The organism is Kribbella jiaozuonensis (assembly GCF_005233875.1).
GTDB lineage: Bacteria > Actinomycetota > Actinomycetes > Propionibacteriales > Kribbellaceae > Kribbella > Kribbella jiaozuonensis.
This window is the reverse complement of the sequence record NZ_SZPZ01000005.1, coordinates 501,523-611,188: the sequence shown is the minus strand read 5'-3', so window position 1 is coordinate 611,188 and position 109,666 is coordinate 501,523. Positions and strand designations below refer to the sequence as shown.

122 protein-coding genes and 1 pseudogene (2 of these 123 running past the window's edge) are annotated in these 109,666 nt (G+C 68.2%); 65 read left to right on the top strand and 58 right to left on the bottom strand.

The window, feature by feature from the left end; genetic code table 11:
• Nucleotides 1–36, bottom strand: the 5' portion of a protein-coding gene (locus FDA38_RS35095) for an alpha/beta fold hydrolase (protein WP_137258467.1). It extends 789 nt beyond the left edge of the window; 36 of the gene's 825 nt are visible here — the first part of the coding sequence; the start codon lies at nt 34–36; its stop codon lies off the left edge, out of view.
• A gap of 119 nt (nt 37–155) precedes the next feature.
• Here FDA38_RS35095 and FDA38_RS35090 point away from each other — a divergent pair, with 119 nt between their 5' ends.
• The 3 genes from FDA38_RS35090 to FDA38_RS35080 all read left to right on the top strand — a co-directional run bounded on the left by FDA38_RS35090 (nt 156) and on the right by FDA38_RS35080 (nt 4,077).
• Entirely contained in the window at nt 156–2,888 is a 2,733-nt protein-coding gene (locus FDA38_RS35090) for an AfsR/SARP family transcriptional regulator (protein WP_137258466.1), read from the top strand.
• 84 nt (nt 2,889–2,972) lie between these two features.
• Nucleotides 2,973–3,491, top strand: coding sequence for an RICIN domain-containing protein (locus FDA38_RS35085; RefSeq protein WP_137258465.1), 519 nt, complete (start codon nt 2,973–2,975; stop codon nt 3,489–3,491).
• Nucleotides 3,492–3,564: 73 nt separating this feature from the next.
• Nucleotides 3,565–4,077, top strand: coding sequence for a DinB family protein (locus FDA38_RS35080; protein ID WP_137258464.1), 513 nt, complete (start codon nt 3,565–3,567; stop codon nt 4,075–4,077).
• Nucleotides 4,078–4,085: 8 nt separating this feature from the next.
• On the opposite strand, the gene FDA38_RS35075 is transcribed toward FDA38_RS35080, so the two are convergent.
• Nucleotides 4,086–4,457: a YciI family protein gene (locus FDA38_RS35075; RefSeq protein WP_137258463.1), complete on the bottom strand. Its 372-nt coding sequence runs from the start codon at nt 4,455–4,457 to the stop codon at nt 4,086–4,088.
• A 136-nt stretch (nt 4,458–4,593) separates the two neighbouring features.
• Between FDA38_RS35075 and FDA38_RS35070 the strand changes: the two genes are divergently transcribed.
• The 4 genes from FDA38_RS35070 to bfr all read left to right on the top strand — a co-directional run bounded on the left by FDA38_RS35070 (nt 4,594) and on the right by bfr (nt 7,979).
• On the top strand, nt 4,594–6,534 hold the full coding sequence (locus tag FDA38_RS35070) for a heparinase II/III domain-containing protein (protein WP_233715110.1): 1,941 nt from the start codon (nt 4,594–4,596) through the stop codon (nt 6,532–6,534).
• 51 nt (nt 6,535–6,585) lie between these two features.
• Nucleotides 6,586–7,215, top strand: a complete 630-nt coding sequence (locus FDA38_RS35065; protein WP_137258462.1) for a hypothetical protein — start codon at nt 6,586–6,588, stop codon at nt 7,213–7,215.
• A gap of 88 nt (nt 7,216–7,303) precedes the next feature.
• Nucleotides 7,304–7,513: a (2Fe-2S)-binding protein gene (locus FDA38_RS35060; protein ID WP_137258461.1), complete on the top strand. Its 210-nt coding sequence runs from the start codon at nt 7,304–7,306 to the stop codon at nt 7,511–7,513.
• Entirely contained in the window at nt 7,500–7,979 is a 480-nt protein-coding gene (gene bfr / locus FDA38_RS35055) for a bacterioferritin (protein WP_137258460.1), read from the top strand. The genes FDA38_RS35060 and bfr overlap by 14 nt, the downstream gene beginning before the upstream one ends.
• Before the next feature lie 4 nt (nt 7,980–7,983).
• Here bfr and FDA38_RS35050 read toward each other — a convergent pair whose 3' ends face one another.
• Nucleotides 7,984–10,284: a CDP-alcohol phosphatidyltransferase family protein gene (locus FDA38_RS35050; RefSeq protein WP_137258459.1), complete on the bottom strand. Its 2,301-nt coding sequence runs from the start codon at nt 10,282–10,284 to the stop codon at nt 7,984–7,986.
• An 81-nt stretch (nt 10,285–10,365) separates the two neighbouring features.
• On the opposite strand from FDA38_RS35050, the gene FDA38_RS35045 reads away from it, so the two are divergent.
• Both FDA38_RS35045 and FDA38_RS35040 read left to right on the top strand, forming a co-directional pair.
• Entirely contained in the window at nt 10,366–11,391 is a 1,026-nt protein-coding gene (locus FDA38_RS35045; protein ID WP_137258458.1) for a glycosyltransferase family 4 protein, read from the top strand.
• Nucleotides 11,388–12,371: a lysylphosphatidylglycerol synthase transmembrane domain-containing protein gene (locus tag FDA38_RS35040; protein WP_137258457.1), complete on the top strand. Its 984-nt coding sequence runs from the start codon at nt 11,388–11,390 to the stop codon at nt 12,369–12,371. Before FDA38_RS35045 ends, FDA38_RS35040 begins: the two co-directional genes overlap by 4 nt.
• Before the next feature lies 1 nt (nt 12,372).
• Here the strand turns inward: FDA38_RS35040 and msrA are convergent, their stop codons facing one another.
• Both msrA and yczR read right to left on the bottom strand, forming a co-directional pair.
• A complete protein-coding gene (gene msrA / locus FDA38_RS35035; protein ID WP_137258456.1) occupies nt 12,373–13,017 on the bottom strand; it encodes a peptide-methionine (S)-S-oxide reductase MsrA in 645 nt (214 codons plus the stop codon).
• Between the two features lie 88 nt (nt 13,018–13,105).
• Nucleotides 13,106–14,548 carry a MocR-like transcription factor YczR gene (gene yczR / locus FDA38_RS35030; RefSeq protein WP_137258455.1) on the bottom strand — a complete coding sequence of 481 codons (1,443 nt, stop codon included), beginning with the start codon at nt 14,546–14,548 and terminating at the stop codon, nt 13,106–13,108.
• Nucleotides 14,549–14,611: 63 nt separating this feature from the next.
• On the opposite strand from yczR, the gene yczE reads away from it, so the two are divergent.
• Complete coding sequence (gene yczE, locus FDA38_RS35025; protein ID WP_137258454.1) at nt 14,612–15,268, top strand: membrane protein YczE; 657 nt, start codon at nt 14,612–14,614, stop codon at nt 15,266–15,268.
• Between the two features lie 184 nt (nt 15,269–15,452).
• Here yczE and FDA38_RS35020 read toward each other — a convergent pair whose 3' ends face one another.
• Together FDA38_RS35020 and FDA38_RS35015 are read right to left on the bottom strand one after the other, a co-directional pair.
• Complete coding sequence (locus FDA38_RS35020; RefSeq protein WP_137258453.1) at nt 15,453–16,850, bottom strand: collagen-like domain-containing protein; 1,398 nt, start codon at nt 16,848–16,850, stop codon at nt 15,453–15,455.
• A 10-nt stretch (nt 16,851–16,860) separates the two neighbouring features.
• Entirely contained in the window at nt 16,861–17,442 is a 582-nt protein-coding gene (locus FDA38_RS35015) for a hypothetical protein (protein WP_137258452.1), read from the bottom strand.
• A 178-nt stretch (nt 17,443–17,620) separates the two neighbouring features.
• On the opposite strand from FDA38_RS35015, the gene FDA38_RS35010 reads away from it, so the two are divergent.
• The 3 genes from FDA38_RS35010 to FDA38_RS35000 are packed head-to-tail and all read left to right on the top strand — an operon-like array spanning nt 17,621 to nt 21,410.
• Nucleotides 17,621–18,775 carry a cystathionine gamma-synthase gene (locus FDA38_RS35010; RefSeq protein ID WP_137258451.1) on the top strand — a complete coding sequence of 385 codons (1,155 nt, stop codon included), beginning with the start codon at nt 17,621–17,623 and terminating at the stop codon, nt 18,773–18,775.
• Entirely contained in the window at nt 18,772–20,142 is a 1,371-nt protein-coding gene (locus tag FDA38_RS35005; protein ID WP_137258450.1) for a glutamate mutase L, read from the top strand. Before FDA38_RS35010 ends, FDA38_RS35005 begins: the two co-directional genes overlap by 4 nt.
• Nucleotides 20,143–20,186: 44 nt before the next feature.
• Complete coding sequence (locus tag FDA38_RS35000; RefSeq protein ID WP_137258449.1) at nt 20,187–21,410, top strand: AI-2E family transporter; 1,224 nt, start codon at nt 20,187–20,189, stop codon at nt 21,408–21,410.
• On the opposite strand, the gene FDA38_RS34995 is transcribed toward FDA38_RS35000, so the two are convergent.
• The 9 genes from FDA38_RS34995 to FDA38_RS34955 form a co-directional block, all read right to left on the bottom strand.
• Entirely contained in the window at nt 21,407–22,189 is a 783-nt protein-coding gene (locus tag FDA38_RS34995) for a nucleotidyl transferase AbiEii/AbiGii toxin family protein (RefSeq protein WP_170989973.1), read from the bottom strand. The two genes, FDA38_RS35000 and FDA38_RS34995, sit on opposite strands and share 4 nt — an antisense overlap.
• On the bottom strand, nt 22,186–22,545 hold the full coding sequence (locus tag FDA38_RS34990; RefSeq protein WP_137258447.1) for a hypothetical protein: 360 nt from the start codon (nt 22,543–22,545) through the stop codon (nt 22,186–22,188). Before FDA38_RS34990 ends, FDA38_RS34995 begins: the two co-directional genes overlap by 4 nt.
• Nucleotides 22,546–22,557: 12 nt before the next feature.
• Complete coding sequence (locus tag FDA38_RS34985) at nt 22,558–23,208, bottom strand: nucleotidyl transferase AbiEii/AbiGii toxin family protein (RefSeq protein ID WP_170989972.1); 651 nt, start codon at nt 23,206–23,208, stop codon at nt 22,558–22,560.
• 76 nt (nt 23,209–23,284) lie between these two features.
• Entirely contained in the window at nt 23,285–24,442 is a 1,158-nt protein-coding gene (locus FDA38_RS34980) for a hypothetical protein (protein ID WP_137258445.1), read from the bottom strand.
• Between the two features lie 8 nt (nt 24,443–24,450).
• A complete protein-coding gene (locus FDA38_RS34975; protein ID WP_137258444.1) occupies nt 24,451–25,032 on the bottom strand; it encodes a hypothetical protein in 582 nt (193 codons plus the stop codon).
• Between the two features lie 60 nt (nt 25,033–25,092).
• Nucleotides 25,093–25,386 (bottom strand): hypothetical protein, encoded by a 294-nt coding sequence (locus tag FDA38_RS34970; protein WP_137258443.1) that lies wholly within the window; start codon nt 25,384–25,386, stop codon nt 25,093–25,095.
• Nucleotides 25,383–25,976: a hypothetical protein gene (locus tag FDA38_RS34965; RefSeq protein WP_137258442.1), complete on the bottom strand. Its 594-nt coding sequence runs from the start codon at nt 25,974–25,976 to the stop codon at nt 25,383–25,385. Before FDA38_RS34965 ends, FDA38_RS34970 begins: the two co-directional genes overlap by 4 nt.
• A gap of 186 nt (nt 25,977–26,162) precedes the next feature.
• Nucleotides 26,163–27,782, bottom strand: coding sequence for an MDR family MFS transporter (locus FDA38_RS34960; RefSeq protein ID WP_137258441.1), 1,620 nt, complete (start codon nt 27,780–27,782; stop codon nt 26,163–26,165).
• Nucleotides 27,779–28,378, bottom strand: coding sequence for a MarR family winged helix-turn-helix transcriptional regulator (locus FDA38_RS34955; protein WP_137258440.1), 600 nt, complete (start codon nt 28,376–28,378; stop codon nt 27,779–27,781). Before FDA38_RS34955 ends, FDA38_RS34960 begins: the two co-directional genes overlap by 4 nt.
• 237 nt (nt 28,379–28,615) lie before the next feature.
• Between FDA38_RS34955 and FDA38_RS34950 the strand changes: the two genes are divergently transcribed.
• The 9 genes from FDA38_RS34950 to FDA38_RS34910 all read left to right on the top strand — a co-directional run bounded on the left by FDA38_RS34950 (nt 28,616) and on the right by FDA38_RS34910 (nt 35,795).
• Nucleotides 28,616–29,389 carry a CPBP family intramembrane glutamic endopeptidase gene (locus FDA38_RS34950; protein ID WP_137258439.1) on the top strand — a complete coding sequence of 258 codons (774 nt, stop codon included), beginning with the start codon at nt 28,616–28,618 and terminating at the stop codon, nt 29,387–29,389.
• Complete coding sequence (locus FDA38_RS34945; protein WP_137258438.1) at nt 29,386–30,114, top strand: SDR family oxidoreductase; 729 nt, start codon at nt 29,386–29,388, stop codon at nt 30,112–30,114. Before FDA38_RS34950 ends, FDA38_RS34945 begins: the two co-directional genes overlap by 4 nt.
• 57 nt (nt 30,115–30,171) lie before the next feature.
• Nucleotides 30,172–31,119 (top strand): ABC transporter ATP-binding protein, encoded by a 948-nt coding sequence (locus FDA38_RS34940; RefSeq protein WP_137258437.1) that lies wholly within the window; start codon nt 30,172–30,174, stop codon nt 31,117–31,119.
• The gene (locus FDA38_RS34935) at nt 31,119–31,901 is read left to right on the top strand and encodes an ABC transporter permease (protein ID WP_137258436.1); all 783 of its coding nucleotides are present in this window, start codon (nt 31,119–31,121) and stop codon (nt 31,899–31,901) included. The genes FDA38_RS34940 and FDA38_RS34935 overlap by 1 nt, the downstream gene beginning before the upstream one ends.
• Nucleotides 31,901–32,704, top strand: coding sequence for an ABC transporter permease (locus FDA38_RS34930; RefSeq protein WP_137258435.1), 804 nt, complete (start codon nt 31,901–31,903; stop codon nt 32,702–32,704). The genes FDA38_RS34935 and FDA38_RS34930 overlap by 1 nt, the downstream gene beginning before the upstream one ends.
• Nucleotides 32,705–32,715: 11 nt before the next feature.
• Nucleotides 32,716–33,873, top strand: a complete 1,158-nt coding sequence (locus tag FDA38_RS34925; RefSeq protein ID WP_137258434.1) for a hypothetical protein — start codon at nt 32,716–32,718, stop codon at nt 33,871–33,873.
• A 55-nt stretch (nt 33,874–33,928) separates the two neighbouring features.
• On the top strand, nt 33,929–34,972 hold the full coding sequence (locus FDA38_RS34920) for a hypothetical protein (RefSeq protein WP_137258433.1): 1,044 nt from the start codon (nt 33,929–33,931) through the stop codon (nt 34,970–34,972).
• Nucleotides 34,973–35,040: 68 nt separating this feature from the next.
• Complete coding sequence (locus FDA38_RS34915) at nt 35,041–35,370, top strand: hypothetical protein (RefSeq protein ID WP_137258432.1); 330 nt, start codon at nt 35,041–35,043, stop codon at nt 35,368–35,370.
• Nucleotides 35,304–35,795 carry a hypothetical protein gene (locus FDA38_RS34910; protein ID WP_170989971.1) on the top strand — a complete coding sequence of 164 codons (492 nt, stop codon included), beginning with the start codon at nt 35,304–35,306 and terminating at the stop codon, nt 35,793–35,795. Before FDA38_RS34915 ends, FDA38_RS34910 begins: the two co-directional genes overlap by 67 nt.
• Here FDA38_RS34910 and FDA38_RS34905 read toward each other — a convergent pair.
• A complete protein-coding gene (locus FDA38_RS34905) occupies nt 35,792–36,949 on the bottom strand; it encodes an aminoglycoside phosphotransferase family protein (RefSeq protein ID WP_137258430.1) in 1,158 nt (385 codons plus the stop codon). The genes FDA38_RS34910 and FDA38_RS34905 overlap by 4 nt on opposite strands.
• Before the next feature lie 43 nt (nt 36,950–36,992).
• Between FDA38_RS34905 and ilvA the strand changes: the two genes are divergently transcribed.
• On the top strand, nt 36,993–38,195 hold the full coding sequence (gene ilvA / locus FDA38_RS34900; protein WP_137258429.1) for a threonine ammonia-lyase: 1,203 nt from the start codon (nt 36,993–36,995) through the stop codon (nt 38,193–38,195).
• Here ilvA and FDA38_RS34895 read toward each other — a convergent pair.
• Together FDA38_RS34895 and FDA38_RS34890 are read right to left on the bottom strand one after the other, a co-directional pair.
• Nucleotides 38,180–39,199, bottom strand: coding sequence for an alpha/beta fold hydrolase (locus FDA38_RS34895; protein WP_137258428.1), 1,020 nt, complete (start codon nt 39,197–39,199; stop codon nt 38,180–38,182). The genes ilvA and FDA38_RS34895 overlap by 16 nt on opposite strands.
• On the bottom strand, nt 39,192–39,647 hold the full coding sequence (locus tag FDA38_RS34890; RefSeq protein WP_137258427.1) for a MarR family winged helix-turn-helix transcriptional regulator: 456 nt from the start codon (nt 39,645–39,647) through the stop codon (nt 39,192–39,194). The genes FDA38_RS34895 and FDA38_RS34890 overlap by 8 nt, the downstream gene beginning before the upstream one ends.
• 88 nt (nt 39,648–39,735) lie before the next feature.
• Here FDA38_RS34890 and FDA38_RS34885 point away from each other — a divergent pair, with 88 nt between their 5' ends.
• Nucleotides 39,736–41,229, top strand: a complete 1,494-nt coding sequence (locus FDA38_RS34885; RefSeq protein ID WP_233715109.1) for an MFS transporter — start codon at nt 39,736–39,738, stop codon at nt 41,227–41,229.
• A 132-nt stretch (nt 41,230–41,361) separates the two neighbouring features.
• On the top strand, nt 41,362–42,381 hold the full coding sequence (locus tag FDA38_RS34880; RefSeq protein WP_137258426.1) for a hypothetical protein: 1,020 nt from the start codon (nt 41,362–41,364) through the stop codon (nt 42,379–42,381).
• Here the strand turns inward: FDA38_RS34880 and FDA38_RS34875 are convergent.
• Complete coding sequence (locus FDA38_RS34875) at nt 42,363–43,598, bottom strand: MFS transporter (RefSeq protein WP_137258425.1); 1,236 nt, start codon at nt 43,596–43,598, stop codon at nt 42,363–42,365. The genes FDA38_RS34880 and FDA38_RS34875 overlap by 19 nt on opposite strands.
• 148 nt (nt 43,599–43,746) lie before the next feature.
• Between FDA38_RS34875 and FDA38_RS34870 the strand changes: the two genes are divergently transcribed.
• Entirely contained in the window at nt 43,747–44,724 is a 978-nt protein-coding gene (locus tag FDA38_RS34870; protein WP_137258424.1) for an ATP-binding cassette domain-containing protein, read from the top strand.
• Nucleotides 44,721–45,557, top strand: a complete 837-nt coding sequence (locus FDA38_RS34865) for an ABC transporter permease (RefSeq protein WP_137258423.1) — start codon at nt 44,721–44,723, stop codon at nt 45,555–45,557. Before FDA38_RS34870 ends, FDA38_RS34865 begins: the two co-directional genes overlap by 4 nt.
• Here the strand turns inward: FDA38_RS34865 and FDA38_RS34860 are convergent.
• From FDA38_RS34860 to FDA38_RS34850, 3 genes are all read right to left on the bottom strand, one after another.
• A complete protein-coding gene (locus tag FDA38_RS34860) occupies nt 45,554–46,360 on the bottom strand; it encodes a class I SAM-dependent methyltransferase (RefSeq protein WP_137258422.1) in 807 nt (268 codons plus the stop codon). The genes FDA38_RS34865 and FDA38_RS34860 overlap by 4 nt on opposite strands.
• A gap of 107 nt (nt 46,361–46,467) precedes the next feature.
• A complete protein-coding gene (gene greA, locus FDA38_RS34855) occupies nt 46,468–46,980 on the bottom strand; it encodes a transcription elongation factor GreA (protein ID WP_134108254.1) in 513 nt (170 codons plus the stop codon).
• Between the two features lie 219 nt (nt 46,981–47,199).
• Nucleotides 47,200–47,637 carry a DUF4307 domain-containing protein gene (locus FDA38_RS34850; RefSeq protein ID WP_137258421.1) on the bottom strand — a complete coding sequence of 146 codons (438 nt, stop codon included), beginning with the start codon at nt 47,635–47,637 and terminating at the stop codon, nt 47,200–47,202.
• Nucleotides 47,638–47,695: 58 nt separating this feature from the next.
• Between FDA38_RS34850 and mca the strand changes: the two genes are divergently transcribed.
• The gene (gene mca / locus FDA38_RS34845) at nt 47,696–48,559 is read left to right on the top strand and encodes a mycothiol conjugate amidase Mca (protein WP_137258420.1); all 864 of its coding nucleotides are present in this window, start codon (nt 47,696–47,698) and stop codon (nt 48,557–48,559) included.
• A gap of 496 nt (nt 48,560–49,055) precedes the next feature.
• Nucleotides 49,056–50,090 (top strand): copper resistance D family protein, encoded by a 1,035-nt coding sequence (locus FDA38_RS34840; protein WP_233715108.1) that lies wholly within the window; start codon nt 49,056–49,058, stop codon nt 50,088–50,090.
• Here the strand turns inward: FDA38_RS34840 and FDA38_RS34835 are convergent.
• Nucleotides 50,087–50,614, bottom strand: a complete 528-nt coding sequence (locus FDA38_RS34835) for a nitroreductase family protein (protein WP_137258419.1) — start codon at nt 50,612–50,614, stop codon at nt 50,087–50,089. The genes FDA38_RS34840 and FDA38_RS34835 overlap by 4 nt on opposite strands.
• A gap of 49 nt (nt 50,615–50,663) precedes the next feature.
• Here FDA38_RS34835 and FDA38_RS34830 point away from each other — a divergent pair, with 49 nt between their 5' ends.
• The 3 genes from FDA38_RS34830 to FDA38_RS34820 all read left to right on the top strand — a co-directional run bounded on the left by FDA38_RS34830 (nt 50,664) and on the right by FDA38_RS34820 (nt 56,411).
• Nucleotides 50,664–52,616, top strand: a complete 1,953-nt coding sequence (locus FDA38_RS34830; protein ID WP_137258418.1) for a thioredoxin domain-containing protein — start codon at nt 50,664–50,666, stop codon at nt 52,614–52,616.
• Nucleotides 52,617–52,869: 253 nt separating this feature from the next.
• On the top strand, nt 52,870–54,924 hold the full coding sequence (locus FDA38_RS34825) for a M4 family metallopeptidase (protein WP_137258417.1): 2,055 nt from the start codon (nt 52,870–52,872) through the stop codon (nt 54,922–54,924).
• 71 nt (nt 54,925–54,995) lie between these two features.
• Complete coding sequence (locus FDA38_RS34820; protein WP_137258416.1) at nt 54,996–56,411, top strand: M28 family metallopeptidase; 1,416 nt, start codon at nt 54,996–54,998, stop codon at nt 56,409–56,411.
• Here the strand turns inward: FDA38_RS34820 and FDA38_RS34815 are convergent.
• Nucleotides 56,408–56,752 carry a hypothetical protein gene (locus FDA38_RS34815; RefSeq protein WP_233715107.1) on the bottom strand — a complete coding sequence of 115 codons (345 nt, stop codon included), beginning with the start codon at nt 56,750–56,752 and terminating at the stop codon, nt 56,408–56,410. The two genes, FDA38_RS34820 and FDA38_RS34815, sit on opposite strands and share 4 nt — an antisense overlap.
• Nucleotides 56,753–56,774: 22 nt before the next feature.
• Between FDA38_RS34815 and FDA38_RS42475 the strand changes: the two genes are divergently transcribed.
• On the top strand, nt 56,775–56,963 hold the full coding sequence (locus FDA38_RS42475) for a hypothetical protein (protein WP_170989948.1): 189 nt from the start codon (nt 56,775–56,777) through the stop codon (nt 56,961–56,963).
• 14 nt (nt 56,964–56,977) lie between these two features.
• Here FDA38_RS42475 and FDA38_RS34810 read toward each other — a convergent pair whose 3' ends face one another.
• The gene (locus FDA38_RS34810) at nt 56,978–58,129 is read right to left on the bottom strand and encodes a phosphotransferase (RefSeq protein ID WP_233715106.1); all 1,152 of its coding nucleotides are present in this window, start codon (nt 58,127–58,129) and stop codon (nt 56,978–56,980) included.
• 54 nt (nt 58,130–58,183) lie between these two features.
• Here FDA38_RS34810 and FDA38_RS34805 point away from each other — a divergent pair, with 54 nt between their 5' ends.
• Together FDA38_RS34805 and FDA38_RS42470 are read left to right on the top strand one after the other, a co-directional pair.
• Nucleotides 58,184–58,633 (top strand): MarR family winged helix-turn-helix transcriptional regulator, encoded by a 450-nt coding sequence (locus FDA38_RS34805; RefSeq protein ID WP_137258415.1) that lies wholly within the window; start codon nt 58,184–58,186, stop codon nt 58,631–58,633.
• Nucleotides 58,634–59,180: 547 nt separating this feature from the next.
• Complete coding sequence (locus FDA38_RS42470; RefSeq protein WP_170989970.1) at nt 59,181–59,327, top strand: hypothetical protein; 147 nt, start codon at nt 59,181–59,183, stop codon at nt 59,325–59,327.
• Nucleotides 59,328–59,445: 118 nt separating this feature from the next.
• Here the strand turns inward: FDA38_RS42470 and FDA38_RS34800 are convergent, their stop codons facing one another.
• Together FDA38_RS34800 and FDA38_RS42465 are read right to left on the bottom strand one after the other, a co-directional pair.
• Nucleotides 59,446–60,108 carry an HXXEE domain-containing protein gene (locus FDA38_RS34800; RefSeq protein WP_137258414.1) on the bottom strand — a complete coding sequence of 221 codons (663 nt, stop codon included), beginning with the start codon at nt 60,106–60,108 and terminating at the stop codon, nt 59,446–59,448.
• The gene (locus tag FDA38_RS42465) at nt 60,105–60,953 is read right to left on the bottom strand and encodes a CPBP family intramembrane glutamic endopeptidase (RefSeq protein WP_170989969.1); all 849 of its coding nucleotides are present in this window, start codon (nt 60,951–60,953) and stop codon (nt 60,105–60,107) included. Before FDA38_RS42465 ends, FDA38_RS34800 begins: the two co-directional genes overlap by 4 nt.
• A gap of 98 nt (nt 60,954–61,051) precedes the next feature.
• On the opposite strand from FDA38_RS42465, the gene FDA38_RS34790 reads away from it, so the two are divergent.
• Nucleotides 61,052–63,283: a LuxR family transcriptional regulator gene (locus FDA38_RS34790; protein WP_137258413.1), complete on the top strand. Its 2,232-nt coding sequence runs from the start codon at nt 61,052–61,054 to the stop codon at nt 63,281–63,283.
• 12 nt (nt 63,284–63,295) lie between these two features.
• Here the strand turns inward: FDA38_RS34790 and FDA38_RS34785 are convergent, their stop codons facing one another.
• Complete coding sequence (locus FDA38_RS34785) at nt 63,296–63,529, bottom strand: hypothetical protein (protein WP_137258412.1); 234 nt, start codon at nt 63,527–63,529, stop codon at nt 63,296–63,298.
• A 118-nt stretch (nt 63,530–63,647) separates the two neighbouring features.
• Between FDA38_RS34785 and FDA38_RS34780 the strand changes: the two genes are divergently transcribed.
• From FDA38_RS34780 to FDA38_RS34765, 4 genes are read left to right on the top strand one after another with little or no spacing between them, the layout of a single operon-like run.
• The gene (locus FDA38_RS34780) at nt 63,648–64,871 is read left to right on the top strand and encodes an Acg family FMN-binding oxidoreductase (RefSeq protein WP_137258411.1); all 1,224 of its coding nucleotides are present in this window, start codon (nt 63,648–63,650) and stop codon (nt 64,869–64,871) included.
• Nucleotides 64,868–65,518: a hypothetical protein gene (locus FDA38_RS34775; protein WP_137258410.1), complete on the top strand. Its 651-nt coding sequence runs from the start codon at nt 64,868–64,870 to the stop codon at nt 65,516–65,518. Before FDA38_RS34780 ends, FDA38_RS34775 begins: the two co-directional genes overlap by 4 nt.
• Nucleotides 65,519–65,528: 10 nt before the next feature.
• Nucleotides 65,529–66,452, top strand: coding sequence for a phosphotransferase family protein (locus FDA38_RS34770; protein WP_137258409.1), 924 nt, complete (start codon nt 65,529–65,531; stop codon nt 66,450–66,452).
• A 25-nt stretch (nt 66,453–66,477) separates the two neighbouring features.
• Nucleotides 66,478–66,810: a hypothetical protein gene (locus FDA38_RS34765; protein WP_202877976.1), complete on the top strand. Its 333-nt coding sequence runs from the start codon at nt 66,478–66,480 to the stop codon at nt 66,808–66,810.
• 3 nt (nt 66,811–66,813) lie between these two features.
• Here FDA38_RS34765 and trhA read toward each other — a convergent pair whose 3' ends face one another.
• On the bottom strand, nt 66,814–67,509 hold the full coding sequence (trhA, locus tag FDA38_RS34760) for a PAQR family membrane homeostasis protein TrhA (RefSeq protein WP_137258407.1): 696 nt from the start codon (nt 67,507–67,509) through the stop codon (nt 66,814–66,816).
• A gap of 261 nt (nt 67,510–67,770) precedes the next feature.
• On the opposite strand from trhA, the gene FDA38_RS34755 reads away from it, so the two are divergent.
• From FDA38_RS34755 to FDA38_RS34740, 3 genes are all read left to right on the top strand, one after another.
• Nucleotides 67,771–68,550 (top strand): isoprenyl transferase, encoded by a 780-nt coding sequence (locus FDA38_RS34755; RefSeq protein ID WP_137258406.1) that lies wholly within the window; start codon nt 67,771–67,773, stop codon nt 68,548–68,550.
• A gap of 1,430 nt (nt 68,551–69,980) precedes the next feature.
• On the top strand, nt 69,981–71,312 hold the full coding sequence (locus FDA38_RS34745) for a PhoH family protein (protein ID WP_137258405.1): 1,332 nt from the start codon (nt 69,981–69,983) through the stop codon (nt 71,310–71,312).
• 182 nt (nt 71,313–71,494) lie between these two features.
• Nucleotides 71,495–72,196, top strand: coding sequence for an aggregation-promoting factor C-terminal-like domain-containing protein (locus tag FDA38_RS34740; protein ID WP_137258404.1), 702 nt, complete (start codon nt 71,495–71,497; stop codon nt 72,194–72,196).
• Nucleotide 72,197: 1 nt separating this feature from the next.
• Here FDA38_RS34740 and FDA38_RS34735 read toward each other — a convergent pair.
• Nucleotides 72,198–72,446, bottom strand: a pseudogene (locus tag FDA38_RS34735) (SDR family NAD(P)-dependent oxidoreductase); the annotation flags it as partial.
• A gap of 126 nt (nt 72,447–72,572) precedes the next feature.
• Here FDA38_RS34735 and FDA38_RS34730 point away from each other — a divergent pair.
• The 4 genes from FDA38_RS34730 to FDA38_RS42460 all read left to right on the top strand — a co-directional run bounded on the left by FDA38_RS34730 (nt 72,573) and on the right by FDA38_RS42460 (nt 75,623).
• Nucleotides 72,573–73,217, top strand: a complete 645-nt coding sequence (locus FDA38_RS34730; RefSeq protein WP_137258402.1) for a spermine/spermidine synthase domain-containing protein — start codon at nt 72,573–72,575, stop codon at nt 73,215–73,217.
• A 59-nt stretch (nt 73,218–73,276) separates the two neighbouring features.
• Entirely contained in the window at nt 73,277–74,680 is a 1,404-nt protein-coding gene (locus tag FDA38_RS34725) for a class II fumarate hydratase (protein WP_137258401.1), read from the top strand.
• Between the two features lie 83 nt (nt 74,681–74,763).
• The gene (locus FDA38_RS34720) at nt 74,764–75,342 is read left to right on the top strand and encodes a DUF402 domain-containing protein (RefSeq protein WP_137258400.1); all 579 of its coding nucleotides are present in this window, start codon (nt 74,764–74,766) and stop codon (nt 75,340–75,342) included.
• Between the two features lie 122 nt (nt 75,343–75,464).
• Nucleotides 75,465–75,623, top strand: a complete 159-nt coding sequence (locus FDA38_RS42460; protein WP_170989968.1) for a hypothetical protein — start codon at nt 75,465–75,467, stop codon at nt 75,621–75,623.
• A 72-nt stretch (nt 75,624–75,695) separates the two neighbouring features.
• Here the strand turns inward: FDA38_RS42460 and FDA38_RS34715 are convergent, their stop codons facing one another.
• Together FDA38_RS34715 and FDA38_RS34710 are read right to left on the bottom strand one after the other, a co-directional pair.
• Nucleotides 75,696–77,363: a fumarate hydratase gene (locus tag FDA38_RS34715; RefSeq protein ID WP_137258399.1), complete on the bottom strand. Its 1,668-nt coding sequence runs from the start codon at nt 77,361–77,363 to the stop codon at nt 75,696–75,698.
• 102 nt (nt 77,364–77,465) lie between these two features.
• The gene (locus FDA38_RS34710) at nt 77,466–77,771 is read right to left on the bottom strand and encodes a hypothetical protein (protein WP_137258398.1); all 306 of its coding nucleotides are present in this window, start codon (nt 77,769–77,771) and stop codon (nt 77,466–77,468) included.
• Between the two features lie 96 nt (nt 77,772–77,867).
• Here FDA38_RS34710 and FDA38_RS34705 point away from each other — a divergent pair, with 96 nt between their 5' ends.
• The gene (locus tag FDA38_RS34705) at nt 77,868–78,572 is read left to right on the top strand and encodes a DUF1707 SHOCT-like domain-containing protein (RefSeq protein ID WP_137258397.1); all 705 of its coding nucleotides are present in this window, start codon (nt 77,868–77,870) and stop codon (nt 78,570–78,572) included.
• A 34-nt stretch (nt 78,573–78,606) separates the two neighbouring features.
• Here FDA38_RS34705 and FDA38_RS34700 read toward each other — a convergent pair whose 3' ends face one another.
• Nucleotides 78,607–78,987: a hypothetical protein gene (locus tag FDA38_RS34700; RefSeq protein WP_137258396.1), complete on the bottom strand. Its 381-nt coding sequence runs from the start codon at nt 78,985–78,987 to the stop codon at nt 78,607–78,609.
• Nucleotides 78,987–79,451: a hypothetical protein gene (locus FDA38_RS34695; RefSeq protein WP_137258395.1), complete on the bottom strand. Its 465-nt coding sequence runs from the start codon at nt 79,449–79,451 to the stop codon at nt 78,987–78,989. The genes FDA38_RS34700 and FDA38_RS34695 overlap by 1 nt, the downstream gene beginning before the upstream one ends.
• Before the next feature lie 111 nt (nt 79,452–79,562).
• On the opposite strand from FDA38_RS34695, the gene FDA38_RS34690 reads away from it, so the two are divergent.
• Nucleotides 79,563–80,372 carry a hypothetical protein gene (locus tag FDA38_RS34690; RefSeq protein WP_137258394.1) on the top strand — a complete coding sequence of 270 codons (810 nt, stop codon included), beginning with the start codon at nt 79,563–79,565 and terminating at the stop codon, nt 80,370–80,372.
• Here the strand turns inward: FDA38_RS34690 and FDA38_RS34685 are convergent.
• Both FDA38_RS34685 and FDA38_RS34680 read right to left on the bottom strand, forming a co-directional pair.
• A complete protein-coding gene (locus FDA38_RS34685; RefSeq protein WP_137258393.1) occupies nt 80,314–81,102 on the bottom strand; it encodes an ABC transporter ATP-binding protein in 789 nt (262 codons plus the stop codon). The genes FDA38_RS34690 and FDA38_RS34685 overlap by 59 nt on opposite strands.
• Complete coding sequence (locus FDA38_RS34680) at nt 81,090–82,418, bottom strand: 2-isopropylmalate synthase (RefSeq protein ID WP_233715105.1); 1,329 nt, start codon at nt 82,416–82,418, stop codon at nt 81,090–81,092. Before FDA38_RS34680 ends, FDA38_RS34685 begins: the two co-directional genes overlap by 13 nt.
• A gap of 184 nt (nt 82,419–82,602) precedes the next feature.
• Between FDA38_RS34680 and FDA38_RS34675 the strand changes: the two genes are divergently transcribed.
• Entirely contained in the window at nt 82,603–83,271 is a 669-nt protein-coding gene (locus FDA38_RS34675) for a FadR/GntR family transcriptional regulator (RefSeq protein WP_137258392.1), read from the top strand.
• Here the strand turns inward: FDA38_RS34675 and FDA38_RS34670 are convergent.
• Genes FDA38_RS34670 through glpX form a run of 3 tightly spaced genes read right to left on the bottom strand, consistent with a single transcriptional unit; the run spans nt 83,268 to nt 85,721 of the window.
• The gene (locus tag FDA38_RS34670) at nt 83,268–83,738 is read right to left on the bottom strand and encodes a hypothetical protein (RefSeq protein WP_137258391.1); all 471 of its coding nucleotides are present in this window, start codon (nt 83,736–83,738) and stop codon (nt 83,268–83,270) included. The genes FDA38_RS34675 and FDA38_RS34670 overlap by 4 nt on opposite strands.
• A gap of 1 nt (nt 83,739) precedes the next feature.
• Nucleotides 83,740–84,690 (bottom strand): carbohydrate kinase family protein, encoded by a 951-nt coding sequence (locus FDA38_RS34665; RefSeq protein ID WP_137258390.1) that lies wholly within the window; start codon nt 84,688–84,690, stop codon nt 83,740–83,742.
• Complete coding sequence (glpX, locus tag FDA38_RS34660) at nt 84,687–85,721, bottom strand: class II fructose-bisphosphatase (protein WP_137258389.1); 1,035 nt, start codon at nt 85,719–85,721, stop codon at nt 84,687–84,689. The genes FDA38_RS34665 and glpX overlap by 4 nt, the downstream gene beginning before the upstream one ends.
• A gap of 69 nt (nt 85,722–85,790) precedes the next feature.
• On the opposite strand from glpX, the gene FDA38_RS34655 reads away from it, so the two are divergent.
• Entirely contained in the window at nt 85,791–86,405 is a 615-nt protein-coding gene (locus FDA38_RS34655) for a DUF4245 domain-containing protein (protein WP_137258388.1), read from the top strand.
• Between the two features lie 165 nt (nt 86,406–86,570).
• Nucleotides 86,571–87,227, top strand: coding sequence for a nucleotidyltransferase family protein (locus FDA38_RS34650; protein WP_137258387.1), 657 nt, complete (start codon nt 86,571–86,573; stop codon nt 87,225–87,227).
• 5 nt (nt 87,228–87,232) lie between these two features.
• Here the strand turns inward: FDA38_RS34650 and FDA38_RS34645 are convergent, their stop codons facing one another.
• Nucleotides 87,233–87,553 (bottom strand): DMT family transporter, encoded by a 321-nt coding sequence (locus FDA38_RS34645; RefSeq protein ID WP_137258386.1) that lies wholly within the window; start codon nt 87,551–87,553, stop codon nt 87,233–87,235.
• Nucleotides 87,553–88,158 (bottom strand): flavodoxin family protein, encoded by a 606-nt coding sequence (locus tag FDA38_RS34640; RefSeq protein ID WP_137258385.1) that lies wholly within the window; start codon nt 88,156–88,158, stop codon nt 87,553–87,555. The genes FDA38_RS34645 and FDA38_RS34640 overlap by 1 nt, the downstream gene beginning before the upstream one ends.
• 40 nt (nt 88,159–88,198) lie before the next feature.
• Between FDA38_RS34640 and FDA38_RS34635 the strand changes: the two genes are divergently transcribed.
• On the top strand, nt 88,199–88,852 hold the full coding sequence (locus FDA38_RS34635) for a TetR/AcrR family transcriptional regulator (RefSeq protein WP_137258384.1): 654 nt from the start codon (nt 88,199–88,201) through the stop codon (nt 88,850–88,852).
• Between the two features lie 6 nt (nt 88,853–88,858).
• On the opposite strand, the gene FDA38_RS34630 is transcribed toward FDA38_RS34635, so the two are convergent.
• Together FDA38_RS34630 and xseA are read right to left on the bottom strand one after the other, a co-directional pair.
• Nucleotides 88,859–89,074: an exodeoxyribonuclease VII small subunit gene (locus tag FDA38_RS34630; protein WP_137258383.1), complete on the bottom strand. Its 216-nt coding sequence runs from the start codon at nt 89,072–89,074 to the stop codon at nt 88,859–88,861.
• Nucleotides 89,071–90,285, bottom strand: a complete 1,215-nt coding sequence (gene xseA, locus FDA38_RS34625; protein ID WP_137258382.1) for an exodeoxyribonuclease VII large subunit — start codon at nt 90,283–90,285, stop codon at nt 89,071–89,073. The genes FDA38_RS34630 and xseA overlap by 4 nt, the downstream gene beginning before the upstream one ends.
• A 46-nt stretch (nt 90,286–90,331) precedes the next feature.
• On the opposite strand from xseA, the gene FDA38_RS34620 reads away from it, so the two are divergent.
• On the top strand, nt 90,332–90,829 hold the full coding sequence (locus FDA38_RS34620) for an HAD domain-containing protein (RefSeq protein WP_137258381.1): 498 nt from the start codon (nt 90,332–90,334) through the stop codon (nt 90,827–90,829).
• Between the two features lie 117 nt (nt 90,830–90,946).
• Nucleotides 90,947–91,987, top strand: a complete 1,041-nt coding sequence (locus tag FDA38_RS34615) for a 4-hydroxy-3-methylbut-2-enyl diphosphate reductase (protein WP_137258380.1) — start codon at nt 90,947–90,949, stop codon at nt 91,985–91,987.
• Here the strand turns inward: FDA38_RS34615 and FDA38_RS34610 are convergent.
• The 3 genes from FDA38_RS34610 to FDA38_RS34600 form a co-directional block, all read right to left on the bottom strand.
• Nucleotides 91,980–92,618: a hypothetical protein gene (locus FDA38_RS34610; protein ID WP_137258379.1), complete on the bottom strand. Its 639-nt coding sequence runs from the start codon at nt 92,616–92,618 to the stop codon at nt 91,980–91,982. The genes FDA38_RS34615 and FDA38_RS34610 overlap by 8 nt on opposite strands.
• 3 nt (nt 92,619–92,621) lie before the next feature.
• Nucleotides 92,622–93,140, bottom strand: a complete 519-nt coding sequence (locus tag FDA38_RS34605; RefSeq protein ID WP_137258378.1) for a SigE family RNA polymerase sigma factor — start codon at nt 93,138–93,140, stop codon at nt 92,622–92,624.
• Between the two features lie 93 nt (nt 93,141–93,233).
• Nucleotides 93,234–93,632, bottom strand: a complete 399-nt coding sequence (locus FDA38_RS34600) for a winged helix-turn-helix transcriptional regulator (RefSeq protein ID WP_137258377.1) — start codon at nt 93,630–93,632, stop codon at nt 93,234–93,236.
• A 75-nt stretch (nt 93,633–93,707) separates the two neighbouring features.
• Between FDA38_RS34600 and FDA38_RS34595 the strand changes: the two genes are divergently transcribed.
• A complete protein-coding gene (locus FDA38_RS34595) occupies nt 93,708–94,316 on the top strand; it encodes an NAD(P)-dependent oxidoreductase (protein WP_137258376.1) in 609 nt (202 codons plus the stop codon).
• Here FDA38_RS34595 and FDA38_RS34590 read toward each other — a convergent pair.
• The 9 genes from FDA38_RS34590 to FDA38_RS34550 form a co-directional block, all read right to left on the bottom strand.
• Nucleotides 94,300–95,415, bottom strand: coding sequence for an aromatic ring-hydroxylating oxygenase subunit alpha (locus FDA38_RS34590; protein ID WP_137258375.1), 1,116 nt, complete (start codon nt 95,413–95,415; stop codon nt 94,300–94,302). The genes FDA38_RS34595 and FDA38_RS34590 overlap by 17 nt on opposite strands.
• Nucleotides 95,416–95,422: 7 nt before the next feature.
• Nucleotides 95,423–95,872 (bottom strand): SRPBCC domain-containing protein, encoded by a 450-nt coding sequence (locus tag FDA38_RS34585; RefSeq protein WP_137258374.1) that lies wholly within the window; start codon nt 95,870–95,872, stop codon nt 95,423–95,425.
• On the bottom strand, nt 95,869–96,207 hold the full coding sequence (locus FDA38_RS34580) for an ArsR/SmtB family transcription factor (RefSeq protein ID WP_137258373.1): 339 nt from the start codon (nt 96,205–96,207) through the stop codon (nt 95,869–95,871). Before FDA38_RS34580 ends, FDA38_RS34585 begins: the two co-directional genes overlap by 4 nt.
• A gap of 40 nt (nt 96,208–96,247) precedes the next feature.
• Nucleotides 96,248–97,420 carry a glycoside hydrolase family 64 protein gene (locus FDA38_RS34575; RefSeq protein ID WP_137258372.1) on the bottom strand — a complete coding sequence of 391 codons (1,173 nt, stop codon included), beginning with the start codon at nt 97,418–97,420 and terminating at the stop codon, nt 96,248–96,250.
• A 122-nt stretch (nt 97,421–97,542) separates the two neighbouring features.
• Nucleotides 97,543–98,082: a DinB family protein gene (locus tag FDA38_RS34570; protein WP_137258371.1), complete on the bottom strand. Its 540-nt coding sequence runs from the start codon at nt 98,080–98,082 to the stop codon at nt 97,543–97,545.
• A gap of 46 nt (nt 98,083–98,128) precedes the next feature.
• On the bottom strand, nt 98,129–99,298 hold the full coding sequence (locus tag FDA38_RS34565; RefSeq protein WP_137258370.1) for a DNA recombination protein RmuC: 1,170 nt from the start codon (nt 99,296–99,298) through the stop codon (nt 98,129–98,131).
• A 40-nt stretch (nt 99,299–99,338) separates the two neighbouring features.
• Complete coding sequence (locus FDA38_RS34560) at nt 99,339–100,337, bottom strand: methyltransferase (RefSeq protein WP_137258369.1); 999 nt, start codon at nt 100,335–100,337, stop codon at nt 99,339–99,341.
• Nucleotides 100,338–100,360: 23 nt separating this feature from the next.
• Nucleotides 100,361–101,134, bottom strand: coding sequence for a polysaccharide deacetylase family protein (locus FDA38_RS34555; RefSeq protein WP_137258368.1), 774 nt, complete (start codon nt 101,132–101,134; stop codon nt 100,361–100,363).
• Nucleotides 101,135–101,214: 80 nt separating this feature from the next.
• Nucleotides 101,215–102,081, bottom strand: a complete 867-nt coding sequence (locus FDA38_RS34550) for a DUF817 domain-containing protein (RefSeq protein ID WP_233715104.1) — start codon at nt 102,079–102,081, stop codon at nt 101,215–101,217.
• A 66-nt stretch (nt 102,082–102,147) separates the two neighbouring features.
• Between FDA38_RS34550 and FDA38_RS34545 the strand changes: the two genes are divergently transcribed.
• From FDA38_RS34545 to FDA38_RS34525, 5 genes are read left to right on the top strand one after another with little or no spacing between them, the layout of a single operon-like run.
• Nucleotides 102,148–102,678 (top strand): GNAT family N-acetyltransferase, encoded by a 531-nt coding sequence (locus FDA38_RS34545; RefSeq protein ID WP_137258367.1) that lies wholly within the window; start codon nt 102,148–102,150, stop codon nt 102,676–102,678.
• A gap of 43 nt (nt 102,679–102,721) precedes the next feature.
• Nucleotides 102,722–103,798, top strand: coding sequence for a redox-regulated ATPase YchF (gene ychF, locus FDA38_RS34540; protein WP_137258366.1), 1,077 nt, complete (start codon nt 102,722–102,724; stop codon nt 103,796–103,798).
• Between the two features lie 11 nt (nt 103,799–103,809).
• Complete coding sequence (locus tag FDA38_RS34535) at nt 103,810–104,079, top strand: hypothetical protein (protein WP_137258365.1); 270 nt, start codon at nt 103,810–103,812, stop codon at nt 104,077–104,079.
• 26 nt (nt 104,080–104,105) lie between these two features.
• On the top strand, nt 104,106–104,402 hold the full coding sequence (locus FDA38_RS34530; protein ID WP_202877975.1) for a putative quinol monooxygenase: 297 nt from the start codon (nt 104,106–104,108) through the stop codon (nt 104,400–104,402).
• Nucleotides 104,403–104,406: 4 nt separating this feature from the next.
• Complete coding sequence (locus FDA38_RS34525; protein ID WP_137258364.1) at nt 104,407–105,072, top strand: DNA-3-methyladenine glycosylase family protein; 666 nt, start codon at nt 104,407–104,409, stop codon at nt 105,070–105,072.
• Between the two features lie 26 nt (nt 105,073–105,098).
• On the opposite strand, the gene FDA38_RS34520 is transcribed toward FDA38_RS34525, so the two are convergent.
• Nucleotides 105,099–106,025 carry a helix-turn-helix transcriptional regulator gene (locus FDA38_RS34520; protein ID WP_137258363.1) on the bottom strand — a complete coding sequence of 309 codons (927 nt, stop codon included), beginning with the start codon at nt 106,023–106,025 and terminating at the stop codon, nt 105,099–105,101.
• A gap of 62 nt (nt 106,026–106,087) precedes the next feature.
• Here FDA38_RS34520 and FDA38_RS34515 point away from each other — a divergent pair, with 62 nt between their 5' ends.
• From FDA38_RS34515 to FDA38_RS34500, 4 genes are read left to right on the top strand one after another with little or no spacing between them, the layout of a single operon-like run.
• Nucleotides 106,088–107,056: an ABC transporter ATP-binding protein gene (locus FDA38_RS34515; RefSeq protein ID WP_137258362.1), complete on the top strand. Its 969-nt coding sequence runs from the start codon at nt 106,088–106,090 to the stop codon at nt 107,054–107,056.
• On the top strand, nt 107,053–107,802 hold the full coding sequence (locus FDA38_RS34510) for an ABC-2 family transporter protein (RefSeq protein WP_137258361.1): 750 nt from the start codon (nt 107,053–107,055) through the stop codon (nt 107,800–107,802). The genes FDA38_RS34515 and FDA38_RS34510 overlap by 4 nt, the downstream gene beginning before the upstream one ends.
• Nucleotides 107,799–108,578, top strand: a complete 780-nt coding sequence (locus FDA38_RS34505) for an ABC-2 family transporter protein (protein WP_233715103.1) — start codon at nt 107,799–107,801, stop codon at nt 108,576–108,578. The genes FDA38_RS34510 and FDA38_RS34505 overlap by 4 nt, the downstream gene beginning before the upstream one ends.
• Nucleotides 108,579–108,621: 43 nt before the next feature.
• The gene (locus FDA38_RS34500) at nt 108,622–109,347 is read left to right on the top strand and encodes a class I SAM-dependent methyltransferase (RefSeq protein WP_137258360.1); all 726 of its coding nucleotides are present in this window, start codon (nt 108,622–108,624) and stop codon (nt 109,345–109,347) included.
• Here the strand turns inward: FDA38_RS34500 and FDA38_RS34495 are convergent.
• Nucleotides 109,334–109,666 carry the final stretch of an aminoglycoside phosphotransferase family protein gene (locus FDA38_RS34495; RefSeq protein ID WP_170989979.1) on the bottom strand. The gene runs 555 nt beyond the window's last position, so only the last 333 of its 888 coding nucleotides appear in the window; its start codon lies beyond the right edge, outside the window; it ends in the stop codon at nt 109,334–109,336. The genes FDA38_RS34500 and FDA38_RS34495 overlap by 14 nt on opposite strands.

Here is a 109,666-nt window from a genome sequence, read left to right as displayed (position 1 = left end):
GATCTCAGTGCCGTCGCTGGTAGTGATCGTTCCCATCGTTCGGACCCCCTCAGCTCGAAAACCCCTTGTGTACAAAGGTTGTCCCCCAGCCAGCCTCGGGTCACGATACCCGCGACGCCCCGCCGGTGCCACCGTCGGGAGTTACTCTGACCGGCATGCAGCTGAGGGTGCTCGGCGCACTCGAGGTGTGGGTCGACGGCGAGCGAAGAGGTCTCGACGCGGCACGCCAACGCGGCGTACTGGCACTACTCGCCGTGCGTCCCGGTGCGCTGGCGCCGCGGGACTGGCTGGTCGACCAGCTCTGGGGCGGTACGCCGCCGCCGAGCGCACGCACGACACTGCAGTCGTGCGTGTACCGGCTCCGGCGCCGGTTCGAGGGCTCGGCGTTGCGGATCGAGAGCCGGCCGGACGGGTATGTGCTGGAGGTACCGGCCGGGGAGTCCGACCTGTCCGAGTACGAACGGCTGGTCGCGGCCGGCCGGACCGCGCTGGACTCGGAGCGGTTGGAGGAGGCAGTCGGGCGGTTCCGGGAGGCGTTGGCTCTGTGGTCCGGGGACTTCCTCGCGGACGTCGATCTGCCTGCGGTCCGGGAGCGGGCGGGTGAGCTCGAGGAGGGTCGGCTCGAAGTACTCGAGACGTGTCTGCAAGCTGACCTCGAGCTGGGGCGGCACAGCGTTGTCGTACCCGAGCTCCAGGCTCTCGTCGCACGGCATCCACTCCGTGAGCTGCCGTGGCAACTGCTGATGACGGCTTTGTCTCGCGCCGGTCGCCGGGCCGAGGCACTCGACACCTATCAGCGGCTATGGCGGGTGCTGGACGAGCAACTCGGCGTACAGCCCTCGGCCGCTGCCGAGGAGCTGCAGGCCCGCATCCTCGCTGCGGGCGAGCCTGAGCCGGCGCCGACCCGGCAGGCGCCGGTACCGCACCAGCTTCCGGCGGGTCTGCCGGGATTCGTCGGGCGTGGCGGTGCCCTCAAACGGCTGGACGAGTACCTGGACCGGTTCCGGACCCGACCGGCCGCCGGCCTGTGCGTGGTCACCGGACCGGCGGGAATCGGCAAGACGACGCTGGGCGTCCACTGGGCCCGACAGGTCGCCGACCAATTCCCCGACGGCCAGCTGTACGCCGACCTGCAGGGCTTCGATCCGTCCGGCCGAACGGCAAACCCCGGTACGACGCTGGCCCGGTTCCTGACCGCCCTCGGGACTCCGCCGGACCGGGTGCCCGCGGACCTCGAAGCCGGCACGGCCGCGCTCCGCAGCTTGCTCGAGGACCGCCGCGTACTCCTGGTTCTCGACAACGTCCGGTCCGCCGAGCACGTCCGGCCGTTGCTGGCCGGCGGCCCGGGCTGCCTGACCGTGGTCACCAGCCGGGACCGCCTGGCCGGTCTGATGGTCACCGAGCAGGCGGCCGCGGTGACGCTGGAGCCGTTCGGCGCGGACGCGGCCCGACTGTTGCTTGAGGCAAGGATCGGGCCGGAACGATTCGCCCGGGAGCGGACCGCTTCCGACGAGCTGGTGGCCGGCTGCGCGGGCCTGCCTCTGGCGCTCGCCGTTGTCGCGGCGCTCGCCGACCTGCACCCGAGCTGGCCCTTGGCGAGCCTCGCGACCGAGCTCCGCCGCAACGTCCTGGACGCGTTGTCGGCGGGCGATCCGGCGACCGATGCCAGAGCGGTGTTCTCCTGGTCGTACCGGTCGTTGAGTCCGCCCGGAGTGCGGTTGTTCCGGTTGCTCGGCGTACATCCCGGTCCGGACCTGGATGTCGCCGAAGCCGCGGCGCTGGCCGGCGTAACTGCTGCCGAGGTGCAGCCGCTGCTGGACGAGCTGTGCCGCTCGCACCAGCTCACCGAGACCGCTCCAGGGTGGTACGCGATGCACGATCTGCTGCGTAGCTACGCGATCGAGCTCGCCGAGCCCGGTGAGGCTCAGGCTGCGCTCGGACGGTTGCTCGACCTGCTCGTACGCACCGGCTACGCCGCCGCGCGGATAGTGAGCCCGACCCGCGACGCGGTGAGCCTGCAGGATCCTGACCCGACTGTCGTCGTGGACCCACCGGCGACACGTGCCGCAGCTATGGACTGGTTCGCCGCCAGACAACGCACGCTGGTCGGGCTGACCTACCTCGCCGGTTTCGACGAGCAGGTCTGGCGGCTGGCGTGGCTCATGTACGACTTCCTGGACTATCGCGGCGACTGGAACGAGTTGATCGCCCTGCACGAGCGTGCACTGGCCGCGGTGACCCGACTCGGCATCGTGACCGAGGAGGCCCGGGCGCACCGGAACCTGGCCCGCATCAACCTCAAGCTGCGTCGGCTGGACGCGGCACTCGCCGAAGAACAGCAGGCGCTCGACCTGTCGCGGTCACTCGGCGACCTGACCGGCGAGGCGCACGCGTACATCGGTATCGGCCGGGTGCTGTCAGCCCAGGGTCACAAGGCCGACGCGGTCGTCGCGTCGAGGGAAGCGCAGGGGCGGTATCTCCAGGTCGGTCACCGGTCCGGGCATGCGATGGCGCTGAACAACGAGGGCTGGGACCATGCCGCGCTGGGGGACTACGAGCGCGCCATCGTCTGTTGCGAGCAGGCGCTCGCCGAGTTGCGCGAGATCGGTGAGCTCGACGGCGAGTCCGACACCCTGGACAGCCTCGGCTTCGCCTATGCGCGGCTCGGCAGGCACGACGACGCACTCCGCTGCTACCGGCGCGTGATCGAACTGGAGGAACTTCTCGGCCGCCGCCACCAGCTCGCCGAGAGCTACGCGTCGACCGGCGACATCCACGAAACGATCGGCGAACACGCGACCGCCCGCGACTACTGGATTCGCGCCGCCGGACTGTTCGAGGAGCTCGATCACCCCAACGCGGCGGTGATCCGGGCCAAGCTCGGCTGAGTCGCGCCATCGGCGCGCCATCGTGACGCCAGAGCTGGTTGCGACGGTGGATCCCGAAATCGACACACGAACTCGGGAGGAAGTATGAACACCCTTCGCAGCGCAGTTCTCGGACTGGCCGTCGGTGCCGCTCTGATCGGGGCCTCGGCCGGTTCGGCCGCTGCCAAGCCGGTCGACCGGGAGCTGCTCACCGGCAACCGGATGGCCGTCGCGGCCGACCCGGTGCAGACGCTGAAGAACAAGGCGACCAACCGCTGTCTCGACGACAGCGGCAACGGCCTGCGGACCCTCGGGTGCAACGGCAAGATCACGCAGAAGTGGCAGATCCACGTCTGGGCCGACACGACGCGTCAGCTCCGCAGCATCGGGACCGGTGAGTGCCTCGACGACAGCTCGAAGGGTCTGCGGACCATCTCGTGCTGGGCCGGCTCGAACCCGAACTCGAAGTTCCAGAGCTGGTACAAGGTGACGTACTCCGACGGCACGATCCGGCTGCAGAACCAGGCCACCAAGCGCTGCCTCGACGACAGCGGCAAGGGCCTGCGGACGCTCGCGTGCTACCCGAACTCCAGCCCGAACCGGAAGTTCCAGAGCTGGTCCTGATCCCTGTGCAGGTACTGACCTCTTCGTCGGATAGAGGTCAGTACCTGTCCGCTTCTGCTTCTAGGCTCGGAGTATGACGACGAACCAGAGCGGTGAGCGGCACGACATCCTCGACTTCCTGGCCAAGCACCGGTACTTCCTGCGCCACACCGCGCAGGGACTCACCGACGAGCAGGCGAGCACCCGCAGTACGGTCAGCGAGCTGACGATCGGCGGGCTGATCAAGCACGTGGCGTCGGTCGAGCAGCACTGGGCCGAGTTCGCCCAGGGCAAGGGGGAGGCGACGCCGACGGAGTTCACGCCCGAGGTGATCGCGGCGTGGGAGAACCAGTTCCGGCTGGTCGAGGGCGAGACGCTGGCCGACGTACTCGCGGAGTACGAGAAGATCGCCGCCGCCACCGACGACCTGGTCCGCACGCTCGACCTCGACACGTCGTACGAGCTGCCGGCCGCGCCGTGGCAGCCGCCGGGCGTCTTCTGGTCCGTCCGCCGCGTCTTCCTCCACATCACCGCCGAGACCGCCCAGCACGCCGGCCACGCCGACATCATCCGCGAAACGATCGACGGCCAGAAGTCGATGGGCTGAATCCCGGCTCAGCTCGCGCGGTCGCCTGAGTACCTGCCCGGGACCTGGAAGCGCCGCACCTCCTGCGGCCAGTCACAGGCGACCGCGATCTTGCCCGCCCACAGCCGCGCCGCCTGCTCGTCGGCGACGTCCACGACCGCGAATCCGCCGAGGTGTTCCTTCGACTCGACGTACGGGCCGTCGGTGAACAGCGGCGTACCGCTGGATGCGTCGACGCTGAACACGGGTGCGTCGTCGTCCAGGCCGCCGGTGAAGATCAGCACCCCGGCGGCCTTCATCTCGTCCACCAGCGCGCGGACGTTCCTCGACTTCACCTGCATCTGCTCGAACGTGGCGTCCGGCGTCCATTCCGCGTTGAACGCGATGAGGTACTCGGCCATTTCTCCTCCTTTGTGAGCGACCCCCACGGCCACTCTCCACCTTCCCAACGAACGGCGACCCGCCGATCCGACTGCGGATTCGAAACATTCCGGACCGCGGTCGCATCAAGGCAGGTAAGGGGAGAGGTGCAACATCATGCGATTCAAGGGGCTGGCCGCAATGGCCGTGGGGATCGCCGTTCTGGCGCTGGGTGCCGGAACGGCAACAGGGGAGACACGTACGCCGGGGATCCAGATCGTCCCCGGACCGGACGATCCGCTCGAGGCGCAATTCGTGCCTGGGGCAAGTAACGTCGTACCGGCGACTGCCGCGCCGGCCACGGATATCGGGCAGAACAAGATCCAGTCGCTCGCCGCGCCGTACTACGCGTGCCCGGGGTTCAGCGGGATCGAGCGGACGAACCCGGTGGCGAACCTGTACGCCGACAAGTTCCAGTGGGGACCGTACGCGGCGTACAAGGTCGGTAACGGCGGCGGCAACATCAACTGGGCGTCGAACCCGTACAAGAACGCCAGTTGGTACATGTGGTTCCACTCGCTGCGCTGGCTCGGGCAGGGCATCGTCGCGGCCGGCCAGGGTGACCTCACTGCGCTGACGCGGGTCAACACGATCGCGTACGACTGGTACCGCGACAACCCGTACTCGTGGAAGGGCAATGTCGGTGCGTGGGAGTCCACCATGCACCGGACGAACGTGCTCCTCTGTCTGCGGCAGGCGATCCTGTCCGGGCTGCAGGTGACCACGCTGCCGACCCGGTACGCCTGGCTGGACACGGCGTTGCTGAGTCACGCGCGGTTCCTGACGAACTACTGGAGCGGCGCGTGGAACCACGGGACCGACGAGAGTATCGCGCTGTTCGGCGTGGGCTGCACGCTCGGCCGCGCCGACTACAGAAACCTTGCCCAGCAACGGTTTGCGGCCGGGATCACGACCTCGATCGATTCCCAGGGTGCGACCAACGAACAGTCGACCGGGTACGCGTCGTTCAACTACTCGCTCTGGGGCCGCGCGATCGCCGTGATGCAGAACTGCGGCGTCGATCCCGGTACGACGATCTCGACGCGGCGTGGGTTGCTGGCGAAGTTCTTGACCTTGGCAACGAATTCGCTCGGCAAGCTGCATCAACTCGGCGACACCGAGGTGCAGTCGACGTACCCGTGGGTGGGTACGCCGTTGGAGTACGCCGGCTCGTTCGGCGCCGACGGGGTGGCGCCGCCGTGGCGGGTCGGGATCTACTCGGCCGGGTACGTGTTCGGGCGGACCGGGTGGGGGACCGACGCAGCACGTGGGTTCACGGGCGAGTCGTCGTACAGCATCAGGTTCGGACCGCCGCGGGCGTTCCACGGGCACTTCGACCACACGAGCATCACGTACACGGCGCGCGGGCGGGACATCATCGTCGACGGCGGGTATGCGGCGTACAACGCCGGCGCTTATCGCACGTGGGTCGTGAGTCCTGGTGCGCACAGTGACATGACGACGCCGCTTTCGACGTACCTCAATCCGACGACCCGGCTGACCGCGTCATCGGTGAAGACGAACGCCGAGTCCTATGTGTTGAGCGATGCGCCGGGGAGTGGGATCAGTCGCGTCCGCTCGGTCCTGGTGCTGAAGGACCCCGATATGCTTGTCACGTGGGACCGTGCGTCGGCGAGGACCGCGCAGGCGTTCCAGACGTTGTGGCATCTGCCGTCGGATCAGAGGGCGAGCGTGTACTCACGCACCACCGCGATCGCTGCCGCGCCCGGCGACACGACGAAGACGATCCTGTTCCAGATCCCGTACAAGCAGGCCCTTCCGGCCGGCGCGATCCTGCTCAAGCAGGCGCAGACCAACCCGATCCAGGGCTGGGTGTACCCGACCAGCTACGCCCGCAAGTCCGCCCCGACCCTGATGCTGGCCCGCTCCGGCACGACCGCGTCGATCCTGTCCTTCGTCGTCCCGGTCCGCTCCACCGGCACGGTCACCTACAGCGTCCGCCAGTCCGGCACGACCTTCATCGTCAACCTCAACGTCGGCGGCAAGGCCACCAGCATCGCCATCTCCGGCGGTGGTTCCCTCTACCGCGTCCGTTAGCGCCTTGCGAGAAAGGTGGATCGGGCGCGTCCGGGCAGCCAAGATGGTGCGGTGATCGGTGGTTTCGTTGCCGAGGGCGCCTTGATCGGTGCCGCCGGCTGCGCGGTGTGGGAGGTCGCGGTCCTGGTACGCCGCTGGGTCCGCGACCGGCGACGGCTGCGCAAGCTCGCGGCGTACCTGGACAAGACCCGCGACAAACTGCGCGACGTCGCACTGAACGTTTGGAAGGCCAACGATCCTTCGCTCCGCAGTCTCGCCCACACGATGCTCGACGTCGCCGCCGAACTGGAAACAGCCGCCACCCGCTGCCAGTCCCACCGTTGGCGCCCCCGCCGAGAACACACGCAACAACTGAGCAACCTCCTGGCCGCGTCCCAGGTACTACGCCGTGCCTCCCACGACCCTCATCTGACCGGCACCGCGGATGCAGCCACCCTCGGCATCCTCGCCGACAGCTTCCGCCGAACCGTAGCCCTGGAAACCGTCGTAGAACCCCGCTTCACCGCCCCCATCGTCCCCAGCCCGTCACTCCCCACCACCACGCCGGCCGCTCCCGTAGATCTCGACATAGCCCGCGCGATCACCACCGGCCTCGCGACCCCCAACCGATCCATCCACAAATCCCCACCCGCAAAGCCCTACGTAGGCAAACACCGCGAGAAGAACACCCGACAGCTGTAGAGGGCACCACCCGCCGAGCCCCCTGCTTCTGACCGTGTGACGGACACGACCATGACTAGGACTGGTAAGTGAGGGTAGCCTCACCTGTGTGATCGTCTGCCACTGTGAGGTCGTTACCGACCGCGACGTCCGTCGGAGTATCGACAACGGCGCGCGGACGGTCGCGCAGGTGTGCGGTGCGACCGGAGCGGGACGAAACTGTGGCGGTTGTGTCTTCTCGGTGAAGCGGTTGTTGTGCCAGCATGGGAGGTCGGTCTCGGCAGCCTCAATCACGGAGGTGGCAGGTGCAGCCGGTTAGCCCACGCGTCGTCGTACTGCTCAACGAAGCGCTCACGCTCGAGTTGACGGTCATCAACGGGTACTTCCTGGAAGCCAGGATGCTCGACAACTGGGGATTCGGCCGGCTGGGCAAGGCGTTCTACGACCTGTCCATCGACGAGATGAAGGACGCCGACGCGCTGATCAGCCGGATCCTGCTGTTCGACGGCCACCCGAACCTGCAGAAGCTGGGCGCCATCTCCGTCGGCGAGGACGCCCAGGAGATGCTCCGCCTCGGCCTCGACGGCGAGCTCGCCGCGGTCGCTCAGTTCAACGCCGCCGCCAAGGAATGCCACGACGTCGGCGACCACGGCTCCGCGGCCGTCTTCGAGGAAATGGTCCGCGACGAGGAAAAACACGTCGACTGGTTCGAAAGCCAACTCGACGCCATCGAACGCATCGGCCTCCAGCAATACCTGGCGCAACAACTCGACCCGGGCAAGTAACGGGCTACCCACCGTAGGTGGTGAGGAAGCGGTCTCGGAAGGTGTCCATCGGCCAGACCGGGGCGGTGGCGGTCGGCCGGAGACCGGTTTGCCAGCCCCAGGTTGCTGCTCGGTTTGTGACGGTTGGGTCGGCGGCGATGATGCTGATGGGTACGTCGTGGCTTGCGCCGTTGCCTGAGACGATGCTGGCCGGTTGGTGGTCGCCGAGGACGACAAGGACCAGGTTGGGGTCGTGGACCTGCTGGACGAACGAGCTCAGCGCGTCTAGCGAGTAGGCGATCGACTGGTCGTATGCGGCCTTGACCTGGTTCGGCTGCCGCCATACGTCTTCTGGCGAGTCGCCCTCGGCCGGCATCGGGTTGAAGACCGAGCCGTCGCCCACCTGGCTCCAGTCGACCATCCGGGGGAGCGGTGCCCAGGGCGTGTGGCTGGAGACCAGGTCGAGCTCGGCCATGACGGGCGCGCGGTTCGGCTTGTCCAGCTCCAGCCGCTGGAACGCGGCCAGCGTGTACTGGTCAGGCATCGACGCGTAGCTGAACGGCGGCCCGGCGTACCCGACGTTCCGGCGGTCGTAGACCGTGTCGTAGTGGTAGTACGTCTTCGCCACCGACCAGTCCTTGTCGTTGGACGGTACGTCGGCGACCGTCCGCCAGCCGGCGCGACCGAACGCGTCGGCAAGGGTGACCCGGTCCAGCGTGACGAGGTGGTCGTACCGCTGCTGGTTGTTCACCCACAGCCCGGACTGCAGCGTGGAGTGCGCCAGCCAGCTGATGCCGCCGAACGTCGGCGAGGTGAGGAAGCCGCTGCGCGAGGAGAAACCGGCCCGCTGCAGCCGCCGGTCCCCGGCCTCGAGCGCGGACCCGACGACAGGCGAGTCGAGCGCCGTACGTCCGTAGCTCTCGACGAAGACCAGGAGCACGTCCTTCCCTTTCAGGCCGGTCAGCAACTCGTTGCCCGGGGTGGCGCGGAACGGATCCTCCTTGAGCGCCCGTTCGAACTCCCGCTGGTCCCGGACGTCCTCACCGACCTGCGTGGCGAGCCGAGCCGCGGAGGCCGAGGGGATCCGTCGTACGGGCTGCGGCCCGACGCCGGTCAGCGCGGGCACGAGCGAGATCACCGCGAGTACGGCGACGATCCGCAGCGTCGGCCGCCGGTGTCTCGCCACGAGCCGGGTCACCCGCACGGCCGACAGCGGCAGCAGGGCGAGCAGGGCCAGGCAGAGGAGTCCGACCCCGATGAAGACTGCTACGGCGCCGACGCGGCCGATCGAGTCGCCGAGCAGGCCGAACGCGGATCCGACGTACGCCGCGTCGTACACGGGATGGAACCCGCGGTCGAAGGCGAAGTAGAAGCCCCTGTCGAGCAGCCGCAGCACCAGCAGCACCCCGACGAGAACACCGCCGATCACCGCGAGGATCCGCCCGAGCCTCGACGGCAGTAGGCAGACGAGTACGACGAACACCAGGCCCTCGAGCGGGATCCGGAGGAACGCGGCCGGCGACAGGCTGGCGGTGTGGTCAGGTAGGAGAAGCGCAGCCCACAGCAGCAGCACCGCCAGCGTCGACGCCACGGCCGCGCGAGTACCGGGCGGACTTCCGGCCTTGCGCCACAGCTTCCAGATCTGGCGGCCGAACGACTCGCACAGCAGCGCCAGCGCGATCAGCAACACCACGGTGGCCACGGCCTTGGGCAGTACGCCGGTCGCCACGAGTGTCAGGGTGATGCCCTGGATCGCGGCGACCACCTTGGCCCAGTAGCGCGGCGGGAGCGACGCTTGCAGCCACGGCAACGCCCAACTGGCCGCCACGAACAGATAGCGGGCCGCACCGATGACAAGCACCCACCAGCCCGCCGTACGGCCGACGTACACGCTCAGGACCATGATCAGGAAGGCGTCGACCTCCATGTCGAAGCGCGCGCCGAACGCCGACACGGTGCCGGTACGCCGAGCGACCTTCCCGTCCACGCCGTCGAGGAACAGCCCGACCGTCGCGAGCGTCACGAGGACCGCCACCGGCGACTCGCCGCCGAACGAGTCCGCCGTGAGTGCCGCGACCCCGCAGGCGAGGACCGCGCGAGTCAGTGTCACCCTGTCCGCGGGGCCGAGCCTGTCACGACGCTGATGCGCCATGGCGCGGGTGAGCAGCGTGGCAAGGCCGGCTCCGCAGACGACACCGGTCACCCAGCCGGCGACGTCGAGGCCGGTGACGGCTGCGAGTACGCCGAGGAGCACGAGCACACCGGCGAAGCCGACGAGCGGGCCGGTCCGGATGTGGCGGCGCACTCGACCCTGAACCAGACGCACAGTGCCTCCGTAGCTACGGGTACGACAGTCATACGAGAACAGCCTCGCACCGGTTCAGCCGACCAGGAGAAGGAGACCGACGTGCACTTTCTGGTCCCGGAGGGTATCGACGACCCGCGGCGGCCGAGCGGTGGCAACGTCTACGACCGGCGCGTCTCTGACGGGCTCAGGGCACTCGGCTGGTCGGTCCACGAGCATGCCGTGGCCGGCCAATGGACCCAGCCTGACGCAGCGGCCCGCTCGGCCGTGGGCGCGGCGCTGGCCCGGGTCCCTGAGGGCGGACTGGTGTTGGTCGATGGCCTGATCGCGTCCGTGGTCCCCGAGGTACTGGAGCCGGCGGCCGACCGGCTGCGGCTCGTCGTACTCCTGCACATGCCGCGGGACGAGGCGCGCGAGTTCGCCGCGCTGTCGGCGGCATCCGCGATCGTGGCCACGAGCGACTGGACCCGGCAGTGGGTGCTCGACCACTACGCGCTGCCGAAGGATCGCGTGTACGTCGTTCGGCCGGGCGCTGACGTGGCCGACCTGGCAGCCGGTTCGCCGTCCGGCGGGCGGTTGCTCTGCGTCGGGGCGATCACCCGGACCAAGAGGCCCGACGTCCTGCTCGATGCGCTGGCCATGGTGGTTGGTCCGGCCTGGCGGTGTGACTTCGTCGGCGCACTGGACCTCGAGGCGGAGTTCGCCGACGGGCTGCGGCGGCAGGCCAAGGAACTAGGGCTGGCCGACCGGGTGTGCTTCACCGGCCCGCTCACGGGCGTTGAACTCGAGCGGGCCTACGCAGCCGCGGATGTATTGGTGCTCGCGTCCCAGGCCGAGACCTACGGCATGGTCGTCACCGAGGCGCTCGCGCGCGGGCTGCCGGTTGTGGCGACGGAGGTCGGCGGCGTGCCGGAGGCCCTTGGCTATACGGGTGACGGCTGTCGACCGGGCCTGCTGGTCGCGCCTGACGACCCACAGGCTCTCGCGCAGGCGCTGCGTCGGTGGCTGGGGGATCCGCTTGAGCGCGACCGGCTGCGGGTGGCGGCCAGGGCGCGGCGCCTGACGCTGTCCGACTGGTCACAGACCTCACGCGAGCTGTCGGACGTGCTGTCGGAAGTCGGCGGATGAACCAGCAGCAGGTGCGAGCCGTGCTACAGGTACGAGGCCGTACTGCGAGATCGGAGCCTGCCATCAGCCGAAGCATCTGGACCTGGGCTCGCCTGGCGGGCGGCGCGGCGATCCTCGCCGTTCTCGTCTGGCGGGTAGGCACGGGCCCGTTGCTGGACGGGCTCCGGCTGACGACCGGTTGGCCGCTCGCCGCCGCGCTCGCGATCACCGCGGTGACCACGTTGTGCTGTGCCTGGCGGTGGCGGCTCATCGCCCGCGGGCTCGGCGTCGAGCTGCCGCTGCGGACCGCGGTGGCGGCGTACTACCGATCCCAGTTCCTCAACGCCACGCTGCCCGGCGGGGTTGTCGGCGACGTACACCGCGGCGTACGCCATGGTCGCGAGGTCGGCGACGTAGGCCGCAGCCTGCGAGCCGTCGCGTGGGAGCGTACGTCGGGATTTGCCGTGCAGCTCATGCTGACAGCTGCCGTGCTGTCTCTACTGTCGCCCGCCTTTGTTCCTGCGGTCGCCGTTGGGGTCGTGGTCGTCGCCGTACTCCTTTATTTGAAGGGACGTCGGCTCTCCTCGCGGATCGGACGCGCCTTCACCAGCGACCTCCGCAACGCGGTCCTCGCGCCACGTGCCTGGCCACGCATCCTGCTCGCCTCCACCATCGCCGTACTCGGCCACGCCACTGTCTTCCTGATCGCAGTACAAGCAACCGGCGCTCACGTGTCGCCGACGCGGCTGCTACCCCTGGCCCTGGTCGTCCTGACCGCCTCGGCACTCCCGACAAACATCGCCGGCTGGGGCCCCCGCGAAGGCGCCGCCGCCTGGGCCTTCAGCTCCATCGGCCTGACCGCGGCAGCCGGCGTCACCGTCGCCGTCGTCTACGGCATGCTCGCCCTGGTCGCCACCCTCCCCGGAGCCGTCGTCCTGGTGGTTGCGCGCCAGAACGCCAAAATGCCCCTGAACTCAGAGAGTCCAGGGACATCGCGCTAGCTCAGGCGCCAGCCGGGAACTTCGCACCGGTGTTGCTGTGGCACCGGTAGCCGTTGGGGTTCTTGTGCAGGTACTGCTGGTGGTAGGCCTCGGCGTAGTAGAACGTGGTGGCGGGGGCGATTTCGGTGGTGATGTCGCCGTAGCCGAGGGGCTTGATGACCGGGGCGTAGAGGTCGCGGGTGCGCTCGGCCTCGGCGCGCTGGGCGTCGGTGGTGTAGTAGATCGCCGAGCGGTACTGCGAACCGAGGTCGTTGCCCTGGCGCATGCCCTGTGTCGGGTCGTGGGTCTCCCAGAAGACCTTCAACAGGTCGGCGAAGGTGGTCTTGGTCGGGTCGTAGACGACCCGGACGGCCTCGGTCTGGCCGGTGCGGCCGGTGCAGACCTCTTCGTACGTCGGGTTCGGGGTGTAACCGCCCGCGTAGCCGACGGCCGTGGTGTACACGCCGGGCTGCTGCCAGAAGATCTCCTCGGTACCCCAGAAGCATCCGGTGCCGAACCAGACCTCCTCGAACCCCTCGGGCGCGGCGGCGGTCTGCGGCGTGTGCAGGACGATGTTCTCGTCCGGTACGGCGAAGCCAGGGGTGGGACGGCCCGGCAGAGCGGCCTGGGGCTCGACCATGGCGGTTTTGCGGGTGAAGAACGACATTCTCACGCCTCTCGCAGAGTGACTCTCATAGTCTCTCAACGCCGAATGTAAGGCGGACCTTCCCCGCACCCCTTACGGCGCGATGACGTCACGCGATCATCGCGGCGGACCGTCGGGCCCGGGGCATACCGCTGGTGAGCGACGCGTACGACGCCGCAAGCCGACGTACTCCGTCACGGAGCGCATCCGCGGGCAGCGTGTACGGCAACCGGATGAACGACTCCAGCCCGCCGTCCGGCGAGAACCGCGCGCCGGCGACCAGCAGTACGCCGTTCCGCTCGGCCAGCCCGACCAGGCTCGAGCCGACCGCCTCCGGCAGCTCACACCACAACGACAGCCCGCCGCCCGGCAGCCGGAACCGCCACGACGGCAGCTCCTCGGACACGGCCTCGGCCAGGGCGTCCCGCTGCCGGGCGATCGTCAGCCGGCGATCCGGTAGTAGCGAGGCACGCTGCCGCAGCAACTGCGCGACCACCAGCTGCTCCACCACCGGCGCCCCGAGATCAAGCGACGCGCGGGCGTCGAGCACCTGGGCGACCAGCGCCTCCGGCACCCGCATCCAGCCGATCCGCAGACCGCCCCAGAACAGCTTGCTCGCCGACCCGACCGTGATCACACCTTCCGGGTGGTACGACGCGAACGGCGGCGGCATCTCCTGCCCGTCGAGGGACAACCCGTACAGCGTCTCGTCGACGATCACCGTCGTACGGCTCCGTGCGAACGCGGTCGCCAGCTGCTTGCGATCCGCCGCCGGCATCAGCCACCCGGTCGGGTTCTGGAAATCCACCACCAGCCACGCGGCCCGCGGCGCGGTCTGCCTGATGGTTGCCTCCAGCAACGGTAGGTCCCAGCCGTCCGGGCTCATCGGGGTGGCGACGATCCGGCAGCCGCTGTGCCGGATCGCGTCCACCGAGTTCGGGTGGGTCGGGCTTTCGGTCAGCACCCGGTCGCCGATCTGCGTCATCGCCCGGATCGCGATCGACGTTGCGGCCAGCGCGCCGGCGGTGATGATGATCTGGTCCGGCGAGGTCGGCAGGCCGCGTTCGGCGTACACGGCTGCGACCTCTGCGCGTAGCTCCGGCAGGCCCTGCGGGTGATAGCCGGGGGTGGCGAGCTGCGCCGGGAGTTCGTCCATGGCCGACGCGACCGCGGCGCTGATCCCGGGAATGGCGGCGGGGGCCGCCGCGGTGAAGTCGTAGTGCCCGTCGGTCTCGAACGTCGGCGCGTGGTGCCGGCTGAGCGAGGGCTGGACCCGGCCCGGCAGCGCGGTGACGCTGCCCGATCCGCGGCGGCTGATCACGTACCCACGGTCGCGCAACTCCCGGTACGCCGATGCGACCGTCGTACGGCTGACGCCGAGGCTGTCGGTCAGCTCGCGCTCGCTCGGCAGCCGCGAACCGGGCGTGATCCGGCCGTCCGCGATCAGCAGCCGGAGCCGCTCGGCCAGCAGCCAGTACGCCGGGCCGGTGCCGTCGGCCCAGGCGCCGAGCAGGCCGACGAGGGTGCTGGCCGGGAGATATTGCCCCTTCATGCAGTCCACTATGGCGTAATTGGCTATCGAATACCAGGCCACTTACAGCTGACACTGGAGAACGTGACCGCCACCTCGGACGCGCCGCCGCGCCAGCTCGCGCCTATCAATCCGATCCAGCAGCTGAAAGCAGGCCACCTGCCGCGACGCCTCGTCCAGCTGTACGTCGGGTTGGCCCTGTACGGCGCCTCGATGGGCCTGATGATCCAGGGCAACCTCGGCCTGGACCCGTGGGACGTGTTCCACTCGGGCATCACGAAGCACTTCCCGTTCAGCTTCGGCACCGTGGTGATCGCGGTCAGCTTCGTCGTACTGCTGGCGTGGATCCCGCTGCGGCAGTGGCCCGGCCTCGGCACGATCAGCAACGCCATCGTGATCGGCCTGGTCACCGACCTGACCCTCGCGACGGTCGACCGCCCGGACGCGCTCTGGCTCCGGATCGTCTTCATGCTGGCCGGCGTCGTCGTCAACGCGCTCGCCGGCGCGCTCTACATCGGCGCGCAGTTCGGCCCCGGCCCGCGCGACGGGCTGATGACGGGCCTGGTACGTCGTACCGGCCTGAGTGTCCGCCTCGTCCGTACGTCGATCGAACTCACCGTCCTCGCCACCGGCATCCTCCTCGGCGGCTCAATCGGCGTCGGCACCGTCGTCTACGCCCTCGCGATCGGCCCCCTCGTCCACTTCCTCCTACCAATCTTCACCGTCCGCCTGAAACCCTGAGGAGATCAGCGATGACATCGCGGATCTGACGGAAGGACGGCGGAAGAAGAAGCCGGTGCGGGTTGCCGAGAGGCTGGCCGAAGGTGCGCCGGTCGAGGCGCGGCTGGAGTTAGTCGACTTCTAGGGCGGAGTACGGCGAACGCCGCCGGGGTGAGCGGCGGCGTTCGTGGTGTCGTGCTGGTGGTCAGTTGCCTCGGCCGGTGTCCTTTGAGGACTTGGTTGCGAGCTGACCGGTGCGTTGTGTCTGGTCCTGCCTTCCGGACTGGGCGGTCTCGGCGGCTTGCTGGGGAGACGACGGCCGCGGAGGAGCGACGTCGCCCGCGGCCTGCGCGGCTCTGGAGGCTTCTGCCTTCGCAGCCAGATTTCCGCCGCTCGCCTCCGTCTGCCCCTGAGCTGCACCCTCGACGGGCTGCTCGGCGTGGTTCTCCGGTTCCTCGGCGACTCTGGTCCAGCCTTCGGCCCTGGGCACCTGCTCACCGGTGGCCTCGACCTGCTGACCGTCCTGGCCGCTCTGGACCACGACCTGCTGACTACCGCCTTCCACCGCGTTCTCAACGACAACCGGCTGGCCCTCGGCGGTCTGCTCGCCGTCGCCACCTTGCGGGCCCTCGGCAACTTCTTCGCCCTCGGTCTGCTGGGGGCCTTCGGGCTGCTGCTGGGCGGTTTCCTCGGTCCGGACGACGGGGTGCTGGCCGACGTTGTGAAGGTTCGGGTCGAGCTGCGGCTGCTGGCCCACCTGCTGGCCCGGCTGGCTCACCTGGTTCAGCAGTGCGCTCAGGTTGGCGTTCTCCTGCTGGATCTGGGCCATCCGGGTCTCGATCAGCTGCTTGATCTCGCCCTGCAGCCGCTGGAACTCGGCCAAGGCCTGGACCAGCGCCTGCTCGGTCTCTCCGGCCGCCTGCCCGCCGGCCGCAGCCGTCAGCTGCTGCATCACCCGCTGACCCCCCGGCACCTGCTGCGGCACCTGCTGCCCCTGGACCGGTTGCTGCCCCTCAACTTGTTGCCCCTGGCCCTGAACCTGCTGCTGACCGGCACCCTGCTGCGGTTCCTGCCGTGGCGCATACAACTCGGGTTTGAAAGCCGACTCCATCTGGCCCTGGACCATGTTGGAGATCTGCGACTTGGTGATGGTCGGGTCGTTCCCCATCGCCAGCCTGACGTTGGGGTCGGCGTTCTTCGCCTCCTTGGCCGCCAGCACCATCCCGGCCTTGACCATCTTGGTGCCGTGCCGCACGTCCTGCCAGCGGGAGATCCGTCGCGCCGCCTGACGGAACGGATTCCTGGTCGGGCTCTGCTGGCGCTGGCTCCACTGCATCCGGTTGGTCGCGCGCTGGCTCATCGACTGCGACGTCGCAGCGTGCTGCTCCGGGCGGATCTGCGCGTTGACGCCCACCTGCGCGAGCCGGGCCAGGTGTGCCGGCGTCATCCGGGAGCTGCCGATGCGCGCCAGCACGTCCTTGTCCCAGTTCTTCACGTCGCGCGCGGCCAGTGCGTACCCGGCCTTCATCGTCTTCGTGCCGCGTGACCGGGCACGCCAGCGGGAGATCCGCCCCTGGCGGGGTTCCGAGGAGGGCTCGCTCATTCCGGGTCTCCTAGTCGATGTAAACGGCGTAGTTGACCCCGACAGACGTCGTCAGCGGGTCCTTGCTGGGCTTGTTGCTGTACAGGTGGATCTGGGCGCCCGGGCGCAGCCAGACGGCGAGGTGCCGACGGCCGGTGCCGGCGCCTGGCTCCCACTCGTCGACGAACGTGACGCTGGTCTCATCACCGATGTAGTCGGGCTGTCCCCAGTGCTTGGTCGCGAGTGTGAGGTGGTCCGGCCAGTGCGCGTCCAGACCGGCCTCGGCCGCGGCGATGTCATCAGGACCGATGTCGTACGCCGACCAGCCGCTGTCCGGGCAGTCCGGGAACGCGAGCCCGTCGAACACGATCATCGTCGTCCCGCGCCGGGTGGTGAATCCCCAGGAGACCATCTCGTCGCCGATGACCTCGCCGGCCTCCAGCGGCCACGGCTGCCAGGTCGTCCGGCCCATCACCCGGTTCACCAGGGCGCGCACCACCTCCGGACCGGCATCGTCGCCGTCCGGACCGGCGATCACGCCCCAGTCCAGGATCTCGGCGAGGTCCGCCATCGCCAGGTCGTCCTGGTCGAGCGGCCTGTCCTGCGTCTTCATCCGGCCCCGTCGTCCTTCCTCTCGGTCCCCGGCGGCAACCACTGACCGCAACCGTAGGCGGCGCAGTGGGTCATTCGCCACCTGGTACGACGCGCCTGTGGACAACCTGGATCCGTCCGATCGCCCTGGCTGTGGACGGCGTGCACGGGTCGATCAGACCAGGCCGTACGCTGGTCCGGTGAACACGGAACACCACTACGGCTTCGAGACGCTCGCCATCCACGCCGGGAACGAGCCTGATCCGACCACCGGCTCGGTGGTCCCGCCGATCTATGCCACCAGCACCTACAAGCAGGACGGCGTCGGCGGGCTGCGCAACGGCTACGAGTACTCCCGCTCAGCGAACCCGACCCGGACGGCGCTCGAGGAGTGCCTGGCCGCGATCGAGGCGGGCAGCCGCGGGTTCGCGTTCGCCAGCGGGCTGGCGGCCGAGGACACCCTGATCCGCTCCTTGTGCGTGCCGGGTGACCACGTGGTGTTCCCCGACGACGCGTACGGCGGCACGTTCCGGCTGTTCTCCAAGGTGCTCGGCAACTGGGGCGTCGAGATGACGCCGGCCGCGGTCACCCACCCGGAGGCGATCCGGGCCGCGATCCAGCCCGGGAAGACCAAGGTCGTCTGGCTCGAGACCCCCACGAACCCGTTGCTGAACGTCGCGGACATCGCGATCGTCGCGCAGATCGCGCACGACGCCGGTGCCCTGCTGGTGGTCGACAACACGTTCGCCTCGCCGTACCTGCAGCAGCCGCTGGAGCTCGGCGCCGACGTGGTCGTCCACTCGACCACGAAGTACATGGGCGGGCACTCGGATGTCGTCGGCGGGGCGCTCGTCGTCCGCGATGCGGAGCTGGCCGAGAAGATCGCCTTCCACCAGAACGCGATCGGCGCGGTCGCCGGTCCGTTCGACTCGTGGCTGGTGCTGCGCGGCATCAAGACACTCGGCGTCCGGATGGACCGGCACAGCGACAACGCCGAGAAGGTCGTCGAGTTCCTGCAGCGGCACAAGTCCGTCAGCCAGGTGCTGTACCCGGGTATCGACGGCCACCCGGGCCACGAGACCGCCGCCAAGCAGATGAAGCGGTACGGCGGGATCGTGAGCTTCCGCGTCACCGGCGGCGAGAAGCACGCGCTGGACATCTGCAACAAGGCCGAGGTCTTCACGCTCGGCGAGTCCCTCGGCGGTGTCGAGTCGCTGATCGAGCACCCGGGCAAGATGACCCACGCCTCGGTCGCCGGTACGCCGCTCGAGGTCCCGGCCGACCTGATCCGGCTGAGCGTCGGCATCGAGACGATCGACGACCTGCTCCTCGACCTCGACCGCTCGATGGCATGAGCCTGGTAGTGGCCGTCGACTTCGGGTCGACGTTCACGAAAGCGGTTGCCGTGGACATCGGCTCGGGCGAGTTGGTGGCCCGGGCCGAGCACCGTACGACGATCGACAGCGACGTGATGGACGGCTGGAATGCCTGCCGGGTCGCGCTCGAGGAGGTCGATCGTGGGGTGAAGAAGGCCGAGGTGCTGGCCTGTTCGAGTGCGGGCGGCGGGCTGCGGATCGGTGTCGTGGGCAACGAAGAGCTCGTCACCGCGGAGGCGGGGAAGCGGGTCGCGCTGTCCAGCGGCGGCCGGGTGGTTGCCGTCGTCAACGGTGGGCTGACGGCAACCGGTCAGAAGGAGCTGCGCAAGGATCGGCCGGACGTCGTGCTCCTGCTCGGCGGGACGGACGGCGGCAACTCGGCAGTCCTGCTGAAGGCGGCCGAGACGCTGGCGAAGTACAAATGGCGGAAACCGGTCGTTGTCGCGGGCAACATCGAGGCGCAGGCCGAGATCGCCGCCATGCTGACGGCGGCCGCCGTACCGCACGTGCTCGCGGACAACGTCGTGCCGGAGATCGGCGTGTTCGTGCCGGACAGTGCGCGGGCCGCGATTCGGGAGATGTTCCTCGCCCATGTGATCGGCGGGAAGAACCTGTCCCGCGATCCGTCGTTCGCGAGCATGATCCGGGCCGCGACGCCGGACGTCGTACTGCGGGGCGTCGAGGTGCTCGCCGGCCTGCACGGCGACGTGGCGGTCGTGGATATCGGCGGCGCCACCACCGACGTGCATTCGGTGATCGAGCTCGACCCCGAGGACGCCAACCTCGGCCGCGAGGTGGTCGCCACCCATCCGGTCACCCGTACGGTCGAGGGTGATCTCGGCATGCGCTGGAGCGCCGTGCCGGTGGTCGCGGCAGGCATCGAGGCCGGCTTGATCGCGGATGCGGACGCAGTACGAGCTGCTGCCGAACGCCGGCATGACGATCCTTCGTTTCTGCCACAAGACCAGCAGGAAGCGTCGTACGACGAGACGCTGGCGAGCGTCGCCGCGACGGTCGCGCTCAGGCGGCATGCGGGGCGGCAGCGGATCGTGTTCGGGCCTGGCGGACGGGTGATCGAGCGCTCCGGAAAGGACCTGCGCGAGGTGGATCTGCTGGTCGGCTCCGGGGGAGTGCTGCGACACAATCCGCCGGAGGTCGCGGCGCGGATCCTGGGCTCGATCGGGACGAACGCGCAGGAGGAGGGCTGGCTCGTCCCGCAGCGGGCGGAGGTGTGCGTGGACGCGGATTACGTGCTCGCGGCCGTCGGTCTGCTCGCGGACGACGAGCCGAAGGCGGCGGAAGGGCTGGCCGCCCACATTCATGGAACCGGTGCGCGCGGGCACTAGGGCATGTGTCCTAGTCTCAGCAACAACCGAGCTGCGGAGGTGTGATGAGCGAGGCGGGGCGGGACGACGCGGAGGTCTCCGACGATCAGAGTCCGGTGGCGGACAACGAGGTCGTTGAGGAGTCCAGCGAGTCGGAAGGGCAGAAGCTAGCCGACGACGTGGCGCCGGTCGACGACGCCGGGGTGACGCGCGGGATGTACATCGCCAGCACCTGGGCCTGGCGGTTCCTCGCGGTCGTGGCGGCGGTCCTCGTGATCGGGTACGGCATCCGGTACCTGTCCGAGGTCTTCGTACCGATCACTGTCGGCGTACTGCTGACCGCGCTGCTCGTGCCCATCACGAACGGCCTGCAGAAGCTCCGCCTCCCGCGCGGCGCCGCGGCCGGGATCACCGTGATCGCCACGGTCGTGCTGGTAGCCGGCCTCCTGACGCTGGTCGGCACGCAGATCGCCGGTCAGTTCGACAGCCTGTCGACCCAGGTCGGCGAAGGTGTGCAGAAGCTGCGCGAGCTGGGCCGGATCAACTTCGGCCTCACCGACCAGGACGTCACCAACGCGATCAAGACCCTGCGCGAACAGATCACCTCCGGCGGCGCGATCGGCCAGCAGGCAGCAGCAGTCGGTACGACGGCCACGCATGTCGTCGCGGGACTGTTCATCTCGCTGTTCTGCTTGTTCTTCTTCCTCTACCAGGGCGAACAGATCTGGGCCTGGCTCGTCCGGCTGTTCCCGCGCCGGGCCCGCGACAAGGCGGACTCCTCGGGGCGGCGGGCCTGGGTCTCGCTGACCGCGTTCGTCCGCGCGACGATCGTCGTGGCGGCCGTGGACGCGATCGGCATCTCACTGGGCGCCGCCATCCTCGGGCTGCCGCTGGTGAGCGCGATCGGCATCCTGGTGTTCGTCGGCGCGTTCGTCCCGGTCGTCGGCGCACTGGTCAGCGGCGTGGTCGCCGTACTCGTCGCGTTGGTTGCCAAGGGCCCCATCGTCGCGATCGTCATGCTCGCGGTCGTGATCGGCGTACAGCAGCTGGAGGCCCACGTCCTGCAACCGTTCCTCCTCGGCCGGGCGGTCAGCGTCCACCCGCTGGCCGTCATTCTCTCGATCGCCACCGGGGTCGTGGTCGCCGGCATCGTCGGCGCCCTGATAGCGGTCCCGACCGCCGCCGTCCTCAACGCCATCGTCAACCACCTGGCCGGCAACGACCCACCCCCGGACCCCCCACGCCGCCCGCTCCCCAGACGCCGCCATCCACTTCCGACCGAGGACTAGCTACCCCGCTCGCCCTTGCTGCGTTCCTGGCTCAGGGACGGCCGGTGCCCGGCCGAGCTGCTCGAGCCGGCGGCCTGGCTCTGCCCGGGCATCGCCTGGCCGCTGTTCAGCAGACCGACCGACTTGTCGATGTCCGGGTTGGCCTCGCGGGTCCGGATCTGGTTTGCCCAGGCGCCCATCCGCTCCTTCAGCCCGGCCGTCTGCTCAGGATCCAGACCGTACTTGGCGTACTCCGCGTCCGGGATCCGCTGGGCGTCGTCGAGAAGCTGCGCGAACATCGGCCGGTCCATCGGGGACGCCTCGCGGGCGTCGGCCAGCTGGAGCAGGTGATCGGTGGAGTAGCCGGCCTCCATGGCGGCGTTGACGTCCACGAAGTCCTTGGCCTCGCCGCGGGTGTAGATCGAGGCCGCCTTCGAGCCGACCGCGTCCTCGACCGAGATCACCGGGCCGACGTCGGTCTCGACCGCGGGCTTGCTGCGGTAGTCCTGACCGAGGTCGATGTGGGTCTTCTCGTCGCCTCTCGCGACCTCGATGCGCGCGTGCGCCGGGTACTGGCGGGTGACCTCCGCGGTGTACCCCTGTTCCTCGAACGCCGTCTTCAGGCCCTCGACCGACTCGCCGACGTTCTGGTTCAGGTCGTTCGTGAACAGGTCGATGTCGTCGGACTCGCGGCTGCCGATGCCGTGCTTGGACAGGGCGTTGCCCCCGGCTAACGCGAATCCCTTGTCCCGGAGTGAGGACAACGCGATCCGCGTCGCGCGTTCGTGTTCCGGCTTCATCCCCGGGTTCCGTTGGCCGGGCCGGCCGAGGTGAGCTGCGGGAAGGCCTGGTTCCACAACTCGGCGCATCGGCGGGGGAGCCGGAGTCGCTGCCAGACGGCGAACAGCACGTCGCGGTTGAGGAACTCGGTCAGGTCGTCCTGGGTCGAGGCTTCGCTGATCACCTTGCTGTACAGCGCGATCGCGTCGTCGACACTGGCCAGGTCGTACGTCCGGTGCGGGCCCCAGTCGAGGCGGCTCGGCAGGTCCACGACACCGCTCGTCGGCCCCTGGAGACGGTCCAGCGACTCGGGAACGATGTACGGGATCATCGAGGCGTACGTATCGCCGGGCTGGGCCTCGTTCTTGTCGCTCATCTGACCATCGTCTCAGAGAGCAGGCCCACCGGACGTCGGGTCGAGTTCCAGGGCCCACCCGGTCGCCGTACGCCGGATGCGCGCGATCTGCTCGGGAGTAGCGCCGTACCGGGTGAATCCGCTGTCCGGGAGCCGGGCGCCGGCCCGGAGTTGGGCGGCGAACATCTGACGGTCGAGCGGGAGCGCTTCCCGCTGATCGGCGAGCGCTAGCAAAGTGGCCAGGTCGTGGCGTCCGCTGTCGAGCACGGACTGGACGTCGATGAAGTCGCGCGGTTCGAGCCGGGAGTACACCGCGCCGACCTTGCTGCCGATCGAGTCCTCCTCCGACAGGACCGCACCAACCTCGGTCAGCACCGGTGGGCGCTGCCGGTGATCCACCCCGAGGTCGACCTTCGCGGCCGAATCGACGACAAGCCGGGCGAACACGGGTGCGCGCCTGGCGACTTCGGCAGAGAGGCCGTTCGCCTCATAAGCGCTGACGAGCTGGTCGACGGCGCGGGTGAAGTTGTCCGGATCGAGGATGTTGGTGAAGAGATCGATGTCGTCGGATTCGCGGGTGCCGTAGCCGTGGGCCTGGAGGGCGTAGCCGCCGGCGAGGACGAAGCCGTAGGGGGCCAGGGCTTCCAGACCGATGGTGGCCAGCTTGGTTTGCAGCGGGTTCACGACGGCCAGTCTGCCTGGTCCGGAGTACGAAAGACGCCGCCGAGCCAGGCTCGGCGGCGTCTTCGGATGACCGGGGTCAGCGGTTGAGGCCGCCCTTGTCGTTGTTCTTGGTGAGGTTGGCCGGTTGGCCGGTCTGCTCGCCCTGCTGGGCGGTCTGCTGCTGGGGTTGGCCGACGGCCTGGCTGGCCGGCGCTACGCCGCCTGCGAGGCGGGCCGCGTTCTGGGCGTCGATCTGGGCCTGCGACGCCTGGGCGAGGTTCTGGATCGCGTCATTGGTCTCGACCGAGATCTGACCGGGAAGGCTCTCGCTCCACTGCTGGATCATCGCCAGCTGCGTCTTGTTGTCCATCGCCTGGGTCATGTCCGCGCCCATCGGCGGGTTGTGCCGGCCGGCGTTGTACGTCGCCAGCGAGCTCTCGGCCTTGAGCATGGTGTTGTTGAACTTGGCCTCGAACCAACGGCCCACCTTGCCGGGGGTCGCGGCAACCGCGTCCCGGGCAGTCCGGGCGCCGCCGACGACCGCGTCCCGGGTGTCCCGAGCGGTGCCGACCGCAGCTGTCCGGAGGTCACGGGCGCCCTGGGCGATCTGCTGGCCGGTCTCGTTCAGCCGGTCGGCGCCGGCCTGCCACGCCTGGTCGAGGCGGACCTGACCGCGCTGAGCAGCGTCGACGATGCCGTCCCGGGCACCCCGGTAGGTGTCCGCGACCTGCCGGCCCGCGGCGTTCACCTGGTCCACCCCGCGGTTGTACGCACCGGCGACCTGCTGGCTGAGTTCCTCGGCACCGGCCCGTACGTCGCGGCCGGCCTGCACGACCGTGTCACGGGCGTCGCGGCCGGCCTGCGCCACGGTGTCCCGGGTGCTCTCGTACGCACGCGTCGCGCCGCCGACCGCGGCGTCGCGGTACTCCCGGGCCTGGGTGGCCAGGGTCTGGGCGGCGTCACTCAGCCGGTGCTGGGTGTTGTCGTACGCCAGGTGAACCCGGGCGACGGCGCCGCGCACAGCAGCGTTGACCCGGTCCCGCAGCGGGTCGGTGTTCGCCGCGCGCATCAGGTTCGCCTGCTGACGCGCGTCCAGGCCGGCGAACTCGACCGAGGCGGTGCGCTGCTCCGGCGTCATACCGACGAAGGCGCGGAGGTTCGCCTGCTCGTTCTCGTTCAGGTTCGCGAGCCACTCGCCTGATTGCATCCAGCTGCCCTGCTGCCACGCGGGGCTTTCCTGAGTAGGGGTCGTCATTACGTCTCCTAGTTGATGTAGACCGCGTAGCTGACGCCGACCGCGGGGGTCAGCGGGGAACTGGTCGGCTTGGTGCTGAACAGCCGCAGGTGCGCGCCCGGCAGCAGCCAGGTGGCCAGGTGGCGCTTGTCGGATCCGGCGCCCGGACCCCAGTCGTCGAGGAAGCCCGGCTGGCTGTCGTCACCGACGTACGTCGGCTCGCCGAAGTACTTGCGGGCCAGCTCGAGGTGCTCCGGCCAGTGCGCGTCGAGACCGGCCTCGGCCTCGGCGATGTCGGCCGGCTCGATGTCGTACGCGCACCAGCCGCTGTTCTTGGCATCCGCGAACGCCATCCCCGGGAACACGATGATCGTGCTGTTCCGCTTGGTGGTGAAACCCCATGACGCGACCGCGCGGTCGATCTGCTCACCCTGGGCGAGCGGCCAGGGCTGCCAGTCGGTGGCCGAGGTGACCCGCTGAACGATCGCCCGGACGACCTTCGGCCCGCTGTCGTTGTTGTTCGGTCCGGCGATCGCCGACCAGTCGGTGATCTCGGCGAAGTCGGCGAAGGCCCGGTCGTCCTCGTCGAGTGGCCTGTCCTGCGTTTTCATTCCGGGCTTGTTCCTTCCGGGGTGTCGGGGAATTGCGTTGAAAACAAGGCGGATCCGGTGTTAGCGGGCCGGACCGTTCCGGTCGTTGCCGCGGGTTGTCGGGCCGCCGGTCTGGGGGCGGGCGCCGGTGCTGCCTGCTGCGCGGGTAGGTCCGGGTGGTAGCAGGCCGGCGCGGAGGTTCGCGTCGAGTGAGCCGGCGGCCGGGCCTGCGGTGGCGGCGTTGCGAGCGTGGGCGAGGGCAGTGAGCGAGGTCTCGGACACGCTGCTGAGGTCTCCGGTGGTCGCCGGGGTGCCGACGTTGGAGAACTCGCGGTCGCGTTGAGCTTCTCGGGCGATGGCTGTTGGTGTCCTCATGTCCCCTCCTCGTTGAGGTAGACCGTGTAGTTGATTCCGACCGATACCGACAACGGGCGCGGTGTCGGCTTGTTGCTGTACAGGTGGATCTCGGCGCCGGGCGGCGTCCAGACCGCGAGGTGGCGGCGATCGGCGCCGGCCCCGGGGGACCAGTCGTCGACGAATCCGGTCTTGCTGTCTATTCCGACGTACGCCGGCTGTCCCCAGTGCCGGCAGGCGAGGTCGAATTTCGCCGGCCAGTGTTCGTCGAGTCCGGCGACCGCCGCGTCGATGTCGTTGCGCTCGATCGCGAACGCGACCCAGCCGCTGAACGGGCTGTGCGGCAGCACCTGGTCGTCGTACACCGCGAGCTCGGTCTTGCGCCGGGTCAGGAATCCCCAGCCGTCCAGCTGGTCGTCGATCACGGTCCTGCGGTTGATCGGCCACGGCTTCCAGTTGGTCGCCGACTTGACCCGGCGGATCAGGCGGCGCACCGGATCGGGGCCGGTGGCACCTGACTGCGGTCCGCCGAGGCGTCGCCAGTCGCGGACCTCGGCGAGGTCCGCCATCGCGCGGTCGTCGTCGTCCAACGGCCGGTCAAGTGTCTTCATCCGTGCGGCTGTTCCTATCGTCGCGGTACATCACACTCTGCTGTCGAAGCTACGACCCCGGCGGGGTCAGACGGCCCGTTCGTCTCACGGAGCGCAAAAGAACAGCCGCCCTGGGAAGCTTCCCAGGGCGGCTGTCGGGTAGGTCAACCGGAGTTTGGTCTCAGTGCGGTAAACCTCGGTGCCGGGTCAGTGCATCGCGGCGGCGGCAGAAGCCTCCAGCGACTCCTCGCCCTCGCCCTCACCTTCGGCCTTGGGGCCGTCGTTGCGGCCGGCCAGCCGCTGCTCCGGGGTGATGATCGCCAGGATCAGCGCGATCGCCAGGAACGGCAGCGAGACCAGGAAGACGTCGTCCATCGCGTCGACCAGACCGTGCAGTGCGAAGCCCTTGAACGGCTCCTTCAGCGAGTGCAGCGCCTGGACGCTGTTGGCCGCCTTGGCCAGTCCGTCGACCATCGACTGCGTGGCGTTCGGGATGATGTCGCCCAGGTGGTCCTTCAGCCGGCTGGTCAGTACGGCGCCGTAGACCGCCGTACCGATCGCGCCGCCCATCGAGCGGAAGAACGTCATCGTCGAGGTCGCGCTACCCATGTGCTGCCGGGGAACGCTGTTCTGCGCGGCGGTGACGGTGATCTGCATCGACAGACCCAGGCCGGCGCCCATGATGAACATGTAGATCGCCAGCTGCCAGTACGGCGTGGTCAGGGCCAGCGTGGACAGCAGCACCATCGCGCCGCCGACCAGCACCGCGGAGATGATCGGGAAGTGCTTGTACCGCCCGCTCTTGCTCATCATCTGACCGCTCGGGATCGACGCGGAGAAGATACCGACGATCATCGGCAGCAACGCCAGGCCGGAGCGGGTCGGCGACAGGTCCTTGACGGCCTGCAGGTACAGCGGCAGGAAGATCAGCGCACCGAACATCGCGAAGCCCAGCAGGAACGCGTACCCGGCGTACCCGGAGAAGATCCGGCCCTTGAACAGGTCCATCGGGATGATCGGCTCGGCCACCCGCAGCTCGATCAGGACGAAGGCGACAGCCAGTACGACGGCGCCGATCAGCAGCGCGAGCGTGGTCGCGTTGCCCCAGCCGTTGCTCGGACCGCTCCAGGAGACGGCCAGCAGCAGCGAGGTGACGGCGGCGGCGACCGTGGAGGCACCGAGGTAGTCGATCTTGTGCGAGCGCTTCACGTGCGGCAGCCGGAGTACGGCGGCAACGATGCCCAGGGCAACGAGACCGATCGGGACGTTGATCCAGAAGATCCAGCGCCAGCCGGGACCGTCGGTGAGCAGACCGCCGAGCAGCGGGCCGGCCACCGAGGACAGGCCGAAGACGGCACCGAAGTACCCCATGTACTTACCGCGCTCGCGCGGCGGGATCACGTCGCCGATGGTGGCGAACGCGAGGGACATCAGACCGCCGGCGCCCAGACCCTGGACGGCGCGGAAGCCGATCAGCTGCTCGATGTTCTGCGACAGCGCGGAAAGCACCGAGCCGCCGAGGAAGGTGACGATCGCCGCGATGAACAGCGGGCGGCGGCCGTAGAGGTCGGAGATCTTTCCCCACAGCGGGGTCGAGGCGGTCGAGGTCAGCAGGTATGCCGTGACCACCCAGGACAACTTGTCGAGGCTGTTGAACTCGCTGACGATACGCGGCAGCGCCGTACCCACGATGCTCTGGTCGAGCGCGGCCAGGAACATCCCGGCCATCAGGCCGCCGAGAATCACCAGGATCTGCTTGTGGGACAGGTAGCTAGGACCGCTATCAGGCGCAGCGCCGCCGGCGGTGGCAGGCTCTGTGGTGCTCATTTGGTGCTCTCCAGGTTCTTGTCGGTGTTCTCACGGGTTGCGGGGTCGCCGCTGGCCGCGGAGTTCTGGTCTGTACTGCGCTCTGCCCGGGCGGAGGGTCTCGGGGCCACGGCGGCCCACCCCTTCTCGGCCCAGGCGGCGCTGGAAGGTGCTTCGGTCCGGGCGGCGACGCCGTCGGCGAAGCGGGTCATCAGCCGCTCGAAGGTCTGTACGTCCTCTTCGGACCAGCCCTCCATCGCGGCACTCAGCAGCTCCATCCGGTGCCGGGCGCTGGCTTCCCACTGCTCGATGCCGGCCTCGGTCAGCTCGACCCGGAAGGCGCGGCCGTCGTCGGGGTCGGGGGAGCGGCGGACCAGGCCCAGCTGCTCCAGGGACCGGACGTGCCGGCTGGTGGTCGAGGCGTCGAGCTCGAGTCGCCCGGCGAGGTCGGACAGGCGCAGTGCGCCGTTGCACCGCAGCGCGAACATCACCACGTGCGCGCTGTGGTCGATCGTGTCGCCGGGCTGCTTGGCCTTCAGCCGGCGTCCGATCCGGGTGAACGCGTGCATGACGCCCTCGATGGGGGTCTGCGGAGAGTACGCGTCGTTTACTTGCATGCTGCAAGCATATACATGCTTGCGTGATACACGCAAATGAGTTTCCAAGATCTTCAACTGAGCCGCCACTCATTTGCTCTCGGTTGTCGGATGGTCACTGTCCGCAGCCGAATCGCGCTGCGTACACCTTTTCGACGGTGTAAGGGGGTGTTTTGTGACGCGAGGTAGTGCTGGATCCCCTTCAGAGGTCGGTCCAGCACCCTGGTCGGGTACTGCGGCCGTCGGGAGGCTGGGGCGGTGATCAAGCGATCGTTGGTGGAATTCGGGGTTGTCTGTCTGGTTCTGACCTGGGTGCCGTGGGCGATCCTCGGGCTGACCGGCACGGATGTGAACGAGGGCGTGGGGTCGCTCGTGTTCGCGTTGGCGGCGTCCGGGCCGTCGCTGGCCGCGCTGGTGATGTGGCTGTGGCGGCGCGAGCGGCGGAGGGTGGTCCGCTGGTCCTGGAGGTGGCCGGTGGCGGCGGTCGGGTTCGGTGCGGTGGCTCCGTTCGCTGCGTGCGTGCTGTCCGGACGGTTGCCCGAGCTGCCTGGCCATGCGTCGTCGGTCGTCGCGGGAGCCGGAGGGGTGCTCGGCGCGGCGGCGTACACGTTCCTGGCGGGGCCGGTGTCGGAGGAGTTCGGGTGGCGGGGGTACGTGCAGCCGCGGTTGCGGGAGTACTTCGGTCCGGTCGGGACGACTGCGGTGCTCGGGGCGGTGTGGGGGTTGTGGCATGTGCCGCTGTACTTCCTGCCTGGCACGGGGCAGAACGATGACGGGCTGTTCACGTCGGCGGGGGTGACGTTCTTCCTGGAGCTGTTCCCGCTGACGTTCTTGATGTTGTTCGTGAGCGAGAAGCTGCGGGGTGGGGTGCCGGGGGCGATCCTCGTGCACGCGGCGTGGAACCTGACCGAGGAACTGGTGCCGCCGCTCGGGCACGCGGTCTGGCTGGAGTTGCTGGTCATGATCGTGATGGCTGCTGCGTTGCTGCCATCCTGGACGGCAGTCAGACCAGGGAGAAGGGTGGCGCGATGACGCAGGTTGCGGTGGTGACCGGTGGTGGGTCCGGGCTGGGGCGGGAGATGGCGCTGGCGTTGGCGGGGGCCGGGTACCGCGTGTGGGTGACCGGGCGGACCGAGGAGAAGCTGCAGGAAGCCGCCGCTGCGGGCAACGGGGCGGTGGAGTACGCGGTCCTGGATGTGGCTGACGGGAGCGCCGTACGTGAGTTTTTTGGAGGGCTTGAGCGGGTTGATTTGTTGGTGAACAACGCGGGGACGGGGTCGCCGGCGGCTGGGGTGGAGGATGTGCGGGAGGAGGACTGGCGGCGGGTGGTGGATACCAACCTGACCGGGTCGTTCCTGTGTGCGCAGGCGGCGTTCGACCTGATGCTCCGGCAGGATCCCAAGGGTGGGCGGATCATCAACAACGGGTCGATCTCGGCGCATGTGCCACGGCCGCAGGGGATTGCGTACACCGCGAGCAAGCACGCCATCACCGGACTCACCAAGGGGCTCGAGCTCGAGGGCCGCGCACACAACATCACCGCCTGCCAGATCGACATCGGCAACGCCGCGACCGCGATGACCGCGCGGATGGAGCAGGGCGTGCCCCAGCCCGACGGTTCGATCGCGGTCGAGCCGACGTTCGACCCGAAGATCGTCGCGGACTTCGTCGTACGGATCGCGCAGCTGCCGACCACTGTCGCCGTACCGACCCTGACCGTGATGGCCGCGGGCATGCCGTACGTCGGCCGCGGCTGATCCGGATCAGCCCAAAACAAGAAGAAACTGTCCGGAGGGGCGTCTAGTGTCTGGAAGGTGAGTGAGCAGCGGGAGTCCTTGGTCCATGTCCGCGACCTGCGGAAGTCGTACGGCGACTTCGAAGCGGTCCGCGGGATCGACCTGGACGTGTGGCGCGGCGAGGCCTTCGGGTTCCTCGGGCCGAACGGCGCGGGCAAGTCGTCGACGATGCGGATGATCGGCGCGGTCTCCCCGACCAGCGGCGGCACGCTGCGCATCCTCGGCCTCGATCCGGCCACCGACGGTCCGGCGATCCGCGCCCGGCTGGGGGTCTGCCCGCAGGACGACACCCTCGACACCGAGCTCACCGTCAAGGAGAACCTCACGATCTACGGGCGGTACTTCGGTCTGAGCCGGGCCGAGTGCCGTGAGCGGGCCGACGAGCTGCTCGAGTTCGTGGCGCTGACCGAGAAGGCGAAGGTCAAGGTCGACGAGCTGTCCGGCGGGATGAAGCGGCGACTGACGATCGCCCGCTCACTGGTCAGCAAGCCCGACCTGCTGCTGCTCGACGAGCCGACGACCGGCCTCGACCCACAGGCCCGGCACCTGCTGTGGGACAAACTCTTCCGGCTCAAACAGGCCGGCGTGACACTGATCATCACCACCCACTACATGGACGAGGCCGAGCAGTTGTGTGACCGGCTCGTGGTGATGGACGGCGGCCTGATCGCGGCCGAGGGCTCGCCGTCCGACCTGATCCGGGACTACTCGACCCGCGAGGTGACCGAGCTGCGGTTCGGGCCGGACGTGATGCTGGCCGACCACGACGCCCTGGCCGGCAAGGTCGAGGATCTTGCCCAGCGCATCGAAGTGCTGCCGGACCGTCTGCTGCTCTACACCGACGACGGCGAGCGCGCGGTCGCCGCCGTCCATGAGCGCGGGCTGCAACCCGCTGCCGTGCTCGTACGGCGGTCAACGCTGGAGGACGTGTTCCTGCGGCTCACCGGCCGGACGTTGGTGGACTGATGGCGCTTGCGATCGAGAACGGTCGCCGGATGCTCGACTACTGGCTGACCGTCTACAAGCGGACCTGGAAGGGCACGATGATCAGCAGCTTCCTGCTGCCGATGCTCTACCTGGCCGCGATGGGGATCGGGCTCGGCTCGTTCGTGGACAGCAACGGGACGGGTGCGCTCGGCGGCGTGAGCTACCTGCAGTTCATCGCGCCGGGGCTGCTCGCCTCGACGGCGCTGCAGATCGCGGTCGGCGAATCGACGTACCCGGTGATGTCCGGGCTGAAGTGGCAGAAGTTCTTCCACTCGATGATCGCGACACCGCTGCGGCCGGCGGACGTGGTGTACGGGCAGTTGGCGTTCATCGCGTTCCGGGTGTTGAGCTCGTGCGCGGTGTTCCTGGTGATCATCGCGTTGTTCGGCGGATTGAAGTCGCCGCTCGGGATCCTCGGTCTGCCGGTCGCGCTGCTCGTCGGGATGGCGGTCGCCGGACCGATCGCGGCGTACGCGACGACGCTGGAGAACGACTCGGGCTTCGCGATGATCTTCCGCTTCGGCGTGGTGCCGGCGTTCCTGTTCTCCGGTGCGTTCTTCCCGGTCTCACAACTGCCCGACTGGATCGAGTGGCTCGCGTATGTGAGTCCGCTGTGGCACGCGGTCGATCTGTGCCGCAACCTGAGCCTCGGCACGGTGAACCCGTGGCTCGCGCTCGTCAACGTCGTTTACCTGCTGGCCTGGTTCATCGCCGGCACCTGGCTCGCCGTCCGCGGCTTCACCCGAAAGTTGATCCGCTGATGGCGACCATTGCTGCCCGGGTTGTCCCGGTTCCGGTCCGGCTCGGTGGCGGCCGGCACATCGTCGAGCGGAACTTCTTGCTCTACCGGCGGTCGTGGGTCGTGTTCCTGTCCGGGTTCTTCGAGCCGGTGTTCTACCTGCTGTCGATCGGCATCGGCGTGGCTCACCTCGTCGGTGACTTCACGTTGTCCGACGGGACCAAGATCGCGTACGCCGCGTTCGTCGCGCCCGCGATGCTGGCCAGCTCGGCGATGAACGGTGCGATCTTCGACTCGACGTACAACATCTTCTTCCGGATGAAGTACGCCAAGCTCTACGACTCGATGCTGGCGACGCCGCTGCGGCCCTGGGACGTGGCGACCGGCGAGATCACCTGGGCGCTGTTGCGCGGCGCGATCTACTCGGCGATGTTCATCCTGGTGATGCTGGTCATGGGCCTGATCTCGTCGTGGTGGGCGCTGCTCGCGCTACCGGCCGCGGTGCTGATCGGGTTCGCGTTCGCCGGTGCGGGGATGGCGTTGACGACGTTCATGCGCAGCTGGCAGGACTTCGAGTTCGTGCAACTCGCGATCATGCCGATGTTCCTGTTCTCGGCCACCTTCTACCCGGTCGAGACCTACCCCGCCGCGATCCGCTGGCTGGTCGAGATCACCCCGCTCTACCAGGGCGTCGTCCTCGAGCGAGCCTTCGCGACCGGCGCGGTCAGCTGGTTCCTCCTCGTCCACGCCTTCTACCTGGTCGCCATGGGAACCCTCGGCATGTACGTCGCCTCCCGCCGCCTCGGCAAACTGCTGCTGAAGTAGCTGGAACCGCGATGGTGTTGGCCGGCGTCGCAGTGGGCATGGACATGTCCTTCAGCGATCTCGTGCGGGCGCCGAAGGTCGAGTTGCCGGATGGGGCCCGGCAGTGGGTCGAGGAGTCGCTGCGGTTGTTGATCGAGCACTTTGGGACCGACCCGCTACGTCGGCCTGTCGTCGTACCGGGGGAGTTCGTTCCGGCTGGGTACGACGGGTCGGAGGGGGCTGCTCGGGAGTTGTGCCTGTTGGTGGCTGAGCGGATGGGGATCCCGGCCGGGCGGATACGGTTCAGTTTCCAGCTGGAGAAGGTGGTCGAGGCCGGACAGTTGCTGGGGGCAACGCTTGCCGATGCCTTCGTCGCCCAGAGCCTGCCCGCGTTTCGTGGGGCTGCGCCGGAGGACGTCGCCGCCGTTCGGACCCACCGACGGGTCCCGGGCACTCGCGGAGGGGCCGACTCCGATCCGGCCGCCCGGCTTGCCGAGCTGCTGACGGAGTGCGGCGCCGGGACCGATGCGCCCGAAGACGTCGCCGATGTCGGGCTGTTGCCGGAGATCCAGCGGTTCGCGTTCCTCGACTTCCTCACCGAGTTGGTGCGTTGCCGGGAGATCGCGGCCGAGCCGGATCCGGTGCGTCGGGCCGAGCTGGTGGAGCGGCGCGACCGGCCTGAGCCCGGGGCTGCCGGGCGGGAATCGTCGCGGGCCGGGCGATGGACGGACCTCACGTACTGCCTGCCAGGCGTCGAGCTGCTGCCTGGCTATACGGCGGTCATGCTCGGCTCCGAGGTACTCGCGGATCCGACCGTACTCGTGGCCGCTGTGTCGCATGAGCTCGGGCATCAGGTGCTGATGCCGTCGGAGGTGCCCGGTGCGACCGGCGTACTGCGGGAGCCGTTGACGGACCTGTTCGCAGTACTGCATGGCTTCGGGATTGCGCATGCGAACGCAGCCCTTGACGAGACCACGATCGGGACGCCGACTGTGGAGACGTTCGGGTACCTCGGCGAGACAGCCGTCGCGGAGGCGCTTGCGGCCTACCGCTTCAAGCAGCATCGGCTGTTGCAGGACGGTCCGCTGCTCCCGGCGTGGCACGTGGCCCTCGATCCCGAGCCGCGCGCCCGGTTCGTCGCGCGGCTCGACGAACTGATCGGGGGTCCGCCGAGCGTCCTCGGCTGGTGATCCAACCGCAAACTTCGCGATGGAACGGCGCGCCAGTCGGTCGCGTCAGTTCGGTATGAATCTGATCGGTGCGTGGCGGCGCCGGCAACGGGACCGGGAGCTGCTGTACGGGCCGAAGGTCATGCTGCCTGGGGGACCCGAGCAATGGATCGAAGACACGTTGGACTGGCTGACCGGACGGTTCGGGGTCGAGCCGCTGCGTCGGCCACCGGTGTTGCCGAGCGAGTTCGTGCCCCGCGGGTACGACGGTTCGGAGCGTGCGGCCCGTGAGCTCTGCCTCAAGGTCTGCGCCTGGATGGAGGTGCCCGACGACCGGATCCGGTTCAGCTTCCGGATGGACGAAGTGCGCGCCGCCGCCCGCAGCGCAGCCGTTCACCGGCTTCGGGCCGAGCAGCGCGCGAACATCGTCGCGGTATCGGGGCTGCGGGCAACGATGACGCCAGCTGAAGTCGATGCGCTCGCTGCGGCCGGCTTCGCGCGCGAGATCGGTGTGCTTGCCGAGCGGGAGCTGCAGGCCGAGCTGCATCGCAGTACGGCGATCGTCCGGGAGATGAACCTCGACCGACGGGCGGAACTGTGCGATCGCGCTGAGGCGGTCTGGTCGAAACCAGCGGGCAGCGGATCGCGTGCGTGCTGGCTGGATCTGCGCAGCGGCGGCGTCGACGGTACTGCGGTGATGCTGTCCGCCGACGTCCTTCCCGATCCGTCGGCGGTGGTGGCTGCGACGGCGCACGAGCTCGGGCATGAGGTGCTGTGGGGGTACCACCTGATCGATCGGCAGCGGCAGGATGCCGAGGCGGTGACTGATCTGTTCGCCGTGTTTCACGGGTTCGGGATCTTCCTGGCGAATCAGGCGGTCGAGCGGGTGCCCGGTCGTCGTTCTGCGCTGCAGACGCTCGGGTATCTGGGGGAGCGTGGGGCGTCGGAGGCGTTGGCGGCGTACTGCTTCCGGCGGCATGAGTTGTGGCCGGTGTCGATGTTGCCGGTGATGCCGGCGGAGCTGGACCGGTCGGTGCGGATGCGTACGTTCGCGCGGCTCGCGGCGATGGTGAAGGACGCCGAGATCGCGTCGATCCAGGAGGGTGCGCCGTTGGCCTGATGTCAACCGACGGTGACGGAACGACCCCGGAAGGTTTGGCGTGACGCCGGACAGGCATGATCCGGCGGGTGAGGAATCCGATCGGGATGATGCGACGAAGCCAGCAGGTACGGTCCCAGCTGAAGGCGCCGCGCGAACGGTTGCCCGGTGGCAGCCGGCGGTGGATCCGGTCGTCGATGGACTGGCTGGTCGCGGAGTTCGGTCGGGACATCGTGCTTCGGCCGATCGCGCTGCCGGGTGATGTCATTCCCGATGGGTACGACGGGAGCCGGGCGGCTGCGGTTGAGCTGTGTGGGCGGGTTGATGGCCGGATGGATCTGCGGCCCGGTCAGTGTGGGCTGAGCTCGAGCTCGACGGCGTACGGCGTCCGTCGACGCGCGGGACGACCGTGGTGGTGAAGGAGCAGCACGGTCGATGGATCCGCGGGCCCGGGCAGAACCAGATCGAGCTCGCACCGGCGCTGGTTGCCGATCCGGTCGCGCTGATCGCGATCTACGCGCATGAGGTCGGCCACGAGCTGCTCCTCGGCAGCGACCGCATCTCCCTGACCCGCCGCCCGGATCACGAGCCGCTGACCGATCTCATCACGGTCTTCTACGGCCTCGGCATCTTCACGGCGAACGCGGCGTACGAGCGACGCCCGCGGCCGAACGGACGGGGCAAGCAGCCGATGGCACGCGGCTACCTACGCGAGGCGGCCCTGGCCGAGGCCCTCGCGTACTACGCCCTCCTACGAGGCGAACGCCGCCCCGACTGGGACCGCCACCTGGACCCACCCGTACGCAGAGGCATGCGCAACCAGCTGGCAATCCTGCACCGCTAACCGGCGGGCTTGAGGAGTTGGCGGAGCCACCAGACGCCGCCTCGGAGCATCGATTCTTTGCTGGGGCCGGTGACGTGATCGAGGAGGTGGGCGTAGGTCATGGTTTGGTGGAGGGTGCCTAGTTGTGTGGCGAGGTCGAGGGCGTGGCGTAAGTCTTCGGGAGACGCGTACTCCTCCCACTCGCTCAGGTACGCGTCCAGTACCCGCGGGTCCGCCGACAGTGGTGAGCGCTCCTCCTCGATGAACGTCACCAGGTCGAGGAACGGGTGGGACAAGGATGCGTCCGTCCAGTCGAAGGCCAGCACCTGCCCGTCCCGGACTGCCACGTTTCCCGGGTGCAGGTCGCCGTGGAGCAGGGTTTCGGGGAGGCCGATCGACGACAGGTCAGTGATTGCCTCGCGCAACTGTTTGGCGCGGGTGGGCAGCAGGGCTCGTTCGTGCGGTTCGAGGCGGTCGGTTGCCGGGGTGGCGCCGAGCAGGCGGTCGAGTTCGGCGTCCAGTACGGCGAGGCCGCGGTCGGCGCAGGAGATTTCCAGCAGGCGTTCGGGGCGATTCACATAACTGCGCTGCAGCCGCGCGTGCCGGCGTACGGCCTCGATCCACACCTCGATGTCGGTCTCGGCGGCCAGTGGGGTGCCGAGGTCCGGCAGCAGCATCCAAGCTCGCTGCGACTCGATGGCGAGTGGCGCGGGGACCGCGCCGGGGTGGTCCTCGGAGGCCTTCTGGAGGAACAAGGGCTCGTGCGCGAACAGGAGTGGCAGCGGGTCCGGGCGGGTCGGCTTGATCGTCGTGGAGTGGGCGATCGCCTTGAAGTACACGTCGCCCGAGGCGGTCGGGATGCGAAGGACGTTCGACAGACCCCAGGAGCGGATCTGTGTCCACGGTCCGGTGGCTTCGACGTGCTGAGCGATCCACGGGAGTGCCTCGTCGTACCACTCCGGCTTTGTCCATGGCGCCAGGTCCGAGCTGGTGACGCCGTCAGAGGGCCGCACCTGATAGGTGAGCGGATCCTCGGAGAGGCAGGTCAGTACGGCGGTGTCGACGCCCTGGTCCCGCAGCGCGCGGATTGTCGGCTCCACGTCGGCGAACCACGTCCCGTCCGGCACCTCGACCTCTTGTGGGCCCTCTGACACGCCGACGACCGTGACTCTCATGTGCTGCAGCGTATGTGCCCACGGCGAAACGTAAAGTGATTTTGTGATCGATGCCAGGGATGTTGCGCGGGCCGCCGATCTGTTGCACGACGTCGTTGCGCCGACCCCGTTGGAGTACTCCCGGTGGTTGAGCGAACTCGTCGGCGGCGACGTGTTCCTCAAATGCGAGAACCTGCAACGGACCGGTTCGTTCAAGTTGCGCGGCGCGTACGTACGCATGGCCCGCCTCTCCAAGGCCGAACGCAGCCGGGGCGTGGTCGCGGCCAGCGCCGGCAATCACGCGCAGGGCGTCGCGCTCGCGGCGCAGCTGCTCGGGATCAAGGCGACCGTGTTCATGCCGCACGGCGCGCCGATCCCGAAGGAGAAGGCGACCCGGGCGTACGGCGCGGAGATCCGTTTCGTCGGCACGTCGATCGACGACTGCCTGATCGCGGCGCGGGCGTTCGCGGCCGAGACGGGTGCGGTGCTGATCCACCCGTTCGACCATCCCGACATCGTGGCCGGTCAGGCGACGGCGGGGCTCGAGATCGTCGAGCAGTGCCCGCAGGTGCGGACCGTCGTCGTACCGACCGGTGGCGGCGGGTTGCTGGCCGGGATCGCGTCCGCGATGCAGCGCGACGGGCTGCCGATCGAGGTTGTCGGCGTACAGGCGGCCGGCGCCGCGGCGTACCCGGCGTCGCTCGAGGCAGGTGAGCCGGTACAGCTCGAGCGGATGGCGACGATGGCGGACGGGATCGCGGTCGGGCTGCCGGGGAAGGTGCCGTTCGAGGCGGTGCAGGCGTACGTCGGTGAGGTGCGGACCGTCGACGAGGATTCGTTGTCCAAGGCCCTCTTGCTCGTCCTCGAACGCGCCAAGCTCGTGGTCGAACCAGCAGGAGCCGCCGCGGTTGCCGCCGTACTCGACGAGCCGAAGCGGTTCAAGCCGCCGGTCGTCGTCGTACTGTCCGGCGGCAACATCGATCCGCTGCTGCTGATGCGCGTGATCCGGCACGGTATGGCGGCGGCCGGGCGGTACCTGTCGCTACGGGTGCGGATCCCGGACACACCCGGCGGACTGGCCACGTTGCTGAGCCAGCTCGCCGCGCTGGACGCGAACATCATCGAGATCCTGCACGAGCGGATCTCGGAGACGCTGAGCCTGGAAGAGGTCGAGGTCGCCCTGCAGCTCGAGCTCCGCGGCGAGGACCATCGCGAACGCGTCCTCGCCGGACTCGTTGCCAACGGCTACAGCTATACGCTCAACTGACGGACGTTGTTCACCAGGCTGATCAAGAACTTGCCCGGCTCCTCCCACGGCGCGAGATGTGCCGAGTGCTCGAACCAAACCGCTTGTTTATAAGGCGCTTCGACCGCCGCGAGCCAGTCCTCGACCGGTTTCGTCGGCGTCGTGTAGTCGTGCCGCCCGAAGAACATCAGCACCGGGATCGGGAACTCCTTCACCGCCGTGAAGTCGATCGTGAGCATCTCGTCCAGCACTCGGCCGAGGGTGAATTGGTTGCCCTCGCCAATCGTCTCGCTCTCCTCGACGGTGTACTCCGGCGACAGCAGCGGCGCCTGGAAGTAGTACAGCGAGTCCTCGCGGTACGCCGACAACCCGCCGCGGTACTGCGCCCATTGCCGCGCGATGATGATCCGCTCGCGGGTCACCGGCTCGTCACCGGGGTACGGGGCGATCGATGCGAGCTGCTCGAGCGCTTCGGTGTGATCGTGCTCGTGGGCCTGCTGCAGCGCGTACTCGAAGCACAGCGCCTCGTTCGCGCGGGCGTCGACGATCTGCCCGATCCCGACGTACGCGTAGAAGAGGTCGGGCCGGGTGAGTGCGGCCTGCATCGCGACGATGCTGCCCCAGCTGTGGCCGAGCAGGATCAGCTTCTCGACGCCGTACCGGTCCTTGATCTGCTCGGCGAGCTCGATCGCGTCCTCGACGTACTGCGCGACCGTGAGGGTGTCCGCGATCGTGTCGGGGTCGACCGTACGCAGGGTCCGGCCGGACGCGCGCTGGTCGTAGGTGACGACGGTGAAGTACTCCTCGACCGGGCGCTGGAACTGCCAGGCCGCCGGGGCGAGCGGCGATGCCGGACCGCCGTGAACGAAGAGGATGACCGGGTTCGAGCGGTCCTTGCCGCGGGCGTAGACACAGTGGGCGATGCCACCGGCCGTGAGTTCGTAGCTTTCCTGGACGCCCGACGGCGTCACGATGCGATGCAGGTCCGCGATGACCTCGCGGGCGTCGTCGAAGGTCTCAGTCACCCGTTGAGGGTAGAGGCTCGCAGCTCTTCACGAGAGGTGCGTGCAGGCGCTCGGCCAGAACCCGGCGCTGGGTCGGCTGCGCCTCGCCCTGAAGCTGCAGACCCTCGTCGGTCAGCCGGACGTTGATCGCGCGGCGATCTTCCGGGCACATGTGCCGCTCGACCAGACCGGCGACCTCGAGCCGGCCGATCACCCGGGACAGGGCGCTCTGGCTCAGATGCACGGACTTGGCGATCGTCGCTACCTTCGCGGAGTGCTCCGGCAGCTCGGCGAGCCGCTCGAGCACCTCGTACTCACTCATGCCCAGCGAGTGCCCGACCTGCAAGGCCCGGTCGAGGGCACAGGTCAGGTCGGCGTGGCGAGCCAGCAGCTCGCGCCACTCCCTGACATCAGCACTTGCATCGGCGTTGGTCTCACCAGTCCCAACGCTGACCTTCGTAGCGGCCATGTCGGCGACCATAGCATGCACGCGCATTCAATGCAAACGCATTTAATGCCTGGACATTAGATGCATGTGCATGGAATAGTTTCTCCTCGTGACTACGCAAACCACATCTCCTGCCCGGATGACCTGGGACGCTCGCCTGTGGGGCGCCCTCCTGGTGGTCTGCGGCGTGATCTTCCTCGACGGCCTGGACGTGTCCATGGTCGGCATGTCACTGCCGTCCATCGGCGCCGACCTGGGCGTCTCCCTTTCGTCTCTCCAGTGGGTCGTGACCGGCTACGTGCTCGGGTACGGCGGCCTGCTGCTCCTCGGCGGCCGGACCGCCGATCTGCTCGGCCGGCGCCGGGTCTTCCTGATCGCGCTGGCCGTCTTCGCCGTCGTCTCGATGCTGAGCTCGCTGGCGAGCAACCCCGAACTGCTCATCGCGGCGCGGTTCGTGAAGGGTGTCGCCGCGGCGTTCACCGCCCCGGCCGCGCTCTCGATCATCACCACGACCTTCCACGAGGGCCCGGATCGCAACCGCGCCCTCAGCATCTTCACGACCTGCGCCGCCAGCGGCTTCTCGATGGGCCTGATCCTCGGCGGCGCGCTGACCGAGGTCGGCTGGCGCTGGACCTTCCTGATGCCCGGCCCGGTCGCCCTGATCGTGCTGCTGTTCGGCCTCAAGCTGATCCCGAACAGCCCGCGTGACGACGCCGCCGGCGGGTACGACGTACCGGGCGCCATCACCGTCACCGGAGGCATGCTGTCGCTGGTCTACGCGGTCGTCGGCGCCGAACACGCCGGCTGGGTCTCGGTGCAGACCTTCGGGCTGTTCGCGCTCGCGATCGTGCTGCTGGCGAGCTTCGTCGTGATCGAGCTGCGTACCAAGCACCCGCTGGTCCGGCTCGGCATCCTGCGCAACCCGTCGCTGCGGCGGGCGAACCTGGCCATCCTGACCGTCTTCGGTTCGTACGTCGCTTTCCAGCTGATCGGCACCATGTACTTCCAGAACCTGCTCGGCTGGTCGTCGTTCCAGACCGCGCTGGGCTTCCTTCCGGCCGGCCTGCTGGTCGCCACGCTCTCGCCGAACGTCGGCAAGATCGTGGACCGGGTCGGCACCGAGAAGATGATCATCCTGGCGATGGGGCTGTTCGTCGCCGGGTACGCCCTGTCGCTGCGGATCGGGCCGGACTCGGCGTACTTCTCGACCGTGTTCCCGACGATCATGCTGCTCGGGCTCGGGTTCGCGATCGGGTTCCCGTCGCTGAACATCCAGGCGGTGTCCGGGGTTCCGGACCACGAGCAGGGGCTCGCATCGGGGCTGTTCAACACCTCGAACCAGGTCGGCGGCGCAGTGGTGCTCGCGATCGTGACCGCGGTGATCAGCGGCCAGTCGGCCGGTGTCACCACGGCGGCCGGGGTGCTCCCGGCGTACAAGTCCGGGCTGGGGGTCGTGACGGGGATCGCGGCGCTCGGACTGGTGATCGCACTGACCGGTCTGCGCGGGCTGAAGGCTCGCCGGGCGCTCGAAGAGGAAGAGGCGGCCGAGCTGACCGCCGTACAGGACGAGCTGGCGTCGGAGGAGATGACGCCGGCAGCGTGACAACAACCAGCTCCATCCGAGGGCTGTGAGGTTATAGATGAGTGGTGCGGGCTTCCTTCGGGGGTCCGCACCACTGCTTATCCGGGGATTCCCCGATTGGTTTCGACCCGTCGGGGTGCTGCACTTGGGGACATGAGCAACCAGAGCTACGACCAGCAGGTCAAGGACGTCCTCGACCGGGTCGCCAAGGGCCACCTCTCCACCGAGGAGGCCACCACCCTGATCGCCGCCATCAAGACCACCCCTTCCGAGCCCGAAGCTCCGGCGGCAGAAGCTCCGGTTGCCGACGAACCGTCCACCTCGGTCTGGGCGGATGCCGTCGACTCACCCACCGCCGAGCCGGTCGCTGAGCCGGTCGCTGAGCCGGTCGCTGAGCCGGTCGCCGAGCCGGCCGCCGCTCCGGAGCCGACTCCGACCAGTGAGTCGACCGCCGGCCGTCACGCGGGTGGGCCGGTGCAGGACGTCGTGGATGCCGAAGACGAGGCAGAGCCGGTCGAGGAGGAGCACAGCAACGTGCCGGTCCCGGCCGGGGTGCAGCGGGTTACTGTCCGGGCGATCGGGCGGCGGGTGCGTTTGATCGGTGAGCCGGCCGTGAACGGTGTCGCCGTCGACGGCCCGCACGTGATCAAGCGCGACGGTGACACGCTCGCCATCAGCAGCGAAGGCGACATGGGCGTGTCGATCGACGGGTTCAGCATGCTGCGCAACCCGACCGACCTGAAGGCGCACGTGAACGGCCTCGCCAAGGAGCTGTCGATCCGCGTCAACCCGAGCCTGCAGGTCGAGGTCGAGGTGACCGGCGGCAGCGTGAACGCCGAGCGCCTGCCGGGTCTGACCCGCGTCCGCGTCACCGCCGGTACGGCGAAGGTCTCGGACGTCGACGGCCCGATCGACGTACTCGTCCAGGCCGGCTCGGCCGACCTCGACGCCCAGATCACCAAGGGCCGCTCCCGGGTCCGCGTGGAATCCGGTACGGCGAAGGTCGCGCTCCGCCGCGGCTCCGACGTCCACGTCCACACCGAGGCCCAGCTCGGCCGCGTCACCTGGACCGGCGCCGTCTCCGGCCAGTCCAAGGACGTCGAGATCGGCCGCGGCCGCGCCGCCCTGGACGTAGAGGTCCTCGTCGGCACCGCTCAGATCGCCTCCGACTGAGCGACCGGGATCGTGCGCAATGTGCGAAGTGGGGAGAAGTAGAGGACAGCGTTTCCGGCGAGGGTGCCGAGGCCTGCGATCCACAGCGTGGTGTGCAGGCCGAACGCTGTGCCCAGCGCCCCGCCGAGCAGGCTGCCGAGGGGTGCGGCGCCCCAGCTGACGAAGCTCATGGTGGCGCTCACCCGGCCCTGCAGTTCGGGTGGGCACAGCCGTTGCTGCGTGCTGACCTGCAGGATGTAGCTGACGATGATGCAGAAGCCGGCGAGCAGCGTGCCGACGACGAACCAGCTGACCTGCCAGCCCGGTGCGGTCAGCGCCTGCACGGTGAACGCGACGCCGATACCTGTCGACGACAGCAGCAGTGTGCGCGCATCGCCGTACCGGGTGCTGAGTCGCTCGGTGACGACCGAAGCCACGATCGCGCTGCAGAGGCCGATCATGCTGAGTACGCCGATGGTTGCCGGCTGCAAATGAACCGCGCGGACCAGGTAGACGACCATGATCGCGCCGGCCGCCGCCTGGAACAGCATCGTCACCATCGTGTTCAGCGCGAGCGGCCGCAGCAGCGGGTGATGGAACACGTGCCGCATACCGTCCGCGATCTCGCGCCGCAGGTCGGGCCGTTCGGGCTTCACCGGCTCGGCCTCCGGCGCCCGGATCGAGCGCAGCCACAGGGCTGACCACAGGAAGCTGAGCGCGTCGAGGCCGATCGTCAGCGCCGCGCCGAGCCACTGGACGAGGATGCCGCTTGCGCCGGCGCCGACGACCGCCGCGATCGAGTGGTTGGCGGCGAGTTTGGCGTTGCCCGGCAGCAGGCGATCCCGCTCGAGGAGTCGGGGCAGATACGAGTTGTGCGCCACGTCGAACAGGACGGTGAGGATCCCGGCCGGCACGAGTACGGCGTACACCTGCGTGAGCGTGAGTACGTCGAACCACCAGGCGATCGGGATCGATGCGTAGAGCAGCGCGCGCAGCAGATCGGCGTACACGAGGACCGGACGGCAACGGATCCGGTCGGCCCACGCGCCCGCGAACAGGCCGAGGACGAGCCAGGCGGCCGTCTCGCAGGTCCGCAGCAGCGAGACCTGCAGCGTCGACGCGTTGAGGGTCAGCACGGCGAGCAGCGGGATCGCGCTCATGCTCAGGCGGGAGCCGAGCTGGCTGAGCAGGTCAGCGGCCCACAGCCGGCGGAAATCCGGGTGACGGAGGATGCCCATTCCGCGACCGTAGAACGTGAGTTGAGCCGTGTCGACTCAAGTATCAAGAAAGTTGAGTCGAGGGGACTCAATATAATTCCCGGGTGAAATTGTCGGCGATCTCCGGCAGGATGGTGGCCTGCGTCACATCCAGAAGGGGGACGTGCGGATGGCTGCAATCGAGGCGACCGGCCTCGTGAAGGCGTTCAAAGGCAGAAAATCGACGGTCAAGGCACTCGACGGGATCGATCTCGACGTGCCGGAGGGGACGGTGCTCGGCCTGCTCGGGCCGAACGGAGCGGGCAAGACCACGGCAGTCCGGGTGCTCACCACGCTGCTCAGGCCGGACGCCGGCACGGCCCGCGTGCTCGGCCACGACGTGGTGAAAGAGGCGGACACGGTCCGCGGACTCGTCGGCCTCTCCGGGCAGTACGCCGCCGTCGACGAACTGCTGACCGGCCGGGAGAACCTGTGGATGTTCGGCCGGCTGTACCGGCTGCCGAGCGACCGGGCCAAGCGACGGGCGGAGGAACTGCTGGAGACGTTCGACCTGACCGACGCCGCGGACCGGATCCTCAAGACGTACTCCGGTGGCATGCGCCGCCGGCTCGACCTGGCCGGCTCGCTGATCGCGCACCCGAAGGTGCTGTTCCTCGACGAGCCGACGACCGGGCTGGACCCGCGGTCGCGGCTCGACCTGTGGCAGATCATCCGCGATCGCGTTCGCGAAGGCGTGACGATCCTGCTGACCACGCAGTACCTCGAGGAGGCCGACGAGCTGGCCGACAGCATCGCGGTGGTCGATCACGGCTCGGTGATCGCCCGCGGTACTGCGGACGAGCTCAAGGCGAAGGTCGGCGGTGAGCGGATCGAGGTCGTCGTCCACGACCCGTCCGATCTGACCCGGGCGCTGGAGTTGCTCACGAACGCGCTCGGGATCGCCGATCCGGAGGCGACCTCGCTCGACCAGCACGCCCGCCGGATCACGGTGCCGGCGCCGGGCGGTTCGAGCGCGCTGGTCGACGTGATCCGGACGCTGGACGCCGCCGGGATCCGGATCGCCGACATCGGCCTGCGGCGGCCGACGCTGGACGACGTGTTCCTCACCCTGACCGGGCACGAGGCCGAGCAGAAGGAGACGGTGTGAGTATCGAGATACCGGCCCGGGTGAATCCGCTCGCGCGGGCGTTGTCGGATGCCGGGATCCTGGCCTGGCGGAGCCTGAAGCGGATCCCGCGGACGCCGGACATGCTGATCTACGCGACCATCCAGCCGATCATGTTCGTGCTGCTGTTCGCTTACGTGTTCGGGAACGCGATCCCGATCCCGGGCTTTCCCGGACCGAAGGCGTACCGGGAGTTCCTGATGGCCGGGATCTTCGCGCAGACGATGGCGTTCGCGGTCGCCTCGGCGAGTGTCGGGCTGGCCGACGACATGTCGAAGGGGCTGATCGACCGGTTCAGGTCGTTGCCGATGGCAAGGTCCGGGGTGATCGCCGGACGGGTGGTCGGCGACCTGGTCTTCAATACGTTCGTGATGCTGATCATGGTGATCTGCGGGCTCGTCGTCGGCTGGCGCTGGCATAACGGGTTCGGTCAGGCGCTGGCGGCGTTCGGGATCCTGCTGCTGTTCGCGTTCGCGATGCTCTGGGTGGGCGCGCTGATCGGGTTGTCGGTCGGCGGGCCTGAGGTGGCATCGTCCGCGGGGCTGATCTGGCTGTTCCCGCTGACGTTCCTCTCGAACGCGTTCGTCCCGACGCCGCAACTCCCGAGCGCCCTGCAACCGATCGCCGAGTGGAACCCGATCTCCTCGATCGTCGCCGCCTGCCGCCACCTCTTCGGCAACCCGTCACCGTTCGCCAGCCCGGACAGCTTCCCCGCCCAGCACCCGGTCTGGCTCTCCCTGATCTGGTGCACCGCAATCATCGCCGTCTTCGCCCCACTGGCAGTCCGCAAGTACCGGAGCGCCACTGGGCGCTAGCGGACGGCAGTGATCGCCATCGTGTAGGTGTGCACGGGCCCGAACTGTGCCGGCGTGAAGTCGCCTGTGACGGTGATGTTGTCCGGTGCGAAGCCGGCTAGTTGGAGCATCCAGAGGAGTTCGTTGCGGAAGTACCAATGGCCCTGGCCTGTGCGGATCTCGGTGCGGACCAGGGCAGTTCCGGCGTACCGCTCGTAGCGGCGTTCTTCGTGCCAGGTCTGCTCGATGCGGTCGAGGGCGGTGAAGCGGGTGGAGACCTTGAGGCGGTCGCCGTCGGGTAGGTCGACCTGGATCGTGGGCGCCCAGGGTGTGGGGAAGTCGTCGCCGGGCGGCTCGGCGTAGTTGATGCCGACCGGGAAGACGTTGAAGGCGAGTACGCCGCCGATGTCGAGGTGGTCGTGACACCGGCGGAGGGTCTGCAGTGCTTCCTGCCGGTCCATCACACAGGCGAAGCTGCCGCACGGGATGTAGATGGTGCGGAACGTGCCTGGTACGGCGAGTTCCTGCATCGGCTGTTCGTACAGGGTGGGCTCCAGGCCCAGTCGCGCCGCCTCCTCGCGGCAGGCCGTCAGCATGTCGCGCGAGATGTCGCTCCCGGAGACGTCCAGACCTTCGGCCAGATACGTCAGCAGCAACCGCCCGGACCCGCACCCGAGCTCGAGTGCGGGCCCGTCCTGGGACCGGATGATCTCCCGGTAGAAGGACGCGTCGCGCCGCGGATCCGCCCGCGACGCGACCGCCCACTGCTCGGCCGCGAGACCGCCGAACAGCTCGGCCTCGTCGTACCCGCCGCCGGCGTCCATCTCCGCAGTCTGGACCGCGGGCGGCGAACCCGCCTCCGAATTAGCGGACCCGGAAAAGCCAAGCGCCCCGGTGGTTGTCCACCGGGGCGCTGGGAGCTTTTGGTGGGTCAGCCGGTGAAGGGTTCCGCGGCGACGATCTGGACCGTTACGGGCTTGCCGTTGGGCGCCTCGTAGGTGGCCTTGTCGCCCTTCTTCTTGCCGAGGATCGCGGCGCCGAGCGGCGACTGCGGGGAGTACACGTCGATGTCGACCGACGCGTCCAGGGCGAGCAACTCGCGGGAGCCGAGCAGGAACGTCTCGACGTCGTCGTCACCGGCGAAGGTGATCGACACCTTCATACCGGGCTCGATCTTGCCGCCGGCCTTCGGGGTCTCGCCGACCCGGGCCCGACGGAGCATGTCCTCGAGCTGCCGGATCCGGGCCTCGATCTTGCCCTGCTCGTCCTTCGCGGCGTGGTAGCCGCCGTTCTCCTTGAGGTCGCCCTCGTCCCTGGCCTCGCTGATCCGCTGCGTGATCTCGGCGCGGGCCGGGCCCTTGAGGTGCTCGAGCTCCGACTTCAGCTGGTCGTAACCGTCCTGCGTCAGCCAGACAACGCTGTCCTCATCGATCTTCTGCGTCACGGGCTGCTCCTTGTGTCGGTTGGGATGGGCAGGAAAATACTGCTGGCCGCCGTCGTCGACGGCGACCAATCCAACGAGCGTAGCAAGAGTCCGCAGATCACGCAGGGTTTCTGCGGCGACGCAAACACGGGGAAACCGTTTGCCCTGAAGGTTTTTCCCGTTAATCGTTCATGCTGACGGCAATCGGTTGCCAGGCCGGATCCGCGCCGGTCGCGCGGGTCAGTGCGGGCGGTGCTGGTCGGCCGTCGTACAGCCGACGAGTACGACGGTGGTTGCGGAGCGTTGCGTCGTCAGCGTGACCGGGAGCACCTGGTGGCGGGGTGAATCCGCCGTCACGGTCACGGTCACCTCACCGACGATCGAGAAGTCGGCCGCCTTCGCCTGCAGCCGGCAACTGGCCTCCACCGACTTGGTCCGGTCCACCTTCATCGTGGCCTTCGCGCTCGTCGGCGAGACGATCTCGAACCCGTTCAGTTGCGAGGTGACCGGCGGATTCGACTGCACCCAGGCCGCCCACACCAGCCACGCCAGGCCGGCCAGGATCACGACCCCGAGGCCGCCGATCACGAGCGGTCGCCAGGACCGCCCGCCCCTGCCGTACCGCGCGTTCAGGTCGGAGGTCGGGGTGGCGGCGGATGACGCAGATGGCTCGGGCACAGGTAGTCCAGGGGGTCGGTCGTGGGTTTTGCCGGAGGTTGGAGGACCATTGTGTCTTGTGAGTGGAGATCTTCGGCTGTTGCATGTGCACGCCCACCCGGATGACGAGTCGAGCAAGGGAGCCGCGTCGACGGCCAGGTACGTGGCCGAGGGCGTCGAGGTGATGGTCGCCACCTGTACCGGCGGCGAACGCGGATCGATCCTGAATCCGAAGATGGACCGCCCGGAGGTGCTGGCGAACATCACCGAGATCCGCCGCAAGGAGATGGACGCGGCGCGCGAGATCCTCGGCATCCGGCAGGAGTGGCTGGGCTGGGTCGACTCGGGTTTCCCGGAGGGCGATCCGCTGCCGCCGCTGCCCGAGGGCTGCTTCGGTGCGCTGAAGGTCGAGGACGCCGCGGCCCCGCTGGTGAAGCTGATCCGCGAGTTCCGCCCGCAGGTCGTCACGACGTACGACGAGAACGGCGGCTACCCGCACCCGGACCACGTGATGTGCCACCAGATCAGCGTGGCCGCGTTCGAGGCCGCGGGGGACAAGGACGCCTATCCGGAGCTCGGCGAGCCGTTCCAGCCGCTGAAGCTGTACTACCACCACACGTTCCACTACGAGCGGATGAAGGCGCTGCACGACGCGATGGTCGCGCGCGGCCTCGAGTCGCCGTACGCCGAGCGCCTGAAGGACTGGAAGCCGGACCCGGAGAACGAGCGCCGGATCACCACCCGGGTCGAGTGCGCGGAGTATTTCGCCACCCGGGACAAGGCGCTGCTCGCCCACGCCACGCAGATCGACCCGGACGGCGGCTGGTTCACCGTTCCGCTCGAGGTGCATCAGGCGGCCTGGCCGACCGAGGACTACGAGCTCGCTCGGAGTCTGGTCGAGTCGGAATTGCCTGAGGACGATCTGTTCGCGGGGCTGCGCTGACGGGCGGCTGGGACAATGAGAGACTGGTGGCGTGACAGCGACGACCTCCCTTCTGACGGCCGAGATCGACCCGAATACGGTGAAACCCGGTTGGGTCGCGCTGTTGATCGTGCTCGCTCTCGGTGCCGCCACGGTGCTCCTGTGGCGCAACATGGGCAAACAGCTGAAGCGCATCGATGTGCCTCACGCCGGTGCGGACGACCCAGCACCGTCCGGCGACCCAGCGACACCGGAGAGCTCGCCTTCCCCGGATGGCGATGTACCGCCTACGACTTCGGACCGGACACCGACGGAGACGACGGAGACCTCGGCAGCGACTGAGCCGGCGAAGGACTCGAAACAACACTCTGAGCACTGACGCCATGACGGTGCGGTAACTGATTCCTGGGAGCTGGGCTACACCCTGGTCACGAGATGGTGTCGGACTGGGCAGCCCACCTTTGCATGACCCTATAGTGAGCCGGGTGCTGAATGGTGCCCCTCCCCGGTCCGCTCGGTGAGCGCGACTCGCGCTACCCGCGCCGCCCGGCATCGCATGCCCGGACGTCTGGTCGCGGCCGGGGTCGGTGCTGTCGTCATCGCCTCGGTGGCTCTGGTGGTCGCGTTGTTCGCGGCCGGCAGTCAGCCGCGTGACCTCGGCGGGATCGGCGGTCCGGACCTCTTCGTCTCCTGGCTGCTGCCGCTGCTCAAACTGATCTCCACGCTGGCGACGGTCGGCTGTGCCGGCGCGCTGCTCGCCGCGGTCGTGCTGCTGCGGATCGAGGGCGGTCCGCTCGGCGTACAGGGCCGGCGTGCGGTCCGGGACGCGAGCAACTCGGCGATCATCTGGGCGATCTGTGCGTTCGTCAACGCGATCGTCACCGCGGCGATCCTGCTCGACACCCCGGTGGCCTTGTTGCGGATGCGGTTCGACGACGCTCTGGGCGTACCCGAGGTGAAGGCGCTGCTGATCACGGGCATCCTCGTGCTCGCCTTGGCGATCGGCATCCGGCGGGTGCAGACCTCGTCCGCGGCGGGTCTCGGCGTACTGGTCGCGATCGCCGCACTGATCCCGACCGCGGTCACGGCGTACCCACGGAACGAGTCGTACGTCGTACTGGCCGGCGCGGCACTGGTGATCCACGTGATCGCGGCGACCACGTGGGTCGGCGGGCTCGCGGGCCTGGTCCGATACGGGCGTGCGAGCCGGACCGGGCTGCCGATCGTGCTGGAGCGCTACGGGCAGGTCGCGTTCATCTCGTCGATCGCGGTGCTAGTGAGCGGCCTGATCAGCGCCGCCGGGCGGTTGGCCGCGAAGGGCGGCGGTTGGGGTTCGATCCTCGACCCGCTGACCGGCGACGCGTACGGCGCATTGCTGATCGTGAAGATCGCCGCGTTCCTGCTCCTCATCGTGCTGTCCAGCCTTCACCGCAGCCGCGCCCACGGCGACCTCTTGGACGGCGGCCAGCCGTTCTGGCGCATCGTCGGCGTCGAACTCTTCGTCATGGCCCTCGCCCTGGGCCTGTCGATCGCCCTCTCCCAGACGGTCTAGTCCCAGGGCGCGGTCCGGAGTTCCTCGGTACTGCGTCGCTCGCGGTCCGCCGGGCGGTCCTCGGCGGCGCGGCCGATCGCGATCATCGACACGATGTGCCAGCCGGCGCCCGGCTGCAGGTCGTCGGTGAGGGTCTCGAGGTTGAAGGCCCGGAACTGGCGGCAGGCCAGGTCCATGGCGTGGGCCTGCAGGGTCAGGTGTGCGACGGACTGTCCGAGGTCGTAGTCCGCGAAGTCGGAGTAGGCCCAGTCGGTGTCTTCGACGTACCGATGGGCCATGGTCACGATCAGCAGGGACGCGCTCGGTGCCCAGCGGCCTGAGCTGCGGGCGAGGTGCTTGACGATGCGATCGTGCTCGGGCTCGCCGCGGCGCGCGACGAAGTACGCCCAGGGCTGGGAGTTGCCCGCGGACGGTGCCCAGCGGGCCGCGTCGAGGAGAACCTCGACGTCGTCGTCGGTGACGTTCCAGTCGGAGTCGAACCACATCGGGCTGAAGCGGCTGGCGAGCAACGGGTGCACGGGCATGCACCAATCCAACTGCTGCGCGCCGAGGTCCATTCCGTACGGTGGGGGCATGGCGAACGAGCTCGGGCGATCGACCAGTCCGTACCTGCGGCAGCACGCGGACAACCCGGTCGAGTGGCGGGAGTGGTCGGACCGGGCGTTCGCGGAGGCTCGCGAGCGGGATGTGCCGATCTTTCTCTCGGTCGGGTACTCCGCTTGTCACTGGTGCCATGTGATGGCTCATGAGTCGTTCGAGGACGCGGAGACCGCGGCCTACCTGAGCGAGCACTTCGTGAGTGTGAAGGTGGATCGGGAGGAGCGGCCGGACGTCGATGCCATCTACATGGCGGCGACGGTGGCGATGACCGGGCAGGGCGGGTGGCCGATGTCGGCGTTCCTGACGCCGGCGGGCGAGCCGTTCTTCTGCGGCACGTACTTCCCGAAGGACGCGCGCGGTGGGATGGCCTCGTTCCGGCAGGTGCTGGAGGCAATCACCGACGCGTGGACGAACCGGCGCGAGCAGATCGACGGGATCGGCAAGAACGTGGTCGAGCAACTCGGCGGGCAGCAGCAGCCGACCGGGGGAGAGGTCGACCTGGACCGGGCGGTGCAGCTGCTGAAGACCGACTTCGATCCGGTCGACGCCGGGTTCGGGCGGGCGCCGAAGTTCCCGCCGTCGATGGTGCTCGACTTCCTGCTCCGGCATCATCGCCGTACCGGGGACGAGGATGCGCTGGCGATGGTCGCGCACACCTGCGATCGGATGGCGCGCGGTGGGATGTACGACCAGCTGGCGGGCGGGTTCGCGCGGTACTCCGTCGACGGCCGGTGGATCGTGCCGCATTTCGAGAAGATGCTGTACGACAACGCGCTGCTGCTCGACGTCTATACGCAGTGGTGGACCGTGTCCGCGGATCCGCTCGCGAAGCGCATCGCCGAGGAGACCGCCGACTTCCTCCTGGCCGAGCTCCGTACGCCGGAGGGCGGGTTCGCGTCGGCACTCGATGCCGACACGGATGGGGAGGAGGGCAAGTACTACGCCTGGACTGCTGATCAACTGCGTGAGGTGTTAGGGGCGGACGATGCCGAGTGGGTCATCGAGCTGTGTGACGTCACCGGCACCTTCGAGCACGGCACCTCGGTCCTCCAGCTCAGGCAGGACCCTGACGACTTTGCCCGATGGTCGCGGGTCCGCGAAACCCTCAAGCAGGCACGCAGCACTCGGACCTATCCGGGGCGCGACGACAAGGTAGTTGCCGCGTGGAACGGTCTGGCGATCACGGCGCTGACCCGCGCGGGCATCGTGTTCGACAAACCGCAATACGTCGAGGCTGCGGTCGCCGCGGCCGGATTGATCCGGGACCTGCATCTCGACGGGCGGCTGTACCGGACGTCGCGGGGCGGGGTGCGGGGGAGCGCGGACGGCGTACTCGAGGACTATGCGGCGTTTGCCCAGGCCTGCTTGACTTTGTTGGGCGCCACTGGTGACGTGACGTGGTTCGATACCGCGAAAGCCTTGCTGGACAGGGTTCTGGAGCAGTTTGTTGCTGATGGCTCCTACTTCGACACCGCCGCGGATGCGGAGGAGCTGGTCTGGCGGCCGCAGGATGCGACCGATAACGCTACGCCGTCCGGTGTGAGCTTGGCTGCGGAGGCATTGACGACGCTCGCGAGTCTGACCGGATGGGTCCGCTATGAGACTGCTGCGGGCGAGGCGTTGAAGGCGTCGGCCGCGATTGCCGAGCGGGCGCCGCGGTTCGCCGGCCGGGCGCTCGCGGTTGCCGAGACGATTGCCGGTGGCCCCCTTGAGATCGCTGTCGTCGGTGCGCAGCCCGAGCTGGTCAGGATCGCGTTCACCGACGCGCCCTGGGGTACGGCGATCGTCGCGGGTGAGCCCGGTCTCGCCGTGCCGCTGATGGAGGGGCGCGAGCAGCGCGCGGCGTACGTCTGTCAGAAATTCACCTGCCGGCTGCCCGTCACGTTGCCGGAACACCTTCGGCGCGAGTTGCGCCCCACGGACTGACATCTCGCCGGACGCAGGTTTTCCCCTTCGTTTCGGCCAAATCCCTTGACTCACGGCGACCGGACCGCAACAGTCGGTCCTCAAGTCGGATGTAACAGAAATCGCATGAATCGACACGCAGTGTCACAAATGAGGCAGTGGCACTGCTGGGTCAGCATCCGGCGCGTCCCCAACTGAATTCGGTCGCTGCGCCCAAACAGCGACCACACCGTGAGGAGATGTTGTCTTGAGACGACTGACATCAGCAGGGGCGGTGGCCATCGTCGCGGCAGCGGGTCTTGCCACGACGTTCACCGCTTCGACCGCGGGTGCCGCCGACCGGGCGGTTCCGCTTCCGGCGTCCGGGTTCAACCAACCCGCCGCCGTCCAGGCCGAGCAGGCGCTGACCGCGCAGACGGCCGCAGCTCTCGGTCTCGGCAGTGGCGAGCAGCTCAAGGTTCGCGACGTGGTGAAGGATGCCGACGGCACCGAATACGTCCGCTACGACCGCACGTTCAACGGCCTGAAGGTCGTCGGCGGTGATCTGATCGTCAAGCGCAAGGGCGAGTCGATCGGTCAGGTCACGTACAACCGCGGCGCGAAGGCCGTCGAGGTCGCCACCAAGCCGACCCTGTCCCAGTCGGCTGCTCTTGCGAAGGGCGCACAGGCAGCGAAGTTCAAGGCCTCCGGCAACAAAGGCCAGCTCGTCGTCTTCGTGACGCCGACCAAGCCCGTGCTTGCCTACGAGGTCGTCACCACCGGTGTGAAGCCCGACCAGACCCCGTCGGTGCTGCACTCGTTCATCGACGCCAAGACCGGTGCGGTTCTCGACCAGGACGACGAGGTCAAGACCGGCACCGGCAACTCGATGTACGCCGGCACGGTCACCATCGGTACGTCGGGATCGTCCGGCAACTTCTCGATGACCGACCCGAGCCGCGGTGGCAACTACACCACCGACCTGAACGGCTCGACGTCCGGTAACGGCACCACGTTCACCGACCCCGACGACACCTGGGGCACCGGCGCCGCGTCGAACCGCCAGACCGCCGGTGTGGACGCGCACTACGGCGCCCAGCTGACCTGGGACTACTACAAGAACGTCCACGGCCGGAACGGCATCTTCAACAACGGCCAGGGCGCCCGCTCGCGGGTTCACTACGGCAGCTCGTACGTGAACGCGTTCTGGGACGGCACCCAGATGACGTACGGCGACGGGATCAGCAACACCCACCCGCTGACCGCGATCGACGTGGCCGGTCACGAGATGAGCCACGGTGTGACCGAGGCGACCGCCAACCTGAACTACTCCGGTGACGCCGGCGGCCTGAACGAGGCGACCAGCGACATCTTCGGCACGATGGTCGAGTGGTACGCGAACAACTCGAGCGACCCGGGTGACTACCTGATCGGCGAGAAGATCAACATCAACGGCGACGGTACGCCGCTGCGCTACATGGACAAGCCGTCGAAGGACGGTGCCAGCGTGGACTGCTGGTCGACGAGCACCGGCGGTCTCGACCCGCACTACTCGTCCGGCCCGCTGAACCACTGGTTCTACCTGGCTTCCGAGGGCACCGGCAGCAAGGTCATCAACGGTGTCTCGTACAACAGCACCGCCTGCAACGGCGCGACCTTCAGCGGTGTCGGCCGCGATGTCGCGTCGAAGGTCTGGTACCGCACGCTGAGCACCAAGCTCAGCTCGGGCAGCACCTACAAGGACGCTCGTGAGGGTGCGATCACGTCCGCCAAGGAGCTGTACGGCGCGGACTCCGCGGAGTGCAAGGGCATCGAGGCCGCGTTCAGCGGTATCGCGGTCCCGGCCGGCTCCGCTGCCTGCGGTGGTGGCACCACGCCGCCGCCCACCGGCGACAACCTGCTGCAGAACCCGGGCTTCGAGTCCGGCGCGGTGAACTGGACCGGCACCTCCGGCCCGGTCACCAACAACACCGCCCGCCCGGCCCGCACCGGTAGCTGGAAGCTGTGGCTGCAGGGCAACGGCCGCGCCACCACCGAGAACGTCGGCCAGTCGGTCGCGATCCCGGCGTCGGCGACGACCGCGAGCCTGTCGTTCTGGATCCGGATCGACACCGCCGAGACCACCACCTCGACCGTGTACGACACGGTCAAGGTACAGGTCGTCGACGGCTCGACCGCGACCACGCTGGCGACGTACTCGAACCTGAACAAGAACACGTCGTACGTGCAGAAGACGCTGAACCTGTCGGCGTACAAGGGCAAGACCGTCACGGTGAAGTTCGTCGGCCAGGAGGACTCCTCCGCGCAGACCAGCTTCGTCATCGACGACACCTCGCTGACCGCGAGCTGACCGACGTCCGGGGCGCGGACCCACCGCCCGGGTCCGCGCCCCGGATCCCTTCGGCCGAAGGAGATCTGTTCATGAAGAAGCTCCTCGTCGCCGCGCTCGGCACCACACTGGCTGCCGGCGCGCTGATTGCCCACGGCAACGTCGCTACCGCGGCGGAGTCACCGGACATTTCGGTCACCAACACCAAGGCCCATCTCGACCAGCTGCAGTCGATTGCCACCAGCAACGGTGGCAACCGGTACACGGGCCGGCCGGGGTACAAAGCCTCGGCCGACTACGTGAAGGCCAAGCTGGACGCGGCCGGCTACACCACCACTCTGCAATCGTTCAGCACCTCGGCGGGTACTTCGTACAACGTGATCGCGGAGTGGCCGCACGGCGACGCGAACCATGTCGTGATGGCGGGCTCGCACCTGGACAGCGTCAGCGCCGGTCCGGGGATCAACGACAACGGCTCAGGCAGCGCCGGCGTACTCGAAACCGCCCTCGCTTACGCTGCCAGCGGCCAGACGCCCAGGAACCGGTTGCGGTTCGGGTTCTGGGGATCCGAGGAGCTCGGGCTGCTCGGTTCGAAGTACTACGTGAACAACCTGCCCGCGGCCGAGCGGGACAAGATCGAGCTGTACCTGAACTTCGACATGATCGCGTCGCCGAACCCGGGGTACTTCGTGTACGACGACAACCCGGCCGGCAACGGCGCTCGTGACGATCTCGTCTCGTACTTCACGAGTAAGAGCGTGCAGACCGAGTTCATCGACGTACAAGGCCGCTCCGATCACGCGGCGTTCCGTTCGTTGGGGATTCCAACGGCCGGGACGTTCTCCGGCGCCGAGGAGATCAAGTCGTCGGCGCAGGCCGCGAAGTGGGGTGGTACGGCGAACCAGGCGTTCGACGCGTGCTACCACAGGTCCTGCGACACGATCAGCAATCTGGACCTGACCTCACTGGACCGCCAGATCGATGCCATCGGCTACATGATCTGGACGTACGCACAGAAGGACTACACCGGCGGGCCGCCACCGACCGGTGACAACCTCCTGCAGAACCCAGGCTTCGAGTCCGGTACGGCGAACTGGACGGGGACGACCGGCGTGATCACCAGCAACACCGGCCGCCCGGCCCGCACCGGGACCTGGAAGGCATGGCTGCAGGGGAACGGCCGCAGTAGCACCGAGAACATCGGTCAGGCGGTGGCGATCCCGTCATCGGCGACCGCGGCCGCGTTGTCGTTGTGGATCCGGATCGACTCCGCCGAGACCACGTCGTCGACGGTCTACGACACGGTCAAGGTGCAGGTCGTGAACGGCTCCACGACGACCACGCTGGCGACGTACTCGAACTTGAACAAGAGTACGTCGTACGTGCAGAAGACGCTCGATCTCTCGCCGTACAAGGGAAAGACGGTCACGGTGAAGTTCGTCGGCCAGGAGGATTCGTCGTTGCAGACGAGCTTCGTGATCGACGATGTGGCGGTGACCGCGAGCTAGATCTTCGTGCAGAGCTTGCCTGGTGGGATGGCGGCTTCGGTGAGCAGTGCGTTCACCGGGGCCGCCAGCGGCTTGACCTTCGGGTCCTCGATCCGGGCGGTCTTCCCGTTCGCGGAGACGGCAAGGATCATGTCGTCGGGGTGCTTCGTGGTCGGCTTGGTCGCGACCAGGCCGGCCCAGTCGACCTGCTGAGAGGCCTGGCTGATCGTCGTCAGCAGGCTCGGGGCGAGCTTGCAGCGGATCGTTTCCTTACCGCGCGAGCTCACGGTTGCGACGCCGTCAGGGCTGATCAGCACCTGGTCGTCGAAACCCGCGAACCCACCGGTGCGACTGACTGTCAAGGGCAGACCAGCGCCGACAGGCGTGGACTGCGTAACCGACGGCATGGTCGGTGACGGCGTGTTGCTGGTCGTGGGCGTGCTCCCCGCGCCGGACTCGCTGCCGCATCCGCTCAACACGACGAGTCCTGCCAGGGCGGCCACTGCTGTGTATCTGCTCAGGTTCGTCACGCACTATGGATACACGTCGGCAGGGCGTTCGTTGCAGCTGTGACACGACTGAAATGTTCAGATAACCGGTGAGACCAGGTCGACCATCGCACGGGTGAGTTGGACTCGCTGCACGAACAGGTCGGGCGAGGCGTCGGTCTTGCCGAACAGCTCCAGCGGCAGCGCGGTGAACGCGGCGCGGACGAGGAGTGAGCCCAGGTACCCGTACAGGACCTCGTCCTCGGACACCTGCATCCCCTCGACCTTGAGGCCCTCCTGGAACGACTTCAGGATGACCTTGTGCACCATCGGCAGCGCCTCCGGTGCCAGCTCGCCGGCGTGTGCCAGTCCGATCAGCAGCTGCCCCAGGTCGAACCCGACCGCCTGCGGGCAATCGAAGCCCCAGTCGATCACCACGAACTCCTCCGGCTTGTCGTGCGGTACCAGGAGGTTCTGCGGGCTGGCGTCGCCGTGCTGGTAGCACTGCGGTAAGGCCTCGAGTGCATCCAGTACTGCGGGGATGCGCTCGCCCAGGTCGAGCAGATCGTCCTTGAGAGCGTGGTCGCCGACGTTGCAGACCGCAGCGCTCAGCAGCGGGTGCTTCCAGGTCTGCGGGTCCGCCAGTGCGGGCAGTGTGCCCTGGCTTACCCGGCCCTGGGCGTAGAAGCGCAGTCCGATGCCTGGCGTGGTCACGTGCTCGCGGGGGAGGAACGGCTCGACCATGTGCGGCTGGCGGCGGGCGGAGAGCCGGCCCAGGAGGTACGCCGCGCGCTCGAACCGGTCGATCGGCCACGGACCCCACTCCTGGACGACGTTCTCCATCCACAGCGTGGCGCGATCGTCGTCGTACACGTCGATCCGGTACGTCTTCGGGAGGCGCATGCCCTCGGGGAGGAGGTTGGCGATGTCGCTGCGGTGGACGGCGATCTCGAGCTGCCAGGGGAGGTTGTGGATGAACAGCGTGCGGAACTCCTCGGGCAGCATGTCGATCATCGGCCAGTGCCGGACCGACTGGAACTTCTTCACGAAGCAGGACCACTCGATCCCGTTTGCGGTGCCGAAAACCCGGTTGAGCGACTCGGTGCTGGGCGTACCGATCGGGTAGTCGACCGGCTCGACGCGTACGTCGGCGGGCACGGCTTGTGGATCGCCGGTGATCGAGCGGACCAGGGCGGTGAAGTCGTCGTCCGGCAGGGCATCTCGCCCGAGCGGTTCGAGTGCGGTGATCATGATTCCCCCCAAGGAAGTAAAGCCACCTTACTAACGGCATAGTAAAGTGGCTTTATGACTTCCGTCAACGACGTTTCGGACCGGCTGCAGGGACCGTGGTCCGGGCACATCGCCGGCCTGCTCGGAGCCGCCCTGAAGCGCATCCGGGAGGAGATCCTGGCCGCCTCGGAGGACCTCTACCCCGGCCTACGGGTCTCGCACTACCGCCTCCTCGAGATGATCCCGCCCGACGGCGCCCGCATCACGGATCTGGCGGAGGTCGCGGTCATGACCAAACAGGGCCTCGGCCAGCACGTCGACTACCTCCAGAGCCTCGGGTACGTCGAGTCCGACCGCCTCCGCACCGACCGCCGCGTCCGCCTGGTCCGCCGTACGCCCAAGGGCGACGAGGCGGCCGCCTACAGCGAAGCCGCCATCGAACGCGTAGAAGAAATCTGGTCGACCCGCCTGGGCCCCGCCCGCTACGAAGCCCTCCGCGAAACCCTCCGCGAACTCGGCAGCTAGCCCGCACCCCACCAAAGGACACGCCTTCGGCGCGCCTGTCTTGTTGGCCGGCTTCGCCGGCGCGCGGACGCGTCGAGACGTTCGCGCCGTCGGCGGACAACTGTGGTGGCGGGGAAGGACACGCCTTCGGCGCGGCTGCGTTATTAGCCGGCTCCGCCGGCGCGCGGACCGTGGCGAGCTGTTGACGTACTCGGCGGACAAGCGTGGCGGCGGGCAAAGGACGCGCCTTCGGCGCGGCTGTTTTGTTGGCCGGCTTCGCCGGCGCGCGGACCGGGGTGAGGTGCTCACGCGCTCGGCAGACAAGTGTGGTGGCAGGCAAAGGACACGCCTTCGGTGCGGCTGTCTTCTGGCCGGCTCCGCCGGGGCACGGACGCGGCGAGGCGCGGACCGTGGTGAGGCGCTTGCGCCGTCGGTGGACAGCTGTCGTGGAGGGCAGAGGGCGCGCCTTCGGCGCGGCTGGTTCGTTGGTCGGCTTCGCCGACCTGAGGGCTGGCTTCGGTGCGGGGCTTCACCCTCGTGTGCTCCCGGTGAGGCGTGAGCGCGGTGGGTGGTCGAGGATCTGCTGCGGCTGACGCCGTGGTGGTCGGTGGCCGGCCTGCTGCTGCTCGGCGCGTGCGCTGGTGACCTGCTCGGCGCTCGCGCTGGTGACCTGCTCGGTGGCTGGCCTGCTACTGCTCGGTGCCTGCGGCGGTGACCTGCTCGGTGCCCGTGCTGGCGACCTGCTCGGCGCCCGCGCCGGTGACCTGCTCGGTGACCTGGTCGGTGACCTGGTCGGTCGGCCAGTCGTTGGTGATGGACGGTCCTGTAGGGCTTTAGTTCAAGGCCTTTTGGACGTTGTCTGGGTCGTCGTTCGGATGGCCTGTGGCGCGGGTGCGGAGGCGGTGGGATTCCTTGATCAGGAGGTGGATGAGTAGGGCGCTCATGATGAGGTGGCCGCTTGCCGTGTAGAGGCCGGGGAAGTAGCCGCCTTTGAGGATGGGGAAGACGAAGTGGGAGATCGCGTTGATCAGGCCGGCGCCTAGCGCGTAGAACCACAAGAGGTAGTTGGCGATGCGGAGCTGGTAGAGGGCTCCGGCCGCGGCCAGGACCCAGATCGCTCCGAAGCCGAAGACGAAGGTGAGTAGGAAGGACTTCTCGGTCCAGTCGCGGGAGGAGTTGAACAAGTCGACGATCTCGTGGGGGAAGCCGCCGGTGTACTCCTCGGACATGTGGATGAACTGGAAGGCGATCGCGCACAGGTAGACGGCGATGACCTTGCGGGTCCTGACCGGATAGGCGTACGTCGTGCGCATCCAAGCGACCCACGCGACAACCGACGCGACGGTGAGGATGAGCGCGGCCTGGATCGGCAGAGTCGTCAGGACCCATACGGAGAAGCCGGTCGCCAGCACTCCCATCACGACGGCGGAGATCCGTTCGGGCTTGGCCGCGGGCGTTGCGGATGTGTCGTGCTGGCTGGACTGGACGTCGGTCATGATCTCCTCCTGGGCGATGTCGTGGGCGATGTCGTGGGCGATGTCGTGGGCGATGCGGCGAGCGATGCGGCGGGCGATGCGGCGGGCGATGCGGTGGGCTGTGCGACCGCCAGTTGTCGGCGGCTGGGTGGGAGCGTGGGGCGGCGGACGATGAGCGCCAGTAGCGGGACGGTGAGGCTGATGCCGGCCAGTGCGAGCGAGAAGGTCAGCCGCTCGTCCTCGGGAACGATCACGAGCTTGAAGCTGTCGATCGCGGTGTGCACCACGGCCGCCGCCCACACCGTCCTGCGGCCCAGCTCGTACAGGTGGGCCAGAGGCAACGAGGTGACAGCGGCGACGAGCATCGCCGCCACGCCGACCGTGACCCCGGACGAGGCGATCACCGGGATGTGGGTTGCGGCCACGAGTGGCATGCTCGCGAGCACGGCTGCCCGGAACGACCGGCCGTTGCGCAACCGGCGGAAGGCGTAGCCGCGCCACACCAACTCCTCGGCGAGACCGTGGAACGCGAAGATGCTGACCAGCAGCCACGGCCACCCGGGCTTGAGTGCGAACGAGGCGCCGGTGGCCGCCGTGACGATCGGATAGACCGCCTGGATCAGCACCGCGATGCCGACGGCCAGCACTAGGGCTCTGGCGTTCGGCCGGCCGAGTCCGACTCTTTGAAGGACGCCGGGCCACGCAGCCCCGAACAGCCGCTCGACGACGACGGCGACGAGCAGTACGGCGGCGAAGATCGCCACGCCGTACCGGGTGCCCGAATCGAACTCGGCGAACGCGGCCAGGACGACGTACAGAACGGTGAACCCGGTGAGGAACCGGATACCTGGCAGGAGAGTTTTCATGTGACTCACCGTCGGGCGCGCCCGGGTAGCCGCGCAGCACCCATGGGCCAGAAGCACCCGGGGTGCCAAACTGGGCGCACGGACCGGGAGGGGGCGCCATGGTCGCGGACCCGCTGCAGAGGCCGCTGCTGAGCGTGAAGCAGACCGTCCCGCCGGTACGCGCCGGAGCGGTCGCGCGCGGCAGGCTGGAGAAGCGCCTCGATCTCGCGACGAAGCTGACGCTGGTCGTGGCGCCTGCTGGGTGGGGCAAGACCAGTCTGCTGAGCCGCTGGGTATCGGGTGCTGATGGCACGCGCATCGCGTGGGTATCGCTAGACGAGAGCGACGACGAGCCGGTCCGGTTCTGGAGCTACGCACTGACCGCCCTGCGCGGAGTCAGCGACCAGATCACCTCAGCGGCATTGGACGCGCTGCCGGCGTCGAGCGACGGGCCGATGGCTCACGCATTGCCCCTGCTTCTCAACGAGTTGGCGGCGACGTCTACGCCGCACGTCCTCGTGCTGGACGACTACCACGTCATCTCGCACCAGGACGTCCACGAGAGCCTGGAGTTCCTTCTGGCGTACCTGCCGCCGACGCTGCGGATCGTCATCGCAAGCCGGATGGACCCGCCGCTCCCGCTGGCCCGGATGCGCGTTCGCGGCGAGCTCAACGAACTGCGCGCCGACGATCTCCGGTTCTCCCTCGACGAGTCGGCGACGCTGGTGTCCACGGTGTCGGAGACCGAGGTGGACGCCCATACGGCTGCAGCGGTGTGGGAGCGGACGGAGGGGTGGGCCGCCGGCCTCCAGCTGGCCGCGCTCGCCGTCCGGGGCAATGGAGCCGGGCCTGTGCTCGGTGACGACCGGCACCTGTTCGACTACTTCACCGACGAGGTGTTCCCTGCACTCGCGCCACAGCAGCGCGAACTACTGGTCCGCGCCGCGCCACTGGAGCTCCTGTCAGGGCCCTTATGCGACGCGGCGCTTGGAGTCGACGGCTCCGCCGCGGTGCTGGCCGAACTCGAGGCGGCTGACCTGTTCGTGGTCGCACTCGACCACACCCGCGAGTGGTACCGCTGCCACCGACTGCTGCGTGACGCGCTCCTTCGTACCCCGGAGGCGCATTCGGACGAGAGCGAGGTCCTACGCCGGGCCGCCCGCTGGTTCGAAGAGCATGGCCGGATCGACGACGCCGTACGGCATCTGCTCCGCGCCGGAGACCTTGCGGACGCCGAGCGCATGCTGGCCGGACAGATCGGGTGGTTTCTGCAGCGCGGCTGGCATGCCACTTACCTGGCGCTCGGAGAACAACTACCGGAGCATGCGGTCCGCTCCCAGTTGGCGGTGTACCTGGCCTACGCGGCCGATCTCACCGGACGCCGAGACCAGGTCGTCCACTGGCTCGACCTCGCCGAGCGGAAGCTGGACGCAGACACTGTCATCACCTACTGGCGCAGCCCCCGTGCCGGAATCCTTGCACTGCGGGGAGTTCTCGGTACGCCGGAGTCCCAGCCGGCGCTCGCGGTGCGGCTGTGCGAGGAGGCGGTCGCGCTGGAGAGGGCCGCTGGGTACGCCGAGAACCCCGACGCGCAGGCTGCTCTGGGACGCGCGTACGGGCTCGACGCTCGGTTCGACGAAGGAGCCCGGCTGCTGGCCGACTGCTGGCGTCGACGGGACCAGTTCCCCTGGTCGACCGAGCGAATCCTGCAGGTGGCCGGCCAGCTGAGCCTCTGCCTCCTGGGCCTCGGGCGCGAGCAGGAGCTCGACAGTCTCTTCGCGCAGGCCGGCGCCATCGCCGAGCGGACGGAAGGTGATTGGGGGCCGGCGGCCGCCGCGCACGTGGTGACGCTGGTACGCATGGTCGAGGCCCGGCGCACCTACCAGCGTGGCGACCTGGTGCGCGCTCGGGAGCAGTTGGTCCGGGCCCAGGCGCTGGCCGAACTGACCGCCCGGCCGATGCTCCTGGTGCTCGGGCTCGTCTTCCTCGCCGACGTCGAGGTCGGCGCCGGCCACCGCGCCGAGGCGAACGCTGCGCTGGTGCGCGCTCGAGAGGTGGCCGACAACGATGCGGTGGCGCCGTTCGTCCGGACCTGGCTGCAGGAGGCCGAGACCAGAATCGGCCGCCAGGCGGCGAAAGCGGCGACCGGCGTCCTGTTCGAGGAGCTGACCGATCGCGAACTCTCGATCCTGCGCATGCTGCCCGGGACGGCGACACAACGCGAGATCGGCGCCGCCCTGTTCCTCTCGATCAACACGGTCAAGGCCTACAACAAGAGCCTTTACCGCAAGCTGGACGTCGCTAGCCGTGCGGACGCCGTCCGAGCGGCAAGGCGTCTGGGCATCATCTGACCCGGTCCAGGGTCACTGTGACTGTCGCCGGACGGAGCGCACCTGGTGGCCGGTGTCCCACAGGAGGTTGAGTACGGCCCGCTCGCCGGCCTGATCGATGTCGGCGATGGTGACGACGGTGCCGGCGCTGGGAGCGCTGACGGCGGTCACGTTGTCGTAGCGCTGGTCGAGCAGGCGGAGTACTGACGCTGCCAAGGGACCGAACAGCGTGACCTCGACCCCACTGAGTGTTGGTTCTGGATTCATGGAGTCAATGTCGCCGCTCGAAGGGTAGGTGGACACCACCCTGCACACAGGTCCACCCCGGGTGGTTTGCGTCGCGGGGTGGTGCGGCGACACCCGAGCCGGGACGAGCCTGCGGGGTATGACAACCACACACGACCAGGAACCGGTCCCTGTTGCGACCGGACATCTGGACGGGCCGCCGCGCTGGTCGCGCCGCCGTCTGCTCCGCACGATGGGCTTGGGCGGAGCCACTGTCTTGGTGGCCGGCACAGGTGCCCTCAGCTACCGGGTGTACGACACCGCGGCCCTCAACCCGGGGAGCGGGCCGGCGTTCGACCCATGGACCCAATGGCGCCAGTTGCCCGGTCCGCTCGGAGCCGTGGCGTGCGCCGTACTCGCCGCCAGCCCGCACAACACCCAGCCGTGGTACTTCGCACTCGGCCCCCGCAGCATCGACGTCTTCGTCGACGAGGCACGCGGGACCGGAGCGGTCGACCCGCTGCGTCGCGAGCAGTACGTCGGCCTCGGCTGTGCGGTGGAGAACCTCGTACTCGGCGGAATGGCCCGCGGCCTGGCGCCTCAGGTCACCTGGCTCCCAGACGGCAACGAGGCCGGTCGCGTGGCACACGTCGAGCTCGGCTCTGGTCAGGCGCAGGCGACTCCGCTGTACGACGCGATCGGCCGGCGGCACACGAACCGGGGTCCGTACAGCTCGCAGGCTGTTCCGGCCGAGACGCTGGCCGAGCTGGTAGACCCCTCCGGACTTGACGGGCCCACCGTGCACTGGGTCGTCGACCCCGCACCGAAGGCGGCGCTGTCCGAGCTCCTGGTCGATGCGGCCGAGGCGCTCACCCGTGACCAACAGCAGTCCCGCGACGGGTTCGTCTGGTTCCGCAACAGCCACGACGAGATCCAACGGCACCGCGACGGTCTGGTACTCGACGGCCAAGGACTCAGCCCGCTGCTCCTCGGCGTCGCGAAACTGCTACCCGCATCCTCACGCAGCGACGGCGACCAGTTCTGGGTGAACCAGACGCGCACCGTGCACACGGCGACTGCCGCGGCGTACGGCGTCATCACGTCGACGTCTCCCGACGACCGGCGTACCCAGCTGGAGGCCGGGCGGCTGCTGCAGCGCATCCATCTCGCCGCCACGAGCCGGGGGATCGCGTTGCAGCACATGAACCAGATCACCGAGCGGATCGACCGGGAGGCGACGACCGGAGCGGTCGCCACGTTCGCCCCGAGATTCGCGAAGCTCCTGCCGGCCGGGGAACGCCCACTGCTGACCTACCGGGTCGGCTACCCACTCCGCGAAGCCCGCCCAACACCCCGCCGCTCCGCCAGGACGGTGACCCGATGACCCGCAGGCGGCTCGCGACTCGGCTCGGTTTGTCGGGGGCGGCTCTTGGCATGGTTGCCGGATTGGTCCAGGCGCTGGCCGGCTACGGCATCCCGGAGTGGACCGGCAACAAGCTCGCCACCGGCGCACTTGGCCTGCTCACGCTGGCGCTTTCGGCACTGGCCGGGCTGGCCGCCCTCCGCCAGCGCGACCCAGACCTGTCCGTCCTGTCCCGCGCCCTGTGCGCGCTGGGGCTGATCGCACCGGGCCTGCTCTGCCTCACCACGGTAGGCCGACTCTGGTACGTACCGGCCATCCTCCTGACCACCGCCGGCCTGCTGACCATCGAAAACTGGCGAGCAACGGCAGCTGCACTGCGGCAGGACTGGACCCGGGTTCTACTGACCGTCCTGGGTCTGTGCCAACTCCTCATGGTGGCCAGCGGACCAGTACTGCTCATGGTGGTCGGCGCACTCAGCGCAGTCGCGCTGGCCACAGCCGCCTGGCGACGGTCGGCCTCACGACGCACCGTCTACAGCCTCGTTGCCCTCGGCACCATTCCGTTCGCCGCCCTCGGCTGGACCGCCGTCGTACCCATCCTGCTAGCCGTCATCGCCGCGTCGGTCGCGCCCCACAATTCCGGTGCACTGACGAACTCCGAGTCCTAGAGTGCGTCGGGTGAATCTCTCCCAGCTCGGTACGCCGATCGGCCCGCCGGTCCGTGTCCACGGCGGGTACGCCAACCGGATGTACCGGCTCGACACCGACCAGGGGTCGTTCGCTGTGAAGGAGTTGAATCATGTCGACCGGCGCTGGGACTACCGCCTGGACGATGTATTCAGGTTCGAGAGTGCTGCCTTCGCCGCCGGGATTCCGATGCCTGAGCCGATCTCGGCCGGTCAAGACACGCTGGTGCATCGCTGGGTCGACGGAGAGAAGGTGCCGGAAGAGCCGGTGTCCGAGGGGTTCGCGTTCGAGATCGGGGAGATTCTCGCGCGCCTCCACGCGCTGGACGTCGAGTGGACCGACACGTCGACCGAGGATCCGGCAGCTCAGGACTGGCCTGAGCTGGCCGAGCGCGCGACGGCGACCGGCCAGCCGTGGGCCGACGAACTCGCCTCCCAGCTCGACACGTTCCGAGCGATAGCCCACTTCGTCGACACCTGCGAGCGGCCAGGTCCCGTCGTACTGACCCACAAGGACATCCAGCCGTGGAACCTGCTCGCCCGCGACGGTCGGCCGGTTGTCCTCGACTGGGAACTCTCGGGAATGCTCGACCTGTCCGGCGAGCTCGGCTCAACCGCTCTGAGCATCTCGAAAGGACAAGGCTTCGACACCATCGAGCCTGCGATCTTCCGCGCCGTCCTCGACGGGTACGTCGCAGGAGGCGGAACGCTGCCGCCGCCAGGCCCGAGCTGGTTCGTGTACATGATCAGCGGCTGGCTGGGCCACACCAGATGGAACATCCTCCGCTGCCTGGCGGGTGTCGAAGCGAACACCGGACCCGACCTCGCGCTGTCACACGAATCCGCCCGCAACGGCCTCCGCGGCCTACCCGACTTGTTCAGCCGACTGCGAGACCTTCAGACCCTACTGAGCTAACCCAGTACATGTCAGAATGCCGAGCATGGACGGTGGATTGTCGTTGCGGTCAGAAGACTCGTTTCTTTCGATCGCAAGCCGCGGATCGATCCTGTCGATCGGGTCGGTCGGGTCCGTGCTGAGCATCGGATCGGTCGGCTCGGCGCTGTCCGTCGCGTCGGTTGGATCGACACTCTCCGCCTTCTCGGCGGGCTCGGTGCTCTCGTTCGGTTCAGCACTCTCAGCCAAGTCCCGCTGGTCGTTGCTGAGCAGCGACGGTGATCACGACGTACTGAAGGCCCCTCCCCGCTCTGCATTTATCGCAGGCACCGGGGCAGCGCTCGTAGTACTCCTGGCAGCACTCAGCCACAGCCGCTAGAAGTTAGCCGGCGTGGTACGTCGCGATGCTGACCGCGATGTAGTGGCAGATGAAGGCGGCCACTGTGAACGCGTGGAAGATCTCGTGGAAGCCGAACCAGCGCGGCGACGGGTTGGGCCGCTTGGTGCCGTAGACGACTGCGCCGATCGAGTACAGGCCGCCGCCGACCGCGATCAGCGTCACCACAGCCGCGCCGCCTGCGTGGTAGATGTCGCCCATCCAGAAGATGGCTACCCAGCCGAGGGCGAGGTAGATCGGCGTGTAGATCCAGCGTGGGGCGCTCAGCCAGAAGATGCGGAACAGGATGCCGAGTGCGGCACCGCCCCAGACCAGGCCGAGCATCAGGACGCGGTCCTTGCCGTGCAGCAGCACCATGCCCAGCGGGGTGTACGTGCCGGCGATCAGCAGGAAGATGTTGCTGTGGTCCAGGCGGCGCAGGATCGCTTCGCCGGTCGGGCCCCAGTAGAAGCGGTGGTACAGGGCCGAGATGCCGAACAGCAGCATCGCGCCTGCGGTATAGACCGCGGCGGCGAGGCGGGCGTTGGCGTGCGGGGCCAGGCAGATCAGGACGATGCCGGCGGCGGTGGCGAAGGGGAACGTGCCGGCGTGCAGCCACCCGCGGAGCTTGGGCTTGAGCGGTCCGAGCCGGCCTGACAGCCGGTGACCGAGTTCCTGGGGCTGGGCGCTGGTAGCGGTCATCGCCGTCCTTTCGAGGGGTAGCCGGGCGGGTCGTACCTACGCCACCGTAACCTACGGAACCGTAGGTTGCATGGTCCAGAAGGATGAAATGTAGGCGACGTCACCGGGTCGGCGCACCACCACCCGTGTTTACGATGCACGAACTGCGAAGAAAGTTCGGCCTTTCTGGCAGCTTTCTATGAGGCACTCCGAGGGCTCTCACCCACACCGCGATGTGGGCTAGCCTCGTGACCGAGAGTCTTTGAGGAGAGCACCCTGCCCATGCGGACACCTGGCAAGCAGAAGCTGCGCGATGCGGTCTACGGTCTGTACGAACGCCGGCTGATGCGATCGCTGTCGCCGGACCGGATCCCGCGGCACATCGGCGTCATCATCGACGGCAACCGGCGCTGGGCCCGCCAGGTCGGCGACCCGGTGTCGCGCGGCCACGAGGCCGGGGCGAACAAGATCTCCGAGTTCCTGGAGTGGTGCGACGACGTCGGCGTCAAGGTCGTCACGGTGTGGATGCTGTCCACCGACAACCTGACCCGCCCGGCCGAGGAGTTGGAGCCGCTGCTGCGGATCATCGAGCAGACCGTCGAGGAGCTGACCGCGATCGGCCGCTGGCGGATCCACCCGGTCGGCGCGCTCGACCTGCTGCCCGGCAGTACTGCGGAGGTCCTGAAGGCAGCCGAGACCGCGACGCATGACAACGAGGGCCTGTTCGTCAACGTCGCCGTCGGGTACGGCGGCCGCCGCGAGCTCGCCGACGCCGTCCGCTCCCTCCTCCTCGAAGAGGCCGCGAAGGGCATGTCGATCGAGGAGCTGGCTGATCGCGTCGACGTCGAGCACATCGCCAGGCACCTGTACACCAAGGGCCAACCGGACCCTGACCTGGTCATTCGTACGTCGGGTGAGCAGCGTCTCGGCGGTTTCCTGCTGTGGCAGAGCGCACTGAGCGAGTTCTACTTCTGCGAAGCGCTCTGGCCGGACTTCCGGCACGTCGACTTCCTCCGCGCGATCCGGAGCTATGCCCAACGAGAGCGTCGCTTCGGTACGTGACGCCGCGCCCGCAGCGTGCACACGTCGTACGGCGGCGCAGGTAGTACGCGTACGTCGCCGTACCGAGGGCTGCTCCCCATACGACCCAGAGGATGCCTGGGGCATTGGTCGCCCAGTTGTCGCCGTCGAGGGGGAGTTGCGTGTTCATCAGGCCGGCCGGAACGAGTACGACGGCAACGATCGAGGCCGGGACGATCGCGAGCAGCGTCGGGACACGCTTGCCTGCCTTGAACCAGATCCAGCGCGGGTAGACCTCGCCCCAGCGATGCACCAGACCGTGGGTGAGGACGCCGCCGGCGAGGCCCATCACGGCCAGGCCGAGTCCCATCTCGAGCATGCCCGGCGTGTCGGCCATCATCTGGTGGAACTCGTCGCTGATACCGACGGGCCAGCCGAAGTACCAGGCGACGCGGGTGAACTCGTACGGAAGGTTCGCCACCACCGCAACGCCTACGGCCCATTTGCCCCACCTGAGTGCGGCTGTGGGTGACTTCCACTCCGGTTCGTGAGCTCCTCGACCGCACGACACGCAGACGTTCCGGCTGCGCCGGTGATACGCGACGGCGGTCGCCGCCCACAGGACGCCGCCGACGAACAGGATGATCAGGTTCACCCGGTGCCAGTACAGGATGTCGCCGAGACCGCCCTGCGCCCCTGGTACGCCGGTGAACGCGAACACCACGATCGCGGGCGAGAGCGCAACGACCGCGATCAGTGTGTAGTCAGGGATCACGAGCGCCAGTCCGACCGCGAGTACGGCGGCAATCGTCTGCAGGACCGATCCGCGCGGGCGTATCCGGGTCATCACGACCGCAAGCACGGCGCCGGCCAGTCCGATCGTTGCCATCACCGGTCCGACCACGTGTACCGGCGTACCTTCCAGGATCGACGCGGTGGCGCGGTCGTCCGGTACGTGGGCGAACGGATAGCCCGCTCCGCCGAGGCTCCAGTACACGCCAAGTACGCCGTACAGCAGGGACCACGCAGCGGTGGCGTACCCGGTCCACGACGGCCAGTTCTTCCTCATGTACCGAGCGTCGCCGCGCAGACCGCCGTACCGGATCACCCGCCCGAGTGATCGTGCTCCCTCGCGTGGCTGAAGGTGTAACGCCCTGTTAACCCCGTGGCCGGGCGTGTCGGGCTGCGCCGTTTGCGGCAGGCTCCTACTCTGGCAGAGACGGTCGGAGGGGAAGCCGGCTGTCACGGGAGGCCCGATCAGTTTGAGAATCTCGTTCCAGCCGGTTGCCCCATGAGGGGCCGAACGGAGTCCCCGAGACCTGAGGTCTCGAACTCACTGATCGCCGTTGCCGCTCGTGCGGCGGCGCGGACGGGGTCAACACCGGACCCCGAGGGCGGCACCCGACCCATCACCTAACCACTGGCGGGCCGGGGCGAGGGTGTACGTCACGGCCTAGAAGAGGACGTGCGACATGGCCATCCACGCCAAGGCGTCAAGTACCTCATCCACACCGGATCAGCGCACCTTCGTGCTGGACACTTCGGTGCTCCTCTCGGACCCGCACGCGATGCTGCGGTTCGACGAGCACGAGGTGGTCGTTCCGGTGGTCGTTGTCACCGAATTGGAGGCCAAACGGCATCACCCGGAACTCGGCTACTTCGCCCGCACCGCGCTGCGACTGCTCGACGAGCTCCGGATCCTGCACGGACGTCTGGACGCGCCCCTGCCAGTGGGGGAGAAGGGTGGAACTCTCCGGGTCGAGTTGAACCACACCGACCCTGAGACCTTGCCGGCCGGTTTCCGGCTCGGCGACAACGACAGCCGGATCCTTGCCGTGGCCTGCAACTTCATGGCCGAGGGCAAGGATGTCACGCTGGTCTCGAAGGACCTGCCGATGCGGGTCAAGGCGTCGGCGTGCGGGCTGCAGGCCGAGGAGTACCGCGCCGAGCTGACGCTGGAGTCCGGCTGGACCGGGATGGCCGAGCTCGAGGTCGAGACCCACATCGTCGACGACCTGTACGAGAACGGCTCGGTGGAGCTGCCGCAGGCGGGCGACTTCCCGACCCACACCGGGTTGGTGCTGCTGTCCGACCGGGGCAGCGCGCTCGGCCGGGTGATGCCGGACAAGCGGATCCGGCTGGTCCGTGGTGACCGGGAGGCGTTCGGCATTCGTGGCCGGTCCGCCGAACAGCGGGTCGCGCTCGACCTGCTGCTGGACCCCGATGTCGGGATCATCTCGCTCGGTGGCCGCGCCGGTACCGGTAAGTCCGCGCTGGCGCTGTGTGCCGGCCTGGAGTCGGTGATGGAACGGCGCCAGCACAAGAAGGTCATCGTCTTCCGGCCGCTGTTCGCGGTCGGCGGGCAGGAGCTCGGGTATCTGCCGGGCACCGAGTCCGAGAAGATGGGGCCGTGGGCGCAGGCCGTGTACGACACGCTGGGCGCACTGACCAGCGGTGACGTGATCGACGAGGTGATGGACCGCGGCATGCTCGAGGTACTGCCGTTGACCCACATCCGCGGCCGGTCGCTGCACGACGCGTTCGTGATCGTGGACGAGGCCCAGTCGCTGGAGCGGAACGTACTGCTGACGGTGCTGTCCCGGGTCGGGGCGAACTCGCGGGTCGTTCTGACCCACGACGTCGCCCAGCGGGACAACCTGCGGGTCGGCCGGCACGACGGCGTGGTCGCGGTGGTCGAGCAGCTGAAGGGTCACCCGCTGTTCGCGCACGTGACCCTGACCCGCTCGGAGCGGTCGCCGATCGCGGCGCTCGTCACCGAGATGCTCGACGACCTGCAGTTGTAAGGAGTGTCCGCGTTATTGGGTCATAACTTTCTGTAAAGCAGGGGTAAGAATTCCGCGCACGGTGCGGTCGCCACGCTGGCGGCCGCACCGTTCGTTCGTGACCTGCTTGTGATCACGCACGGTTTACGCCAGAGTATGTTCTCGTTGCAGCCGACGGGGGTCGGGTTTTCTCGGAAGGACAGATGAAAGCGAAGCGCTCCGTCACGGCTCTCGCAGTTACTGGGATCGCCGTCGTCTCCGTTGTCGCGGGTATCGACCTCTTCAGCTCCCCCGGGAGCAGCAGTGCCTCGGAAAAGGTCTCAGGGCGGGCCGAGATGGCCGTGCTGAACAGCGGGAAGGTGCTGACCGGGGACGACGCCTCGCCGTCGGCCGCCCCGAAGTCCACCGGCTCCGCCGCGGACGAGGCCGCCGCCGCGATCCAGATGCGGAACGAGGTCGAGTTGATCACCGCGGCCCAGGATGCAGCCGACGTCAAGATGAAGGCCAAGAACGCTGCACTGCGCCGGTACCAGGCGTTGGCGAAGGCCGACCGCTCGGTCCAGGAGGAGCGGGCCAGCCGCGACGCCGAGCGGAAGAAGTACGAGGGCACGCCGAAGGAGGTCGCGATGAACCTCCTCCCCGACCACGGCTGGAGCCAGAGCCAGTTCAGCTGCCTGGAGAAGCTCTGGAACAAGGAGTCCCGCTGGAAGGTCAGCGCCGACAACCCGTCGTCGACGGCGTACGGCATCCCGCAGGCGCTGCCCGGTAGCCGGATGGCGGCGTACGGCAAGGACTGGCGCACCAACCCGGTCACCCAGATCAAGTGGGGCCTGGACTACATCGAAGCCACCTACGGCTCCCCCTGCAACGCTTGGGGCCACTCCCAGGCCAAGGGCTGGTACTGAGCTACCAGCGGATCGGGCCGTTCTCGTCGTAGAAGCCTCCGGAGGGCCCGTCGGCGGGGAGAGTCGAGTACCGGACGACAACCTTCACGATCCGTCCGGCCTCGGCCCGGCGCAGCAGCGGAAGTGCTGCTTGCGTCACTGCGACAAGGCCGAACACGTTGGTGTCGTAGACACGCCGCAGTACGTCGACCGGTACCTCACTCGGCCGGCCTTCGGGCAGGGCGATACCAGCGTTGTTGACGAGCAGGACGACATCCCAGTGCGACCTTGCCGCTGTCCGTCACTCGCGTTCCTCGGCGTAGGGTGTTGGTCCGCGTCGGGAGGCCGACGCGACGGGAGGACACCATTCTTACCATCGACCACGGCGGCGTCTGAGGTGGCGGAGATTGCGCGGGCCCGCAGCGAGCGGGGTGAGCTGGTACTCCGGCGCCGTGACGACGGGGCGCTGGAGCTGCGGGTCAATGGCGTCTTCGTGATGGACGATCGAGAGACGGCCAGCGAGGAGCTGCTGGCCTCGGCTGCGCTGGAGGCGGTACGGCGGCCTGAGCGGGTGCTTGTCGGCGGACTCGGACTCGGGTACACGGTCCGCGCGCTGCTGGCCGACTCGCGGCTCGGCTCGGTGACTGTCGCCGAGATCGAGCCGGATCTGGTCGGCTGGATGCGCTCAGGCCTGGTCCCATCGATCCTCGACGACGCTCGTGTCGGTGTGGTGGTCGGCGATGTGCGCGCTGTTGTCGCGGATCTGCCCGAGGCGTCCGTCGACGCGATCCTTCTGGATGTCGACAACGGCCCGGATTTCCTTGTCTACAACGAGAATTCGGCTATCTACACCTCCTCGTTTCTCACCACGTGCCGGGCGAAGCTGCGCGCCGGCGGCGTCCTCACCGTGTGGTCGTCGTCCTCGACCGAGGCTTTGGAGTCAGCCGTCACGACGGTCTTCGGCGCCTGCCAGGTCACGCCCGTCCCGGTCCGCCTACAGGCCCGGGACGAGACGTATTTCGTCTACCAGGGCAGCTCGTAGTTGTCCACAGCCAGTCGATCGGGGCGTTCCGGCGACGCTTAGCGACGTACTCTGCAGGTATGGGTGATGACGTGGAATTCAGGATCGAGCACGACACGATGGGCGAGGTCAAGGTGCCTCGGGACGCGTTGTGGCGGGCGCAGACGCAGCGTGCGGTGGAGAACTTTCCGATCTCCGGGCGGCCGCTCGCGCCGGCGCTCGTGCATGCGCTGGCACAGATCAAGGCCTCGGCAGCGGTGGTGAATGCCTCACTCGGCGTCATCGACGCCGACCGGGCGGCCGCGATCGTGGCTGCGGCGGACGACGTGGCCGCGGGGGAGTACGACGCGGAGTTCCCGATCGACGTCTTCCAGACCGGCTCGGGTACGTCGACGAACATGAACGCGAACGAGGTGCTGGCCACCCTTGCCACCCGCTCGCTCGGCGGCGACGTGCACCCGAACGATGACGTCAACGCATCCCAGTCGAGCAACGACACGTTCCCGTCAGCGATCCACGTGGCGGCGACCGCCGGCGTCGTACAGGAGTTGTTGCCGGCGCTCGAGCACCTCGCGGATTCCCTGTCTCGTAAGGGATCTGAGTTCGCCGAGGTGGTGAAGTCCGGGCGGACGCACCTGATGGACGCGACGCCGGTGACGCTCGGCCAGGAGTTCAACGGGTACGCGCAGCAGATCCGCCGGGGTGCCGCCCGGGTGCGGGCAACGCTGCCCCGGGTCGCCGAGCTTCCACTGGGCGGTACTGCGGTTGGCACCGGGATCAACACGCCGCCCGGGTTCGCGGCCGCGGTGATCACCGAGCTGAACCGGCGGACCGGCCTGGAGCTGACCGAGGCCGAGGACCACTTCGAGGCGCAGGGAGCTCGTGACGGACTCGTCGAGCTTTCCGGCCAGCTGAAGACGGTCGCCGTGAGCCTCACGAAGATCTGCAACGACCTGCGCTGGATGGGTTCCGGGCCGCGAGCCGGGCTCGGCGAGATCTCGCTGCCTGACCTGCAGCCGGGCTCGAGCATCATGCCGGGCAAGGTGAATCCGGTGATCTGCGAGGCGACGTTGATGGTCGCGGCGCAGGTGATCGGCAACGACACTGCGATCACCGTGGCCGGTGCCGGAGGCAACTTCGAGCTGAACGTGATGCTCCCGGTGATCGCGCGCAACCTGCTCGAGTCCATCACCCTGCTCGCGAACAGCTCGCGCCTGCTGGCGGACCGCTGTGTCGACGGCATCACCGCGAACGTCGATCACGCCCGCGCGCTGGCCGAGTCGTCGCCGTCGATCGTGACGCCGCTCAACCGCTACATCGGGTACGAGAACGCCGCTGCGGTGGCCAAGAGTGCTTTGAAACAAGGGAAAACGATCCGCGAGGTCGTGATCGAGAACGGTCACGTCGAGAAGGGAGACCTGACCGAGGAGCAGCTGGACGCGGCCCTCGACGTACTCTCCATGACCCGCCCGGCGGACTCGTGACGGACTATTGGGAGCCGGGGACAACGATCGAGTGGGTGTACGAAGGGACCGGAAGGCACGCGGACAAGCCGAACGTGCGGCCGATGACGGTCGTGCGTGACGACGCGGACGGCCTGGTCGCCTGGCTCGCGCCCGGTACGCCGTTGCTCAAGCCGGTCCTCGCCGACGGACGGGAGACGCGGCACGCGGGTCCGGTCGGGATGTTCACCGAGGAGCGGGTGCTGAAGCTCGACGTCTGGCACGGCACCGGGATCCTCAAGGTGTCGCCGCCCGGCAAACCGTGGTCGGTCTGGTACTTCTGGGGCGAGGACGGGACCTTCCACGGCTGGTACGTGAACCTCGAGCGGGAGCACGTGCGCGACTGGACATCCCGCCGTACCAGCACCGTCGACCACGTGCTCGACCTGTGGATCAAGCCCGACCGCACCATCGAGTGGAAAGACGAGGACGAACTCGAGGGAGCAGTCACAGCCGGCCGATTCACCGCCGCCGAATCCGACCGCATCATCGGCAACGCCCACGCCGCCATCCGCGACATCAAGTCGTGGACCACCCCCTACTCCGACGACTGGCACCTCTGGACACCCCCACCAACCTGGCGAGTCCCCGCCGCCCCCACAACCCACCAGCCCACCCTGATCGCCGAAGAACTACACAGCTGATTGCCTCACGCCCTCCTCTCACCGGAGACGGTCGAGGGGAGTGGTCGCTTGCAACGACCGGTTGACAACACAGGTGGGTTACGAGCGCTTCCATCCTGGTGGTTCGGACTTACCTTGGAGACATGTACACCATCGAGTTGCAGGACGAGGAGCTCCAGATACTGCGATCCGCCCTTCGGAGCTACCTCCAGGCCTTCGGCCATAACGAAGCCGATCTCGTCCAGGCCGCGAAGACGCTGATGCTCAAGTTGCCCGAGACGGTAGAAACCAAGGCCGGCTGAGGTCACCCTCGAGCGGTTCCAGTACGGCGACGGGGGCAGGCCACGCCGCCGTACCCCGGCGCCACGGTCAGCTCAACTGCGCGGACGCACGGTCAGCGGGACGGGCTTGCGGGTGTCGGTGAAGAAGTCGTTGCCCTTGTCGTCGACCACGATGAACGCCGGGAAGTCCTCGACCTGGATCTTCCACACCGCTTCCATGCCAAGCTCGGCGTACTCCAGCACATCGACCGACTTGATGCAGTCCTGCGCCAGCCGCGCCGCCGGGCCGCCGATCGACCCCAGGTAGAACCCGCCGTGCTCCTTGCACGCCGCCGTCACCTTCGCCGACCGGTTGCCCTTAGCAAGCATCACGAACGACCCACCCGCAGCCTGGAACTGGTCGACGTACGCGTCCATCCGCCCCGCCGTCGTCGGCCCGAACGAACCGGACGCATAACCCTCAGGCGTCTTCGCCGGCCCCGCGTAGTACACCGCGTGATCCCGCAGGTACGACGGCATCTCCTCACCCGCGTCCAGCCGCTCCTTGATCTTCGCGTGCGCGATGTCGCGCGCCACCACGAGCGGCCCGCTCAGCGACAGCCGCGTCTTCACCGGCAGCTTGGACAGCTCCGCGCGGATCTCGCTCATCGGCCGGTTCAGATCGATCCGTACGACGTCGGCCGTGTCGTCCAGGTGCTCGTCGGTGGTGTCGGGCAGGAACCGTGCCGGGTCCCGCTCGAGCTGCTCGAGGAACACACCCTCCGGCGTGATCTTCGCCAGCGCCTGCCGGTCCGCCGAACACGACACCGCGATCGCGACCGGGCAGGACGCGCCGTGCCGCGGCAGCCTGATCACGCGGACGTCGTGGCAGAAGTACTTCCCGCCGAACTGCGCGCCGATCCCGAACTCCTGCGTCAGCTTGAAGACCTCCTCCTCCAGCTCCACGTCCCGGAACCCGTGTCCCACCGGCGATCCCGTGGTCGGCAGCGTGTCGAGATAGTGCGCGGAGGCGTACTTCGCGGTCTTCAGCGCGTACTCCGCCGACGTACCGCCGACCACGACCGCGAGGTGGTACGGCGGGCAGGCCGCCGTACCCAGCGAGCGGATCTTCTCGTCCAGGAACTCCATCATCCGCGACGGGTTCAGGACCGCCTTGGTCTCCTGGTACAGGAACGACTTGTTCGCGGAGCCGCCGCCCTTGGCCATGAACAGGAACTTGTACGCCGGGTCGCCGGAGCCCGCCGGGGTCGAATAGAGCTCGACCTGGGCCGGCAGGTTGGAGCCGGTGTTCTTCTCGTCCCACATGGTCAGCGGGGCCATCTGCGAGTAGCGCAGGTTCAGCTTGGTGTACGCGTCGTACACGCCGCGGCTGATCCACTCCTCGTCGACCGCGCCGGTCAGCACGCCCTCGGACTTCTTGCCCATCACGATCGCGGTGCCGGTGTCCTGACACATCGGCAGTACGCCGCCGGCGGAGATGTTCGCGTTCTTCAACAGGTCCAGCGCGACGAACCGGTCGTTCCCGGACGCCTCCGGGTCGTCGATGATCCGCCGCAGCTGGGCGAGGTGCGCGGTCCGCAGGTAGTGCGAGATGTCGTGCATCGCCTCCGCGGTCAACGCCTGCAGCACCTCGGGCTGCACTTGCAGGAACGTCCTGTCGCCCGCCGTGAAAGTGCTGACACCTTCCGTCGTCAGCAGCCGGTACTCCGTCTCGTCAACACCCAACGGCAACAGATCGGAGTAGTTGAAGTCGGCAGACACCGGGCATACCTCCAGGAGGAGTGGACTGGACGCCCCAAAGCCTAGTTCTCCCCACGGCGCAGCCCCACGCGACCTCCGTCTCACCGCCGGCTGAGGCAACCCTCACCCACGCACGACCCGCCAGGCGCCGGGCAGCTCTCGTCCGAGAGACATCCGGTTCCAGGCGACGTTGCGCGGATCCGCACGTCCCTTCGTCAAGCTCGCCGGAACGGCGTCGCGCAGCAGGCGCGCGAGCCCGGTGATGATCAGCTGCCCGGCGACCGCCATCGCGGCGGCAGGCCACACCAGCAGATCGCGTCCGGAGAGCTGCGACCCGAGGACCAGCGCGATGCCGACGACCATCACCGCGAACGCGACAAGGTACGCGGCGGCGAACGCTCGTCCGCGGACTCCTTCGGGCCAGGTCATGTCCGACAGTATGAGCCCGGAACCAGGGTTCGCATCAGGGGTGAATCGGGGGAGAAACGGGCGGCGGCGCGCCTGCTGCGCGCGTATGGTTTTGCCGTGGCTCAGGATGACGTTCCTCAGGAGAACCGACCGCAGGATGCCGTGCCCTCGCAGGCGGCGACCGGTGATGAACTGGCGTTGCGGCGGCGGGTGTCCGACGCCGAGCGGGAGCAGGTGGCCGACGTACTGCGTGAGGCCGCGGGCGAAGGACGCTTGTCGTACGGCGAGTTGGAGGAACGGCTCGAGACGCTGTTCGGCTCCAAGACGTACGGCGAACTCGTCGAGCTGACCGCCGACCTGCCGAACGGTCCCCGCGCTCCGGGTACGGCGGGAGTCCCGTCGGTCACCCCGCAGTACAGCGGCGCGATGGTCGAGACCGGCCCGGTGATCAACGTGTTCATGTCCGAGACGAAGCGGATGGGCAACTGGCTCGTCCCGCAGCGGCAAGAGGTGAACGCGGTCCTCGGCGATGTCACGCTGGACTACACCGAGGCGCAGATCCCGTACGACGACATCCAGGTCGACGTGAAGTCGATCCTCGCCGACGTGAAGATCCGCGTCCCCGCGAACGCGATCGTCCTGCTCGACAGCAACCCGATCCTCGGCTCCGTCTCCGAACAGGAAGCCGGCCTCAAAGCCGTCCCCGACCCGAACGCGCAGCCGACGGCCCCCAAACGCTTCCACATCCGCGGCACCGCCATCCTCGGCGAAATCAAAATCAAACGAGGCCCCCGCCTGAGCAAGCGCCTCGGCCTCACCTGATCCACCCCGCACAGTCGAGCTCGGGCGACTCCGCCTAGCTGCTGTGCGACGTCGGCGTACGCCGCTGGTCGGCGAGTACCGTCCCCAGCCAGCCGCGGAACTCCGGAAGGTCGCGTACGTTCCGCTGCGACAGCCGGAGGATCCCGTCGAGATCCACCACGGCCGGCCGCTGCGTGACGAGCTGGTACACCGGGGGGCCGATCAGAACGGCGTATGCCGCCACGACGAAGAGGACATCGACGTCAGGCGGCGGCGCACCGGCCAACAACGGGCCCAGCACCACCAGCACGGCCACCGCTAACAGCGGCAGGAGCGCTTGGAGCGCCGAACGCCGCCGCAACGGAAACACAACTCGCCCGGTACGACGCAGCTCCTCATCCCAAACCTCCGCCGAGACGTCCCCCACGTCCCGCATCAGTCGAGATGCCCTTCCTGCGAAAGCTGCCGCTGCTCGGCCAGTACGTCGTTGAGCCACACACGGAACGACTCCAAGTCGTTCACATGGTGCTGGCTGAGAACGAGGTCCTTCGCCCGCACGTCCCTCGGAAGCACCCGGAGTCGCCGTACCAGGCTCGGTCCCGACACGGCCCCGATCGAGCTGATCTCGCTCCACGCGACGAAGTGCCAACGCCCGCGGTGGATACCCCGGCGGTCGACGACCACCCTCGGTCGCTGCATGACCAGCTGCCACACGACCACGCCGGCGGCACCGACATACAACACCATGATCAGATAACCGACGTACCGCCACCCGCCGTCGTCGAGCATCTCCGGAAGCCCGAGCCCCAGGTAGGCCGTTGTACCCAGCAACGGCACGACCGGCACCCACCCGAACGCCCACCGGCGCAGCGGAAACTCCACCCGCCCGTTCCGATGCATCTCAACCACCCAAGCCTCAGGCAGCCGCTCACCCATCACCGCCACACCGGCCCCCAGTCTCCCGACTCCACCCCCCGGAGCAGAGTCACTGTAATGCACCACACTTGTTGGATGGGGCGGGTCAGGGCGGTGCTCAGCTGGGGGTTTGTGCGCGGTCCGGCTGCGGCGTACGCGTTCTTGGATACGGGGTCGGCGCTCGCCTCGTTTGCCTCAGTTGCTGCGATCGTCCTGTTCGCGGCGATCGGTGCCGGAATCGGTGCGCTGGTGGGGCTCGCGACGCCGAGCTCCGTCGGCGACGCGGCCGGAGTTGGGGCGCTGCTCGGCGGCGGTGTACTGGTGGCTTGGCTGTTGCTGAGCCTGGTTGTGGTGGCAGTGCTCTGGGTCCGGGGTGTCAGCCCGATCGAGACCGCTACCGGCGAGAAGCCGACAGGTCGGCACGCCGCGCCCTCGGCTGGATGGCGAGGGCGCGGTGAACCTCTCGTTCCGGTGAGCCTGGTGCTGTTCTGCTTGCTGATGACGCTGGCGTTCGGAGGCGAGTGGGTACATGCCCGGAAGCTGTCGCGACCGCTGGACGGTCCGACCGCGACGACCACCGGGACGGTCGCCACCGTGCACGAGCCTCCCTGGTGGGACAACGGCTCGGGCTCGGCCGACATCCGGTATGCCGTCGCCGGCACGGACTACGTCATCGAAACCGGCCGCGACCCCGGCGAGCACTTCCTCGCGCTCGATGAGGTCGTTCCGGTCGAGTACGTCGTCGGCGGGCCCGCAACTGCCCGCTGCGTGTGGACCGTCGAGTCGGCCCGGTCCGACGCCGCCTTCTGGTTCTGGCTCGCCGCGGGCTGTGCCGGGTTGGGTTTGCTCAGCTTGAGCGGGTTCCTCGTTGGGCGGTGGCGGTCCAGCGGCCGGCGTGGCGGTTGATCGCGATCGGATGGGCGAAGGTCTGTGTGACGAGGTCGGTGGTCAGCGTTTCCTCGGCAAGACCTGCAGCCAGGACTTGTCCGTCCCGAAGGAGCGCCGCGTGGGTGGTGCAGGTGGGGAGTTCTTCCAGGTGGTGGGTGACTAGGACCCAGGCCAGGTGGGGGTGGGCGGTGTGGATGTGGTCGAGGGTTTCGAGGAGTTGTTCTCGGGCGGCTACGTCGAGGCCGGTGGAGGGCTCGTCGAGGAGTAGGAGCTTGGGGTCGGAGATGAGGGCTCGGGCGATGAGGGATCGGCCGCGTTCGCCTTGGGAGAGGGTGGTCCAGGGGGAGTGGGCCAGGTCGCTGATGCCCAGTAGGTCGATCAGTTCCAGGGCGCGGGTTTTCTGCGAGGGTGTTGGTTCCCAGCGGGGCATGCGTTCGATGGTGCCGGTCAGGCCGGTGAGGACTACGTCGACGATGGAGAGCGGTGAGCGCAGCGGATGGCGCGGATTGACGTGGCCGATGGACTCGCGGAGGGTGCGGATGTCGACCGTGCCCAGGCGCTTGCCGAGGATCTCGACCGTGCCGCGGGTGGGGTGCGTGACGGCGCCGCAGAGGCCGAGCAGTGTGCTCTTGCCGGCGCCGTTCGGTCCGAGCAGAGCCCACCGCTCGCCTTCGCCGACGGTCAGCGTGACCCCGGACAGCAGCAGTTTGCCGTCCCGGACGAAGTCGACATCTTTCAGTTCGAGCACCCGTAAACCTCCTCGTACAACGCCTTCAGCTCCTCCGCGCTCGCCTCGCGCCCGGTCTCGTCCGTACGCCGCTGCACATGCTGCGCGAACTCCCGCTCCTGTGCAGCAGACAGCCGTACGCCGTACACAGACTCCAGCACGTGCGCGATCCCACCCTTACCTGACTGGCTGTTGACCCGGACCACCGCCTCGTACCCGCGCCCGACATCAGCCGGATCGATCGGCAGATACGGCACGTCCCAGAAGCCGTCGTCCTGTACGGCGAACCCCTTGCGGATCGCGTCCTGATGCGTGCCGGAGAAGGCCGTGTAGACGAGCTCCCCGACGTACGGGTGCCGTGGATGGATCGGCATCCGGGTGCAATGCTCCACCACTGAACGGATCCGGTCGATGTCCGAGAAATCGACCATCGGATCCACGCCCTGCGCGTGCAGATTCAGCGCGAGCGTCGCGATGTCCACATTTCCGGTGCGTTCGCCGTTCCCGAAGATGCAGCCCTCGACCCGCTGCGCCCCCGCGAGTACGGCGAGTTCCGCGCAGGCGATCCCGGTGCCGCGGTCGTTGTGCGGATGCACCGACAGGATGACGCCGTCGCGTCGAGGCAGGTTCTGGTGCATGTACTCGATCTGGTCGGCGTACACGTTCGGCGTCGCAACCTCGACCGTCGCCGGCAGGTTCATGATCACCGGCCGCTCCGGCGTCGCGTCCCACTGCTTCGTGAGGTGATCCGCGAGCTCGAGCACGTAATCCGGCTCGGTCAGGTTGTACACCTCGGGCGAGAACTGGAACCGCACCGAGTCCCCGGCCAACCGCAGGATCTCCTCTGACCCGGCGTAGATCATCGACGCCAGTTCGTCCCGCGAACGACGCAGTACGACATCTCGCCACGTCGGCGCGGTCGCGGCGTACATGTGGATCACCACGTCGCCACGCATCCCGGCAACGGACTCGACCGTCCGCGCGATCAGGTCGGTCCGGGCCGGCGTGAACACGACGATCGTGACGTCGGACGGCACCAGGTCCGACTCGGCGAGCAAACGAACAAAGTCGAAGTCGGTCTGGGACGCGGACGGATACCCGACCTCGATCTCTTTGTAGCCGATGGCAACCATCAGCTCGAAGAAGGCTTGTTTACGCGCGGGATCCATCGGCTCGGCCAGCGCCTGGTTGCCGTCGCGGAGATCGACCGGCACCCAGAGCGGCGCAGTGGTGATCCGGCGGTCCGGCCAGGTGCGGTCGACCGGCGCGACCGGGACCTTGGCGAAGATGTCGCGGTACCGATGGCTCGGCATGGGGGAGGGCTGCTGGCGGTTCATGGGATGTGGTCCTTCCGGAGCGCTGGGAGGACCGGCAGGCGACTGCACTCCACGAAGGGAGCGCCGGTCGAATCAGCTCCCGCCGTGGCGGCCAAGAAGGAGGAGACCCGGAAGCTTGCGCATACCGAGCACGCTATCAACTCCTCAGACAAGCTGACAACCTGAGGAGTCGTAGAATAGCTAGATGATTCGACGTCACCCACTGGCCGAGCAGGCTGCCGAGGAGCTTCTGCAGCGGATCGGGAGCGGGGAATGGACGGTCGGCGCCAAGCTTCCGGGCGAGACCACGCTGGCCGCGCAGCTCGGCGTCGGCCGGTCGACGATCCGCGAGGCCGTCCGCGAGCTCGCCGGCCGCCGCGTGCTCGAGAGCCGGCAGGGCGCGGGCGTGTTCGTGATCGCGCTACAGGCCGCCGAGGATTGGGACAAGGTCCTGCGCAAGGCCGACATCACCGACGTGCTCGAGGGCCGGCTCGCGATCGAGACCGAAGGCGCCCGGCTGGCCGCGTCGCGTCGTACGCCGGAAGACCTGAAGAACTTCCGCTACACGTTGACGGATCGCAAGCGGGCGGCGTTGAGCGCGCCGGACGACTGGTACATCGAGGCCGACATGGCGTTCCATCGCGCGGTCGTGGTCGCCGCGCACAACGCCGTACTCACGGAGCTCTTCGACTCGTTCGCCCCGCGGATCCGGCGCGCCATGATCGACATGCTGAAGCTCGACGACCAACACCGCCACCGGAACGACCAGGCCGCCCACGCGGCGATCGCCGAAGCCATCCGTCTCCAGGACCCCGACCTCGCCGCCGCCCGCTCCCGAGCACACCTCAGCAAGGTCCGCAGCAGCCTCGCCTAACCGCGGTGCTGATCCAGCAAAGACCGCAGCCAGGGCGTCAGAGCGTCCAGATCCTCGACGTTGTCCTGCGGGATCGAGATCGGCCGCGTACGGCGGTCCGCCGGGTTCACCTGCACCGTACGGGCGAGCGGCAGACCGGTCGGCCCGTCGATGCTGGTGATCCCGGACCACGGCAGGTTGCGGCCGCGAGTGATGCCCTCGGCGTCGACCGTGATCACCGGCCGGTTCGTGATCAGCTGCCACGCGGTCAACGTCGTACCGTAAACGAACGCGGCCAACGCCGTCAGCCGCAGTACGCCGAGCGCTCCGGACACACCGTCAGCCCGCAGATGGTCGATGTTCGTCCACGCCGACAGCACCATCAGCAGCGCGAACCCGGCCAGCCGTACCGCCAGCCGACCACGGCGCGGCAGGAACACCACGCTGCCCTTGGACTCCAGCTCGGACGTCCACGTCTCCGCCGACATATCAGGCGCCCCACCGCGCAGCGTGCTCAGCCGCGGTCGGCGGGTCCGCGCCGTGTCGCGTGCAGGTGATCGCAGCCGCCTTCACCGCGTAGTCGACGACGTCGTGCAGCTCCGAGGAGGTCAGCCCGGCCAGCCGCCGCTCACCGAGCAGGTCGCGCTCGAGCAGACCGGTGATGAGCGCCGCCATCAGCGAGTCGCCCGCTCCGACGGTGTCGACCACCTCGATCGCCGGCGCCTTCACCTCGACCCGCACATCGCGGCCGACGCCGATCGCGCCCTCGCCGCCGCGCGTGATCACCACGCACTGCGTCCGCTCCTCGCCCAGCAGCTCCGTGGCGATGTCGTCGAGTGACACCCCGGGCCGGAAGAACGCACAGTCCTCGTCGCTGAGCTTGACCAGGTCGGACAGCGCGGCGAGCTGACGTACGGCAGCCCACGCGACCACCGGGTCCGGGGTAATCGCCGGCCGCGCATTCGGGTCAAGCGTCACCGTGACGGGTTGATCGACCACCGACTCCAGGAATCTGTGGATCGCCGTCGCACCCGGCTCCAGCATCGTCGCAATCGACCCGGTGTGGATCGCCGGGCAACCGCGCCGCAGCGACAACGCCGGCGGATCCCAGGTCATGTCGAACTGGTACGACGCGACGCCGTCGGCATCCAGCGTCGCCGTCGCGGTGCTGGTCCGGAACCCCGGATCGACCGTCCCAGGAGCGAGCTGAACCCCGTTCCCGAACAGGTGCGCGCCGAGCAGGTCGCCGTACTGATCGGTGCCGAACCGCGCCACCAACTCGGTCGGCACGCCCATCCTGGCCAGGCCGACGGCAACGTTCGCCGCGAACCCACCCGGGATCGCCTTACCCTTCCCGTTCCCGTTGCGGGTGGTGGCTTTGGCCGCGGTACCGACGATGTCGACAAGAGCCTCGCCGATGACGAGGACGGGTGCGCTCATCGGGCGTGCTCGAAGTCGATGGCGGAGTACGCGCGCAGCTTGGACAACTGATGCTCGCTCTCGATGCTGCGGATCGTCCCGCTGCGCGATCGCATCACCAGGGAGTGGGTTCGCGCGGTCGACCGCCCGTACCGCACGCCGCGGAGCAGCTCGCCGTCAGTGATCCCGGTAGCGACGAAGAAGCAGTCGTCACCGCTGACCAGATCGTCGGTGTCGAGCACGCGGTCCAGGTCATGGCCCGCGTCGAGCGCCTTCTGCCGCTCCTCGTCGTCGCGCGGCCAGAGCTTGCCCTGGATCTTCCCGCCGAGGCATTTCATCGCGCAGGCGGCGATGATGCCCTCCGGCGTACCGCCGATACCGAGCAACATGTCCAGACCGGTGTCCGGCCGCGCTGCCTCGACCGCGCCGGCCACATCACCGTCGGAGATGAACTTGATCCGCGCACCGGTCGCCCGGATCTGCGTGGCCAGCTCGTCGTGCCGCGGCCGGTCCAGCAGTACGACGGTGACGTCGTCGACCGTCGAACCCTTCGCCTTCGCGACCCGGCGGATGTTCTCGGCGACCGGGAGCCGGATGTCGACCACCTCGGCCGCCTCCGGGCCGACGACGAGCTTCTCCATGTAGAAGACCGCGGACGGGTCGTACATCGAGTTCCGCGCCGAGACCGCCATCACCGCGATGCCGTTGTTCATGCCCTTCGCGACCAGCGTCGTACCGTCGACCGGATCGACGGCGACGTCGCATTCGGGCCCGTCACCGCCGCCGACGTGCTCGCCGTTGAAGAGCATCGGGGCGTTGTCCTTCTCGCCCTCGCCGATCACCACCACGCCGTTCATCCCGACCGTGCCGATCAGCGTGCGCATCGCGTTCACCGCCGCGCCGTCGGCGCCGTTCTTGTCGCCGCGGCCGACCCAGCGCCCCGCCGCCATCGCCGCGGCCTCGGTGACCCGGACCAGTTCGAGGGCGAGGTTCCGGTCAGGCGCATGCGCGTCGACCTCCAGGTGGGCCGGTGGCGTGGTCGGGTCGCTCATGCCAACGGATCGTAGCCAACGAGCCTGGCCGCTGTTCGGGCGGATTGCGCCTCGCGAGACACTGTGCGTATGAGTTCGACAGGTCAGGGTGCGTCCAACGAGGCTGCGGCGCGGGAGCGGGCGCAGGTCCAGGCGGAGGCGAACGAGTACCGCCAGGCGTACCGACGGGACAAAGCGAAGTCGCAGACCGTCGGGAACATGGTGGCCGCGCTGGTCATCTGCCTGGTGGTGGTCGCGTTCCTGATCCTGGTCACCTGGCGGTCGAAGCCGGCCGAAACGCCCAAGGCGGTCGAGTACACCGCGCAGCTGGAGGACGCCCGGGCGGCCGCGCCCTGGGTCCGCGGCCCGGAGCCGATGCCGGCCGGCTGGACCGCGACCAGCGAGGAATTCCGCAAGCCCGAGCAGGAGCCGATGACCTGGCACCTCGGCGTCGTCACCACCGAGAAGAAATACGTCGGGCTCGAGCAGTCCAATGTCACCGGCGGCAAATTCCAGGCCGAGAAACTCGGCCGCACCTCCGACGACGGTACGACGACGCTGGCCGGCGTCACCTGGCAGCGCAAGGTTCTGCTCGACCGCAAGGGCGAGAACGCGTTGGTCCTGGTCGGTAGCGGAGTCACCACGATCGTTACCGGAAATGCGGGTTATCCCGCACTTGAAGCGTTTGCTTCCGTCTTACGCTGACCAATTTCCGGGCATTTCCGACCACTTTCCGGACGGTCGTTGACACCTGCCCACGGCAGAGGGTTCGATCGAAGCTCGGCTTCTGACGCTCGGGGACTAGCGAGAGGGCCCGAGCAGCCATGCCCACCATGCTCACGCCGTCCCGGGCGGGGAGTTGATCCGGCGATGTTCGTGACCGGCCTCTTGCTGGGCGCAAACAGCTCACCGCATCTCGGCGCTCCCTGGCAATTGTTGGCGTACCAGGGCGGCACTCTGTTCGGTTCGTCGCTGGAGTCCGCGCGGGAGTGCGGGTTCGACCAGTTGGTCGTGACGCTCGGCAGTGCGTCCGAGCAGATCCACGACCGGGTCGACCTGGACGGCGTCCGCGTGGTCGAGTCGCCGCACTCCGACACCGACAGTTCGTCGATCGTGCCGGCGCTCGACGCGGTCGATCGGCGCGCGGACGGCATCGTCGTACTGCTCGGCGATCAGCCGGGGATCACCTCGGCGGCCGTGTGGTCTCTGGTCGCCGAGGCGGCGACACCGATCGGCGTCACCCGGTACGACGACGGCGAGAGCTACCCCTGCTGGTTCGGGCGGGAGCTGTTCGGCGAGCTCCGGGCCCTGCGCAGCGACTCCGACCTGTGGAACCCGATCCACAACGGCGCCCACCCGGTCACAAAGGTCGATGCCATCGGCAACATTCCGCCCCGGGCGACGACGTGGGCGTCGTACCACGGGATGCTGTCCGGCTCGACGACCGCCGCCGAGGAGCTGCCGCTCGACACGCATCCGATCCCGGTGGCCACCCACCCGCGCCGCCGACGCCACGCCTCCAGCTGACCCTCCTACTCCGCCCCGGCCAGGCGGAGGCCGACGACGCCGGCGACGATCAGCGCGATGCAACCGATGCGCGCCGGGGTGGCGGGCTCGTTGAACAGGATGATCCCGAGCGTCACCACCCCGACCGATCCGAGCCCGGTCCAGATCGCGTACGCCGTACCGACCGGGAGCCGATCGAGCGTCTTCGCGAGCAGCACCACCGAGATCACGCCGAACACGAGCACGCCGACCGTCGGCCACAACCGGCTGAACCCCTCGCTCGGCTTCAAACTCAACGCAAACGCGATCTCGAACGCAGCCGCGGCCAGCAACACAAGCCACGCCATCAGGCAGCCACTGCTCCCCGCAGGTGTCGGTGGGTCACCTGCGCGACACGGGCGCCGAGCGCGGCCGCCGTACGAAGGTCCGTCGCCGGCGGGGCCTTCTCGGCTGACAGATCCGCGTCGGACTGCGCCATCGCGCCCATCCAGCTGCCGAGGCGGTTGAGGTCCTCGATGCTGGCCGTGCTCTCCGCCCAGCCCGGGTAGATGTCCAGCCCGACCCAGATCATCCCGTGCTGCGCCGCGAACACGGCCAGGTCGACCAGGCTGTTCAGCTTGTCGCCCGACATCGCCTTGGAGTTGGTGAACCCGGCGGCGATCTTGTCCCGCCAGCCGAGGTCGGCCGCCCAGATCCGCACGCTCTCCTCGGCGAACTTCTTGAACACCCAACTCGGACTGCCCATGTACGTCGGTGCGCCGAAGACGATCGCGTCCGCGGCGGTCAGCCGCTCCCACACCTCCTCGCTCAACTCGTCGAGCGGGACGAGCTCCGCGATGGTGCCCGGCACCGACGCGGCCCCCGCCGCCACTGCCTCGGCCTGCTTGGCGGTGTGTCCATATCCCGAGTGGTACGCAACCGCGACTGTCGCGGTGACGGGTGTCGTACTCATGTGCTTCCTCCTGAGGGCTTAGCGGACTACAGTCCGTCTCATGAACGACAGTACCGGACCGCAGTCCGCTTCACAAAGGGGTCTGCCGGTGGTGGGTGAACCGCGCCCGGAACGCGCGGACGCCCGGCGCAATCGGCTGCGCGTGCTGGAGGCGGCCGACCGGCTGTTCACCGAGCACGGGGTGAAGAACGTCTCCCTCGACGCGATCGCCGCGGAGGCAGGCGTAGGAAAGGGCACGGTCTTCCGCCGCTTCGGCGACCGCGCCGGCCTGGCGGTCGCGCTCCTGGACGAACGCGAACAAGAACTCCAGGCAAAGATCCTCACCGGCCCGCCCCCACTGGGCCCCGGCGCACCACCGCTGATCCGTGTGACGGCGTTCCTGGACGCCTATCTGGATCTCCTGGACCGCCACGTAGAACTCTTCATGGACAGCGAAAACGCCTCAGACGGCGCCCGCTACCGAATCGGCTCGTACCACCTGTGGCACCGCCACCTGTCCCACCTGATAGAAACCGCCCACCCCACCCTCGACGCCGACTACACCGCCCACGTCCTCCTGGCCCCCCTGGCCGCCGACCTCCACAACGCCCTCCGCACCCAAGGCTTCACCCTCGACCGAATGAAGTCCGGTCTGCGCGAGGTGGCAACCAGCGTGCTGACGGTCGGCGAAGCCGTTGGTGACGGCAACGAGTAGGGCGGGTTACTTGGGTTTTTCTTCGTGGGTGGTTTGGGCCTTGGTCAGGCGTTCGCGGGCGCCGTCGAGCCAGTGTTGGCAGGTGGTGGCCAGTTCTTCGCCGCGTTCCCAGAGGGCGAGGGATTCTTCGAGGGAGGTGCCGCCGGCTTCTAGTTTGCGGACTACCTCGACGAGTTCTTCGCGGGCCTGTTCGTAGGTCAGCTCGGGTCGGTCGGCGCTCACTTGTTCTCCTCGGACTTGACTTCGACCGCGAAGCGGCCGTCGGTGACGCGTGCCTGGAGCACGTCACCGGGCGCCACCTGCGCCACTTCCCGTACGGCGGTGCCATCCGCCAGCTGCAGCACGGAGTACCCGCGCTCCAGCGTCGCCTTCGGGGACAATGCCCGCACGCTGGCCAACCGGTGCGCGATGTCGTCGCTCGCGCGATCCAGCCGATGCGTCAGCGTACGGCGACTTCGCTCGATCAGTGCCGCGACCTCGTCGGAGCGTCGCTGCAGATCGGTCACAGGGGCCGCCAGGGACGGCCGCGAACGGATCGCCGCCAGCGCGTGCGTCTCGCGATCCAGCCACGACGTGATCGCCCGTAGCCCGCGCTCGCGCAGCAGTCGTACGCCGTCGAGCTCCTCGCGTACGTCGGGCACGATCCGCTTCGCCGCGTCGGTCGGCGTCGACGCGCGCAGATCCGCGACCAGGTCGAGCAGCGGCGAGTCCGGCTCGTGCCCGATCGCGCTCACGACCGGCGTACTCGTCTTCGAAACGGCGCGGATCAGCCCCTCGTCCGAGAACGGCAGCAGATCCTCGAGCGAGCCGCCGCCGCGCGCGATCACGATCACCTCGACCGAGTCGTCCGCGTCCAGCTTGCGCAGCGCGGTCATCACTTCGCCGGCCGCCGACGGACCCTGCACCGACGCGTACTCGATCCGGAACGCGACAGCCGGCCAACGCCGCTTCGCGTTCTCGAGTACGTCGCGCTCCGCCGCCGAGTCGCGCCCGCAGATCAGGCCGATCGTGTGGGGGAGGAACGGCAGCTTCTTCTTCCGGTACGGCTCGAACAGCCCCTCGGCCCCGAGCAGCTGCTTCAGCCGCTCGATCCGGGCCAGCAGCTCGCCGATGCCGACGTGACGGATCTCGCTGACGGCGAGCGCGAGCGTGCCGCGGCGGGCGAAGAAGTTCGGCTTGGCGTGCACGAGCACGCGTGAGCCGTCGTGTACCTCGACCGTCTCGAAAACCCGTCGATTGCAGGTGAACCGGAGCGAGATATCCGCGTCCGTGTCCCGCAGCGTCCCGAAAACCGTCGTCGTACCGCGCCCGATCGAGACGTCCGTCAGCTGCCCCTCGACCCACACGGCGCCGAGCTGGTTGATCCAGCCGGCAATCCCGTTCGCAATCGTGCGAACGGCCGCGGGTGCTTCCGGCGACGTCTCCAAAGCCACGCCCCAGACCCTACGGCCCGCCACCGACAAACCCTAACGTTGAGTAATGCGTCCCTTCTTGCTGTTGGATTTCGACGGCCCGCTCAACCCCCACCAGGCCGACGGAATCCCACCCGGCTACCGACAGCACGAGATCACCGAAGGCAAGAAGACGTGGCGCGTACTCCTCAATCCGCACCACGGAGCCGAGCTCAACAACCTGGCGAGCACCTTCGACCTGGTCTGGGCCACCAGCTGGGAACACGGCGCCAACCGCCTCCTCGCACCTCTCCTCGGTCTCCCCGAGCTGCCGACGATCACCTGGCCCGATCGTCGGCCGGTGCGCCGCGGCTCCTGGAAAACGCAGTACATCGCCGAGTGGACGGGCGACCGTCCGTTCGTCTGGGTGGATGACGAGGCGAAAGAGACGGAGTTCACAGGTGAGCATCAGTTGGTGTATCCCGTGGATGCGCGCATCGGTCTGACCGCAACGGATTTTGCCGCGATCCGGTTCTGGGCGGCCGGAAAATCCTTTGCGGACAAGGCGTTTCCCACGCATCCTTGACGTGCTGGTAACACCTCCCACGGGGGAGCCGTCCGGACAGGGCGGACGGCTCCTCGACTTCCGACGGTGCTGGCGGTCCGTTGTGCGGATCCGGCGGCGTTAATCCCGGCCCGTACCATGGGGATCGTGACTGCCCAACCTGAGAAGATCGGTACGACGACCGCTGTGGAGACCAAGCGGGTGCTGCTTGCGGCGCCGCGGGGGTACTGCGCGGGCGTGGATCGGGCCGTGGTGGCGGTCGAGAAGGCGCTCGATCTGTACGGGCCGCCGGTGTACGTCCGCAAGGAGATCGTGCACAACAAGTACGTCGTCCAGACGCTGCAGAAGCGTGGCGCGATCTTCGTCGACGAGACCGTCGAGGTGCCGGAGGGGGAGACGGTCATCTTCTCCGCGCACGGCGTCGCCCCGATCGTGCACGAGGAGGCGGCCGCGCGGCAGTTGAAGACGATCGACGCGACCTGCCCGCTGGTGACCAAGGTCCACCACGAGGCGAAGCGATTCGCCGCGACCGACTACGACATCCTGCTGATCGGCCACGAGGGCCACGAGGAGGTCATCGGCACCTCCGGCGAGGCCCCGGAGCACGTGCACCTGGTCGACGGGCCTGACGACGTACCCAACGTCACCGTCCGTGATCCCGAGAAGGTCGTCTGGCTGTCGCAGACCACGCTCTCCGTCGACGAGACGATGGAGACGGTACGCCGCCTGCGCGAGCGGTTCCCGAGCTTGCAGGACCCGCCGAGCGACGACATCTGCTACGCCACGCAGAACCGCCAGGCCGCGGTGAAGAAGCTTGCCCCGGAGGCCGACCTGATGATCGTTGTCGGCTCCCGCAACTCGTCGAACTCGGTCCGCCTGGTCGAGGTCGCGGTCGAGCACGGCGCCAAGGCCGGCTACCTGGTCGACTACGCCGACGAGATCGACGAGGCCTGGCTCGAGGGCGTCGACTCGGTCGGCGTCAGCAGCGGCGCGAGCGTTCCGGAGGTGCTCGTCCGCGACGTACTGCGCTGGCTGGCCGAGCGCGGCTACGCCGACGTGCAGGAGATCACCACCGCGGAGGAGAGCCTCACCTTCGCCCTCCCCCGCGACCTCCGCACCGACCTGAAGGCCGCCGGCCTCCCCACCACCGGCACCTCCGACCACGCCTGGACTATCTGACCACCAACTGCGTGGTCGCGGTCGTCGGGAACCAGCCCTTCGTGCCGCAGTAGCGGATCGTGTAGGTGAACTTGTAGGTCCCCGGTTTCGTGTACACGTGCGTCTCCGGGATCACGTACGTCTCGGACCCGACCGTCAGTTTCTTCCGGGTGCAATCGATCGCGCCGCCGTCGGAGCCGCCCGGCATGCCCTCGCCGAAGCTGTAGTCCGTGCCCCCGGACAGGTTCATGAACGAGTCCTCGGACAGCAGCGTGCCCTCGGGGATTGCCGTCGGGACGAATGCCTTGCCGGACAGCGCGACGGTCATCGTCACCGTTCGGCCCTTGATCGTGGGCTTGAGCGCGACCTTGATCGGTGGCGGTGGTTTCGGGGCGGCGGTGGGCGGGCCGGTGATGACGGATTTCGGGGCGCCTGGGGTGTTGGTGATCGGCGGAGCGCCGCCGATGTTCGTGACGTTGCCTAGGGCAAGGGTGATTGCGACGGCGCCGGCCGCGGCGACGGTGATCACCCCGGCGGTACGGCGTCGGCGTACCGTGCGGACGCGGGCGAACACAGCCTCGCTCGGTACGGCGCTGGGCGGCGGCGGGTCCGCGACGAGCTGCTCGAACCGGGTCTTCAGGTCTTCGGTCATGACTCAGCCCTCCTTCTGGGCAGGGGCGGAGACGGCGGCGACCAGGTGATGCTCGCGGAGCTTGGCCAGTCCGCGGGACACGTTGCTCTTCACGGTGCCGAGCGAGCAGCCCATGATCTGGGCGATCTCGGCCTCAGGCAGGTCCTCGAAGTACCGCAGGACCAGAGTCGCGCGAGTACGGCGGGGGAGCGTGGCGAGTGCCCGGAGCAACAAGTCGCGGTCGTCGACGACGCCGTACTCAGAGGGCGACTCGGGCTCGGGGAGATGCTCGGTCGGCGTCTCACCCTTCCATTTGCGCCGCCACCATTGGGTGCTGGTGTTGACCATGACTGTGCGGGTGTAGCTCTCCAGCGCGTTCCCGCTGCGCAACGAGTTGCGGTGGAACCACACCTTGGCGAGTGAGGTCTGCACCAGGTCCTCGGCCAGATGCCACTCTCCGGTCAGCAGATACCCGAACCGTTGCAACGCCGTGAACCGTCCGTCCACGAAGTCCGCGAACTCCCGATCCCGTCCTGGATCCATCCCACACCCCTTGTCTCATCCCGGTCAGGAGTGTGATGAGGCAAGGGTTCCGAAAGGTTGAGCTGTAATCCGACGGAGCGGAGCTTGTGATGTTCAGACCGAGGCGTCGTACTGCGCCTGGGCCTCGGTGATGGCCGCCAGGTGGTCCTCGGCCCAGGTGCTGACCGCGGTGATGGGGGCGATCAGCGACTCGCCGAGCGGCGTGAGGGCGTAGACCACCCGCGGCGGCACCTCGGCGAAGACCTCGCGGGTGACCAGACCGTCGCGCTCGAGGCGGCGCAGGGTCTGGGTGAGTACCTTGGGCGCGACCGCGCCGATGCCGTCGCGCAGCTGGGTGAACCTCATCGGGCCGTGCTGCAGCCGCAGCACCGCCAGGACCGTCCACTTGTCGCCGATGCGATCGAGGACGAGGCGCGTCCCGCAGTTCGGATCGGAGAGGTTGCCGCCGGGCCTGGAGAGCTCGTCGAGGTCGTGTCTCCCATTAGTAACCACAAGGTACTTATAGCACGTTGAAGTAGCCAGTTACCAATAGATACCGTTGCGGCGATCGCAGACGAGAGGACAACGATGAAGATCGCGGTGTACGGAGCAAGTGGCATGGTCGGGAGCCGGGTTGCGGCCGAGGCGGTGAGCCGCGGCCACGAGGTCACCGGCGTCACCCGGTCCGGCGGTGAGTTGCCGGCCGACGTCCGCGCGGTGCAGGCGAACGCCGACGACATCGCGTCGGCCAAGGAACTGGCGGCCGAATCCGACGCGCTCGTCGCGGCGATCGGGCCGAGCCGGACCGGCGGCGACCACCAGGAGTACCTCGACGCGGTCGACAACCTGATCATCGCGGTACAGGGCACATCGACCCGGCTGATCGTGGTCGGCGGCGCCGGCAGCTTGGTTGTCAACGGCAACCGTGTGGTGGACGGGCCGGACTTCCCGGCCGAGCACAAGGGTGAGGCGCTGACGGTCTCGCAGGCGCTCGAGAGCCTGCGCGCGAGCGACGCGAACTGGACGATGCTGTCCCCGGCGTTCGTGATCGCTCCGGGCGAGCGCACCGGCGTCTTCCGTCTCAGCCTGGACGAGCCGGTCGGTGATCACATCTCCGCCGAGGACTACGCCGTTGCCCTGATCAACGAACTCGAGACCCCGGCGCACATCCAGAAGCGCTTCACGCTGGGGTACTGAGCGGTTTGCCGAGGTAGCCGCGGGCCAGCATCGTCACCCACTGGTAGACCGCGTCCTCCGCAGGGGCCAGCGGTCCCGGGCGGAAGTGCGGGGATTCGGCGCCGCGCTGGACCGATTCGCAGGCGGCCCAGTCCTCGCGGTTGGTGATGTCCCAGAACTGCACGGCGTACGACGGGTCCTTCACCTCGGGGCGGAAGTACCACGAGCACTCGATCGCGGTCAGGCTCGGCGTACGTGGCTCCATGCGATGGGTCATCACGTAGTCGGGGTGCAGCGAGATCAGCAGGTTGGGGAACAGGCCGAGATAGTTGACCCGTCGCGGGTCGACGCCGTCGATCATGACGCCATGGGACCGGCCGTCGAGTGACATCGTCTCGGCGTCCGGTCGCAGATCCATCAGCCCGCCGACCCACGCGCCGGGCAGGTTCCAGTTGTCGCCCGACGAGGGCGGCGAGACCTTGCACAGTTCGGGATGGATCAGCGGGCAGTGGTAGCACTCGTGGTAGTTCTCCACGATCGTCTTCCAGTTCGACGCCACGTCGTACGCGTGCCGGGCCTTCAGAACAAGGGTTTCCGGCCCGTACGGCGCGACCAGTTCGGTCAGCCCGCCGACGTGATCCGCGAACGACGTCGCCGTACCGGTCGCGTTCACGAACAGCCAGCCCTGCCATACCTCGGCCGGCAGCTCGACCAGACCATACGGTTTGGTATGGAAGGAGTCGCCCATCCGCGGAGCGGTCTTCACCGAGCCGTCGAGCTCGTACGACCACCCGTGGTACGGACACACGACGGCCCGTCGATCGCTGGTCTCGTCCCGCTGCAGCAACTCGTGACCGCGATGCCGGCACGTGTTCGCGAACGCCCGCGGCCGCTCGCCGAACGTCACGATGGTCGCGATATCGCCGACGGTCACCTCGCGGTACGTCGTACCGTCGGCCAACTCGTCGACGCGGCCGAGGCAGGTCCACGTCCCGGCGAAGAAGTGCCGGCGTTCCCAGGCGAGTACGGCGGGATCGGTGTACGCCTCGCGCGGCAGCATGACCGATTCACCATGCGGCCGCAGCGAAGCCTCCAGAGCACGGGCGTCAAGCGGAGTCATCTCCCAACTATCGGGCGAACTCCACATACTTGCCCAGCACGTAGTCCCAGCCCGTGTCGTAGCCCACGCGAGCCCGGGCGCCGTCGCCGCGACGTTCCCAGCCCGAGTGCACGAGTTGTACTTCGGTGCCGTCGCCGGACGGCGTGAACGTGACGGTCACCTGACCGGCCTCGGCCGGATCGCCGCCCGGGTGCCAGCTGAAGCCGACCGTGGTCGGCGGGTCCCAGTCCGACACCGTGCCCCAGGTCGCGAGCTCGCCCTCGGCGCCGTACTCGACGATGCGGCCGCCGACAGCGCCTTCCATCCGTACTTCGTTCGCCGCCGCCTCGCCGACCGAGTGGCTGAACAGCGGCCACCACGCCGACGTCTCCGCAGTGAATGCCTCGAACGCCCGCTCGACGCCGACCGGCACGACAACGGTCTTCACCAGCGGCGAGATGTCTTGCTCCACACTCATGTCCGTTCCTCCTCGGTCCGCCTGACGTGGTCGGCGTACGCATCGAGTGCGTCGCCCCAGAACCGGTCGAGCCAGCTGCGCAGCTCGTCGAGACCGGACTGGTGGACCCGGTAGATGTTCCGGGTGCCGCGCGACTCGTGCCGCACCAGACCGACCGCCCCGAGCACCTTCAGGTGCTGCGAGATCGCGGGTCGGCTGACGGGCACGTGCTCGGCCAGAACACCGACCGAGCACGGCCCGCCGGTCCGCAGTGTCTCGAGGATCACCCGGCGCGTCGGGTCGCCGAGCGCATCCAGCACCGGGCCTGCCGCTTCGAGTGATCCGTAAGTCCCCACGAACGGTAAGCTGCCACTAACGAACCGAGGAGTCAAGCTCTCAGTTGAACGGATCGAGGATCAGGCCGGCCTGCTGCGGATTGCCGTCGTGGACGAGCGCCTCGTGGTTGCCGACGTCGTCGAAGGCGAACCCGTACGCGCGGCCGTCGGCCATCTGGGCGTGGATGTTCTTCGAGTAGTGGTTGGTGACCGCATCGGCGTAGAAGTTCGAGTCGTTGGGGTCGGGCTGGTTCGGGTTCGACAGCAGCGTGGAGCGGTTGTAGCCGGCGCACAGCGTGCGGGAGATCGGGCCGCGGACCTGGTCGTTCGGTGCGTCGAGCAGGTTGAAGCAGCCGAACACGCTGGCCGAGTCAGGCTTCTGGAACGACGTGACGACCGCGCCGGAGCTGTTCGTGAAGTTCATGACGTTGCCGGACACGCGGCCGAAGTACTTCGTGTTGGGCTGGTCGCCGAACGGCGTGACCGTCAGCGTCTCCGAGCTGTACTTCGACCAGACTCGGTTGATGTAGTCGTCCATCGCGCTCGCCGGGAGCGCGCCGGTCTCGACGCCGTACAGCGGGGAGAGTGCCCGGAGTTTCGAGCCGTCGGGTGCTGTTTGGATCAGGCCGCCCCATCCGGCCGCGGAGAGCGCGTTGTAGACGGCGTTGTATCCGCCGGCCTTGAGGTGGCCGGTCGTGTTGCCGTTGACGCTCACGGCGTACGGCGCGGAGAACATGTCGACCTGCGTGCTGTTGATCCACAGCCCGCCGTCGTTGAGCGTGTACTCCGACCAGCTGAACAAGATGTTCCGGTTGGGATCGCTCGGGTTCTGTACGGCGGGCTGCACCAGGCCGCCCGTCGTCAGTTTGAACACGAGCTTCTGGCCGTACGAGAAGTACACCCGGCCGGAGAACTTCGGCATCTGGATCGTCACGGACTGGCCGTTGCCCGGTCCCGCGATCGACCCGTCCGGCGCCGGGGTGGGTGGGTTGCCGCCGGCCGGCCAGGCGTGGAACGTGCCACTCGCATCGGCCCAGCCCTGTTGACCGGTCGCCAGGTTCGTGCCCAGGTTGTAGATGTAGACCGCGTCGCCGCGGCCCGAGTTGTTCGTGATCGTCAACGGGATCGTCGCCGGTACGGCGGCATCCGCCGGCCGGTCCGCGTGCGCCGACAGCACACCGGCCACTGTCGCGGCGGCCGCGACGACAGCCAGCATTCGTGTTCTGAACCGCATGGTTCCTCCTCACGTCGGCCCCCCGAGAGAGCGCTCTCATCGTGTCGTGAGGTGACCACCGACTGTCAACAGCCCACCACTGTCGGCTTTCCGACAGTGTGGCTGCTGCGTCGACGCGTGGGCTAGGCCTCCGGGATGCCTTCGCCGGTGAGGCCGTCGATGGATTCCCGGATCAGGTCGGCGTGGCCGGTGTGGCGGGCGTACTCCTCGATCAGGTCGACCAGGATGTAGCGCAGGCTCGGTGACTCCCCACCGCGCCCGGTCCACTGGGCCAGCTGGTCGACGCCGCCGTTGGCGAGCACCTCGGCGACCGCGGCGCGGGAGCGCTCGACGGACGCCTCCCACAACGCCATGAGCTCATCGGGCGAGTCGTCCGCCGCGCTGTGCCATTCCCAGTCCGGGTCGGCGTCCCAGTCGGCCGAGTCCCACGGCGCGCCAAGCTCCTTGCCGAGCAGTCGACGGGTGAAGTACTCGTCCTCGACCAGCGCGAGGTGTTTGAGCAATCCGCCCAGCGTCACCGTCGACGGCGGGTGCTGTTTGTTCAGCCCGGCCGAGTCCAACCCGCCGCATTTCCAGGCGAAGGTACGGCGATTGCGCTCGAGTGCTCCTACCAGCGTGTCGGCTTCGGTGCCGGCGACCGGCGGTCCGGTGAGGATGTCCATGGCGAGGAGGCTATCCGTGGTTCCGGACGATCGCCGTCCGGAACATTTACCCGGCTTGAGTAGGTGGCCAATGTCTGGTCGGCGGCGGATCCTCGATCGCCAGGAACTCGGGCGCGGTGAGTGGCCGGACGGAGGCCTCGATCGACTCCATCGCGGTCAGCTCGGACTCGGTGACGTGCAGATCGCGGAGCTTCCGGGCGGTGATGAAGACCCGACGCTCGAACGAGCCGACCGTGCCGTTGTAGGCCTCGACCGCAGACGTCAGCGAGCGACCGACCCGGCCGAGATGCTCGCCCATCGTGCTGAGCCGCTCGTACAGCTCCCGGCCGAGCTCGAACACCTGCTGAGCAGACTCGGTCAGCGCCGACTGATTCCACGCGTACGCCGCGGCTCGCAGCGTCGCGATCAGTGTCGTCGGCGTCGCCAGGATCACGCGGCGCTCAGCGGCGTACTCGAGCAGGGACGGCTCCGTGTCGAGGGCGGCGGAGAGGAACGACTCACCGGGCACGAACAGGATGACGAACTCCGGCGACGGTGACAGCCGCGTCCAATAGGCCTTCGACGACAGCTGATCGACATGCGTCCGCAGATGACGTGCGTGCGCGCGCAACCGATCCTCGCGGAACGCCTCGTCGTCGGACTCGCTCGCATCGAGGAACGCGGCCAGCGGCACCTTCGAGTCGACGACGATGTTCTTGCCCTCGGCAAGCCGCACGACCAGGTCAGGCCGCAGTACGCCGTCCTCGCCGAACGTCGTTGTCTGCTCGGTGAAGTCGCAGTGCGCGACCATGCCGGCCAGCTCGACGGTACGGCGCAGGTGCAGCTCGCCCCATCGGCCGCGGACCTGGGGTTTTCGCAGCGCAGTCGACAGCGACGCCGTCTCGCGACGTAGTGCCTCGCCGCTCATCCGCACCTCATTGACCTGTTGATGCAGCTGGCTCTGCCAGGCGGCGCGGCCCTTCTCGAGCTGATTCAGCTGCGCGTGCAGGCGATCCAGCGCGTCCTTGACGACGGCCTGCCCGCCCATCTGCTGGCCGACAGACGTCCGCTCCTGCGTCAGCTCGACCACACGATCCTCGGCCGCGTCGCGCTCAGCGGTGATCCGGGCGAGTTTGGCGCCGTCGCGCCCGCGCACCCACAACACCCCGAAGGCAGCACCCAGCAGCAGCCCCACCGCGAGGAAGAGCAACACCAACAACACCGTCGTACCGGACATGTCACTGATAGTGCCGAAGCCCACCGACAGTTTCTGCGAACTACGCCTGGTGTCGGGGTGTCGCCTCGATGATGAAGGCCAGGCTGGCGGTGGACACGATGTCCGTGAGGTCGAGGTCCGCGGCGGCGAGGAGCGCTCGGTATTCGTCCGTCGTACGTTCCCGTCCACCGGTCATGATCAGCATGTTGACGTCGGAGAAAGCGGTCGCAACGGCGTCGGGGGAGCGGTCCAGTAGTTGCTCCACCAGGAGCACGCGACCGTCGTCGGTCACGGCGCGACGGCAGGTGCGGAGGATCTCGATCGACTCGGTGTCGGCCCAGTCGTGGATCACCGACTTCAGGACCAGCATGTCGCCCGACGGAACGCTGTCGAAGAAGTTGCCTCCGACGACTGTGCAGCGGTCTGCGACTCCGGCGAGCAGGTCGCCGGCACCTGCCACCACGTCGGGCTGATCGAACAACACTCCTTCGGCTGACGGATTGTCCTCGAGGATCGCGGCCAGCAACCGACCGCGACCGCCGCCGATATCGACAACGGTGCGGCAGAGGCTGAAGTCGTACGCCGCGGCGACTGCATCGGCTACCGCATCCGACCTGGAGGTCATCGCCGCGTCGAACGCCGCCTGCTCGTCCGGATGCTTGGCGCGGTACTCCCACACCGGCTCCCCGTGCACCGCCGTGAAGGCGGTCTCGCCGGTGCGCACGCTGTCTTCGAGCCCGGCGCACGCCGCCCAGTGTGACCCTGCGCCGATGAATCGAGCCCAGCCGGCGACCGAGCGCGGCGCGTCGACCCGCAGCGCTGCGCCGAGCTCGGTGTTCGTGAAACCGTCATTGTCGGCTGTGTAGAGGCCGAGTGCGGTGAGCGCATGCATGAGCCGGCCCAGCGCCTGCTCGTCGGCGCCGGTGGCCGAGGCCAGCTCGGTCAGGCTCTTCGGGCCGGTCGCGATCAGGTCGCTGATGCCGAGCCGGGCAGCGACGTGGATCGCCTGTGTGACTTGGTAACCGGCGGCCAGGCGCTGAAGCTGCTGAGAAGCATCCATGGCGCATTGTGCGCCGGTACCGGTCAGCAGTCCATGGCTGCGAACGAGTAGCCCTGCGCCTTGAGCAGCGGGAGGACCTTGTCGAGGGCCGCGACGGTCTGCGCGCGGTTGCCGCCGCCGTCGTGCATCAGGATGACGTTGTGGTTGTGCGCGTGGGTCATGATGTTGTGCACGATCGCGTTCGTCCCGGGGCGGGCCCAATCGCGCGGGTCGACGTCCCAGAGCACCTGGACCATGCCGGCAGCCCTGATGTCAGCCCGGACCTTCGGGTTCGTGGCGCCGTACGGCGGGCGGAAGCAGGTCGACTGCGGACCGTCGAAGATCTCGTGGTGCCGCTTAGCCGCCGACAGGATGGTCAGCTGCGGGTGCGTGATCGAGTGACTGCCGATCGTGTTGCCGGCGGCAAGCACCTGCTCGCGCAGACCGGGGTGCGCGGTCTGCATCGCGCCGAGCTCGAAGAACGTTGCGTGGGCGCCGTGCTTCGCGAGCACCTGCAGGACCTTCGGGGTCCAGACCGGGTCCGGCCCGTCGTCGAAGCTGAAGAACAGCACCTTTTTGTTGCCTGTGGCAATCGCTGCGGTCGGGTTCGGCGCCGGCTTGCGCGGTGTCGACGGCGGTGCGTTCAGTGTCGGGGTATCGGTCGGTGTCGGCGACGGTGTGACGGACGCCGAGGTCTGCGTGGTCGCCGCGGCCGGCTTGGGCTGGCGTTGATGGCCGAGCGCCAGGACCAGGAGCGATCCGACGACGACGGCCAACGCGACACCGGTCGCGACGAAGGCGGCGAACTTACGCGACATGACAATGCTCCCCTTGCGGATCGGGCGGTTGTTCCCCAGCAACAGCTCCCCCTCAGGAGCCTCACACCCTTGAAGACGCCTTACCTGTCAGCATGGTTGGCGTCGTGATGTTGCGGTGCGATCTCGACTGTTGCAGCCGTGCCACGGTGGTACAGCCGGCCCTCGAGCGACTTCACGCTGGCGACCAGCACGAAGCTCATGCTGACCAGCAACGACCACGCGCCGAACTTCGCGGGGTGTACGAGATGCCACACGTTGACCTGGTCCGGGTAGTTCCACGCGTCGAGGAACGTGCCCGCGTTCTCCGCGATCCACAAGAAGAATCCGATCAGCGCGAACGAGACGGCGAGCGGCATGCGGTAGCGCCGTATGCCGACGGTGAAGAAGACCCAGGTACGGCGCAGCACGATCAGCAGGCCGAGTGCGATCGGGATGCGCAGGTCGGGCAGCCACTGATGGGTGAAGAAGTTCGCGTAGATGAGGACCGCGAAGATCGTGGTCAGGAACGGGCGGTAGTTGCTGACCCGGAGGTCGAACCGTCGCCACGCCTGACACAGGTAGCTGCCGACCGCGGCGTACATGAATCCGGCGAACAGCGGTACGCCGGCGATCTTCGTCACCGCGTCGCCCGGGTACTGCCACGAGCCGACGCGGACCTTGAACAGCTCGAGTCCGAGGCCGACCAGGTGGAACCCGAAGATCACCGCGACCTCGCGCCACGTCTCGAGACGGATCACCCAGAACAGCAGCGTCAGGCCGATGCAGTAGATCAGCAAGGCGTCGTACCGCGCGATCGGCAGGTCGACGTACTTCGAGATCGCCAGGCCCGCGAACAGGAACGCCGGGAACAGGCAGGACACCAGTTCCAGGCAGCCGAAGCGCAGGAATTGCAGGCAGGCGAACACGAAGCGTGAGGGAATCCCGATGCGATCCGTCCAAGTGGTCACAGACTGGAGACGTTGCTTGCGATCGCCTGGTTGGGACAAATAAGAACAGCCTTGGGAGGTGTCGCGATGGATCCGAAGGTTGTGTACGAGACCGACCGGCTTGTGGTGCGCGATTGGGTGGACACGGACGGGGACCGGGTGTTCGACATCTACCGGCGGTGGGAGGTCTCGCGCTGGCTGGGCGCTGCGCCGCGGGTGATGACGGACCGGGACGCGGCCGGACGGACGATCCAGCGGTGGAACGAGCGCAACCGCGATACGACGTACGGCGTCTGGGCGGTCGAGGAGCGGCTGACCGGGACGGTCGCGGGGACTGTATTACTCGCGCCGCTGCCCGAGCCGTCGGACGGAAGCACGAGCCGCGGGGAGGTCGAGGTCGGCTGGCATTTCCACCCGGACGCGTGGGGCCGCGGGCTGGCGACCGAGTCGGCGCGGGGCGCGATCTCGCACGGGTTCAAGGCGGGAGTGGGCGAGATCTACGCCGTGGTCAGGCCGGACAATGTGGCGTCGCTGGCCGTGTGTGGGCGGCTGGGGATGCGCTCGCTCGGCCGAGTGGATCGTTGGTACGGCGCCTCCCTGGAGGCCTACGTCACCTGACGGATTGGGGTACTTCGGGCTTCGCCGCGTAACCTTGACGCCCGTGGCACTCACCATCGGAATCGTCGGGCTCCCCAATGCGGGCAAGTCCACCCTGTTCAACGCGCTGACCAAGAACGACGTGCTCGCCGCGAACTACCCGTTCGCGACCATCGAGCCGAACGTCGGGGTGGTCGGCGTACCGGATGCACGGCTGGGCAAGCTGGCCGAGCTGTACTCGTCCGCGAAGGTGATTCCAGCCACCGTGCAGTTCGTCGACATCGCCGGCATCGTCCGGGGCGCGTCGGAGGGTGAGGGGCTGGGCAACAAGTTCCTCAGCCACATCCGCGAGTCGGACGCGATCTGCCAGGTCACCCGGGTGTTCCGCGACGACGACGTCACCCACGTCGACGGCAAGGTCTCGCCGTCCGACGACATCTCCACGATCCAGACCGAGCTGATCCTCGCCGACCTGCAGACCGTCGAGAAGGCGATCCCGCGGCTGGAGAAGGAAGCCCGGCTGAAGAAGGAGTCGGTCGCCGTACTCGACGCGGTCCGGGAGGCGCAGAAGCACCTCGAGGCCGGTACGCCGATCATCGCGACCGACGTGGACCGCGACGCGATCCGCGAACTGATGCTGATGACCGCCAAGCCGTACCTGTACGTCTTCAACTGCGACGCCGACGAACTCGCCGACGAGTCGTTGAAGCAGCAGATGCGGGATCTGGTAGCGCCGGCCGAGGCGATCTTCCTCGACGCGAAGTTCGAGGCCGAGCTGGTCGAGCTCGGTGACGAGGACGAGGCCCGCGAGATGCTCTCCGAAATGGGCATCGAGGAGCCGGGTCTCGACGTACTGGCCCGCGTCGGCTTCGACACGCTCGGCCTGCAGACGTACCTGACGGCCGGCCCGAAGGAATCCCGGGCGTGGACGATCAAGCGCGGCGCCACTGCGCCCGAGGCGGCCGGCGTCATCCACACCGACTTCCAGCGCGGCTTCATCAAGGCCGAAATCGTCTCGTACGACGACCTGATGGAAGCCGGCTCCATGAACGCGGCGCGCTCCGCCGGCAAGGTCCGCATGGAGGGCAAGGACTACATCATGCAGGACGGCGACGTCGTGGAGTTCCGCTTCAACGTGTAGGACTTACGGACATGGCAGACCTGCAGCAGTTCGAAGACGCCTACGACCGCGCCGAAGCGGCGTACATCGATGGTTTGCGTGCGGATCTTCCTAGGGCGAAGCTGGCGGATTTGGCGGGCGCGGTCGCGGCCGCCGCGGCCGAGTTCAACACCGAGGCCTATCGTGCCTTTCACAGCGCGTCCGGAGATGACCGCGAAGAGCTCGACCGGCTGACCGACCTGACCGAGACCCTCGGTGAGCTCTGGACCGATATTCACACTGCCTACCAGGGCCTGTCCTGATCCTGCCAGTGAGAGAAGATCGAAGCGTGAGCCAACTGCAAGCCATTGCCCGCTACGACGTCCCTGCAGAGAATCACGATCGCGTGCTCGAGCTGCTGCGACAGCTCGCCGAGGCGAGCCGAGCGGAGCCGGGGAATCTCGCCTTCGACATCTTCGAAGACATCGACGACCCGACCCGGATCGTTCTGCTCGAACGCTATGTGTCGCGGGACGCGTTTGCTGCCCACCGCGAAACAGATCACTTCCGCGACCTGGTCCTCGGGCAGATCGTGCCGCTGCTGACCAGCCGCACAGTCGAGCAACTCGACGCCGAAGACCAGTGACCCGGTGGCGGCCTACCAGGCTTTGACCGAGTTGGAGCCGGCATTTCGCGTTCTCCTCGATCGGTATGGCGAGGTGGATCCGTTCGTCTGGCACGACGGAGGCCGCACCGGCACCAGCAACTTCGCCGCGATGGCGCTGCATATCACCGGCCAGCAGATCTCGACTCGCGTGGCGTTCACGGTCTTCGATCGGATCAGCACGCTCGTGGGCGGTACGCCGACCCCACAACGAATCGCGGCGGTCGAGTTCGACCGACTCCGGGCGACCGGTCTGTCGAACGCGAAGACTCGCTACATCCAGTCGCTTGCCCGTGCGCAGCTCGACGGCGCGATCGACCTCGAGAACATGGATGACCTGGACGATGCCGCCGCTGTCGAACAGCTGATCGCACAGCCGGGCATCGGACGGTGGTCGGCCGAGATGTTCCTCATCCACCAGCTCCACCGCGCCGACGTTCTCCCCGCTGGAGACGTCGGAATCCGCTGGGGGATCCAGCAGCTGTGGCAGCTCGACCAACCGCCCACCATCCCGGACACCGTCGACCGCGGCCGCGCATGGTCGCCGTACCGCAGCTACGCGGCGGCGCTGCTATGGCGCTCGCTGGCCCCCACAGACCAACTCGCCGACCCCAAAGAACGAGAACTCGCCCGGCAAGAAGCCGATAACTGAGCCGACATTTCTCGGGAGGGTTGAGGTTAGTGCGACTCTGCCATCTGCTGGGCTGCTTGGTGGATGAGGGTTACTAATTCTGGGGGGTCTAGGACTATGGCGGCGCCGGCTTGGGCTAGGACGGCGGCTCGGGCTTCGTGGGGGGATTCTAGGTCGGTGTGGATGATCCACCAGTTGTTGTCGGTGGGGAGCATCGGGGTGGTGGGGCGGAAGCGGTGTACGGCGTGGTCTCGGACTTTGAGGGTTATGGGGTAGGAGGGGCGGGAGGCCTGGAACTCTCGTTGGGATTGGGTCCAGTAGGTGGCCAGGTCGAAGGTGGCGGGTCTGGTGAAGGGGGTGGTGGTGAGGGTGGCTGAGGTGAGGCGGGAGAGGCGGTAGGTGCGGAGGCGGCCGTCGGTGCGGGCTGCTACGAGATACCAGGTACGTGCCTTGGCCACGAGACCTAAGGGATCGACTTCGAATGGTTCTGTGCCGTCTGCATAGGTGATCGCGAGCCGCATCTCCTCCCAGAGGGCTTCGCGGCAGAGGGACAGCCAGCGGGGGGTTTCGCGGCGGTCGTCCCAGCCGGCGTGGTCGATGAGGAGGCGTTGGCGGGCGTACTCGGCTTCGCGGCGGGTGCCCTCGGGGAGGGAGGCGATCAGCTTGGTGACGGCGAGGTCGCTGGAGGCGTCGAGGCCCAAGTCGGCGAGCACATGTGCGGTGGCGCCTACGAAGACCGACATCACCTCGGACGGGGTGAGCCCGGTGAGGCGGGTGCGGTAGTCGGGGAGGAGTGCCCAGCCGCCGCGGCGGCCGCGGATCGAGTAGATCGGGACGCCGGCCAGGCTGAGGACCTCGAGGTCCCGCTGGATCGTGCGCGGTGAGATGTCGAGCGCCTCCGCCAGTTGCGCGACTGTCGTCTGGCCGCGGGTCTGCAGGTACAGCAGGAGCCGGAGGAGCCGTTCTGCGCGCATATCTCGACTATCTCAGGAAAATAAGCCATGGATGGGCGTCTTTTCTTCCTACGGTCGCCCACATGACTGCCGTCCAGGTCGAGAACCTCTCGATGTCGTACAAGGCCCCGGTCCGCAAGGGCGGCCTCCGGGCCGCGCTCGGCTCGCTGGTCAAACGCGAGTACAAAACCGTCCAAGCCCTCGATCAGGTCTCGTTCACGATCGCGCCGGGCCAGGTGTCCGGCTTCATCGGACCGAACGGCGCCGGCAAGACCACGACGATGAAAATCCTCTCCGGGATCCTGCACCCGACCAGCGGCGAGGTCCGCGTCCTCGACATGATCCCGTGGCAACGCCGCTCAGCCTTCCTCAAGCGGATCGCGTTCCTCCGCGGCAGCCAACCGGTCGGCGGATCGCAGGAGCTGACGGTGATGGACTCGCTCGAGTACCAGCGCCTGCTGTACGACGTCCCGCGCGCCACCTTCCGCAGTACGCTCACCGACCTCGAAGCGCTCCTCGACCTCGAACCGCTGCTGGAACGCCAACTCCGTGCCCTCAGCCTCGGCGAACGGATGCGGGTCGGTCTCGCAATGGCGCTGATCTACCGCCCCGAGGTGCTGTTCCTCGACGAGCCGACAATCGGCCTCGACGTGAGCGCCGCGAGCCAGATCCGCGAGTTCGTCTCGGAGTACGTCGAACAGACCGGCGCGACCGTACTCCTGACCAGCCACTACATGGCCGACGTCGCGTCCCTCTGCCCGCGCCTGATCCTGATCGACCACGGCAAGGTCCAGTACGACGGCCCGCTCGCGGAGCTGTCCGCGCGACTGTCGCCGTACAAGCTGATCCGCGTCTCCACCCAAGGAGACCCGACCGCGTTCGGCGAGGTGATCGAGAAGGCCGACGGGCAATGGGTACTGCGGGTGCCGCGCGACGAGGTGGCGGCGACGACCGGACGGTTGCTGCAGGCAATGGAAGTCGTGGATCTCGCGGTGGAGGAGCCGCCGCTGGAGAAGGTTATCGACCAGGCGTACCGCGAGGGGCTGCGATGAGAACCGCAGTACTGCTGGGGTTCCGGCTCCGCCAAGAGGTGCTGGAATGGTCCGGCGCGTGGTGGTTCCTGCTGACGCTCGTCGTACAGGCGGTGGTTGCGCCGTTGATCGGGCTGTTCGTGTGGTCGGCCGTCTACCCGGACGATCCGACCATCGCGCGGTACTACGTCGCGGTCATCCTGGTGACGCTGATGACCGAGTCGTTCGAGCAGCACACGTTCTCCGAGCGGATCTACGACGGGACACTCAGCCACGAGCTGCTCCGCCCGCAGCCGGTCGTGATCGGCGTCATCGGGATGAACCTCGCCATCCGCGCGTGGCTGACGTTGCTCGGGGCACCGATCGTGCTGCTCACCGGGATCGCGCTGCGGGTCGGCTTCGACTGGTCGGCGGTGTTGCGCAGTACGCCGTACATCCTGCTGGCCGCGGTCCTCGTGTTCCTGTGGACGTTCCTGCTGGCGTTGACCGCGTTCTGGACGGACCGCGTGCACGCGGTTGTGGGGTTCGGTAGCCAGTTGGTGTTCCTGTTCGGCGGTACGGCGGCGCCGATCGGACTTCTGCCGGATACGTGGCGCCGGATCGCGGAGGTCCTGCCGTTCTACGGCATGAACGGTCTGCCGGCCGAGATCGCGTCCGGGGGCAGCGGCTCAATGGTTTATCAACTGATCTGGGTGGTAGTGCTGGTGGCTGTGGTCGCGGTCGTGTGGCGGATCGGCGTACGTCGGTACACGGCGGTGGGATCGTGAAGCTGCTCCGGCTGGTAGGTGTGGGTTTCTCGATGGCGTTGCGGCGGAGCGTCGCCTTCCGGATCAACCTGGTGTTCGACGTACTGCTCGCGTTCACAGGCCTTGGTACGGCGGTGGCCGCCGTGCTGATCGTGTTCACGCGCGCGGACACGCTGGCCGGGTGGTCGAAGGCGGAGTTCCTGGTGCTGATCGGGACGTATCAGCTGATCACCGGGCTGCGCGGGACATTCATCGATCCGAACCTGTCGTGGTTCCCGGAGACAGGCATCCGGAACGGGAAGCTCGATGCGTATTTGTTGCAGCCGGCATCGAGTCTGTTCCTGGCCAGCCTGTCGTTGTCGTCACCGCTCGCACTGATCCAGTTCGTACTGGGCGTCGGAGTGCTGGGCTGGGGGATCGCCGGTCAGTCGCTGAGTGTCGCCGGGGTGGTCAGTTGGTTGGTGCTCGTCGTTGCGGGGCTCGTCGTCACGTGGGCGCTGAGCGTGCTGCTCGCCTGCCTGGCGTTCTGGGCCCCGAAGCTTCAGTTGGACGTGTTCTTCCACTCCGCCTGGCAACTCGGCCGCTACCCGACCGATGTCTTCGCCCGCCCGATCCGCGTAGTCCTCACCTATGTGTTCCCGATGGCGCTGATCGCGTCGGTCCCAACAGCCGCGCTCCTCCGCGGGCCGCAGGTCGGCGTACTGGTCGGCGGCGTGCTTGCAGCCGGCGTCGCGGCTGCGTTGGCCGTGCTCGCGTGGAGCGCAGGGTTGCGGCGCTACACCGGAGCGACGTCGTGAAATGCGGTCGCCGGGCCGGATGAGGTGGGTTAGCGTCGCGGGCATGGTTGATGCCTTGTTCGGGGTGCCTCGGTTGGTGGCGGTTTATGACTTGCTGGATGCCGGGCGGGGGGATCTGGAGCATTACGTCGCGATGGTGGGGGAGTTCGGGGCGCGGCAGGTGCTGGATGTGGGGTGCGGGACGGGGGAGCTGGCTTGCTGGCTGGCTCGTATCGGGGTGGAGGTTGTCGGCGTGGATCCGGCGGAGGCCTCGTTGGAGGTTGCTCGGGGCAAGGAGTTTGCCGATCGGGTGCGGTGGATCCACGGGGACGCGACGACGTTGCCGCCGTTGCAGGTGGATCTTGCGGTGATGACGGGGAACGTGGCGCAGGTGTTCCTGACCGATGAGGACTGGGCGGCGACGCTGAGCGGCGTACATGCGGCCTTGAAGCCTGATGGGCGGTTCGTGTTCGAGACGCGGGATCCGGCGCGGAGGCAGTGGGAGGAGTGGACGCGGGAGCCCACGCATCAGGTGCAGCCGGTGCCGGGCGGTGGGACGGTGGAGGTTTGGAGCGAGCTGGTCGATGTCGAGCTGCCGTACGTGACGTTCCGGGGTACGTACGTGTTCTCGTCCGATGGCGCCGTGTTCACGTCGGATTCGACGTTGCGGTTCCGGGAGCGGGATGAGGTCGAGGCGTCGCTGGCGGCGGCCGGGTTTGCGGTTGACGAAGTACGTGAGGCTCCGGATCGGCCGGGCAAAGAGTGGGTGTTCGTGACTAGGCGGCTTTGAGCAGCGCGGTCAGGGTGTGGTGGGCGGTTCGGGACATGACCGGGTTGGTCTCGACGTAGTACCAGAGGCAGCCGATCGCCTGTGCGAACGACCAGCCCATCCCGCGGCGCCATTCGGCGTCGTCGCTGCCGAGGGCCTTGCGGAAGGCCTCGCGTGCCGTGGGGTCGAGCAGGTTCCACGCGGGCTGGAGATCCATCGCGGGGTCTGAAACGGTGAACGTGCCGACGTCGATGACGCCCGCGAGCCGGCCGTCCTTGACGAGCAGATTGCCGGGCATGAGGTCGCGATGCGTCCAGGCGTCGGGCTCGGTGCGTTCCGT

Bases quoted from the DNA above. Each gene is read 5' to 3' on its own strand.
- FDA38_RS34990 (WP_137258447.1), bottom strand. From the start codon at position 22,545: ATGAGCGACAAGAACGAGGCCCAGCCCGGCGATACGTACGCCTCGATG.
- FDA38_RS34820 (WP_137258416.1), top strand. From the start codon at position 54,996: ATGAAGAAGCTCCTCGTCGCCGCGCTCGGCACCACACTGGCTGCCGGC.
- FDA38_RS34675 (WP_137258392.1), top strand. From the start codon at position 82,603: ATGATTCGACGTCACCCACTGGCCGAGCAGGCTGCCGAGGAGCTTCTG.
- FDA38_RS34670 (WP_137258391.1), bottom strand. From the start codon at position 83,738: ATGTCGGCGGAGACGTGGACGTCCGAGCTGGAGTCCAAGGGCAGCGTG.
- FDA38_RS34775 (WP_137258410.1), top strand. From the start codon at position 64,868: ATGACCCGCAGGCGGCTCGCGACTCGGCTCGGTTTGTCGGGGGCGGCT.
- FDA38_RS35080 (WP_137258464.1), top strand. From the start codon at position 3,565: ATGACGACGAACCAGAGCGGTGAGCGGCACGACATCCTCGACTTCCTG.
- FDA38_RS34510 (WP_137258361.1), top strand. From the start codon at position 107,053: ATGAGAACCGCAGTACTGCTGGGGTTCCGGCTCCGCCAAGAGGTGCTG.
- FDA38_RS34880 (WP_137258426.1), top strand. From the start codon at position 41,362: ATGAGCAACCAGAGCTACGACCAGCAGGTCAAGGACGTCCTCGACCGG.
- FDA38_RS34860 (WP_137258422.1), bottom strand. From the start codon at position 46,360: ATGGACGCCGGCGGCGGGTACGACGAGGCCGAGCTGTTCGGCGGTCTC.
- FDA38_RS34690 (WP_137258394.1), top strand. From the start codon at position 79,563: ATGGGGCGGGTCAGGGCGGTGCTCAGCTGGGGGTTTGTGCGCGGTCCG.
- FDA38_RS35070 (WP_233715110.1), top strand. From the start codon at position 4,594: ATGCGATTCAAGGGGCTGGCCGCAATGGCCGTGGGGATCGCCGTTCTG.
- FDA38_RS34700 (WP_137258396.1), bottom strand. From the start codon at position 78,987: ATGCGGGACGTGGGGGACGTCTCGGCGGAGGTTTGGGATGAGGAGCTG.
- FDA38_RS34570 (WP_137258371.1), bottom strand. From the start codon at position 98,082: ATGGACATCCTCACCGGACCGCCGGTCGCCGGCACCGAAGCCGACACG.
- FDA38_RS34805 (WP_137258415.1), top strand. From the start codon at position 58,184: ATGACTTCCGTCAACGACGTTTCGGACCGGCTGCAGGGACCGTGGTCC.
- FDA38_RS35005 (WP_137258450.1), top strand. From the start codon at position 18,772: ATGAGCCTGGTAGTGGCCGTCGACTTCGGGTCGACGTTCACGAAAGCG.
- FDA38_RS34560 (WP_137258369.1), bottom strand. From the start codon at position 100,337: ATGGATGCTTCTCAGCAGCTTCAGCGCCTGGCCGCCGGTTACCAAGTC.
- FDA38_RS34930 (WP_137258435.1), top strand. From the start codon at position 31,901: ATGGCGACCATTGCTGCCCGGGTTGTCCCGGTTCCGGTCCGGCTCGGT.
- FDA38_RS34920 (WP_137258433.1), top strand. From the start codon at position 33,929: ATGAATCTGATCGGTGCGTGGCGGCGCCGGCAACGGGACCGGGAGCTG.
- FDA38_RS34905 (WP_137258430.1), bottom strand. From the start codon at position 36,949: ATGAGAGTCACGGTCGTCGGCGTGTCAGAGGGCCCACAAGAGGTCGAG.
- FDA38_RS34610 (WP_137258379.1), bottom strand. From the start codon at position 92,618: ATGACCGAAGACCTGAAGACCCGGTTCGAGCAGCTCGTCGCGGACCCG.
- FDA38_RS34565 (WP_137258370.1), bottom strand. From the start codon at position 99,298: ATGTCCGGTACGACGGTGTTGTTGGTGTTGCTCTTCCTCGCGGTGGGG.
- FDA38_RS34555 (WP_137258368.1), bottom strand. From the start codon at position 101,134: ATGTCGCGTAAGTTCGCCGCCTTCGTCGCGACCGGTGTCGCGTTGGCC.
- FDA38_RS34970 (WP_137258443.1), bottom strand. From the start codon at position 25,386: ATGAGGACACCAACAGCCATCGCCCGAGAAGCTCAACGCGACCGCGAG.
- FDA38_RS34755 (WP_137258406.1), top strand. From the start codon at position 67,771: ATGCGGACACCTGGCAAGCAGAAGCTGCGCGATGCGGTCTACGGTCTG.
- FDA38_RS34545 (WP_137258367.1), top strand. From the start codon at position 102,148: ATGGATCCGAAGGTTGTGTACGAGACCGACCGGCTTGTGGTGCGCGAT.
- FDA38_RS34790 (WP_137258413.1), top strand. From the start codon at position 61,052: ATGGTCGCGGACCCGCTGCAGAGGCCGCTGCTGAGCGTGAAGCAGACC.
- FDA38_RS35090 (WP_137258466.1), top strand. From the start codon at position 156: ATGCAGCTGAGGGTGCTCGGCGCACTCGAGGTGTGGGTCGACGGCGAG.
- FDA38_RS34575 (WP_137258372.1), bottom strand. From the start codon at position 97,420: ATGCGGTTCAGAACACGAATGCTGGCTGTCGTCGCGGCCGCCGCGACA.
- FDA38_RS34745 (WP_137258405.1), top strand. From the start codon at position 69,981: ATGGCCATCCACGCCAAGGCGTCAAGTACCTCATCCACACCGGATCAG.
- FDA38_RS34835 (WP_137258419.1), bottom strand. From the start codon at position 50,614: ATGCCCGTGCACCCGTTGCTCGCCAGCCGCTTCAGCCCGATGTGGTTC.
- FDA38_RS34945 (WP_137258438.1), top strand. From the start codon at position 29,386: ATGACGCAGGTTGCGGTGGTGACCGGTGGTGGGTCCGGGCTGGGGCGG.
- FDA38_RS34645 (WP_137258386.1), bottom strand. From the start codon at position 87,553: ATGGCGTGGCTTGTGTTGCTGGCCGCGGCTGCGTTCGAGATCGCGTTT.
- FDA38_RS34500 (WP_137258360.1), top strand. From the start codon at position 108,622: ATGGTTGATGCCTTGTTCGGGGTGCCTCGGTTGGTGGCGGTTTATGAC.
- FDA38_RS34785 (WP_137258412.1), bottom strand. From the start codon at position 63,529: ATGAATCCAGAACCAACACTCAGTGGGGTCGAGGTCACGCTGTTCGGT.
- FDA38_RS34635 (WP_137258384.1), top strand. From the start codon at position 88,199: ATGAACGACAGTACCGGACCGCAGTCCGCTTCACAAAGGGGTCTGCCG.
- FDA38_RS35000 (WP_137258449.1), top strand. From the start codon at position 20,187: ATGAGCGAGGCGGGGCGGGACGACGCGGAGGTCTCCGACGATCAGAGT.
- FDA38_RS34935 (WP_137258436.1), top strand. From the start codon at position 31,119: ATGGCGCTTGCGATCGAGAACGGTCGCCGGATGCTCGACTACTGGCTG.
- FDA38_RS34780 (WP_137258411.1), top strand. From the start codon at position 63,648: ATGACAACCACACACGACCAGGAACCGGTCCCTGTTGCGACCGGACAT.
- glpX (WP_137258389.1), bottom strand. From the start codon at position 85,721: ATGAGCGACCCGACCACGCCACCGGCCCACCTGGAGGTCGACGCGCAT.
- msrA (WP_137258456.1), bottom strand. From the start codon at position 13,017: ATGTCGTTCTTCACCCGCAAAACCGCCATGGTCGAGCCCCAGGCCGCT.
- FDA38_RS34925 (WP_137258434.1), top strand. From the start codon at position 32,716: ATGGTGTTGGCCGGCGTCGCAGTGGGCATGGACATGTCCTTCAGCGAT.
- FDA38_RS42465 (WP_170989969.1), bottom strand. From the start codon at position 60,953: ATGAAAACTCTCCTGCCAGGTATCCGGTTCCTCACCGGGTTCACCGTT.
- FDA38_RS34725 (WP_137258401.1), top strand. From the start codon at position 73,277: ATGGGTGATGACGTGGAATTCAGGATCGAGCACGACACGATGGGCGAG.
- FDA38_RS34650 (WP_137258387.1), top strand. From the start codon at position 86,571: ATGTTCGTGACCGGCCTCTTGCTGGGCGCAAACAGCTCACCGCATCTC.
- FDA38_RS34620 (WP_137258381.1), top strand. From the start codon at position 90,332: ATGCGTCCCTTCTTGCTGTTGGATTTCGACGGCCCGCTCAACCCCCAC.
- yczR (WP_137258455.1), bottom strand. From the start codon at position 14,548: ATGAAGGGGCAATATCTCCCGGCCAGCACCCTCGTCGGCCTGCTCGGC.
- FDA38_RS34875 (WP_137258425.1), bottom strand. From the start codon at position 43,598: ATGGGCATCCTCCGTCACCCGGATTTCCGCCGGCTGTGGGCCGCTGAC.
- FDA38_RS34870 (WP_137258424.1), top strand. From the start codon at position 43,747: ATGGCTGCAATCGAGGCGACCGGCCTCGTGAAGGCGTTCAAAGGCAGA.
- FDA38_RS34960 (WP_137258441.1), bottom strand. From the start codon at position 27,782: ATGAGCACCACAGAGCCTGCCACCGCCGGCGGCGCTGCGCCTGATAGC.
- FDA38_RS34975 (WP_137258444.1), bottom strand. From the start codon at position 25,032: ATGAAAACGCAGGACAGGCCACTCGACGAGGACGACCGGGCCTTCGCC.
- FDA38_RS35015 (WP_137258452.1), bottom strand. From the start codon at position 17,442: ATGAAGACGCAGGACAGGCCGCTCGACCAGGACGACCTGGCGATGGCG.
- FDA38_RS34800 (WP_137258414.1), bottom strand. From the start codon at position 60,108: ATGACCGACGTCCAGTCCAGCCAGCACGACACATCCGCAACGCCCGCG.
- FDA38_RS34535 (WP_137258365.1), top strand. From the start codon at position 103,810: ATGGCAGACCTGCAGCAGTTCGAAGACGCCTACGACCGCGCCGAAGCG.
- FDA38_RS34810 (WP_233715106.1), bottom strand. From the start codon at position 58,129: ATGATCACCGCACTCGAACCGCTCGGGCGAGATGCCCTGCCGGACGAC.
- FDA38_RS34890 (WP_137258427.1), bottom strand. From the start codon at position 39,647: ATGGCCGCTACGAAGGTCAGCGTTGGGACTGGTGAGACCAACGCCGAT.
- FDA38_RS34655 (WP_137258388.1), top strand. From the start codon at position 85,791: ATGAGTTCGACAGGTCAGGGTGCGTCCAACGAGGCTGCGGCGCGGGAG.
- FDA38_RS34980 (WP_137258445.1), bottom strand. From the start codon at position 24,442: ATGACGACCCCTACTCAGGAAAGCCCCGCGTGGCAGCAGGGCAGCTGG.
- FDA38_RS34520 (WP_137258363.1), bottom strand. From the start codon at position 106,025: ATGCGCGCAGAACGGCTCCTCCGGCTCCTGCTGTACCTGCAGACCCGC.
- FDA38_RS34740 (WP_137258404.1), top strand. From the start codon at position 71,495: ATGAAAGCGAAGCGCTCCGTCACGGCTCTCGCAGTTACTGGGATCGCC.
- FDA38_RS42460 (WP_170989968.1), top strand. From the start codon at position 75,465: ATGTACACCATCGAGTTGCAGGACGAGGAGCTCCAGATACTGCGATCC.
- FDA38_RS35020 (WP_137258453.1), bottom strand. From the start codon at position 16,850: ATGAGCGAGCCCTCCTCGGAACCCCGCCAGGGGCGGATCTCCCGCTGG.
- FDA38_RS34955 (WP_137258440.1), bottom strand. From the start codon at position 28,378: ATGCAAGTAAACGACGCGTACTCTCCGCAGACCCCCATCGAGGGCGTC.
- FDA38_RS34720 (WP_137258400.1), top strand. From the start codon at position 74,764: ATGACGGTCGTGCGTGACGACGCGGACGGCCTGGTCGCCTGGCTCGCG.
- FDA38_RS34765 (WP_202877976.1), top strand. From the start codon at position 66,478: ATGGACGGTGGATTGTCGTTGCGGTCAGAAGACTCGTTTCTTTCGATC.
- FDA38_RS34595 (WP_137258376.1), top strand. From the start codon at position 93,708: ATGAAGATCGCGGTGTACGGAGCAAGTGGCATGGTCGGGAGCCGGGTT.
- FDA38_RS34665 (WP_137258390.1), bottom strand. From the start codon at position 84,690: ATGAGCGCACCCGTCCTCGTCATCGGCGAGGCTCTTGTCGACATCGTC.
- FDA38_RS35040 (WP_137258457.1), top strand. From the start codon at position 11,388: ATGAACCAGCAGCAGGTGCGAGCCGTGCTACAGGTACGAGGCCGTACT.
- FDA38_RS34695 (WP_137258395.1), bottom strand. From the start codon at position 79,451: ATGCATCGGAACGGGCGGGTGGAGTTTCCGCTGCGCCGGTGGGCGTTC.
- FDA38_RS34995 (WP_170989973.1), bottom strand. From the start codon at position 22,189: ATGAAGCCGGAACACGAACGCGCGACGCGGATCGCGTTGTCCTCACTC.
- FDA38_RS34830 (WP_137258418.1), top strand. From the start codon at position 50,664: ATGGCGAACGAGCTCGGGCGATCGACCAGTCCGTACCTGCGGCAGCAC.
- FDA38_RS34710 (WP_137258398.1), bottom strand. From the start codon at position 77,771: ATGACCTGGCCCGAAGGAGTCCGCGGACGAGCGTTCGCCGCCGCGTAC.
- FDA38_RS35075 (WP_137258463.1), bottom strand. From the start codon at position 4,457: ATGGCCGAGTACCTCATCGCGTTCAACGCGGAATGGACGCCGGACGCC.
- FDA38_RS35085 (WP_137258465.1), top strand. From the start codon at position 2,973: ATGAACACCCTTCGCAGCGCAGTTCTCGGACTGGCCGTCGGTGCCGCT.
- FDA38_RS34605 (WP_137258378.1), bottom strand. From the start codon at position 93,140: ATGGATCCAGGACGGGATCGGGAGTTCGCGGACTTCGTGGACGGACGG.
- FDA38_RS34680 (WP_233715105.1), bottom strand. From the start codon at position 82,418: ATGAACCGCCAGCAGCCCTCCCCCATGCCGAGCCATCGGTACCGCGAC.
- FDA38_RS34965 (WP_137258442.1), bottom strand. From the start codon at position 25,976: ATGAAGACACTTGACCGGCCGTTGGACGACGACGACCGCGCGATGGCG.
- FDA38_RS34585 (WP_137258374.1), bottom strand. From the start codon at position 95,872: ATGAGTGTGGAGCAAGACATCTCGCCGCTGGTGAAGACCGTTGTCGTG.
- FDA38_RS34615 (WP_137258380.1), top strand. From the start codon at position 90,947: ATGGGGATCGTGACTGCCCAACCTGAGAAGATCGGTACGACGACCGCT.
- FDA38_RS34590 (WP_137258375.1), bottom strand. From the start codon at position 95,415: ATGACTCCGCTTGACGCCCGTGCTCTGGAGGCTTCGCTGCGGCCGCAT.
- trhA (WP_137258407.1), bottom strand. From the start codon at position 67,509: ATGACCGCTACCAGCGCCCAGCCCCAGGAACTCGGTCACCGGCTGTCA.
- FDA38_RS34640 (WP_137258385.1), bottom strand. From the start codon at position 88,158: ATGAGTACGACACCCGTCACCGCGACAGTCGCGGTTGCGTACCACTCG.
- FDA38_RS34515 (WP_137258362.1), top strand. From the start codon at position 106,088: ATGACTGCCGTCCAGGTCGAGAACCTCTCGATGTCGTACAAGGCCCCG.